The 114,054-nt window shown below is 59.5% G+C and carries 109 protein-coding genes and 1 tRNA gene (2 of these 110 cut by a window edge); 65 read left to right on the top strand and 45 right to left on the bottom strand.

The genetic code is table 11. The annotated features are described in order from the left end of the window. The 5 genes in view from menB to murF are tightly spaced (at most 55 nt apart) and all read left to right on the top strand, a layout consistent with a single transcriptional unit that may run on beyond the window. On the top strand, positions 1–373 hold the end of the coding sequence (menB, locus tag FZZ90_RS01830) for a 1,4-dihydroxy-2-naphthoyl-CoA synthase (RefSeq protein WP_226424075.1). The gene continues 497 nt to the left of window position 1, outside the view; the window shows 373 of its 870 coding nt (coding positions 498–870); its start codon lies beyond the left edge, outside the window; the stop codon is at positions 371–373. Positions 374–381: 8 nt separating this feature from the next. Next, positions 382–924, top strand: a complete 543-nt coding sequence (locus FZZ90_RS01825) for a L,D-transpeptidase (protein WP_370631006.1) — start codon at positions 382–384, stop codon at positions 922–924. 55 nt (positions 925–979) lie between these two features. Continuing rightward, positions 980–2,527, top strand: coding sequence for a glycogen synthase GlgA (glgA, locus tag FZZ90_RS01820; RefSeq protein ID WP_226424073.1), 1,548 nt, complete (start codon positions 980–982; stop codon positions 2,525–2,527). Positions 2,528–2,529: 2 nt separating this feature from the next. Further along, positions 2,530–3,306: a hypothetical protein gene (locus tag FZZ90_RS01815; RefSeq protein ID WP_226424072.1), complete on the top strand. Its 777-nt coding sequence runs from the start codon at positions 2,530–2,532 to the stop codon at positions 3,304–3,306. Continuing rightward, the gene (gene murF / locus FZZ90_RS01810) at positions 3,303–4,652 is read left to right on the top strand and encodes a UDP-N-acetylmuramoyl-tripeptide--D-alanyl-D-alanine ligase (protein ID WP_226424071.1); all 1,350 of its coding nucleotides are present in this window, start codon (positions 3,303–3,305) and stop codon (positions 4,650–4,652) included. The genes FZZ90_RS01815 and murF overlap by 4 nt, the downstream gene beginning before the upstream one ends. A gap of 10 nt (positions 4,653–4,662) precedes the next feature. On the opposite strand, the gene glmU is transcribed toward murF, so the two are convergent. From glmU to FZZ90_RS01790, 4 genes are read right to left on the bottom strand one after another with little or no spacing between them, the layout of a single operon-like run. Then, positions 4,663–6,015: a bifunctional UDP-N-acetylglucosamine diphosphorylase/glucosamine-1-phosphate N-acetyltransferase GlmU gene (glmU, locus tag FZZ90_RS01805; RefSeq protein ID WP_226424070.1), complete on the bottom strand. Its 1,353-nt coding sequence runs from the start codon at positions 6,013–6,015 to the stop codon at positions 4,663–4,665. A 36-nt stretch (positions 6,016–6,051) separates the two neighbouring features. Further along, entirely contained in the window at positions 6,052–6,987 is a 936-nt protein-coding gene (locus FZZ90_RS01800) for a tRNA (5-methylaminomethyl-2-thiouridine)(34)-methyltransferase MnmD (protein ID WP_226424069.1), read from the bottom strand. Next, positions 6,968–8,293: a 3-phosphoshikimate 1-carboxyvinyltransferase gene (gene aroA, locus FZZ90_RS01795; RefSeq protein ID WP_226424068.1), complete on the bottom strand. Its 1,326-nt coding sequence runs from the start codon at positions 8,291–8,293 to the stop codon at positions 6,968–6,970. Before aroA ends, FZZ90_RS01800 begins: the two co-directional genes overlap by 20 nt. A gap of 24 nt (positions 8,294–8,317) precedes the next feature. Beyond that, positions 8,318–9,880, bottom strand: coding sequence for a UbiD family decarboxylase (locus tag FZZ90_RS01790; RefSeq protein ID WP_226424067.1), 1,563 nt, complete (start codon positions 9,878–9,880; stop codon positions 8,318–8,320). 63 nt (positions 9,881–9,943) lie between these two features. Between FZZ90_RS01790 and FZZ90_RS01785 the strand changes: the two genes are divergently transcribed. From FZZ90_RS01785 to sds, 5 genes are read left to right on the top strand one after another with little or no spacing between them, the layout of a single operon-like run. Continuing rightward, positions 9,944–10,675 carry a 2-phosphosulfolactate phosphatase family protein gene (locus FZZ90_RS01785; protein WP_226424432.1) on the top strand — a complete coding sequence of 244 codons (732 nt, stop codon included), beginning with the start codon at positions 9,944–9,946 and terminating at the stop codon, positions 10,673–10,675. A gap of 34 nt (positions 10,676–10,709) precedes the next feature. Further along, on the top strand, positions 10,710–11,531 hold the full coding sequence (locus FZZ90_RS01780) for a carbon-nitrogen hydrolase family protein (protein WP_226424066.1): 822 nt from the start codon (positions 10,710–10,712) through the stop codon (positions 11,529–11,531). 5 nt (positions 11,532–11,536) lie between these two features. Next, complete coding sequence (locus FZZ90_RS01775) at positions 11,537–12,631, top strand: N-acetylmuramoyl-L-alanine amidase (RefSeq protein ID WP_226424065.1); 1,095 nt, start codon at positions 11,537–11,539, stop codon at positions 12,629–12,631. After that, positions 12,628–13,425, top strand: a complete 798-nt coding sequence (murI, locus tag FZZ90_RS01770; protein ID WP_226424064.1) for a glutamate racemase — start codon at positions 12,628–12,630, stop codon at positions 13,423–13,425. The genes FZZ90_RS01775 and murI overlap by 4 nt, the downstream gene beginning before the upstream one ends. Positions 13,426–13,462: 37 nt before the next feature. Further along, on the top strand, positions 13,463–14,434 hold the full coding sequence (gene sds, locus FZZ90_RS01765; RefSeq protein ID WP_226424063.1) for a solanesyl diphosphate synthase: 972 nt from the start codon (positions 13,463–13,465) through the stop codon (positions 14,432–14,434). A gap of 9 nt (positions 14,435–14,443) precedes the next feature. On the opposite strand, the gene FZZ90_RS01760 is transcribed toward sds, so the two are convergent. Next, a complete protein-coding gene (locus FZZ90_RS01760; protein ID WP_226424062.1) occupies positions 14,444–15,094 on the bottom strand; it encodes an HAD family phosphatase in 651 nt (216 codons plus the stop codon). A gap of 129 nt (positions 15,095–15,223) precedes the next feature. Here FZZ90_RS01760 and acs point away from each other — a divergent pair, with 129 nt between their 5' ends. Beyond that, positions 15,224–17,197, top strand: a complete 1,974-nt coding sequence (acs, locus tag FZZ90_RS01755) for an acetate--CoA ligase (RefSeq protein ID WP_226424061.1) — start codon at positions 15,224–15,226, stop codon at positions 17,195–17,197. Here acs and FZZ90_RS01750 read toward each other — a convergent pair. After that, the gene (locus FZZ90_RS01750; RefSeq protein WP_226424060.1) at positions 17,187–17,915 is read right to left on the bottom strand and encodes a DUF1350 family protein; all 729 of its coding nucleotides are present in this window, start codon (positions 17,913–17,915) and stop codon (positions 17,187–17,189) included. The two genes, acs and FZZ90_RS01750, sit on opposite strands and share 11 nt — an antisense overlap. Before the next feature lie 2 nt (positions 17,916–17,917). After that, a complete protein-coding gene (locus tag FZZ90_RS01745; RefSeq protein ID WP_226424059.1) occupies positions 17,918–18,373 on the bottom strand; it encodes a peroxiredoxin in 456 nt (151 codons plus the stop codon). A gap of 85 nt (positions 18,374–18,458) precedes the next feature. On the opposite strand from FZZ90_RS01745, the gene FZZ90_RS01740 reads away from it, so the two are divergent. From FZZ90_RS01740 to FZZ90_RS01720, 5 genes are all read left to right on the top strand, one after another. Next, positions 18,459–19,301 carry a 3'-5' exonuclease gene (locus FZZ90_RS01740; protein WP_226424058.1) on the top strand — a complete coding sequence of 281 codons (843 nt, stop codon included), beginning with the start codon at positions 18,459–18,461 and terminating at the stop codon, positions 19,299–19,301. A 79-nt stretch (positions 19,302–19,380) separates the two neighbouring features. Continuing rightward, positions 19,381–19,674 (top strand): hypothetical protein, encoded by a 294-nt coding sequence (locus tag FZZ90_RS01735; RefSeq protein WP_226424057.1) that lies wholly within the window; start codon positions 19,381–19,383, stop codon positions 19,672–19,674. Between the two features lie 15 nt (positions 19,675–19,689). Continuing rightward, positions 19,690–20,670: a phosphate ABC transporter substrate-binding protein PstS gene (gene pstS / locus FZZ90_RS01730; RefSeq protein WP_226424056.1), complete on the top strand. Its 981-nt coding sequence runs from the start codon at positions 19,690–19,692 to the stop codon at positions 20,668–20,670. 234 nt (positions 20,671–20,904) lie between these two features. Then, on the top strand, positions 20,905–21,822 hold the full coding sequence (gene pstS, locus FZZ90_RS01725; RefSeq protein ID WP_226424055.1) for a phosphate ABC transporter substrate-binding protein PstS: 918 nt from the start codon (positions 20,905–20,907) through the stop codon (positions 21,820–21,822). Between the two features lie 180 nt (positions 21,823–22,002). Beyond that, positions 22,003–22,638: a Crp/Fnr family transcriptional regulator gene (locus FZZ90_RS01720; protein WP_226424054.1), complete on the top strand. Its 636-nt coding sequence runs from the start codon at positions 22,003–22,005 to the stop codon at positions 22,636–22,638. Positions 22,639–22,719: 81 nt separating this feature from the next. On the opposite strand, the gene FZZ90_RS01715 is transcribed toward FZZ90_RS01720, so the two are convergent. The 7 genes from FZZ90_RS01715 to FZZ90_RS01685 form a co-directional block, all read right to left on the bottom strand. Next, a tRNA-Pro gene (locus tag FZZ90_RS01715) sits at positions 22,720–22,793 on the bottom strand. Between the two features lie 14 nt (positions 22,794–22,807). Continuing rightward, a complete protein-coding gene (locus tag FZZ90_RS01710; protein WP_226424053.1) occupies positions 22,808–23,143 on the bottom strand; it encodes a hypothetical protein in 336 nt (111 codons plus the stop codon). Positions 23,144–23,210: 67 nt separating this feature from the next. Next, complete coding sequence (locus FZZ90_RS01705; protein WP_226424052.1) at positions 23,211–23,375, bottom strand: hypothetical protein; 165 nt, start codon at positions 23,373–23,375, stop codon at positions 23,211–23,213. 34 nt (positions 23,376–23,409) lie between these two features. Further along, on the bottom strand, positions 23,410–24,123 hold the full coding sequence (gene msrA / locus FZZ90_RS01700; RefSeq protein WP_226424051.1) for a peptide-methionine (S)-S-oxide reductase MsrA: 714 nt from the start codon (positions 24,121–24,123) through the stop codon (positions 23,410–23,412). 256 nt (positions 24,124–24,379) lie between these two features. Further along, entirely contained in the window at positions 24,380–24,559 is a 180-nt protein-coding gene (locus FZZ90_RS01695) for a hypothetical protein (protein WP_226424050.1), read from the bottom strand. Between the two features lie 77 nt (positions 24,560–24,636). After that, positions 24,637–24,900 carry a hypothetical protein gene (locus tag FZZ90_RS01690; protein ID WP_226424049.1) on the bottom strand — a complete coding sequence of 88 codons (264 nt, stop codon included), beginning with the start codon at positions 24,898–24,900 and terminating at the stop codon, positions 24,637–24,639. Positions 24,901–24,967: 67 nt separating this feature from the next. Continuing rightward, positions 24,968–26,731, bottom strand: coding sequence for an ABC transporter ATP-binding protein (locus tag FZZ90_RS01685; protein ID WP_226424048.1), 1,764 nt, complete (start codon positions 26,729–26,731; stop codon positions 24,968–24,970). 151 nt (positions 26,732–26,882) lie between these two features. On the opposite strand from FZZ90_RS01685, the gene trpD reads away from it, so the two are divergent. From trpD to FZZ90_RS01645, 8 genes are all read left to right on the top strand, one after another. After that, positions 26,883–27,929: an anthranilate phosphoribosyltransferase gene (gene trpD / locus FZZ90_RS01680; RefSeq protein ID WP_226424047.1), complete on the top strand. Its 1,047-nt coding sequence runs from the start codon at positions 26,883–26,885 to the stop codon at positions 27,927–27,929. 7 nt (positions 27,930–27,936) lie between these two features. Further along, a complete protein-coding gene (carA, locus tag FZZ90_RS01675) occupies positions 27,937–29,097 on the top strand; it encodes a glutamine-hydrolyzing carbamoyl-phosphate synthase small subunit (protein ID WP_226424046.1) in 1,161 nt (386 codons plus the stop codon). A 42-nt stretch (positions 29,098–29,139) separates the two neighbouring features. Continuing rightward, positions 29,140–29,529, top strand: coding sequence for an STAS domain-containing protein (locus FZZ90_RS01670; protein WP_226424431.1), 390 nt, complete (start codon positions 29,140–29,142; stop codon positions 29,527–29,529). Beyond that, positions 29,526–29,936 (top strand): Mini-ribonuclease 3, encoded by a 411-nt coding sequence (locus FZZ90_RS01665; protein ID WP_226400101.1) that lies wholly within the window; start codon positions 29,526–29,528, stop codon positions 29,934–29,936. Before FZZ90_RS01670 ends, FZZ90_RS01665 begins: the two co-directional genes overlap by 4 nt. A 16-nt stretch (positions 29,937–29,952) precedes the next feature. Then, on the top strand, positions 29,953–31,632 hold the full coding sequence (gene rlmB / locus FZZ90_RS01660) for a 23S rRNA (guanosine(2251)-2'-O)-methyltransferase RlmB (protein WP_226424045.1): 1,680 nt from the start codon (positions 29,953–29,955) through the stop codon (positions 31,630–31,632). Between the two features lie 56 nt (positions 31,633–31,688). After that, positions 31,689–31,934, top strand: coding sequence for a DUF1816 domain-containing protein (locus tag FZZ90_RS01655; RefSeq protein WP_226424044.1), 246 nt, complete (start codon positions 31,689–31,691; stop codon positions 31,932–31,934). A gap of 28 nt (positions 31,935–31,962) precedes the next feature. After that, positions 31,963–33,438, top strand: a complete 1,476-nt coding sequence (gene gatA / locus FZZ90_RS01650) for an Asp-tRNA(Asn)/Glu-tRNA(Gln) amidotransferase subunit GatA (RefSeq protein WP_226424043.1) — start codon at positions 31,963–31,965, stop codon at positions 33,436–33,438. Between the two features lie 69 nt (positions 33,439–33,507). Further along, positions 33,508–37,026 carry a DNA polymerase III subunit alpha gene (locus FZZ90_RS01645; RefSeq protein WP_226424042.1) on the top strand — a complete coding sequence of 1,173 codons (3,519 nt, stop codon included), beginning with the start codon at positions 33,508–33,510 and terminating at the stop codon, positions 37,024–37,026. A gap of 36 nt (positions 37,027–37,062) precedes the next feature. Here FZZ90_RS01645 and FZZ90_RS01640 read toward each other — a convergent pair whose 3' ends face one another. Genes FZZ90_RS01640 through ruvA form a run of 3 tightly spaced genes read right to left on the bottom strand, consistent with a single transcriptional unit; the run spans position 37,063 to position 38,459 of the window. Continuing rightward, positions 37,063–37,476 (bottom strand): PAM68 family protein, encoded by a 414-nt coding sequence (locus FZZ90_RS01640; protein ID WP_226424041.1) that lies wholly within the window; start codon positions 37,474–37,476, stop codon positions 37,063–37,065. 12 nt (positions 37,477–37,488) lie between these two features. After that, positions 37,489–37,758 (bottom strand): 30S ribosomal protein S15, encoded by a 270-nt coding sequence (gene rpsO / locus FZZ90_RS01635; protein ID WP_006851408.1) that lies wholly within the window; start codon positions 37,756–37,758, stop codon positions 37,489–37,491. A gap of 56 nt (positions 37,759–37,814) precedes the next feature. After that, entirely contained in the window at positions 37,815–38,459 is a 645-nt protein-coding gene (gene ruvA / locus FZZ90_RS01630) for a Holliday junction branch migration protein RuvA (RefSeq protein WP_226424040.1), read from the bottom strand. A gap of 22 nt (positions 38,460–38,481) precedes the next feature. On the opposite strand from ruvA, the gene FZZ90_RS01625 reads away from it, so the two are divergent. Then, positions 38,482–38,943 (top strand): hypothetical protein, encoded by a 462-nt coding sequence (locus tag FZZ90_RS01625; protein WP_226424039.1) that lies wholly within the window; start codon positions 38,482–38,484, stop codon positions 38,941–38,943. A gap of 3 nt (positions 38,944–38,946) precedes the next feature. Here the strand turns inward: FZZ90_RS01625 and FZZ90_RS01620 are convergent, their stop codons facing one another. Continuing rightward, entirely contained in the window at positions 38,947–39,837 is an 891-nt protein-coding gene (locus tag FZZ90_RS01620; RefSeq protein WP_226424038.1) for a DMT family transporter, read from the bottom strand. A 53-nt stretch (positions 39,838–39,890) separates the two neighbouring features. On the opposite strand from FZZ90_RS01620, the gene dnaG reads away from it, so the two are divergent. From dnaG to FZZ90_RS01605, 3 genes are read left to right on the top strand one after another with little or no spacing between them, the layout of a single operon-like run. After that, on the top strand, positions 39,891–41,939 hold the full coding sequence (gene dnaG / locus FZZ90_RS01615; protein ID WP_226424037.1) for a DNA primase: 2,049 nt from the start codon (positions 39,891–39,893) through the stop codon (positions 41,937–41,939). 55 nt (positions 41,940–41,994) lie between these two features. Then, positions 41,995–42,252, top strand: coding sequence for a hypothetical protein (locus tag FZZ90_RS01610; RefSeq protein ID WP_226424036.1), 258 nt, complete (start codon positions 41,995–41,997; stop codon positions 42,250–42,252). After that, entirely contained in the window at positions 42,252–42,548 is a 297-nt protein-coding gene (locus FZZ90_RS01605) for a hypothetical protein (RefSeq protein ID WP_226412307.1), read from the top strand. Before FZZ90_RS01610 ends, FZZ90_RS01605 begins: the two co-directional genes overlap by 1 nt. Before the next feature lie 21 nt (positions 42,549–42,569). Here FZZ90_RS01605 and FZZ90_RS01600 read toward each other — a convergent pair whose 3' ends face one another. The 3 genes from FZZ90_RS01600 to FZZ90_RS01590 form a co-directional block, all read right to left on the bottom strand. After that, on the bottom strand, positions 42,570–43,844 hold the full coding sequence (locus tag FZZ90_RS01600; RefSeq protein ID WP_226424035.1) for a Y-family DNA polymerase: 1,275 nt from the start codon (positions 43,842–43,844) through the stop codon (positions 42,570–42,572). 33 nt (positions 43,845–43,877) lie between these two features. Beyond that, positions 43,878–58,139 carry an autotransporter outer membrane beta-barrel domain-containing protein gene (locus tag FZZ90_RS01595; RefSeq protein WP_226424034.1) on the bottom strand — a complete coding sequence of 4,754 codons (14,262 nt, stop codon included), beginning with the start codon at positions 58,137–58,139 and terminating at the stop codon, positions 43,878–43,880. 94 nt (positions 58,140–58,233) lie between these two features. Then, positions 58,234–58,665: a translesion error-prone DNA polymerase V autoproteolytic subunit gene (locus FZZ90_RS01590; protein WP_226424033.1), complete on the bottom strand. Its 432-nt coding sequence runs from the start codon at positions 58,663–58,665 to the stop codon at positions 58,234–58,236. Positions 58,666–58,753: 88 nt separating this feature from the next. Between FZZ90_RS01590 and FZZ90_RS01585 the strand changes: the two genes are divergently transcribed. Continuing rightward, a complete protein-coding gene (locus FZZ90_RS01585; RefSeq protein ID WP_226424032.1) occupies positions 58,754–59,143 on the top strand; it encodes a hypothetical protein in 390 nt (129 codons plus the stop codon). Here the strand turns inward: FZZ90_RS01585 and FZZ90_RS01580 are convergent. The 5 genes from FZZ90_RS01580 to FZZ90_RS01560 are packed head-to-tail and all read right to left on the bottom strand — an operon-like array spanning position 59,112 to position 61,935. Then, positions 59,112–59,711: a 2OG-Fe(II) oxygenase gene (locus FZZ90_RS01580; RefSeq protein ID WP_226424031.1), complete on the bottom strand. Its 600-nt coding sequence runs from the start codon at positions 59,709–59,711 to the stop codon at positions 59,112–59,114. The two genes, FZZ90_RS01585 and FZZ90_RS01580, sit on opposite strands and share 32 nt — an antisense overlap. A 2-nt stretch (positions 59,712–59,713) precedes the next feature. Then, the gene (locus tag FZZ90_RS01575) at positions 59,714–60,577 is read right to left on the bottom strand and encodes a hypothetical protein (RefSeq protein WP_226424030.1); all 864 of its coding nucleotides are present in this window, start codon (positions 60,575–60,577) and stop codon (positions 59,714–59,716) included. 9 nt (positions 60,578–60,586) lie between these two features. Beyond that, positions 60,587–61,021, bottom strand: a complete 435-nt coding sequence (locus FZZ90_RS01570) for a 23S rRNA (pseudouridine(1915)-N(3))-methyltransferase RlmH (protein ID WP_226424029.1) — start codon at positions 61,019–61,021, stop codon at positions 60,587–60,589. After that, a complete protein-coding gene (locus FZZ90_RS01565; protein ID WP_226424028.1) occupies positions 61,018–61,446 on the bottom strand; it encodes a hypothetical protein in 429 nt (142 codons plus the stop codon). The genes FZZ90_RS01570 and FZZ90_RS01565 overlap by 4 nt, the downstream gene beginning before the upstream one ends. Before the next feature lie 3 nt (positions 61,447–61,449). Further along, on the bottom strand, positions 61,450–61,935 hold the full coding sequence (locus tag FZZ90_RS01560) for a pentapeptide repeat-containing protein (protein ID WP_226424027.1): 486 nt from the start codon (positions 61,933–61,935) through the stop codon (positions 61,450–61,452). A gap of 78 nt (positions 61,936–62,013) precedes the next feature. Here FZZ90_RS01560 and FZZ90_RS01555 point away from each other — a divergent pair, with 78 nt between their 5' ends. The 8 genes from FZZ90_RS01555 to FZZ90_RS01520 all read left to right on the top strand — a co-directional run bounded on the left by FZZ90_RS01555 (position 62,014) and on the right by FZZ90_RS01520 (position 68,322). After that, a complete protein-coding gene (locus FZZ90_RS01555) occupies positions 62,014–62,376 on the top strand; it encodes a YraN family protein (RefSeq protein WP_226424026.1) in 363 nt (120 codons plus the stop codon). A gap of 14 nt (positions 62,377–62,390) precedes the next feature. After that, positions 62,391–63,215, top strand: a complete 825-nt coding sequence (rsmA, locus tag FZZ90_RS01550; protein WP_226424025.1) for a 16S rRNA (adenine(1518)-N(6)/adenine(1519)-N(6))-dimethyltransferase RsmA — start codon at positions 62,391–62,393, stop codon at positions 63,213–63,215. A gap of 9 nt (positions 63,216–63,224) precedes the next feature. Beyond that, positions 63,225–64,148, top strand: a complete 924-nt coding sequence (gene ispE / locus FZZ90_RS01545) for a 4-(cytidine 5'-diphospho)-2-C-methyl-D-erythritol kinase (RefSeq protein WP_226424024.1) — start codon at positions 63,225–63,227, stop codon at positions 64,146–64,148. Next, positions 64,145–64,462 (top strand): DUF3082 domain-containing protein, encoded by a 318-nt coding sequence (locus tag FZZ90_RS01540; RefSeq protein WP_226424023.1) that lies wholly within the window; start codon positions 64,145–64,147, stop codon positions 64,460–64,462. The genes ispE and FZZ90_RS01540 overlap by 4 nt, the downstream gene beginning before the upstream one ends. Before the next feature lie 182 nt (positions 64,463–64,644). After that, positions 64,645–65,628 carry a pyruvate dehydrogenase complex E1 component subunit beta gene (locus FZZ90_RS01535; RefSeq protein WP_226424022.1) on the top strand — a complete coding sequence of 328 codons (984 nt, stop codon included), beginning with the start codon at positions 64,645–64,647 and terminating at the stop codon, positions 65,626–65,628. A gap of 5 nt (positions 65,629–65,633) precedes the next feature. Beyond that, positions 65,634–67,115 (top strand): protein translocase subunit SecD, encoded by a 1,482-nt coding sequence (secD, locus tag FZZ90_RS01530; protein WP_226424021.1) that lies wholly within the window; start codon positions 65,634–65,636, stop codon positions 67,113–67,115. Positions 67,116–67,118: 3 nt separating this feature from the next. Next, positions 67,119–68,108 (top strand): protein translocase subunit SecF, encoded by a 990-nt coding sequence (gene secF / locus FZZ90_RS01525; RefSeq protein WP_226424020.1) that lies wholly within the window; start codon positions 67,119–67,121, stop codon positions 68,106–68,108. Beyond that, entirely contained in the window at positions 68,101–68,322 is a 222-nt protein-coding gene (locus FZZ90_RS01520; protein ID WP_226424019.1) for a hypothetical protein, read from the top strand. Before secF ends, FZZ90_RS01520 begins: the two co-directional genes overlap by 8 nt. Here the strand turns inward: FZZ90_RS01520 and FZZ90_RS01515 are convergent. After that, entirely contained in the window at positions 68,319–68,540 is a 222-nt protein-coding gene (locus tag FZZ90_RS01515) for a hypothetical protein (protein WP_226412277.1), read from the bottom strand. The two genes, FZZ90_RS01520 and FZZ90_RS01515, sit on opposite strands and share 4 nt — an antisense overlap. Positions 68,541–68,669: 129 nt before the next feature. Here FZZ90_RS01515 and FZZ90_RS01510 point away from each other — a divergent pair, with 129 nt between their 5' ends. Then, on the top strand, positions 68,670–68,849 hold the full coding sequence (locus FZZ90_RS01510; protein ID WP_226424018.1) for a hypothetical protein: 180 nt from the start codon (positions 68,670–68,672) through the stop codon (positions 68,847–68,849). Between the two features lie 148 nt (positions 68,850–68,997). On the opposite strand, the gene FZZ90_RS01505 is transcribed toward FZZ90_RS01510, so the two are convergent. From FZZ90_RS01505 to mnmH, 4 genes are read right to left on the bottom strand one after another with little or no spacing between them, the layout of a single operon-like run. After that, a complete protein-coding gene (locus FZZ90_RS01505) occupies positions 68,998–69,987 on the bottom strand; it encodes an AI-2E family transporter (protein WP_226424017.1) in 990 nt (329 codons plus the stop codon). Beyond that, positions 69,984–71,063, bottom strand: a complete 1,080-nt coding sequence (locus FZZ90_RS01500; protein ID WP_226424016.1) for an AI-2E family transporter — start codon at positions 71,061–71,063, stop codon at positions 69,984–69,986. Before FZZ90_RS01500 ends, FZZ90_RS01505 begins: the two co-directional genes overlap by 4 nt. Then, the gene (gene psb28, locus FZZ90_RS01495; RefSeq protein ID WP_226424015.1) at positions 71,060–71,443 is read right to left on the bottom strand and encodes a photosystem II reaction center protein Psb28; all 384 of its coding nucleotides are present in this window, start codon (positions 71,441–71,443) and stop codon (positions 71,060–71,062) included. The genes FZZ90_RS01500 and psb28 overlap by 4 nt, the downstream gene beginning before the upstream one ends. 30 nt (positions 71,444–71,473) lie before the next feature. Further along, positions 71,474–72,517, bottom strand: coding sequence for a tRNA 2-selenouridine(34) synthase MnmH (gene mnmH, locus FZZ90_RS01490; protein WP_226424430.1), 1,044 nt, complete (start codon positions 72,515–72,517; stop codon positions 71,474–71,476). Between the two features lie 39 nt (positions 72,518–72,556). Between mnmH and FZZ90_RS01485 the strand changes: the two genes are divergently transcribed. Together FZZ90_RS01485 and FZZ90_RS01480 are read left to right on the top strand one after the other, a co-directional pair. Continuing rightward, positions 72,557–73,276, top strand: coding sequence for a GUN4 domain-containing protein (locus tag FZZ90_RS01485; protein WP_226424429.1), 720 nt, complete (start codon positions 72,557–72,559; stop codon positions 73,274–73,276). Positions 73,277–73,329: 53 nt separating this feature from the next. Further along, the gene (locus FZZ90_RS01480) at positions 73,330–73,767 is read left to right on the top strand and encodes an ATP-binding protein (RefSeq protein WP_226424014.1); all 438 of its coding nucleotides are present in this window, start codon (positions 73,330–73,332) and stop codon (positions 73,765–73,767) included. Here the strand turns inward: FZZ90_RS01480 and FZZ90_RS01475 are convergent. From FZZ90_RS01475 to glnA, 4 genes are all read right to left on the bottom strand, one after another. After that, positions 73,727–73,981: a DUF6439 family protein gene (locus FZZ90_RS01475; protein WP_226424013.1), complete on the bottom strand. Its 255-nt coding sequence runs from the start codon at positions 73,979–73,981 to the stop codon at positions 73,727–73,729. The genes FZZ90_RS01480 and FZZ90_RS01475 overlap by 41 nt on opposite strands. A 356-nt stretch (positions 73,982–74,337) precedes the next feature. Next, complete coding sequence (locus FZZ90_RS01470; protein ID WP_226424012.1) at positions 74,338–74,628, bottom strand: copper-binding protein; 291 nt, start codon at positions 74,626–74,628, stop codon at positions 74,338–74,340. A gap of 74 nt (positions 74,629–74,702) precedes the next feature. Continuing rightward, positions 74,703–75,776 carry a class I SAM-dependent methyltransferase gene (locus tag FZZ90_RS01465; protein ID WP_226424011.1) on the bottom strand — a complete coding sequence of 358 codons (1,074 nt, stop codon included), beginning with the start codon at positions 75,774–75,776 and terminating at the stop codon, positions 74,703–74,705. A gap of 114 nt (positions 75,777–75,890) precedes the next feature. Next, positions 75,891–77,312: a type I glutamate--ammonia ligase gene (glnA, locus tag FZZ90_RS01460; protein WP_226424010.1), complete on the bottom strand. Its 1,422-nt coding sequence runs from the start codon at positions 77,310–77,312 to the stop codon at positions 75,891–75,893. A gap of 206 nt (positions 77,313–77,518) precedes the next feature. Between glnA and FZZ90_RS01455 the strand changes: the two genes are divergently transcribed. Next, entirely contained in the window at positions 77,519–78,043 is a 525-nt protein-coding gene (locus FZZ90_RS01455) for an allophycocyanin subunit beta (protein WP_226424009.1), read from the top strand. A 106-nt stretch (positions 78,044–78,149) separates the two neighbouring features. After that, positions 78,150–79,334, top strand: coding sequence for an alanine--glyoxylate aminotransferase family protein (locus tag FZZ90_RS01450; protein WP_226424008.1), 1,185 nt, complete (start codon positions 78,150–78,152; stop codon positions 79,332–79,334). On the opposite strand, the gene FZZ90_RS01445 is transcribed toward FZZ90_RS01450, so the two are convergent. Next, positions 79,306–79,749, bottom strand: coding sequence for a nucleoside deaminase (locus tag FZZ90_RS01445; RefSeq protein ID WP_226424007.1), 444 nt, complete (start codon positions 79,747–79,749; stop codon positions 79,306–79,308). The two genes, FZZ90_RS01450 and FZZ90_RS01445, sit on opposite strands and share 29 nt — an antisense overlap. 100 nt (positions 79,750–79,849) lie before the next feature. Here FZZ90_RS01445 and FZZ90_RS01440 point away from each other — a divergent pair, with 100 nt between their 5' ends. Then, positions 79,850–81,259 (top strand): aminotransferase class V-fold PLP-dependent enzyme, encoded by a 1,410-nt coding sequence (locus tag FZZ90_RS01440; RefSeq protein WP_226424006.1) that lies wholly within the window; start codon positions 79,850–79,852, stop codon positions 81,257–81,259. Between the two features lie 121 nt (positions 81,260–81,380). On the opposite strand, the gene FZZ90_RS01435 is transcribed toward FZZ90_RS01440, so the two are convergent. The 3 genes from FZZ90_RS01435 to FZZ90_RS01425 are packed head-to-tail and all read right to left on the bottom strand — an operon-like array spanning position 81,381 to position 84,047. Then, the gene (locus FZZ90_RS01435) at positions 81,381–82,970 is read right to left on the bottom strand and encodes a YcjF family protein (RefSeq protein ID WP_226424005.1); all 1,590 of its coding nucleotides are present in this window, start codon (positions 82,968–82,970) and stop codon (positions 81,381–81,383) included. 34 nt (positions 82,971–83,004) lie between these two features. Then, a complete protein-coding gene (gene lspA / locus FZZ90_RS01430; RefSeq protein ID WP_226424004.1) occupies positions 83,005–83,481 on the bottom strand; it encodes a signal peptidase II in 477 nt (158 codons plus the stop codon). Beyond that, positions 83,478–84,047, bottom strand: coding sequence for a biotin transporter BioY (locus FZZ90_RS01425; RefSeq protein ID WP_226424003.1), 570 nt, complete (start codon positions 84,045–84,047; stop codon positions 83,478–83,480). Before FZZ90_RS01425 ends, lspA begins: the two co-directional genes overlap by 4 nt. A gap of 56 nt (positions 84,048–84,103) precedes the next feature. Here FZZ90_RS01425 and FZZ90_RS01420 point away from each other — a divergent pair, with 56 nt between their 5' ends. Beyond that, positions 84,104–84,331 (top strand): NAD(P)H dehydrogenase assembly family protein, encoded by a 228-nt coding sequence (locus FZZ90_RS01420; protein WP_226424002.1) that lies wholly within the window; start codon positions 84,104–84,106, stop codon positions 84,329–84,331. On the opposite strand, the gene FZZ90_RS01415 is transcribed toward FZZ90_RS01420, so the two are convergent. Beyond that, the gene (locus tag FZZ90_RS01415) at positions 84,328–85,584 is read right to left on the bottom strand and encodes a pitrilysin family protein (protein WP_226424001.1); all 1,257 of its coding nucleotides are present in this window, start codon (positions 85,582–85,584) and stop codon (positions 84,328–84,330) included. The two genes, FZZ90_RS01420 and FZZ90_RS01415, sit on opposite strands and share 4 nt — an antisense overlap. Continuing rightward, positions 85,581–86,864 carry a pitrilysin family protein gene (locus FZZ90_RS01410; protein WP_226424000.1) on the bottom strand — a complete coding sequence of 428 codons (1,284 nt, stop codon included), beginning with the start codon at positions 86,862–86,864 and terminating at the stop codon, positions 85,581–85,583. Before FZZ90_RS01410 ends, FZZ90_RS01415 begins: the two co-directional genes overlap by 4 nt. A gap of 18 nt (positions 86,865–86,882) precedes the next feature. On the opposite strand from FZZ90_RS01410, the gene FZZ90_RS01405 reads away from it, so the two are divergent. The 11 genes from FZZ90_RS01405 to FZZ90_RS01355 all read left to right on the top strand — a co-directional run bounded on the left by FZZ90_RS01405 (position 86,883) and on the right by FZZ90_RS01355 (position 97,493). Continuing rightward, entirely contained in the window at positions 86,883–87,626 is a 744-nt protein-coding gene (locus FZZ90_RS01405; protein WP_226423999.1) for a phycocyanobilin:ferredoxin oxidoreductase, read from the top strand. After that, entirely contained in the window at positions 87,626–88,522 is an 897-nt protein-coding gene (locus FZZ90_RS01400) for an HlyD family efflux transporter periplasmic adaptor subunit (protein ID WP_226423998.1), read from the top strand. The genes FZZ90_RS01405 and FZZ90_RS01400 overlap by 1 nt, the downstream gene beginning before the upstream one ends. Continuing rightward, positions 88,519–89,688 carry an ABC transporter permease DevC gene (gene devC / locus FZZ90_RS01395; protein WP_226423997.1) on the top strand — a complete coding sequence of 390 codons (1,170 nt, stop codon included), beginning with the start codon at positions 88,519–88,521 and terminating at the stop codon, positions 89,686–89,688. Before FZZ90_RS01400 ends, devC begins: the two co-directional genes overlap by 4 nt. After that, on the top strand, positions 89,688–90,365 hold the full coding sequence (locus FZZ90_RS01390) for a DevA family ABC transporter ATP-binding protein (RefSeq protein ID WP_226423996.1): 678 nt from the start codon (positions 89,688–89,690) through the stop codon (positions 90,363–90,365). The genes devC and FZZ90_RS01390 overlap by 1 nt, the downstream gene beginning before the upstream one ends. 36 nt (positions 90,366–90,401) lie before the next feature. Next, a complete protein-coding gene (locus FZZ90_RS01385) occupies positions 90,402–90,557 on the top strand; it encodes a hypothetical protein (protein WP_006850288.1) in 156 nt (51 codons plus the stop codon). 89 nt (positions 90,558–90,646) lie between these two features. Continuing rightward, the gene (locus FZZ90_RS01380) at positions 90,647–91,579 is read left to right on the top strand and encodes a glycosyltransferase family 2 protein (protein ID WP_226423995.1); all 933 of its coding nucleotides are present in this window, start codon (positions 90,647–90,649) and stop codon (positions 91,577–91,579) included. A gap of 130 nt (positions 91,580–91,709) precedes the next feature. Next, on the top strand, positions 91,710–92,426 hold the full coding sequence (gene rpsB / locus FZZ90_RS01375) for a 30S ribosomal protein S2 (RefSeq protein WP_006850376.1): 717 nt from the start codon (positions 91,710–91,712) through the stop codon (positions 92,424–92,426). Positions 92,427–92,510: 84 nt separating this feature from the next. Then, complete coding sequence (gene tsf / locus FZZ90_RS01370; protein ID WP_226412227.1) at positions 92,511–93,173, top strand: translation elongation factor Ts; 663 nt, start codon at positions 92,511–92,513, stop codon at positions 93,171–93,173. 5 nt (positions 93,174–93,178) lie between these two features. Next, on the top strand, positions 93,179–94,300 hold the full coding sequence (locus tag FZZ90_RS01365; RefSeq protein ID WP_226423994.1) for a hypothetical protein: 1,122 nt from the start codon (positions 93,179–93,181) through the stop codon (positions 94,298–94,300). 32 nt (positions 94,301–94,332) lie between these two features. After that, on the top strand, positions 94,333–96,771 hold the full coding sequence (gene recG, locus FZZ90_RS01360) for an ATP-dependent DNA helicase RecG (protein ID WP_226424428.1): 2,439 nt from the start codon (positions 94,333–94,335) through the stop codon (positions 96,769–96,771). Positions 96,772–96,791: 20 nt separating this feature from the next. Further along, positions 96,792–97,493 carry a M15 family metallopeptidase gene (locus FZZ90_RS01355; RefSeq protein ID WP_226423993.1) on the top strand — a complete coding sequence of 234 codons (702 nt, stop codon included), beginning with the start codon at positions 96,792–96,794 and terminating at the stop codon, positions 97,491–97,493. Here the strand turns inward: FZZ90_RS01355 and FZZ90_RS01350 are convergent. Then, positions 97,457–99,214, bottom strand: a complete 1,758-nt coding sequence (locus FZZ90_RS01350) for an NADPH-dependent assimilatory sulfite reductase hemoprotein subunit (RefSeq protein ID WP_226423992.1) — start codon at positions 99,212–99,214, stop codon at positions 97,457–97,459. The two genes, FZZ90_RS01355 and FZZ90_RS01350, sit on opposite strands and share 37 nt — an antisense overlap. A gap of 73 nt (positions 99,215–99,287) precedes the next feature. Here FZZ90_RS01350 and glyS point away from each other — a divergent pair, with 73 nt between their 5' ends. Next, positions 99,288–101,453, top strand: a complete 2,166-nt coding sequence (gene glyS / locus FZZ90_RS01345) for a glycine--tRNA ligase subunit beta (RefSeq protein WP_226423991.1) — start codon at positions 99,288–99,290, stop codon at positions 101,451–101,453. Continuing rightward, positions 101,454–101,729 carry a hypothetical protein gene (locus tag FZZ90_RS01340; RefSeq protein ID WP_226423990.1) on the top strand — a complete coding sequence of 92 codons (276 nt, stop codon included), beginning with the start codon at positions 101,454–101,456 and terminating at the stop codon, positions 101,727–101,729. Between the two features lie 35 nt (positions 101,730–101,764). Here FZZ90_RS01340 and chlP read toward each other — a convergent pair whose 3' ends face one another. Next, positions 101,765–103,147, bottom strand: a complete 1,383-nt coding sequence (gene chlP / locus FZZ90_RS01335; protein ID WP_226423989.1) for a geranylgeranyl reductase — start codon at positions 103,145–103,147, stop codon at positions 101,765–101,767. A 108-nt stretch (positions 103,148–103,255) separates the two neighbouring features. On the opposite strand from chlP, the gene FZZ90_RS01330 reads away from it, so the two are divergent. Genes FZZ90_RS01330 through ccsB form a run of 8 tightly spaced genes read left to right on the top strand, consistent with a single transcriptional unit; the run spans position 103,256 to position 112,084 of the window. After that, on the top strand, positions 103,256–104,008 hold the full coding sequence (locus FZZ90_RS01330) for a M15 family metallopeptidase (protein WP_226423988.1): 753 nt from the start codon (positions 103,256–103,258) through the stop codon (positions 104,006–104,008). Next, positions 104,005–106,536, top strand: coding sequence for a U32 family peptidase (locus tag FZZ90_RS01325; protein WP_226423987.1), 2,532 nt, complete (start codon positions 104,005–104,007; stop codon positions 106,534–106,536). Before FZZ90_RS01330 ends, FZZ90_RS01325 begins: the two co-directional genes overlap by 4 nt. 57 nt (positions 106,537–106,593) lie before the next feature. Continuing rightward, positions 106,594–108,402, top strand: a complete 1,809-nt coding sequence (typA, locus tag FZZ90_RS01320; RefSeq protein ID WP_226423986.1) for a translational GTPase TypA — start codon at positions 106,594–106,596, stop codon at positions 108,400–108,402. Further along, positions 108,402–108,758: a DUF309 domain-containing protein gene (locus FZZ90_RS01315; protein ID WP_226423985.1), complete on the top strand. Its 357-nt coding sequence runs from the start codon at positions 108,402–108,404 to the stop codon at positions 108,756–108,758. The genes typA and FZZ90_RS01315 overlap by 1 nt, the downstream gene beginning before the upstream one ends. Before the next feature lie 50 nt (positions 108,759–108,808). Continuing rightward, positions 108,809–109,246 carry an LptA/OstA family protein gene (locus FZZ90_RS01310; RefSeq protein ID WP_226423984.1) on the top strand — a complete coding sequence of 146 codons (438 nt, stop codon included), beginning with the start codon at positions 108,809–108,811 and terminating at the stop codon, positions 109,244–109,246. Next, a complete protein-coding gene (gene lptB / locus FZZ90_RS01305; protein ID WP_226423983.1) occupies positions 109,243–109,971 on the top strand; it encodes an LPS export ABC transporter ATP-binding protein in 729 nt (242 codons plus the stop codon). Before FZZ90_RS01310 ends, lptB begins: the two co-directional genes overlap by 4 nt. Then, positions 109,971–111,131, top strand: a complete 1,161-nt coding sequence (locus FZZ90_RS01300; RefSeq protein ID WP_226424427.1) for an LptF/LptG family permease — start codon at positions 109,971–109,973, stop codon at positions 111,129–111,131. Before lptB ends, FZZ90_RS01300 begins: the two co-directional genes overlap by 1 nt. Before the next feature lie 38 nt (positions 111,132–111,169). Continuing rightward, positions 111,170–112,084, top strand: coding sequence for a c-type cytochrome biogenesis protein CcsB (gene ccsB / locus FZZ90_RS01295; RefSeq protein WP_226423982.1), 915 nt, complete (start codon positions 111,170–111,172; stop codon positions 112,082–112,084). Positions 112,085–112,113: 29 nt separating this feature from the next. Here the strand turns inward: ccsB and FZZ90_RS01290 are convergent, their stop codons facing one another. Next, positions 112,114–112,677, bottom strand: a complete 564-nt coding sequence (locus tag FZZ90_RS01290; protein WP_226423981.1) for a glycine zipper 2TM domain-containing protein — start codon at positions 112,675–112,677, stop codon at positions 112,114–112,116. Between the two features lie 1,281 nt (positions 112,678–113,958). Beyond that, positions 113,959–114,054, bottom strand: partial view of a ribulose-phosphate 3-epimerase gene (gene rpe / locus FZZ90_RS01285; RefSeq protein WP_226423980.1) — the 3' end only. The gene runs 588 nt beyond the window's last position; only the last 96 of its 684 coding nucleotides appear in the window; its start codon lies off the right edge, out of view — the gene reads right to left on this strand; the stop codon is at positions 113,959–113,961.

Genomic DNA, 114,054 nt, shown 5'->3' with positions numbered 1-114,054 from the left:
TGACGGCGGCTTTGGTGCGGGCTACCTGGCGCGGGTGGTTGGCCAGCGCAAGGCACGTGAAATCTGGTTTCTCTGCCGCCGTTATGGCGCGGAGGAGGCTCTGGAGATGGGGCTCGTCAATGCCGTGGTGCCGTTGGAGCAGCTGGAGGCGGAGGGGGTACGTTGGGCCCGGGAGGTGCTGCAGCACAGCCCTACGGCCATCCGTTGCCTCAAGGCCGCATTCAACGCCGAAACCGATGGCCTCGCCGGGCTGCAGGAGTTGGCCGGCAATGCCACCCATCTCTTCTATCGAACTGAAGAAGCCGTTGAAGGCCGCAATGCCTTCCTCGAGAAGCGGTCTCCAGATTTTTCCGAGACAGGCTGGTTACCCTGACGAACATGATGCCTCTTCCTCCGCCGGAACCGCTGGCCCTGCTACAGGCGGCGGCTGCGGATTCCGTGACGGCAAGCCTGGCCTCATTGCCTCAAGATCTGCGCGGCCAGAACAGTCGCCACGTGGTGATGCTGCGCGGCCGTCGCCGTGTGTTTCTGCTCGACAACGGCAAGCTGCGCAACGCCTTTCCGGTGGCCATCGGCATGCCCGGCTGGGAGACCCCCACCGGACACTTTGAAGTGCTGCAGAAGATTCCCGATCCGGTGTGGGTGCACCCGGTGAGTGGCGAGCGGGTGGAGGAACAAGGGCCCGACAATCCCTTGGGCAGCCATTGGATCGCCTTCCATCGCGACTGCCTCGGCCGTGATGCCCATGACGGCGAGGCCTGGATCACGATCAAGGGATGCACCACCACGGGGTTCCACGGCACCCCCCACCGCTGGACGGTGGGACGGGCCGTCTCCCATGGCTGCGTGCGGCTTTACAACGAAGATGTGAGTGCCCTGTATCGCCAGGTGTCGCTTGGAACTCAGGTGACGGTTCTTCCCTGACGGAACAGATTCCTAAATTCCCCTTAAAGTCGCCGCGCCAACGCCGATCTGAGACATGCGCATCCTCTTCGCTGCAGCGGAATGCGCCCCGATGATCAAGGTTGGAGGGATGGGCGATGTTGTTGGCTCTTTGCCGCCAGCATTGGCCAAGCTCGGCCACGACGTGCGCCTGATCATGCCGGGCTACGCCAAGCTCTGGAGCCGCCTCAACGTGCCGGCAGAGCCGATCTGGCGGGCCCAGACGATGGGTACCGAGTTCGCTGTCTACGAAACGAAGCATCCCACCAATGGGATGACGATTTACCTCGTGGGTCACCCGGTGTTTGATCCGGAGCGCATCTACGGCGGTGAAGACGAGGACTGGCGCTTCACCTTCTTTGCCAGTGCTGCTGCCGAGTTCTCTTGGAACGTCTGGAAGCCTCAGGTGCTGCATTGCCACGATTGGCACACCGGAATGATTCCGGTCTGGATGCATCAAGACCCTGACATCAGCACGGTGTTCACCATCCACAACCTCAAGTACCAGGGCCCATGGCGCTGGAAGCTCGACCGGATGACCTGGTGCCCCTGGTACATGCAGGGGGATCACACCATGGCCGCAGCGCTGCTGTATGCCGACAGGGTCAATGCGGTGTCGCCCACTTACGCCCAGGAGATCCGCACGGCGGAATACGGCGAAAAACTGGAGGGTCTGCTCAACTTCGTCTCGGGCAAGCTGCGCGGCATCCTCAACGGCATTGATCTGGATGCCTGGGATCCAGCCACCGATCGATCCCTTCCGGCGAACTTCAGCTCCGAAGATCTCTCCGGCAAGGCCGTTTGCAAGCAGGTGCTCCAGGAGCGGATGGGCCTGGAGGTACGGGAGGACGCCTTCGTTCTGGGTATGGTCAGCCGCCTTGTCGACCAGAAGGGAGTCGATCTGCTGCTGCAGGTTGCTGATCGCCTCTTGGCTTACACCGATACCCAGATCGTTGTGCTGGGAACTGGAGACCGTGGCCTGGAATCCGGACTCTGGCAACTCGCATCGCGTCACCCGGGCAAGTGCGCCGTCTTCCTCACCTACGACGATGACCTGTCGCGGTTGATCTACGGCGGCAGCGATGCCTTCCTGATGCCGAGCCGGTTTGAGCCCTGTGGCATCAGCCAGCTCTATGCCATGCGCTACGGCTCAGTGCCTGTGGTTCGCAAGGTTGGCGGGCTCGTCGACACGGTCCCGCCCCACATCCCCGCTGCCGACAGCGGCACTGGGTTCTGCTTCGATCGCTTTGAGCCGGTCGACTTCTACACATCCCTGGTGCGGGCTTGGGAAGCCTTCCGCCACCGTGACAGCTGGGTCGAGCTGCAGAAACGCGGCATGAATCAGGACTACAGCTGGGATCGTTCCGCGGTCGATTACGACCTCATGTACAAGGACGTTTGCGGCATCAAGGAACCCACGCCGGATGCTGCCCTGGTGGAACAGTTCTCCCAAGGTCAGGCTGCTGATCCCTCCCGTTCCGAGGGGCAGACTGAAGAGGCCAGGGTTCCTGCTGAGGCGACCTCCGCCAGTCCCTCCGCCAGTCGGAATCCCCTGAACCGTCTCTTCGGTCGTCGATCCAGTTGAGTTTGAGCGAGCCCGCCCGATCCGACTCCCCCACTGAGGCGCGATCTGAGTCTCAGAGCGTGGAGCCATCGGGCAATCTTCCGGCTCCCTACGTCAGCCCTTGGCAGGAGTTCGGCCGCAACCTGCAGGCGATGGCTGCGGATGTTCGGCTCAGGGGCCAGGAACTCTGGCGCCGCAATCGTGAAGGCGAGCTTTCGGTTCCAGGCTTCTGGCCCCGGGATCTGGCCCCCAGCTTCTGGCCGCTGTTGCTGGTGTTGGTGCTCCTGCTGCCGCTGGCTGGAGTCCGCTTCTGGCAGGACCATGCCAGCCGTGCCCCGCGTCCTGAGCTGGTCGAAGTGCAGCGGACGTCTCCCCTTGAGTTTCCCGTGCCGGAGCTGATCCCAGCACCACAGCCCATTGCGGAGGAGCCTTCACCCATGCCGGAGGCTGTGAATGCTGAGCCACCCTTGGAGGCATCGGGGCTGGACGAGCCCCTCCAACCCCAACTCAGTTTCGATCCTCTCTTCTCTCTGTTTCAGGACACGGCCGTCCCCGAAGGATTGCTCCGTTCAGCCAAGCCCGTTCCGGAGCAGGACCGCTTGCTGTTGGAGTTGTCTGTTGACGTTTGGGAGCAGTTGCCGCTCGATCAGCGCCAGGCCCTCGCCTCCAGTTGGCTTCAGGCGGCGTTCGAGCTGGATTACGCCAGTCTTCAGTTGGTCGATGAACAGGGCGATCTGTTGGGGCGGTCAGCTCGGGTTGGTGGCGGCATGATCCTTTTTGACCTCGGGTTGGTGGGATGACCCTGACGCTGCGTCAGCTGACTGATGCCTGGGGAACACCCCAGGGCGGCAAATTTCAACCGGATGTCCTACTGGGACGGGTGTGTACCGACAGCCGTCAGCTTCAGGCAGGAGATTTTTTTGTCCCCTTGGTGGGCGAGCGCTTCGATGGTCATCGCTTCCTCGACCAAGTGCCTGAACACAAGGTCCAGGCTGCTGTTGTGAGCCGCAGCTGGGCTGAACCGTTGCCGCCGGACCTGCTGCATTGGCGAGTGGACGACACACTGCTGGCTTATCAACAGCTGGCCTTGCTGCATCGCCGTGCCCTGGGCCAGCCCCTGGTGGCGGTGACGGGTTCAGCCGGCAAAACCACAACCCGGGAGTTGATCCGGGCGGCATTGGCTCCGCTGGGATCGATTCAGGCCAGTGAAGGCAACAACAACAATGATGTTGGGGTTCCGCTCACCGTGTTAGGGGCTGATGTTGATCATCGTGCCCTGGTGATCGAGATGGGTATGCGGGGGCCTGGGGAGATCGAGCGCCTCTCCCGCTGCACGGAGCCTGATCTAGCGGTGATCACCAACATCGGAACAGCCCATATCGGTCGTCTCGGCAGCCGTGAGGCGATTGCAGCGGCCAAATGTGAGATCACCGCTGGGCTGCATGCCAAGGGAACCGTGGTGATTCCAGCAGGTGATCTCCTGCTGGAATCTGCGTTGGCGGCGGTCTGGTCCGGCCGGGTGTTGCGTGTGCGCCTGGCTGACGACCCCGAGGTCGGAGCCGATCTGGTAGGTGAAATCAAGGGCGACCAGTTGCTGATCGATTCAGATCGTCTCCCGCTTCATTTGGACGGGCGCCATAACGCCCGCAATCTGCTTTTGGCCGTAGCTGTTGCTGACCAATTGGGCGTGTCTCGCAAGGCGTTGCAAGGCATGCAGGTCAAGGTGCCGGGCGGACGCAACCGCCGCCTGCAGCAGGGTGGTTTGACACTTCTCGATGAGACCTACAACGCCTCACCCGAGGCGGTGTTGGCGGCTCTTGAGCTGCTGGCTGCGCAACCGGGGCGACGTTTTGCCGTGCTGGGCACGATGTTGGAGCTCGGGGATCGCAGCCTGGAGCTGCATCAAGAGGTCGCCGCCCGCGCAGTGCAGCTCGGCCTGGACGGCCTAGTGCTGGTGGATGGTGGTGCGGAGGGCAAGGCGATGGCTGAAGTGGCGTCATCCCTTCCCCACCTGAAGCTGGTGTCAAAACCGGAAGACGCCGCAGCTCCCTTGGCAGCTTGGCTGGAGTCCGGGGATGTTCTGTTGCTCAAGGCCAGCCGCGGTGTTGCCCTGGAACGGTTGATACCGCTGTTGCCATGCCTTTAAAAGGGCTGGATTAAACCTTTCGTTCCGCCCAGCCGTCTTTGGTCATCTGGCGGGCGCGACCAATCGCCAGGGCCCCATCGGCCACATCCTTGGTGATCGTTGATCCTGCGCCGATGGTGGCGCGTTCGCCGACGTTAATTGGGGCAACCAGCACGGAATTGGCGCCGGTTTTGCTGTTGCTGCCGATCACGGTGCGGTGCTTGTTCACCCCGTCGTAGTTGGCAGTGATTGTTCCAGCCCCAACGTTGACGTTCTCCCCGAGTTGGGCGTCGCCGATGTAGCTGAGGTGGTTCACCTTGGTGCCAGCCCCCAGCTGGCTTTTCTTCACCTCGACAAAGTTGCCGATGCGGCAGCCATCACCGACGTCTGCGGCCGGCCGGAGGTGAGCAAAAGGACCGATGGCAACGTTGTTGCCCACCGTGGCCTCACGCACCACGGAGTGCACCACACTGACGTTGGCCCCCACAGATGCGTCCTCGATCAGGCTGCCGGGGCCGATTCGGGAGTTGTCGCCAATCACGCAGCGGCCACGAAAATGGGTTTGCGGTTCGATCACCACATCACGGCCGAAGCTGCAGCCTTCACTCAAGGTGCAACTGTCGGGATCAATGAAGGTGACCCCTTCATCCATCCAGTGGTGGCGCAATCTCTGCTGCAACAGGGCTTCGCACTGGGCGAGTTGCCGCCGGTTGTTGATGCCGTTCACCTCATCGGCATCGGCCACCTCAAGGTGCATGGCCTTGGGCAGCATCGCCACCGTGTCGGTGAGGTAAAGCTCTCCCTGATCGTTGTCGGTGCTGAGCTTCGGCAGCACGTTGGCCAGGGCCGTCCAGTTGAAGCAGTAGATCCCGGCGTTGGTGAGGTTGTTGCTTCGTTGCTCGTCCGTGCAATCGCGATGCTCAATGATGCTGCTCACCTGGCCGTCGGCTTCGGCGAAAACACGCCCGTAACCGGTGGGATCCTCGAGCCGTGCTGTCAGCAGGGTGACATCGGCACCGCTGGCCCGGTGCTGTTGCACCAATGCTTCAACCGTTTCACTTCTCAGCAGCGGCACATCACCGTTGAGCACGAGTAGTTCGCCTTCAAAGCCCTGCAGCGACGGGATCAGCTGTTGCACCGCATGGCCCGTGCCGTTCTGGGGCTGCTGCAGCACAAATTCCAGGCCTCCGAGCGGAGCCAGCTGCTGCTCCACCCGTTCGGCTTGATGGCCCACGATTAGCAGCCGCCGTTCCGGTTGCAGGTTGCCGGCACTGGCGAGCACCCGTTCCACCAGGGTGGCTCCCGCCAGCGGTTGGAGCACTTTCGGAAGTGCGCTCTTCATGCGGGTGCCTTTTCCAGCGGCCAGAACGGCTACGGCGAGCATGCGGAGCGAGGGGAGGACGGGCGGAATCTACCGGGCTCAGGACGGACTGTCCCTGCGCCAGCGCCTTTGCCAGGCATTGGTGGCTTCGTGGCCGCAATGCTCCTGTTCAAGGCGGCGTCGCTCAAGGATGACTTCAGCCGTGGCGTTGCCCACGGGATCGCGAAACGGCACGGCTGCACGCGTCTGCAGGTGTTCCCATTCCATCGCCGAGAGGAGGCGCCAACCGGGCCCGGCCTGCGGACAGTTGGAGTCCGGCGGCGTGGCCAGGGTGCCGCTGCTCCACCCCACCCGTTCGCCCGGGGCTGGCAACAGTGAAAACAGGCTCAAGCCCGCTCGTTTCAGACTGGCCCGCACCGCAGCGGAACGGCTGTAGGTCAGCAACCGTCCCTGCGGCGCCAAGCGATGCGCCAGGGCTCCCAGGAATTCCTCGCTCCACAGTTCTGGGCAGCGCTGGGGCGAGAAGGCATCCAACAGAATCAGATCAAAGCGAACGGGCTCAGGAATCTGCTGGAGCATCGATCGGGCGTCTCCCCAGAGCTGGATCCCTTGGCTGTTGGGCTCTTGCCAGTTGTTGTGCTCTTGCCAGCCGCCGTTGTCGCGGATGGCTTCAAGCTTCGCCAGCACAGGGTCTGACCAGAGGGATTGGAAGCTCGCCTGCTCCAAGGCTTGTTCCAAGGGGCGGCGGTCCAGCTCAAGCCCCCACCACTGCAGCTTCGGCCCAGCCGTCGGCAAGGCCTCCAGCACAGCGGCCGTGTTGTAACCGAGCCCCAGGCATACATCCAGGATCCTTAATTGAGATCCGCTGCTGAAGCGCTGCAGCTCCGCGGGTTGGACGAACTTGGCCCGGGCCTCATTCAGGGCCCCCGCCGAGTTGTGAAAGGCCTCCCCGAAGTGATCGCTGTGCAGGCTGAAGCTGCCATCCGCTGTCGGGTAGAAGCGGAGCGCGCCGAGCTCAGCAGCGGAGCCGTTCAAGTTCGTCCCAGAACGAGGGGTACGACACGGCTGCGGCTTCGCTTCTCGCCAGGCTGGAGTTGCCGTCGGCGAGAATCGCTGCGATACCAAGGCTCATCGCCACCCGGTGATCGGTCTCGCTGTCGAGCACGGCTCCCTTGAGCGGCTGACCGCCACGGATGGTCATGCCGTCTTGATGTTCATCAATGTCGGCCCCCATGGCCTTGAGCTGACGGGCCATCACCGCCAGCCGATCGGTTTCCTTCACCCGCAGTTCAGACGCTCCACTGATCCGACTTTCGCCCTCGCAGAAACAGGCGGCAACGCTGAGGATCGGCACTTCATCCACGAGGCGGGGCATAATCTCCTCGCCGAAGTGGAAGGGTTTCAAGGGGCCGTGGGTCACCCGGAGATCGCCTACGGGTTCACCCGCCACATCGCGGGGGTTGAGCATCTCGATTCGGGCACCCATCTGTTCCAACACCTCCAGAATCCCGGTGCGTGTGGGGTTCAGCCCCACGTTCTCGATGGTGAGATCGGCGCCTGGAATTAGGGCTCCAGCCACAAGCCAGAAGGCCGCTGAGCTGATGTCTCCAGGGACCACCACGTTCTGGCCATGCAGGGTGGCGCCGGGACGCACGCTGATGTGCCGTCCCATTTCCCCTCCCACGCTGATATCGGCGCCGAAGGCCTTGAGCATCCGTTCGCTGTGATCGCGGGACTGGGCCGGTTCGATCACAGTGGTCGGGCTCTCGGCCGTGAGTGCAGCCAGCAGCAGGGCTGATTTCACCTGAGCACTGGCCACCGGCGTGCCGATCACCGTTCCTTTCAGCCGGCGCCCTTGCACTGCCAGCGGTGCCAGGTTGCCCCCATCACGGCCACGCACATCCGCACCCATCGATGCCAATGGTTGGCCAACCCGACGCATCGGGCGGCGGCGCAGGGACGCATCGCCATCCAGCACGAAATGGCGACCGTCGCGGCCCGCCAGCAGGCCGAGCATCAATCGCATCGTGGTGCCGGAGTTGCCGCAGTCGAGCACTTCTGCTGGCTCCTGTAATCCATCCAGGCCCACGCCCTCAACGGTGACGATGCCGCCGTCGGTGATCGGGCTGATGCTGACGCCCATGGCCCGCAGACAGGCGGCCGTGCTCAATGGGTCTTCAGCCGGGAGCAGGCCGTCAATCGTTGTCGTGCCCTCCGCTATGGCGCCAAACAGCAGCGATCGGTGTGAGATCGATTTATCGCCCGGGACCTTCACCCGTCCCTGGAGGCTGCCTCCGGCCTTGAGCTCACGGGGGTCGTCGGATTGGCCTGTGCCGCTCAAGGTTGCAACGTCGTTGGGCTGATCCTATTGGCCGGTCTTCAGGCCCTGAATCAGGCGGTCGAGGGCATAGCCGAACAGGCTGGGGTCGGGGTCGTCGTTGCCGAGATCTTCCAGCCCCAGCTCGGCCCAGCGGTCGCTGACCCGTTGTTCCAGATCCGCCGGACGGCTGAGGGGTTCACCCCATTCGTGATTTTTTTCCGGTCCCACCTTGGTGGTGGCATCGATGGCCAGTCGTCCCCCAAGGCCCAACTGCTCGCTGGCGAAGTCCAGGGTGTCGAAGGGGGTGTTCTCCAGGGTGAACAGGTCGCGCTGGGGATCCACCTGGGCCGCGATGGCCCAGACCACCTGGCGCGGATCGCGCACGTTGATGTGACTGTCCACCACCACCACGAATTTGGTGTAAGTGAATTGCGGCAAGGCACTCCAGAAGGCCATGGCAGCACGCTTCGCCTGCCCCGGATAGGCCTTGTCAATCGAAATCACCGCCAGCTTGTAGCTGAGGGCTTCCATCGGCAGGAAGAAATCGGTGATCTCCGGAATCTGCTGCCGCAGGATCGGTGTGTAGATCCGGTTCAGAGCGATGGCAAGCATCGCTTCTTCCTTGGGAGGACGGCCGCTGAAGGTGGTGAGAAACACCGGATCCCGCCGTTGGGTCATGCAGTGGAACCGCACCAGAGGTGAGTCCTCCACACCGCCGTAGAAGCCCATGTGATCTCCGAAGGGGCCATCCGGCAGCACTTCCCCTGGGGTGATCGTTCCTTCCAGCACCACTTCGCTGTGGCTGGGCACCTGCAGGTCGATGGTTTTGCAGGGGGCCAGACGCACCCCTTCTCCGGCATAGATGCCTGCGAACAGCCATTCGCTGAGCTGCACCGGGATCGGTGTGGCGGCGGCCATCACCAGCAGCGGGTGCACGCCGATGGCCACCGCCACCTCCAGCTTCTTTCCCATGGCGGCGGCCTTGCGCAGGTGGCGGGCGCCGCCGCGCACGCTCAACCAGTGGACGGTCATCGTGTTCACCGACTGCTTTTGAAGCCGGTAGACGCCCACGTTGGGGACGCCGGTTTCTGGGTCTTTGGTGATCACCAGCCCAAGAGTGATCACGCCTCCGGCATCACCGGGCCAAGGCCGAATCAATGGGATGTTGTCGAGATCGACCTCATTGCCGCGGAACACCTGCTGCCGGCAGGGGGGTGTGAGGTCTCGGTCGGGCTTGGCTTTGACCAGGTCCCAGAAGACGCGGGCGAATTGTTTGGTTTCCTCCAGCCCCTTGGGTGGTCTGGGTTGCTGAAGCAGGGCCAGACGTGATCCCAGCTCCTCCAGCTGCTCGGCCCGTTCGAGGCCCATGCTCCACACCACCCGTTCCACAGTGCCGAGGGTGTTGACGGCCACCGGCATGGACGAGCCGATCACGTTCTCGAACAGCAGGGCAGGCCCTCCCTGACTCAGCACCCGGTCGGCAATGGCCGCCAGCTCGAGGTCGGGGTCCACCGGCGCCGTGATCCGTCGCAGCTGGCCGCGCTCCTCGAGGAGCTTGAGGAAGCCCCGCAGATCTCGTGTGGCCGGACCGGATTGGAACAGGGCCATGGGATGACGGTCTCGGCGCAAGCGGTCTCGGTACTGTGTCGCACGCCGGTGTACAGCGTGGCCATGCAGATCTCCTACTTCCATGTGCCGGCAGAGATGCCGCAGGACCTACGCCCCGATGCGGCGGTGGTGATTGATGTGCTGCGGGCCACCACCACCATTGCCTGGGCGTTGCACAACGGTGCTGAGGCGGTGCAGGCCTTCGCCAGCCTCGACGATCTGCGCAGTGCGGCAGCGGCGTGGCCTGCCGATGCGCGTCTGCTGCTGGGCGAGCGCGGTGGCCAGATGCTCGAGGGCTTTGACCTGGGCAACTCACCTGTTGCCGTGAATCCGGAGCGGGTGGCTGGCAAGCGTCTGTTTATGAGCACCACCAATGGCACCCGTGCTCTTGATCGTGTGCGCGAAGTTCCCCTGCTGTTGACGGCGGCGTTGCCGAACCGCGATGCCGTGGCTCAGCGTTTGCTGGCGAAACAACCCAGCCATGTGGCGATTGTTGGCAGCGGATGGGAGGGGGCCTATTCCCTGGAGGATTCACTGGCCGCTGGAGCCTTGGGCCATCGGTTGCTGGAGCTGGATCCCACCGGGAGCAGCGCCGCCAATGACGAACTCACTGCAGCCGTTTCCCTCTGGCGTCAGTGGCAATCCGATCCAGAGGCGTGTCTTCGCAAGGCGACCCATGGGCAGCGGTTGATTCGCCTGGGCGATCACGACGCGGATTTCCGCTGCTGTGCTGGCCTCGACCAGCTCAGTGTCGTTCCGACACAGGTCGAGCCCGGGGTGCTTCGGGCGGCCTGACCCTCATTAAAATCACTTCATCTGATCAGTGCATGTGAGCGACTTCCTGGCGGCGGCTGTCCAGCTGACGAGCGGTCAGGACCCGGAGCTCAACTTCAATGCGGCTGAAGAGCAGATCGATCTGGCTGCCCGCCGGGGGGCAGAACTGATTGGTCTGCCCGAAAATTTCGCCTTTATGGGTGAGGACTCCCGGCGCCTTGAGCTGGCCCCCGACCTGGCTGAGCAGAGCAGCCGCTTCCTGGTGACTATGGCGCGTCGTTACCAGGTGGCGCTGCTTGGTGGTGGCTTTCCTGTGCCGGTGGGTGATGGATCGCGAACCCTCAACCGCGCTGAGCTCGTCGACCGTGACGGCATGCTCCTGGGCCGTTACGACAAGATTCATCTCTTTGATGTCGACCTGCCGGACGGCAACACTTATCGCGAGTCAGCGACAGTGAACCCAGGCAGGGATTTGCCTCCGGTCGTTGAGATTCCTGGTCTCTGCAAGGTGGGGCTGTCCATTTGCTACGACGTGCGGTTTCCTGAGCTCTATCGCCATCTCGTCGGTGCCGGCGCAGACCTGTTGATGATTCCTGCGGCATTCACAGCCTTCACCGGCAAAGACCACTGGCAGGTGCTTCTGCAGGCCAGGGCCATTGAGAACACGGCCTACGTGCTGGCTCCGGCGCAGACAGGTGTCCATCACGGTCGGCGTCAGAGCCATGGACACGCCCTGGTGATTGATCCCTGGGGAACAGTCCTCGCTGATGCGGGTGTGCAGGCAGGAGCAGCCATTGCTCCGGTGAACACCAATCACCTCGGTCATGTTCGGGGTCAGATGCCGAGCCTTCGGCACCGCCAACCCGCTCTGTTCTGAGCGCCATGGCTCCGGCGTCGTCCCGACGGCTGGCCTGGCTTCTGGCCGCGGCCCTGCAGTGCACAGCTTTCACCCAGGCGTTGCCTGCCCGAGCCGCCAGTGCCTTGGCCGCCTGGGCCTTCACCGAGGCGGGAGTTCTCAAGCTGCGCACGAGCCGGAACGCTCGATTGGAGGCGTTTTTTCAGGCCGCCAGCGATGGTCGCGGCACCAGGGTCTGGATTGATATTCCTGGTGAGCTGAGATTCCCGCGGCGCTTGGCCGGACGCGGTGCCGTCCGTGAGATCCGGCTGGGTAAGCCCCGCGCGGGTGCCACCCGTCTGGTGGTGGAATTCCGCCCTGATGTGGATCTCAATCCCAACGATCTGCGCCTGCGTGGAACCGCGCCGGATCGCTGGGAACTTGTGTTCACCGGCCTGCCCACCCGCGGCTTGGATGATTTCGGCGAAGGCGATCTGACCGGTCGTGCCACGGCCTGGCTCCCACCGGGTGGATTCCGTCCCACCCGCACGCCGGTCGACCCTTCCGGGCTGCCCACGGTGGCCCGCAACCGCTACCGCATCGTGATTGACCCCGGTCATGGCGGTCCAGATCCGGGGGCTATCGGCATTGGTGGTCTGCGCGAGACCGACGTGGTTTTGGATGTGTCGCTGCAAGTGGCCGACCTGCTGAGGGCGAGGGGCGTGGATGTGCGCTTGACCCGCACGCGTGAAGTGGATGTGGACTTGCCGCCGCGGGTGTCCCTGGCGAATCGCAGCGGGGCCACTGCTTTCGTGAGCATCCATGCCAATGCCCTGAGCATGAATCGTCCGGATGTGAACGGGATCGAGACTTTCTTCTTTTCAGACCCCCGTTCTGGACGCCTGGCTTCCTATCTGCAGCAGCAGATGATGAACGTGTCATCCGGAACACCGAATCGCGGCGTTAGACGCGGTCGCTTCTTCGTGATCCGGCGCAGCACCATGCCTTCGGCCCTGGTGGAGATGGGATTTGTTACTGGGGCGATTGACGCGCCGCGACTGGCCAATGCCGACCATCGCCGCCGGTTGGCCTTGGCCCTGGCGGCCGGCATTCTCAACTACCTCAAGCAGGAGGTGCGATGACGCAGCAACTGCTGGGGTTCTTCGACAGCGGACTTGGTGGCTTGACGGTTCTGCGCCGGGTGCTCGAACGCCATGGGTCTGTCCCTTGCGTTTACCTCGGCGATACGGCCCGGGTTCCATACGGCAATCGTCAACCGGATGACATCCGGCGCATCGCCGCTGAAGTGGTGGGTTGGTTGCGCGGCCAACAGGTGTCCACGGTGGTGATGGCCTGCAACACCACCAATGCCTTGGCAAGGGATGTGGCCGAGGGGCAGGCCGGGGTGCCGGTCATCGGACTGATCGGCGCCGCCGCGGCAATGGTTGAAACGCGCCGTGTTGGTGTGTTGGCCACACCAGCCACCGTGGCCTCCTCGGCCTACCGGGCCAGCATCGAAGCACTTCATCCAGGGTCGGTGGTGATTGAGCAGGCCTGTCCTGCTTTTGTTCCCCTGATCGAAGCCGGCGAGATGAACAGCGAAGACTTGCGCCGTGCAGCCCAGGCCTATCTCGAACCCTTGCTGGCGGCTTCAGTTGACTCGATCGTGCTGGGTTGCACCCATTACCCGCTGGTGGTGCCCCTGTTGCGTCAGCTGCTGCCGGAATCGGTCCAGATCATTGACCCGGCAATCGGTGTGGCTCGTCAACTGGATGCCGTTTTGGGGCCACCGACGCGGATTTCGCCGACTCCAAGGCCGTTTTCCTTGGAGAGCTGCCGCTTCTGCGTCACCGCTGACCCCGATGGCTTCGCGATGCGCGCCACCCCCTGGCTGGGCCAGCGGCCTGCCGTCAGCCTTCAGCTGCTGCAGGACTGAGCGTGGGGCCACTAGGATCGCGGCGCCGAGGGGAGTCATGAGCACCGTTACCGAGCTACTCCAACCGGTAGAGACAGACCTTGAAACCTTGCTCGGAGACCTGCGCAGCCTGATTGGCGCAGGTCACCCCATCCTCCAGGCTGCTGCGGAACATCTGTTCAGCGCCGGCGGCAAGCGTTTGCGCCCGGGCATCGTTTTGCTCCTGTCGCGCGCCCTTTCGGAGAAGGGAGATCTTTCGCCGCGCCATCGCCGATTGGCTGAGATCACGGAAATGATCCATACCGCCTCGCTCGTTCACGACGATGTGGTGGATGAGGCTTCGACCCGGCGTGGTGTGGACACGGTTCACAGCCGTTTTGATGCCCGCGTTGCGGTTCTTGCCGGCGACTTCCTTTTCGCACAGGCCAGCTGGCACCTCGCCAACCTCGATGACCTCGATGTGGTGAAGCTCCTCAGCCGCGTGATCATGGATCTCGCGGATGGGGAGGTGAAGCAGGGCCTTTACCGCTTCGACACAGCCCAAACTTTTGAGACCTACCTCGAAAAGAGCTACTGCAAGACGGCATCACTGATTGCCAACAGTTGCCGAGCCGCGGGTGTTCTCACCGGTTGCTCGCCGTCTCAGCTCGACAGCCTCTATCAATTCGGCCGCCAGTTGGGCCTGGCCTTCCAGGTGGTGGACGACATCCTCGATTTCACTGGCAACGATCAGCAGCTCGGCAAGCCTGCAGCCAGTGATCTCGCCAGTGGCTATCTCACTGCACCCACGTTCTATGCCCTCGAGGAGCATCCATCGCTGCAGCCGTTGATTGATCGCCAGTTCTCTGAGCCCGGTGACCTAGACAAGGCGCTGGAGATGGTTCGGGCTTCCAAGGCGATTGAACGCACCCGTGAGCTGGCAGAAACCTTTGCCCGCGAATCCCGTGAATCGATCGCCTGGCTGCCGGAGTCCGCGGCGCAACGCGCCTTGATGGAACTGCCGGACTTTGTCCTCAGCCGTCTGTACTGAGCTGGAACTTCAAGACAACAGGCTCAACACAACAGCCAGGCTGTTGATTCCGCAGGGGTTCGCGTCGATGTCGGGTTGGTCTGAGCCCTTGGGGCTCACCAGCCAGACCTGACAACCGGCGGCATGGGCTGATTGGCTGCCGGCCTGAGAATCCTCCAGGGCCCAGCAGTCTTTGGGGTGAACCCCCAGGCGCTCTGCGGCAAGCCGAAAGGGCGCGGGGTCGGGTTTGCCCGCGTCAAGGTCGGGATCGTCGCCGTAAACCCGTTCATGGATCTGCTCGAGCCAGGGATGGGGGGCTGCTTTGAATTCAACGGCGTCGCGGCTGCTGCTGGTGACCAGTGCCATGGGGATGCCCCGGTTGTGGCAATGCGCCACCAGCTCCTGCGCTGCGGGCATCGGGGCAGCATCCGGGAGCAGGGCACGAACAATCGGTTGCTGCACCGCCAACAAGGCATCTGAGCCCACCGGTTCGGCCAGCCATGCATTCACCTGGGCCGCACAGTCGAGCCGGCGACGGCCTTTCAGCTGCATCAACTGGACCTCGCTCAGCTGGGTGCCGAAGTGGGCTGCGGCTTCCCACCAGCCCCGGCCATGCAGCGGCTCGGTGTCGAGCAGAAGCCCATCCAGATCGAACAGGCAAGCGGCAGGTGGCAGTTTCATCCCGGAACGGCGATGCCCAGCTCAATCCTTTCGCATCGACTGCATCATCGTCCGACGGATTGATACGGGAGCTGGATCAACCGGTGTCCTGCTCCTTACCCTTCGAGGAGATGCACTGCGCAGTCTGCTGTGACCGACGCCAACACCACCATCGAAAGCGTGCTGCAGGAGCAGCGGGTGTTCGAGCCGCCAGCAGACACTTCCGCCAAAGCTCGCATCGGCAGCCTCGAGGCCTACCGGGCCATGGCCGATGCCGCCAACAATGATCCTGATGCGTTCTGGGGTGAAGCCGCCCGCCGAGAACTGCATTGGTTCGAGCCCTTCCATACCGTGCTCGATTGGTCGAATCCTCCTTTTGCGCGCTGGTTTGAGGGCGGCACGACGAACCTCTCCTACAACTGCCTGGACCGTCATCTCGATGGGCCAACGGCGCAGAAAACGGCGTTGATCTGGGAAGGAGAGCCGGGGGATGTGCGCCGGTTCACCTACCAGGAACTGCATGCCGAGGTCTGCAAAGCCGCCAATGGCCTCAAGGCCATGGGCATCGGCAAGGGTGACCTTGTGGCGCTTTACATGCCGATGGTGCCTGAGGCGGCGATCGCAATGCTCGCTTGCGCGCGCATTGGTGCTCCCCATTCGGTGGTGTTCGGTGGCTTTTCCGCAGAAGCCCTGAGGGATCGTCTCAATGACGGCGAAGTGAAAGCGGTGATCACCGCTGATGGCGGCTTCCGCAAGGACAAGCCGGTGTCACTCAAACCCGCGGTGGATGCGGCGCTGGCCAATGGCGCCTGCCCCTCGGTGACCGGTGTGCTTGTGGTGCAGCGCACCAAGCAGGACGTGGAGATGGTTGCCGGTCGTGATCAGTGGTGGCATGACCTGGTGGAGGGTCAGAGTGCCGACTGCCCCGCTGAGCCGATGGCCAGCGAGGACCGCCTTTTCGTTCTCTACACCTCCGGCTCCACCGGCAAACCCAAGGGCGTGGTACACACCACCGCCGGTTACAACCTCTGGGCCCATCTCACCTTCCAGTGGATCTTCGACATTCGGGATGAGGATGTCTTCTGGTGTACAGCGGATGTGGGTTGGATCACCGGCCACAGCTACATCGTCTACGGCCCCTTATCGAACGGCGCAACGACGGTGATGTACGAGGGTGCACCGCGGCCGTCCAAGCCCGGTGCCTTCTGGGAGTTGATTCAGAAGCACGGCATAACGATCTTCTATACGGCTCCTACCGCTATTCGGGCGTTCATGAAGAGCGGCCGGTCTGTTCCGGATCAGTTCGATATGAGCAGCCTCCGCCTGCTTGGCACCGTTGGCGAACCGATCAATCCGGAGGCCTGGATGTGGTATCGAGACGTGATTGGAGGCAACCGCTGCCCAATCGTCGACACCTGGTGGCAGACCGAAACCGGTGGAGTGATGATCAGCCCCCTGCCGGGTGCAACGCCCACCAAGCCCGGCTCCGCCACACTGCCCCTGCCTGGCATCCAGGCCGACATCATCGATGCGGAAGGAAACAGCTGTGGTGCCGATGAAGGCGGGTACCTGGCGGTGCGTGCCCCTTGGCCCGGAATGATGCGCACCGTGCATGGCAACCCCCAACGCTTCCGCGAAAGCTATTGGGAGCACATCCGGCCTGCCGATGGTTCCTACCTCTATTTTGCGGGGGATGGTGCCCGGCGGGATGCTGATGGCTACTTCTGGGTCATGGGTCGCGTCGATGACGTGATCAATGTCTCGGGCCACCGTCTCGGCACGATGGAGATCGAATCAGCTTTGGTCAGTCACCCCGCGGTGGCGGAGGCGGCCGTCGTGGGTCGTCCTGACGATCTCAAGGGCGAAGGCATCGTTGCCTTCGTCACCCTGGAGGCGGGCCGCGAGGGCGATGACGCCCTGGTGAAGGAGTTGCGGATCCACGTCGGAAAGGAGATCGGTCCGATCGCCCGGCCGGATGAGATCCGTTGCAGTGATGCCCTGCCCAAGACCCGCAGCGGCAAGATCATGCGCCGGATCCTGCGGGCTTTGGCGGCGGGTCAAGAGGTGAGTGGCGACACCAGCACCCTGGAGGACCGTTCCGTTCTGGATCGCCTCAGGGCCTGATCGCCTCGCCGATGGTTCGGCTCAGCTGACGGATGACCGCCACCCGCTTGGGGTCATCCGCCCAGTCTCCGAGAAAGCTGCGCCGCAGCCCTGCACTTGCCGGCGTGAGGTGATCGCCGGGCAGTTCCAGAGTTGAGCTGGCGTCGGAGGCACGTTCTCGCAGGGCCTGGATCAGATCACCGCTTTGATCCAGCTCATCGCGCCCGAATCGCACCACCAGATTTCGCTCCTGTTGGTAGTGGCGGCTGATCAAGCGAAGTGTTTCGGCTGGACTGGGGCTGAACTCGGTTTCCACCCCGAGCCGGGGTGCCAGTTCGCCTAGCAGGGGAATCGAACGGTCGGCGTTGAAGTTGTTGAAGCTCAGGGCCACCAGGGCCCTGCTGCTGCGACCCCCATCGGGGGCCAGCAGGTGAAGCTTGCATCCCAGGCTGTGGCCAAGCCGCAGAGGAGCTGAAAGGGCCCCGCAGCGCTCCTCAAGTTGGCGACGCGCTGAGCGGAAGGCACTCCAGGCATCACGGGCCTGGCGTTGATGATCGAACCCAGGCACATAGGCCCAGGCATGCACGGCCAACCCGTCCGCCGCTAGGTCTTCCAGCAGCCTGCGATAGCTGATCTGGGGTGTTGCCGCCAGATAGCTGCCGCCGATGAATTCGATCAATCCCGTGGGTTCGGCCGGCCGCAGCTGCCAGATCGCACCCAGCTGACGCCAGTTGGCCATGTTCAACCGCGCAGCTGATTCAGCACCTGCTGTGCTTCACGCACGTGGGCCGGACCATCCAAGAGGTTGCTGAAGGTGTGACGGATCACTCCCTCCCCGTCAACGATGTAGGTGACGCGACCGGGCAGCAGACCAAGGGCTTTGGGTACACCCATCTCGCGGCGCAGGGCGTTATTGCGGTCGCACAGCAGAGGAAACGAGAGGTTGTGGCGGGTGGCGAAACGGCGGTGGCTTACGGCGTCATCACCGCTGATGCCCCAAACCTCTGCATCGAGAGCCGCAAAGCTCTCAGCGTTGTCGCGGAAGCTGCAGGCTTCAGCCGTGCACCCGGGCGTGTCGTCCTTGGGATAGAAGAACAGCACGAGCCAGCGGCCCTGCACCGAGGCGGGAGTGCGAAGGTCACCGTTTTGATCCTCCAGGCTGAAGGAGGGGAGCCGGTCGCCGATCCCGAGGGCCATTCGATCGAAATGAAGAGGTTGAACCCTAGGCAGTAGGCACCTTGCCCGGGGCGGGAGAATCAGGAGTGGGAGGAGTCACTGCGCCATGCCTGAACAGCTCGATTTACTTGCTGGGTTTTCAAGACCTCAGGCGGAGATCCAAACAGCCCCAACGTCATTGCCTTCTCCGCCAGCCGTTGAACCTGAGGCCAAGGCTGATCAGCCAGAGGACGTGCCAGAGGCCACCCCGACCACTCTGCTGATCATCGACACCGAAACCTCGGGTTTGGATCCGCAGCAGGACCAGTGCCTTGAGGTGGGCTGCATTTTGTTTGATGTGCCGAGTCGTTCGGTGCTGGCCCAGCAATCGTTTCTCCTGCCGGTGGACTCCAACGCGGCAGAGGCGATCAACCGGATCCCCGCCGCTGTCACCCGCCGACCCCAGCCCTGGAAGGAGGCGTTGGTGTGGTTCGAACATCTGCTGGATGCTGCCGATCTGCTGGTGGCCCATAACGCGGCCTTTGATCGCCAGTGGTTCGGTCTTGGTGTTGTGCCGGCTACCACAACACCCTGGCTTTGCACCATGGACGACATCCGCTGGCCGGCGGAGCGTCAACTGCGTTCGCGGCCGTCGGTGCGGGACCTGGCCTTGGCCTACAGCGTCCCAGTCTGGGCGGCCCACCGCGCCCTCAGCGATTGCATTTACATCGCTGAGGTGTTCGCACGTTGTGACGACCTTGAGCAGCTGTTGGAGCGGGGCCTGGAACCGCGCCAGTTGATGCGTGCCCGGGTGTCATTCGAAGAACGCCATCTGGCCAAAGCAGCGGGTTTTCGTTGGAACGATCCGATCAAGGGGGCTTGGACCCGTCGTTTGAGCGATCGCGAGGTGGCGGAACTTGATTTTCCTGTCGCCCCCGTTGAGCTTGAGGCCGATCGCCTCAGCGCCTGAGACTGCGCATTTGCTTCAGCACTCCGAAGCGTCTGGGTGATTTTGCAGAGAGCGCCGCTGAAAGCAGCACGCTGAAGTCATGACGGCTTTTCTGCATCCCTATCAACGGCCGATTCGCTCCCGCTTACGCCAGTGGCAGCAGGTGCGCACCTGGGCACGGTTGATTCGTGAAGCCGAAGCGCTCTGGCATGTGGACGTGCGCGCTCTGCGACGTATGGGGGCTGATGAACTCAGCCAGTTGATTGGGGAGGTTCCAGCTCACCACCGCAAACGGGTGAACCGCTGGTTGCGGTGTTACTCGGTGGCAACGAGGCTCACTGTTGTGCCAACTTCCTGCCTGAGCCTGGATCCACGACGCGGGAAGATGGAGTAATTCACACAGACGGTTTTGGTACATCGTTCCCTGGTTGTTTCAAGCCTGAGCGTCCTCGCTGTTGGCCTTGCTGCCTGTGGTGGAAGTCCCAGTGTGTCCAGCCTCAATGCGGCGGGAGCCTCCTTCCCCGCCAAGGTGTACCAGAGCTGGTTCGCCGATCTGGCCGGCTCCGGCGGAATCAAGGTGAACTACCAGGCAGTGGGTTCCGGTTCCGGCCGCAAAGCCTTCATTGATGGCACTGTGGATTTCGCCGCTTCGGACGACCCGATCAAGGAGGCTGACCGCAAGCAGGTGAGCCGAGGGTTGGTCCAGATCCCCATGGTGGGGGGAACCATTGCCTTCGGATACAACAAGCCTGGGTGCGAGCTTCAGCTCACCCAGCAGCAGGCTGTGGGGGTGGCCACTGGCCGCATCAGTGATTGGAAAGAGCTTGGTTGTGACGCGGGCACGATCACCTGGGTGCATCGCTCGGATGGATCCGGCACCACCAAGGCCTTCACCAATTCGCTGCAGACCTTTTCACCGGATTGGACCCTCGGCAGCGGAAAATCGGTCAAATGGCCGGTGGGTGTTGGTGCCAAGGGCAATTCCGGGGTGGCCGGGGTGATCGATAACCGGGTTGGCGCAATCGGCTACGTGAATCAGTCGTACATCAAAGGGAATGTGCAGGCTGCTGCGGTGCAGAACAAATCCGGTGAATTCCTCAAACCCTCCGTGGAAGCTGGTGCCAAAGCTCTGAACGGCATTGAGCTTGATCAGGATCTGGCTGGCAGCAACCCCAACCCGTCGGCCGCTGGTGCCTACCCCATCGCAACGCTCACCTGGGTGTTGGCCTATGCCGAGGGCAATGGCACCAAAGCTGAAGCCGTTCGAGATGTCTTCAACTACATGCTGGAGGATTCCACCCAGGAGGGTGCTGCGGCCCTGGGCTTTGTGCCTCTCCGGGGCAGCATCCTCGAAAAATCCCGCAGTGCCGTGGCAGGCATTCAGCCCTGAATGCGAACCCTTGATTTGGTGAACGTCATGCCCCGGTTTGGATGGCCAAACCGGGGTTTTTTGATGTTTTTACGTGCCGTTTGGCCGTCTTTAACCCTTGTTAATGCTCCATTAACGACATCCCGCTCGATGGCCGATTAGGTCTTGGTTGCAACAGTCCTCTTCTTTCTGGTTGTGACTCGTTTCGCTCAAAAGGCTCTCCTCCTTTCCTCCGTTTTGGCCCTCGGGGCCAGCATGTCGGCTTCTGCCGCTGAACGGCTCAACGGCGCAGGGGCGTCTTTCCCAGCCAAGATCTATCAGCGTTGGTTCGCTGACCTGGCCAAGGCTGGCGGACCTCAGGTGAACTATCAGGCCGTGGGTTCCGGTTCCGGCCGTAAAGCCTTCATTGACCAGACCGTGAACTTCGGTGCATCGGATGATCCGATGAAGAAGAAGGACATGGCCAAGGTTGGCCGCGGCGTGGTTCAGATCCCCATGGTGGGTGGCACCATCGCCTTCGGTTACAACAAGCCCGGCTGCAACCTGAAGCTCACCCAGGAGCAGGCCGTGAAGGTTGCCATGGGCATGATCAAGAACTGGAAGGAGCTCGGCTGTAAGCCTGGCACCCTCACCTGGGTGCACCGCTCTGATGGCTCGGGTACCACCAAGGCCTTCACCAACTCCATGGAGGCTTTCTCCAAGACCTGGACCCTCGGCACCGGCAAGTCCGTCAAGTGGCCTGCTGGCGTTGGTGCGAAAGGCAACTCTGGTGTGGCTGGCCTGATCCAGAACCGCGAAGGCGCAATTGGTTACGTGAACCAGTCGTACATCAAAGGCAAGGTGGTGGCCGCCGCTCTCCAGAACAAGTCCGGTGAGTTCCTCAAGCCCTCCGTGGCTGCAGGTGCCAAGGCCCTCAACGGCATCAGCCTGGACAAGGATCTGGCTGGCAAGAACCCCAACCCCACCGCCAAGGGTGCCTACCCCATCGCAACCCTCACCTGGGTTCTGGCCTACAAAACAGGCAACGGTGACAACGCCAAGGTGGTGCAGGACGCCTTCAACTACATGTTGAGCGACGCTGCTCAGAACAAAGCTCCTTCCCTGGGCTTCGTTCCCCTCAAGGGCGACATCCTGGCCAAGTCCAAGGCTGCTGTGAACAAGATCGGCAAGTGATTTTGGCTTGAATTGGTTTTAAAAACCAAAAATCAAAGGGTCCCTCGGGGCCCTTTTTTGTGCGCTGAATAATTGGAATTGAGATCAATGTTAGAGCCTTCTTAACCCAATCTCTCCCAGCTCTTTGTTGGGAATCGATGTTGTCCTCAATACAGTTTTCTTGGGTTCATGGAATTCCAAATGCTTGCCACTCCGTCCGCTGACCTGAGTTCAACAGCTCTGGGTTTTAAGGCGTTTCTTGAAAGCAGCTACGACAATCGAAATGTTGTTCATGTCACCTCGGGAAGTTTTGTTCCTCTTCTGAAGAACAGCGTTTGGTTTGTGGTTCGCGGCATGGTGAAGCTGGGGGCGCTGTCGGTGCATGGCGATGAACTGGTGCTTGGCCTTGTGGGGCCCAATGAACCCTTTGGTGCGGCATTCACCAACGTGGAGGCCTACGAGGCTGTAGCGCTCACCGATTGCGATCTGCTCTGCTGCAATTTGGCGGAGCTTGAGCAGTCTCCTCAGTTGGCGCTCGGCTTGGCCAAGGCCATGGCAGCACGCTACCGCCAGGCGGAGTCGCTCCTGGCTTTGCTGGGGCTGCGGCGCGTTGAAGAACGGGTCAGGGGTTTCCTGGAGCTGCTCGCCAAGGACTTTGGCGAACCCTGTGATGCTGGTCTTCGCCTCAACCTTCGCTTGACCCATCAGGAGATCGCCAGCGCCCTAAGCACCACAAGGGTGACCGTGACCCGCGTGTTGGGTCAGCTGCGGGATGAAGGCTGGCTTCAAATTGATGCCTCCAGGCATCTTGTGGTCACCGGCACCGGCCGCCGCTGAATGCACAAAAAAAGAGCCGGCGTAATTGCCGGCTCAAACCCTGAAGTGTTGATCTTCAGGTGGGGAAACAAGACGGTTGAATCGGAGCGGCGGGATTTGAACCCACGACCCCCACTACCCCAAAGTGGTGCGCTACCAAGCTGCGCCACGCCCCGTCAGATTTAAGTTATCACAGTGCATCCCGGCGTCTGAGTCGCCTGAGCAACCGAATGGTGAGTTGGTTTCGCGTTGCGGATCCGTAGTGGTACATCCGCAGTTCTGCAGCAGCCTGACGAAGCTCGGCCAGGGTCATCGCCGCTAAGCGCAGTTCAGGAAGGGTGCGCCAGGCTCTGGAGCGCATCGGGAGCGAAGCAGGGCCTTTGGCTTGGCCCAGATTCAGGGTTCCATCCGCCAACCATTCGGGGATGAGCACCACCAGAACAGCGATCAAGCCATAGAGCTCCACCAGCCCCCTCGGCAGAGGATGCAGTTGTCGCTGCTCGGATGGATCAGGCCGTTCACTCACTGCAGAACGGAGGAGTCCTTCTCCACCCACGATCGCACCAAGAGGACGCGTGCCTGTGGGCTGGTGGTCAGATTGCCAATGGTGTTGCTTTGGGTTGGGGTGTTTCCCGCCAAAGCATCGGAGCCTGTTGCTCTCGGTTGCGGGACACACTGCCGAGGATCAGTCCCAGAACCAAAATCAAGGTGAGGGCGATGGCCAGGATCACCTGTCGATCAGACAACGGCTCAGGCATGACATGGGTAGGGATCATCCCCATCCTGGCCGAATCAGCTTAGAGAGATTGGGCTGTTGTCGGATCGAAGCACGCAGTGGCTGATAGACCAGTCGTACTTATCCCAGACCTGCTTGGGGAGCTTGTAGTTCGATCCTTCGAATTCCCCAAGCAGCGTCTGTGTTGGCATCGCAGAGCAGTAGGGGCGGCTGCCCGGTTTGGCGAGGTACTGCTGGTGATAGTCCTCGGCGAAATAGAAGGTTTGATCCGCAAGGATTTCGGTTGTGATGGCGCCATAGCCCTTGGCTGAGAGGGCAGCTTGATAGGCGTCCCGGCTGGCCAGGGCCAGTTGCAGATGCTCCGGATTGAACGTGTAGATGGCTGATCGGTATTGGCTGCCGGTGTCATTGCCCTGCCGGTTGCCCTGGGTGGGGTCGTGGCACTCCCAGAACAGTTTCAGCAGGTCGCTGAAGTCCAGAGCGGGGCGGCTCCACACCACGCGCACCACTTCCGTGTGCCCGGTTCTGCCGGAGCAGACCTGGTTGTAGGTCGGTTGCTCGATTTGGCCGCCCGCGTAGCCCACGGCAGTGCTTACCACCCCTGGTAGTCGCCAAAACCCTTTCTCAGCGCCCCAGAAGCATCCACAGGCAAAGATTGCTTCTTCCTGGTCGGCCATCAGCGGGGCCATCAGCGGTGTTCCCAACACAGCGTGCGTTGCCGGTGCAGATGGTTCGGCGTCGCCGCGGGGAGACAGCCAGGAAGGAAGCATGTTGATTAAGTGGTTCCGGAAAGCTTAGGAAGTTGGTTCAACGGAGTGATGCTGCCTCCTCGAGGGCAATCAGTGAATTTTCAGCGATTGCTCCTCCAAGTAAGGGATGAAAAGGAACGAATCAAGGTTGTATCTAAAAGTGGTTCTTATTTGAACAATGTTCTGCGGAAAGGTGTTGATTCTTTTGTCAGCAGCTTTCAACCTGAATCTTGCTGATGGCTGGCACATGATCAGAAAGCAAGACGTATTTGCTGGATCAACCCATTGAAAGCGATTGATTGATGGCTAGTGATTCTGGTGAATCAGGCATCGCACCTGCGTCAGAAATATCTGTTGTCAATCGCTGTACACGGCGTAATGAGCTTCTGGTGATGGCCGATGAAGGAACTGTGGTCTTGTCCTGCGGAACCTCCTTCATTCGAATTTCAATCAGCAAGTAATCCCGCTCCCTAGGTCTCGGGGCAGCCGTTTCGGACGTGGTGATATGCCTTCGCTTCCTGTTGCCGTGGTTGCTTAGGAGGCTTTGGCTTCACCCTCAACCGGGTTGAGCTGGATGTGATTCAGCAGTGTTGTGACGAAGGCGAAGAGCAGAAACGGCAGGCTGAGCACCAAAATCAGCCCCACTCCCACGAGCGCAAAAATCGGACGCGAGGAGCCCATTAGGGCAAGCCCCGCAGCCAGACTGACAAAAATGACGGCCATCCAGGCCAGCACCTGTCCGTAAATATCGCCAAAGGTGAGCGTGCAGCGCACCGCAAAGGGGGATCCGCTGGTCATAGGCAAGGAGATGTATTCACAGCTAAGCCACGGACGTTGGAGTTGTCAGAAACCACCCTGAGATTCTTCAGGAAGCCAACGCATCCAGTTGTTGCGATGCCTGCTGACGCTCCCAAAGACGTTTGTACACACCCGGCTGTTGGATCAAAGCGTTGTGGTGTCCCTGTTGAACGATGCGTCCGTTCTCCATCACCAGGATGCGATCACAGGCTGCTGCAGCTGAAAGTTGATGGCTGATCATCACGATGGTCCGATCATCCTGAGCTCGGATCGAATCCAAAATCGCCGCTGCCGTGTTGTTATCGACGCTGGCCAAGGCGTCGTCGAGGATCAACACCGGAGCCGACATCAGCAGAGCCCGGCCGAGGGCTGTGCGTTGACGTTGACCACCACTCAACGTGATTCCGCGTTCCCCAACGATGGTTCCGAAGCCATCGGGAAAGCCCTTCACGTCATCAGCCAGGCGGGCTTGCTCTGCCGCCAACTCAACCCGCTGATCACTGGCTTCAGGGTCGCCATAGCGGAGGTTGTCCGCCAGGGTGCTGGTGAACAGAAAGCCCTCCTGGGGAACGATCGCCACGTCACGGCGCAAGGCCTTCAGGGGCATCTGGGTGACATCCACGCCATCCAGGAACAGTTGTCCGGGGTTCAGTGGAACCATGCGACCGAACGCTCGAGCCAGGGTGGTCTTGCCGCAGCCCACGGCCCCCACAACAGCCACCAACTCTCCTGGCTCGATGCAGAACTGCAGGCCATTCAGGGTGTTCTGCTCAGCACCTTGGTATTGGACAGTCAGGCCGCGGGCTTCAAAACGCCCCTGGCGTTCGCTCGTTGGATGGGGCTTCACATCAGAGGGATCAGGGTCTTTGATCTCTGGTTCCCGTTTGAGTAATTCCTCCACCCGCTCGAGGCTCACCTGGCCTGTCTGGAAGGTGTTGAGCGTGAATCCCAGCAATGCCGTGGGAAAGACGAGCTGCTCCACATAAAGAATCAGGGCCACCAGTCCTCCAATGCTCAGACGACCGGCTTCGAGTTGCCCGCTGCCGATGGCCAACAGCAAAAGAACAGAGAGGGAGGAGATGCCCTGAAGCAGCGGGAACAGGGTGCTTTGTGTTCTCGCCAGCCGAATGGCGCTGTCGCGATAGCGGCGGTTGCGTGTGGCGAAGGCCTCCTGTTCCGCACCCTCTTGGCCGTAGATCTTGATGGCCCCGATCCCCGAGAGATCCTCCTGAATCAAGTTGCTTAGGGCGGAGAGTTCTTCCTGCTGCGTGCGCTTTTGACGCATCATGCGCCCACCGAACAGGCGCACTGTGCTGAGCATCACGGGGTAGAGCCCGACGGCGGCCAGGGTCAGCCACGGATCGATGGCCAACATCGCGGGCAGCGTCAGTGCATAGGCCAGCAGGGTGTTGGTCAGGCTGAGAATCGCGAATCCGAGCAGGCGCCTGATGTTTTCCACATCGCTGGTGGCGCGACTGATTACTTCACCGCTGCCCTTGCTCTGAATCCAATCGGGTTCCTGGCGGAGCATCTGCTCGAACAGGCGCTGACGCAGATCCACTTCCACCTGCCGACCCACCCCAAAGATGAGTTGGCGCGAGGTCAGCCGGATCACGCCCATGGTGCTCGCGAGCAGCACAACCCATCCCGCCTGGCGCAGGACTCCGGCGTAACTGAATCCCTCCTGCAGCTCGTCCACAACGCTGCGCACTTCCCACGGGATCGTGACCCGCAAAACGTTCACCAACACCAAGGCAATGGCGCCCAGCAGCACCGTGCGGCGGTGGGGACGCAGATAGCGGCCGATCAGGTCGAGACGAAGGGCGGCCATGCGAGCTCGTTGGTCCCGTTGGCAGGCCAACCTAGGCATCCGGCTTCAACGGCTGGTCGTTCGCCGTTGATCTGAGGGATAGTGGGGCTATCCCCATCACCTGGCCCGGCGTGCCTCGCACCCCGGGTTTTTTACTGCCAGCTTCCCTTCCATGTCCTCAGACCCGCGTTCCTGGTCCGGTTACTTGGACCATCTGCTGCAGGGCAACAACCTCAGCTCTGATCAGGCCACCAAACTGATGCGTGCCTGGCTAGCTGAAGAGCTCGAGCCTGTGCAGACGGGGGCATTTCTGGCTGGACTGAGGGCCAAAGGGATGGTGGCCGATGAGCTGGCTGCCATGGCGGCTGTCCTGCGCGAGGCCTGCCCCCTTCCCTGCGACCGGCCCGATCTGGCCATGGTCGACACCTGCGGCACCGGTGGTGACGGTGCAGACACCTTCAACATCTCCACGGCGGTCGCCTTCACCGCCGCGGCTTGCGGAGTCAATGTGGCCAAGCACGGCAATCGCAGCGCCAGCGGCAAAGTGGGCTCAGCCGATGTGCTCGAGGGGCTCGGTCTCAACCTCAAGGCACCCTTGAACAAGGTGGTGGAGGCTTTGCCGGGAACCGGTGTCACCTTCCTGTTCGCTCCCGCCTGGCATCCAGCACTTGTGAATCTGGCGCCGCTGCGACGCACCTTGGGGGTTCGCACGGTGTTCAACCTGCTGGGCCCCCTGGTCAATCCGCTTCAGCCTCAGGCGCAGGTTCTTGGCGTGGCGCGTCCAGAGCTCCTCGACTCCATGGCGGGAGCTTTGCAGCAATTGGGTTTGAGCCGTGCTGTCGTCGTTCACGGCGCTGGAGGCCTCGATGAGGCTTCGTTGGCGGGTCCCAATGCCTTGCGTTTCATCGAATCCGGGGGCATCACTTCAAAGGAGGTTTCCCCTGAAGACCTGGGCCTGACCCGTGCCGGTCTCGAGCTGCTGCGCGGTGGCGACTGCGCGGTGAACCAGCAGATCCTTCAGAACGTTCTGCAGGGGCAGGGATCGCTGGCCCAGACGGAAGTCGTGGCTTTCAACACAGCACTGGTGCTCTGGGCTGCCGGGCTGCAAAGCGATCTGTCGGATGCTGTTGCTCAGGCTCTGACTGTTCTCAATGAGGGCAAAGCCTGGGACAAGCTTGTTGCTCTGCGGGATGCCTTGTCCGACGGGGATGGAGAATGAGTGACTGATGACCTGCGGCGGCCCTTCGATGCCCGATTCCCCATCAGACAAGGCTTATCTCGTCCTTGCCGATGGCACGGTTCTCACCGGTGTCGGCTTCGGCCATCGCGGCACCACCATCGGTGAGGTGGTGTTCAACACCGGCATGACCGGTTACCAGGAGGTGCTGACAGACCCCTCCTACGCCGGACAGTTGGTGAGCTTCACCTATCCCGAACTCGGCAACACAGGGGTGAATGCTGACGATCAAGAAGCTGATCGCCCCCACGCCCGTGGCGTGATTGCCCGCCAGCTGGCCCCATTGCCCAGCAACTGGCGCTGTGAGCAGCCGCTTGAGAGCTGGATGAAGACCCATCAGCTGGTGGGCATCAGCGGTTTGGATACCCGTGCCTTGGTGCGTCATCTGCGTGAGGTGGGGGCCATGAATGGAGTGATCAGCAGTGACGGCCAGCGCCCGGCGCAGTTGCTAGAGCTCCTCAAACAGGCCCCGTCGATGCAAGGGCTGAACCTCGCGGACCGCGTCACCACCCGTGAGCCCTACCAGTGGAATCAGGCCTGCAGAGTTGGCTTCGATCAGCGTTTGCAGCGCCGCAGCGACGCGCCCTTCCGCGTTGTCGCCATCGATTTCGGCATCAAGCGCGCCATTCTCGATCGACTGGTCGCCCATGGCTGTGATGTCACGGTTCTTCCGGCAGACACGGATCTGGCCACGGTTCGCTCCCATCGCCCGGATGGTGTCTTTCTGTCCAACGGCCCTGGTGACCCGGCAGCGGTGACCCATGGGATTGCCCTGGCCAAGATGTTGCTGGAGGATTCCGATCTACCCCTTTTTGGCATTTGTCTGGGCCATCAGATCCTCGGTCTGGCCCTGGGCGGAGAGACGTTCAAGCTGTCCTATGGCCACCGCGGCTTGAACCATCCCTGCGGCACCACAGGCCAGGTTGAAATCACCAGTCAGAACCACGGCTTTGCCCTCTCCGCCGATTCCCTGGATTCAGAGGTGATTGACGTCACCCACTTCAATCTGAACGACCGCACCGTGGCAGCGATTGCCCATCGTCAAAAGCCTGTATTCGGGGTGCAGTACCACCCGGAGGCGAGTCCGGGCCCCCATGACGCCGACCATCATTTCGCCCGCTTTGTGACGCTGATGGCCGATCGCCGTTGATGAGGTGGTAGCCAACGCTCAGCATCACTACACTTCGTGCCGATGATGCCTGGGGGGCTTGATCCCATCAGCGAACTGCAGCGACTGACCGTCTCTCTACGGGGCGGATTTGAACAGAAAGATGGCTGTCTGGTGTTTCATTTCACCGGTCAGCTGGATGCGTACTCCGAGAAGCAGTTCATGGAGTACGTGGGCGATGTTTTGAAGGCCAACAAGCTTCCTTCTGTCCTCGATCTCAGCAAGATCGATTTCCTCGATTCATCCGGCCTTGGGGCGCTGGTGCAGCTGGCCAAGCAATGCACGGATGCAAAGCGGTCGTTTCTTTTGGTGGGCAACACCAGGGTGAAGCAGACGATCAAGTTGGTGCGTCTTGAGCAGTTCCTTCATTTGGTGGAGGATCTGCCCACAGCCCTGAACCAGTTGGCCGCTTGAGCGATTGGATCAAAAGCCAGTCTCCCAGTGACATCAACGAACAGCTGGGACCATTGCAACTGGCTTGGATTGGAGATGCAGTGTGGGAGCTGCATCAACGGCTGCGCCATGGCGCTAGGCCTGGACGCTCTGATCAATTGCATCGGGCCGTTGTGGCCGATGTCCGTGCTGACGCCCAGTCCCGCTTGCTGAGCTGGCTGGAAGACCGTGAACTTCTCAGTTCAGAGGAACTCGATCTGGTGCGTCGCGGCCGCAACAGTGCCGGTCGGGGTCCAAGGCGCGCGGACGCCGCTGTTTATGGAAGGGCCACGGGGTTTGAGACAATGGTTGGCTGGCTGTTTCTGAACAATCCAGCCCGGCTTGCGGAGCTCTTCGACCACTTGGAGCAAGCCGGATCCAACCCATAACGTTGCCTCGCACACCATGAGCCCTCGCTTTGAACGCCGCTCCAGCGGCCCATCCCGCGATGGCCGTTCGGGGCCAGGAGGCAGTGGGGGTGCTCGACCGCCAGGAGGCAGGCCGCCCAGTGGACGCGCATCCGCTGGCCGCTCCTCGATGGGGCGCTCGGATAACGGTCGCCCCATGCCCAGCAACCGCCGTTCTGATGGCGGTCGTGCCCCCTATGCCAAGCCTGGGCGTGACGGCGTCGGTTATCGCGAACGACGCGCGCCACGGGATGGAGGCTGGGAGCAGTCGCGAGGTGGTGATCGACCCAACAATCGATTTGCTGAGCGCTCTGGTGATCGACCCAACAATCGATTTGGTGAGCGCTCTGGTGATCGACCCGGTTATCGGTTTACTGAGCGGTCTGGGGATCGTTTCGGTGATCGAGCCGGTGATCGAGCCGGTGATCGAGCCGGAGAACGCTTTGGTGATCGCCCGAAAGAGCGGTTCGGCAATCGTTCCCGTTCCTTCGAGCGAGATCAGAACGCCTCCCGTTCGGACTCTCAAAACGACCGCTCAGGGCCTGGACGTTTTCGCGATCGCAACGATCGCTACGGCGACCGCCGTCGCTCCGGGGATGAACGGCGCCAACCGGCCCAGCGCTCCAGATCCCGGTACGACGAGGGCCGTTCTTCTCAGCGCCCGGATCCAGTATCGGAGGCTGCAGCGGCCACACCCCCAGCGGACGATTTGATTTGGGGACGTCATGCCACCCAGGCCGCGTTGGAGGCCGGACGACCCATCCATCGCATCTGGTGCACTCCCGAGATGCGCAGTGCCTCCAAATTTCTCCAGCTCCTGCGCGATGCCAAGGCCTCAGGCGTTCTCGTGGAAGAGGTGACCTGGGCTCGGCTGGGACAGATCACAGGTGGGTCCGTTCATCAGGGCATCGCCCTGCAGACGGCGGCGGCGGAAACCCTCGATCTCGAGACCCTTATCGAGGGCTGCTCGGATTTGGGGGAACCCCCCTTGTTGGTGGCCTTGGACAGTGTCACCGACCCGCACAACCTCGGGGCGGTTGTTCGCTCCGCTGAGGCCATGGGAGCTCACGGTGTGGTGATCCCCCAGCGCCGCAGCGCTGGCTTGACAGGTTCCGCCGCCAAGGTGGCCGCAGGAGCGCTGGAACATCTGCCGGTGGCGCGCGTGGTGAACCTCAACCGGTCCCTGGAAAAGCTCAAAGACGCCGGCTACAGGGTGGTGGGCCTTGCTGCTGAAGGAGATGTGACCCTCACCGATGTCGATCTCACTGGGCCGATGGTGCTGGTCACTGGATCCGAGGACCAAGGCTTGTCACTGATGACCCGGCGTCATTGCGACCAGTTGGTTCGCATCCCGCTGCGGGGCATCACTCCGAGCCTCAATGCCTCCGTCGCCACAGCCCTTTGTGTGTACGAAGTGGCACGGCGCAACTGGATGAAGGACATTCACGGCCAAGCGCCGTCTCCGCCGATTCGGCGGCCCAAGCTTGCAGGTTCTGAATCGCCCGTTGAGCTGACAGAGGCCTCTGAGTCGGCTGCTCCGCCTGAGCAGGCTGTTCTGCCTGAACAGGCTGAAGCTCCTGTGGAGAAGGCACCGGAACATCGGATTGATCTGGATCTGAATCCATCTCAGCCGGATGCTGTCTTGCCGTTCGATCAGAACATCCAGCTATCTCCCTGAAAACAGTACGAATTCCAAGATCTCGGGGCACAATGCCCCCAGGTCCCTTTTCTCCCATGAGTCCCCTGATTCGGCCGCTGCGCAGCCTTGCCAATGGCTTTGGATTCGCTTGGTGGGCTCGTGTTCAGACCTCAGGCCCTGATGTGACCTATTGGTTTGGTCCCTTCATCACCCGCAAGGGGCTTGAGAGTGAGCTCAGTTCCTTCCTGGACGACGTCAAGTCAGAGCAACCCCAGTCGATCAGCCACTCCCTGCTGCGGACTCGGCGCTCTGAGCCCCTCACCATCACGGCTGAGGGCTGATCCTGCGGCTGATAGCGTCCTCCCTGCAATGGATCGCAGGGACATGACGATCAGCGCGTGGCGTCAGCAATTGCAGAGCGGCGAGGTCTCCTCCCGCGAGCTCGTTGATCAGCACCTCAAGCGGCTCGAAAGTTCTGAGCCTTCGTTGAACGCTTTTGTTGAAGTCACGGCCGAGAAAGCACGTGCTGAGGCGTCGCGTATCGATGAAGCCCGGGCCGCCGGCGAGAAGCTTGGCCCTTTGGCGGGATTGCCACTGGCGATCAAGGACAACCTCTGCACCAAAGGTGTTCGCACCACCTGCTCCAGCCGCATGCTCGAGCAGTTTGTGCCGCCCTACGAATCCACGGTCACCGAGCGGCTTTGGCAGGCCGGAGGTGTGTTAGTCGGCAAGACAAACCTGGATGAGTTCGCCATGGGCGGCTCAACCGAAACGTCTGCGTTTGGTGCCACACAGAATCCCTGGAACACCGCCCATGTGCCGGGTGGAAGCTCCGGTGGCAGTGCAGCGGCCGTCGCCGCCGGTAGTTGCCTCGCTTCGCTTGGTTCCGACACTGGTGGCTCCATCCGCCAACCGGCGTCGTTCTGTGGCGTGGTGGGCCTCAAACCCACCTACGGCCGGGTCAGCCGTTGGGGCCTGGTGGCCTTCGCCAGTTCCCTGGATCAGGTGGGTCCTTTCGCCGGCAGCGTTGCTGATGTGGCCGAACTGCTTCAGGTGATCGCCGGGCCCGACCCTCGCGATTCCACCTGTCTTGATGTGTCGGTTCCCGACTTCAGCGCTGGCCTCAACCAGCCCATTAAGGGCCTCAAGGTGGGGGTGATCAAGGAGTGCTTCGACGCCGAAGGCCTCGATGATGAGGTGAAGGCGTCGGTGCAGGCCTCTGCTGCTCAACTGGAGGCTCTTGGCGCTGAACTGGTGGAGGTGAGCTGCCCCCGGTTCAACGACGGCATCGCCACCTACTACGTGATTGCACCATCGGAGGCCTCGGCCAATTTGGCGCGGTATGACGGGGTCAAATACGGCTTCCGCGCAGAAAACGCCGAGAGTCTTGCTTCGATGACTGCGCTCAGCCGTGCTGAAGGGTTTGGCGCTGAGGTGCAACGTCGAATCCTGATCGGCACCTATGCCCTTTCTGCCGGGTATGTCGATGCCTACTACAAGAAAGCGCAGCAGGTGCGCACCCTGATCCGGCGAGACTTTGATGCGGCCTTCCAGAGTGTGGATGTCCTGCTGACGCCAACAGCACCGTCCACGGCCTTCAAGGCTGGCGCTCACGCCGATGACCCTCTGGCGATGTATTTGGCTGACCTGCTGACGATTCCGGTCAACCTGGCTGGACTTCCGGCCATCAGTGTTCCCTGTGGATTCAGTGCGGCGGGTCTGCCGATCGGGATGCAGCTGATCGGCAATGTGTTGGATGAACCACGTCTTCTTCAGGTGGCTCACCAGTACGAGCAGGCTGCGCAGGTGTTTGCGTCACGTCCGGAAGCCGCGCTGGTCCCCTGAGCTGCGCCACATGTGGGGGGTGTGTACCCCCTGAACGCTGGATCTTGCGTCGGGTCCTAGGCTGACCCCATGGCTTTCGTTCCTCTCCACAACCACAGCGACTACAGCCTTCTGGATGGTGCGTCGCAGTTGCCGGCCATGGTGGAGCGGGCGAAGCAGCTGGGCATGCCAGCCATCGCCTTGACCGATCACGGCGTGATGTACGGCGCGATTGAGCTGCTGAAGCTCTGTCAGGGCACAGATCTCAAGCCGATCATCGGCAATGAGATGTATGTGATCAATGGGTCCATCGACGACCCGCAACCCAAGAAGGAGAAGCGATACCACCTGGTGGTGTTGGCGAAAAACGCCACCGGCTACCGCAATCTGGTGAAGCTCACCAGCATCAGTCACCTGCGGGGGATGCGTGGACGCGGGATTTTCTCCCGTGCCTGCATCGACAAGGAGCTGCTGAAGCAACACAGCGAAGGCCTGATCATCGCGACGGCGTGCCTCGGTGGCGAGATCGCCCAGGCGATTTTGCGTGGTCGCCCCGATGTAGCTCGCAAGGTGGCGGCTTGGTACCAGGAGGTCTTCGGCGACGACTACTACCTCGAGATCCAGGACCACGGCTCCCCGGAGGATCGGATCGTCAACGTTGAGATCGTCAAAATTGCCAAGGAACTCGGCATCCAGATCGTTGCCACCAACGATGCCCACTACTTGAGCAAGCAGGACGTTGAAGCCCACGACGCCTTGCTCTGCGTGCTCACCGGCAAGCTGATCACCGATGAGAAGCGGCTGCGTTACACCGGTACCGAATACATCAAGACCGAAGAGGAGATGGGTCTTCTCTTCGGGGATCACCTCGAGCCTGAGGTGGTTCAGGAAGCGATCGCCAACACCGTCAAGGTGGCCGAGAAGGTGGAGCCCTACGACATCCTCGGGCGCTATCAAATGCCTCACTTCCCGATTCCCGAGGGCCATACCCCCGTCAGCTACCTGAGGGAGGTGACGGAGCAGGGATTGCGGGATCGGCTCGAGCTCAGCCCGGACGCTCCCTTGCCCGACGACTACGCCGAGCGCATGGCCCATGAGCTCAAGATCATGGAGCAGATGGGATTCCCCACTTACTTCCTAGTGGTCTGGGATTACATCCGTTTTGCCCGGGAACAGAACATTCCCGTCGGCCCTGGCCGTGGCTCCGCTGCAGGGTCGCTTGTCGCTTATTGCCTTGGGATCACCAACATCGATCCGATCACCAACTGTCTCCTGTTTGAACGCTTTCTCAATCCGGAACGCAAGTCGATGCCTGATATCGACACCGACTTCTGCATCGAGCGTCGTGGTGAGGTGATCGACTACGTCACCGAGCGCTATGGCGATGACAAGGTGGCGCAGATCATCACCTTCAACCGGATGACCTCCAAGGCGGTTTTGAAGGATGTGGCCCGGGTGCTCGATATTCCCTACGGCGATGCCGACCGTCTGGCGAAGCTGATCCCAGTGGTTCGTGGCAAGCCCGCCAAGCTCAAGGCAATGATCGGTGAGGAATCCCCCAACCCCGAGTTCCGCGAGAAGTACGAGGCGGAACCAACAGTGAAGCGTTGGGTTGATATGGCGATGCGGATTGAAGGCACCAACAAAACCTTCGGTGTTCATGCGGCTGGTGTGGTCATCGCCGCTGACCCCCTCGATGAACTGGTTCCGTTGCAGCGCAACAACGACGGTCAGGTGATCACGCAGTACTTCATGGAAGACGTGGAATCCATGGGTCTGTTGAAGATGGATTTCCTGGGGTTGAAGAACCTCACGATGATCGAAAAGACCCTCGAGTTGGTGGAGGTGAGTAGCGGCACCCGTGTCGACCCCGACAAACTGCCGCCTCAGGATGAAGAGACCTTTGCCCTTCTGGCGCGAGGTGATCTTGAGGGGATCTTCCAGTTGGAATCCAGCGGAATGCGGCAGATCGTGCGTGATCTCAAGCCTTCATCGCTGGAAGACATCTCCTCGATCCTTGCCCTCTACAGGCCGGGTCCCCTTGATGCCGGGTTGATTCCTAAATTCATCAACCGCAAGCACGGCCGCGAGGCGATCGATTTCGCTCACGCGATTTTGGAGCCGATCCTGTCAGAGACCTACGGGATCATGGTGTATCAGGAACAGATCATGCGCATCGCGCAGGATCTAGCTGGTTACTCCCTGGGTCAGGCAGACCTGCTTAGGCGAGCGATGGGCAAGAAAAAGGTGTCCGAGATGCAGAAGCACCGCGGCATCTTCGTCCAGGGTGCTGGAGAGCGCGGCGTTGATGAAAAGGTCGCCGACGAACTGTTCGATCAGATGGTTCTCTTCGCTGAATACTGCTTCAACAAGAGCCATTCCACGGCCTATGGCGCCGTCACGTATCAGACGGCTTATTTAAAAGCGCACTACCCGGTCGCTTATATGGCGGCTCTGCTTACGGTGAATGCCGGAGCCGCCGACAAGGTGCAGCGCTACATCTCCAATTGCAATGCAATGGGGATTGAGGTGATGCCCCCGGATGTGAATGCCTCGCTTATCGATTTCACCCCCAACGGCGATCGGATCCTGTTTGGCCTCTCCGCCGTTCGCAACCTTGGTGATGGTGCGATCCGTCGATTGATCGCCGCCCGCGATAGCGATGGACCCTTCCGTTCCCTGGCGGATCTGTGTGACCGGATCCCGTCTTCGGTGCTCAACCGCCGTGGTCTGGAGTCGTTGATTCACTGCGGTGCCCTGGATGCCATGGATCCGCAGGCCAACCGTGCTCAGTTGATGGCTGATCTGGATCTTCTGCTCGACTGGGCCTCATCACGGGCCAAAGACCGAGACAGCGGCCAGGGCAATCTCTTTGATCTGATGGCTCCTGTCGCCGATACCGATGGGCCAGCGGATCTCAGCCATGCACCCAAGGCTTCACCGGTGCCGGACTATCCCCCAACCGAAAAGCTTCGTCTCGAAAAAGATCTGGTGGGCTTCTACCTGTCAGATCACCCGCTTAAACAGCTCACGCCCTCGTCGAAGTTGCTGGCGCCCATTGGCCTGGGCTCCCTGGAAGAGCAGCCAGACAAAGCCAAGGTGAGTGCCATTGCGATGGTGGCTGAAATGCGCCAAGTCACCACCCGTAAGGGCGATCGCATGGCGATCCTGCAGCTCGAGGATCTCACCGGAAGTTGCGAAGCCGTGGTGTTCCCCAAGAGCTACGCCCGCCTCGCGGACCATCTCATGGCTGAAGCACGCCTCTTGGTCTGGGCTGGCGTTGATCGGCGTGACGAGCGCGTTCAGCTGATCATTGACGACTGCCGCGCCGTTGATGAGCTCAATCTGCTGCTGGTTCAGCTTCCCTCTGATCAGGCCAGCGACATCGCCATTCAGCACAAGCTGAGGGAATGCCTGAACCAACATCGCCCCGAGCGGGATGAGCTGGGCGTGAAGGTGCCTGTTGTCGCCGAAGTGTGCCACGGCGACAGCGTTCGCTATGTGCGACTTGGCTCCCAGTTCTGCGTAAAAGACGTTGATGCAGCAATCGCGTCGCTGCGCACCCAATCGTTTGAGGCCCGTAGCAGCGACCGTTTGGTGCTCTCCTGATCGCCTGATCAGGAGGTTCTGATCAACAAAATTTGATCAGGACTTTTCTTGCTTTTGCTGCTGCTTCTGGGCCCGGATCGACTCCTTCATCCGTTGAACGTTTGGCTTGAAGTTCTCGAAGCCGAGCAGAGAACCCGGTTCGGGATCCCAGCTGGCGGTCAACACGCCAACGCTGAGGCCCACCAGGCCCAAGAGGAAAAACAGGCCGGAGCCCGTCAGCGTTAGTCCAGGAGCGATATCGGCAATGCCACGGGTGACCACGAAATAGCTGCCAACAAAAACTCCCATCCCAGCGAGGGACGGGAGTCCAGCAAACACAGCAACGCGACGGGCCATCCGATCGGCCACGTAGCGAGGAATGGCTTCCTGCCGAGGCATCCCTGAAGCAGGCTTACTCACCTTCCCAGACCCTTTCGGCTCAAAGGGGAGGGCATTGCGTTGCTCAGGCATGGGGCAGGTTGATCAGCCGCGGATGCCCAGTTTGGCGATCGTATCGGCGTAGCGTTGCTCGCTCTTGCTCCGCATGTAGCTCAGCAGGCGCTTGCGGCGGCCAATCATCTTGAGCAGCCCCTGGCGTGAGGAGAAGTCATGGATGTTGTTCTGCAGGTGGCTGCTGAGACGGTTGATCCGCTCACTCAGCATGGCCACCTGGACCTCGGCCGAACCGGTATCGGTGCCGTGGGTCTGGTGGGTGTTGATCAGCTGCTGCTTCTCGGTGGTATCAAGCGACATGCGCGGGGGGCGGCCCTGTCAGTGCAAACAACCAGCTTACCTTCGCGTGGGACGGCTCAGGCCGATTCGCGGCTCAGCCATTGCAGGCAGACCCGCAGCCAGGCGTCCTGGTCGTCTCCAGCAGGTGGTTCGCCATCTGCCCCCTCCGCGATGGCACGGATGGCCCGACGAATTTCCAGATCGTCGTAACCCAGCATTGAGAGGGTGGCTTCGACGTCGGCACCGCTTGCCGGCATCTGCTCCGAGCTGACGCCTTCCGCCAGCGATGGGGCTGGATCCACGCCCGCGAAAGCCGCAATCGAGGCCCTGAGTTCCACCGCCAGGCGCTCAGCGGTGCGTTTGCCGATGCCCTGCGCCTTGCAGAGGCGACGCAGATCGCCGCTGCTGATCGCTTCCACCAGCTCCTGGGGCTTGCATTCCTGCATAAGTGCCAGACCCGCCTGGGGGCCCACACCGCTGACGCTGATCAACAGCCGGAACAAATCCCGCTCCTGGCGCAGGGGAAAGCCGTAGAGGCTGCTGCCGTCCTCCCGCTGCACTTGATGAATCCATAGGTTCAAATCGCCATCAGCCGGAAGGTTGTGCTGATGCCGCTCAGTCAGGTGCACTTCATAACCGACACCACCGCAGAGCAGCAGAACGCCGCTACGGTTGCCTTGGGTCCAGCACTCCATAGGTCGTCCCTGCAGCCAGCCGATCATGGGGAGAGGTTTCAACCGCGTCATGTTGCCGCAGCTGTCATTGCCTGTCTCTGCTTTCAAGCGCCTTGTTCGCCGCTTGCTTCAGGCGCTGTGCGTTCTATCGATCGTGGTTTCGTTGACGGCATGTAATGGATCTCAGCCGCCACGCGCTCTTTTGAATGAAGCGCTCGCCCTGCAGATTCAGCTCACCCAGTCGGCCATTGCCAGCTCCCTCGATCTCACCCCGATGCCCATTGCCCCCAGCGTGAGCCGTGTGCGGGTGGAGGACCAGGAAAGCTTTGCCCTGGGTGATGAGCAGGGCCTGAGGATTTCAGGCCGCTTTGATTGGCAACTGCCCGGAGATCGTGTGCAGGTGGATAGCCCGTTTGAGCTGTTTCTGCAGCGGGGCTCCCGTGGTCAGAGTTGGCGCCTGGCCAGGCCCAAGGGTGGATCCGACGACCGTCAGGCTTGGCTGACCTACCCCTTGGGGTTGGAGAAAGCCTGAGCTCTAACGTCGTGCCGACAGGCTGATCAGGGTGGCGGCCAGCACCAGCATCCCGCCACCCACCTGCCAAGAATTGATCGACTCGGCAAACCAAAGCCAGCCCCAGCCAGCGGCAAAGACCACCTGCACGTAGTTAATCGATGTGGCTCGCGCCGCGGGCAGACAGCGCAGTCCCTCGGTCACCCAGATCTGGCCCAGCTGGGTCATCACCCCGACCCCCAGGAGCCAAAACCATTCGATGCCCTGGGGCCAGACTCCTTGGTGAAGAACCCAGGGCAGGGTCAGGGGCACCGAGATCATCGGGAAATAGAGGATGATCACTAACGGGTGCTCGGTTTGAGACAGCCGCCGCACACTGACGTAGGCCAGGGCAGTCATCAGAGCGCCTCCAATGCCGATCAGGGCAGGGATCAGTTGTGCAGGTTGCGTTGTTCCCGTGAGCCACTGCGGTTGCACCACCAGGGTGATGCCGATCCAGCCCAGCAGAACCGCTGCACTGATGCGTCGGCGCAGGGGCTCGCCGAGCAGCAACAGCGCTGCCACGGCCGTAAAGGTGGGGTAGGTGTACTGGAGCACCGTCGCTGAAGCGAGCGGTAGCTGGTCAATTGCTTCGAAGAAGCACAGCAGGGCCAAGCTGCCCAGCACTCCCCGTGCCACCAAGAGCCCCCGTCGATTGCCCCAGGGGGAGACCCCAGCCAGACGCAGCCCCACAGCCGTCAGAACGATGCTGATCAGGGCCCGGCAGAGCACGATTTCCGCCACCGGAAGCCGACTGTTCAGTTGCTTGACGCAGACCGTCATCAGGCTGAAGGCCAGGGAGCTGAGGATCAGGGCACGGCTGCCCCGCAACGATTCCCGGTTCCACCAGGGTTGTGGGTTCTGCGGTTCGGCCATGGCTGTTCTGATGACGGGGTGCACGGAACCCTGCGACTTCGCAGAATGGACCGATGGTGAACGCCCGCCTGCACCCCAGAACGATCGAGGCCGTGAAGGAACGGGCCGACATCGTTGATGTGGTGGGCGAGCACGTGGTGCTCAAGAAGAAGGGACGGGAATTCGTCGGGATCTGTCCGTTCCATGACGACAGCAAACCGTCGATGACGGTGTCGCCCGCCAAGCAGTTCTACTACTGCTTCTCCTGTGGTGCGGGCGGCAACTCCATCAAGTTCCTGATGGAGTTCCAGCGCCAGAGTTTCAGCGATGTGGTGCTGGATCTGGCGCGGCGATATCAGCTGCCGATCGAGACGGTCGATGGTCCGCAGCAGGAGCGGTTGCGGCAACAGTTGTCCCGCAGGGACAAGCTGCAACGGGCCCTTGCCCTGGCTGCCGGTTGGTTTCGCAGCCAGTTGATGGCACCCACGGGCGCAGAGGCCCTCAAATACCTCAGTGAGGCCAGAGGGCTGAGCCCTGCCACCCAGGAGACCTTCCAGCTTGGCTATGCGCCGGATCAGTGGGATGGTCTGCTGAAGCATCTTCAACAGGTGGAGGGGCTGGCGCCGGAGCTTCTCGAGGCTGCAGGGCTGGTGGTTCCCCGCAAGGGCGGCAACGGGTTTTATGACCGCTTCCGCCATCGGGTGATCGTGCCGATCCATGACCGTCAGGGTCGGGTGATCGGTTTCGGGGGACGCAGCCTTGATGGCAGCGAACCGAAATACCTCAACTCCCCCGAGACCGAAGTGTTCGAGAAGGGGAAGCATCTGTTCGGCCTCGATAAGGCCTCCAATGCCATCCGCAAGGACGACAGGGCCGTCGTGGTGGAGGGTTATTTCGATGTGATCGCCCTCCATGCCGCCGGCATTACCAACGCTGTGGCCTCCCTCGGCACGGCCCTGAGCAGTCAGCAGATCACCCAGTTGTGCCGCGTCAGCGACAGCAAGCGGATCGTTCTGAATTTCGACGCCGACGGGGCCGGTGTTCGTGCGGCCAATCGGGCCATCGGCGAGGTGGAGCAGCTGGCGATGCAGGGCCAGCTGGAGCTGCGGGTTCTGCACCTGCCGTCCGGGAAGGATCCCGATGAGTTCCTCAAACAGAACGGTGCCGGCGATTACCGCGCTCTGCTGGATCAGGCCCCCCTCTGGCTGGATTGGCAGATCGAGCAGGTGCTGGAGGAGCGCGATCTCACCAGGGCCGACCAGTTCCAACAGGCGGTCACGGCCCTGGTGGGGCTGCTGGGCAAACTGCCCCAGTCCGCCGTGCGCACCCATTACCTGCAGCGGGTGGCGGAACGCCTCAGTGGTGGCCAAGGTCGGCTAGCGCTTCAGCTCGAGGACGACCTGCGCCAGCAGGTGAAGGGCCAGCGTTGGCATGGGCGCTCCAGCCGTCACGAGCAGCCTGGTGAATCCGGGCAGCGGGAGCGCTGTGAGGCCGATCTGCTGCGGCTGTATCTGCACTGCCCTCGGCATCGGGCCACGATTCGCCAGGAGCTGCGCAAACGCGAACTGGAGGATTTCGCCATCCCCCATCACCGCCATCTCTGGGCGGCCATTACGGATTTGGAGGAGACCAACCTGGGTGAGGGGCGCTTGGAGTCGATTAGCCGATGCGACGACGACGGCGAGGGTCTGGATCTCATCGATCTGCCCCGCTTGCTCACCGATCAACTCCTGCTGGAGAGCAGTGCGCTGGTGTCCCGCTTGACGCCTCTGCTGGAGCCTGGTGAATTGCAGCGTGTCGCCCTGGCGGAGCCGCTGGAGCAGCTGCGGGGCATTGCTGCCCTGCTGGAGCGGCAGAAAAGCTTGAAGCGCTGCAGGCACTTGTTGGAGGCCTGGGGCGGCCAGCGTCTGCAAACCCTGGAATCCTGCATCGCTGTACTGATTGATCAGGAGGCTTCGTCAGATCAGGCCTCCGTGGATATGGAGGTGCGGATACAGGCCCTTTTCGACGACCTCAACCGGGATGCACTGCGCTACCAGGAGCTCTATTACACCGAGAGAAAACACATCGGCCATCTGGATCAGCAACGTTGCGCCAGTTACACCGTTCCCCCTGCCGCCTAAGCCATGGGCCGGTGGTCTGGGCAAACTGCATCAGGATCTGTTCCTCAAGCTGAAGATGTCTGAATTCTTCGAAGCGATCTGGCACGGCGAGGGCGTCGGCGACGGCGGTGATCTGGAGGAAGCTCTGCAGGCCTACGTCGCGGTGAAGCCGGAGGAGGGGGATTGGGTCGAGGCTTGCGCCGCCGAGGGGGCCGACCCCGTGATTGAGCGCTTTGCGTCGTTTGAGGCCTATCTCGACAATGCCGATCCGCTCGAGCGCATTGCCGTCACCCCGCAGATGATCAGCGAAGCCCTTGCGTTGTTGCCGTCCTGATGACTGATTCGCAGCTTGATTTCGCCGCGCTCGATCCGGTCAACCACCTCTGGCCGGCCTTCGTGGAGCGTCTGGGTTCCGACAAAGCCCAGCGGGCTGTTCGTCAGGCGCTGGATCTGCAGGGCATGCGCGGGCACCAGGGCACCCTGCCAGTGCTGTTCACGGAAACCGGCGGATTGGCTTTGGCCAGCACCGATCTGGTGCGGGAGCAGACGGGCCTCAATGCCCACGGTGAGCGGATGGTGTTGCTGCTCAGCACCCGTGAACAGGTCATTCAGTTGCTGCAGGAGGTCTGAGGCCTTTCTGGATTGCGTTGATCAGGCCCTCACCACCGGCAGATCCTGCAGACGGGTGGTGGCGGCACGGCTGAGTTGCTCCCGCCGCATCAACCAACTGGGCTGCAGTCCGCAACCGGCCCATTGCAGGGTTCCACGCCCGTAACGCCGATTGATCCGGTCGATGGTCTGCATCAGGCACTCCCGTTTCTGCTGCTGCTCCTCACTCATCGGCACCATCAGATGGGTCTGCAGGATGTCGTGGCTCTGCAGGTGCTGCATCAGCACGCCGGCCTTGGCCAGCGGACGGTGGGGGCGAAAGATCCGTGCCACCAAGGGTCGTGCCGCCTGCAGCAGCACGGCAGTGTCATTGCTGGGTAGGTCTAGCTGCGTGCTGGCGGCTTGGCTGTAAAACCCAGGAGCGAACGGGCTGGTGCGGGTGTAGATGGTGAGGGCTGCTGCCCGTTGCCGTTGCTTGCGCAATTTCTCGGCGGCGCGCACCACATAGGTGGCGATGGCCTGGTGCAGCTCCTCCTGGCTGGTGATGGGTCGGCTGAAACTGCGGCTCACGCAGGTTTCTTGCTTCGGTGCCGGTGCAAGCTCCAGCGGCAGGCAGGCATGGCCCCGCAGCTCCTGTTGCAGCCGCAGACCCACCACGCCGCATTTGGCGCGCAGTTCACCGCTCGGCATGTCCCGGAGGTGTCGTGCGTTGCTGATGCCCCGCAGGCGGCACCAATGGGCCAACTGGCGACCGATCCCCCAGACATCCTCGATCGCAATCGTTTCCAGCCAGCGATCGGGGTTGTCGCATTGGCCGAGGTCGAACATCCCGGCATGGTCTGGGGTCTGTTTGGCCAGGCGATTGGCCAGCTTGGCCTGGCCCTTGCTGGCCCCTAGGCCGATGGCGATCGGAAGGCCGAGGTTTTGCCGTGCCCGTGCCCGCAGCTGGCGGGCCCAACCCTGCAGGTCGCCATTGCGGGGACGACGAATCCTCCCGAAGGCTTCATCGATTGAGTACACCTCCAGCTCTTCGCAGTGGGCCTCCAGCAGGCTCATCATCCGCTGGCTCATGTCGGCATAGAGCGCGTAGTTCGAACTGCGCACCACCACGTTGTGCCGTTCAAGCTCCCGGCGCGCCTTGAAGTACGGCGTCCCCATGCGAATGCCCAGGGCACGGGCTTCGGCACTGCGCGCCACGATGCAGCCGTCGTTGTTGGACAGCACCACAACGGGGTGGCCGATCAGAGCCGGGTCCAGACTCTGTTCGCAGGAGGCATAGAAATTGTTTCCATCGATCAGGGCAGTAACGAAGACCACGCCATAGTATTTTTGTACTAGTATAGGAAGGCTTTAGAACTTCCAGCGGAAGCCGCCGCCGTAGTTGAAGGAGCTCTTGGTGCCAGCGGCCAATTCAGCTCGAGTGTTGGCGTACAGCGCAAAGGAGTCGCTGATGTGGACATCCAGATTGAGGCCAAAATCCCACCAGGATTGAGGTGCGTCGGTTCCCTCAACCTTGAAGCGGTGTCCAGGTTGATTAACGAACGCCGCTTCAAGGGACCGACTGGTGTCACTCAGATCGATGCTGTAGCCAGCGGAGAGTTGTGGATTGAATCGAACAGTTCCAATTTGGAAAGGCTGTGAGAACTTGATATTGAAATCGAGAGGGATTGATGTGTACGTTGCCTCGGAATAGCGAAGGCTGTGTGATGGTTCGATTTCAATAGATTCAGAAAAACGGTGGCGGCCAGGAGCCCAAGACTGGCTACTTGAAGAGGTGCGTTCTTGATAGCCCTTTTGTGAGTAGTGAATGGCACTGATGCCAAGTTGTGGTGTGATCAGTCCTGATAGAGGTCCGTCGCCTGTAGAAAACTCATGACTGAGCTGAATCCTGCCCATGAATTGGGTACTGTCTGCGCTGCTCTTTTCGGTTGAGGTGTTCGGAAGATCAATGGTTCGCTTGATGTCTGTTGATGCCGTTCCTCCACCGATCATCAATGATAGAAGGGTGTTTGGTGTGTCCTTGGATAGGGCAACATTGAGGAATCCGGCGGCATTCCATAGCTCAGTTGTTCCATGGCCACTCAATCCCGTGGATGTTGTCCAAAGTTTGGAAAATTGACCGAAACCACCAACCATGATGCGTGGATTGAGTTGGTAACTAAGGCCAATGGAAGAGTTGTAAGAGTTGGTCTCATAGCCGCTTTGATCTGAACTTCCTCCTCCTTCATAGGTGTCGGATGTACCCGAGCTTTCTTTCCATGCATGGAATCGCTGGCAGACCGATGAATCTTGAGATTCATTGGTTTGATCAGGGGCTTCTGAGACGTCCTTGTTCGCACATGCCAGGCTGATTTGATTGGATGCCTGATCAATCTGATCTTGTGCAGCTTTCAAGAACAGCAAGGAAGAGTCGATAATGGGCTGTGAATAATTTGTGTTTTGCTCCCCAGACAATTGCTGATAAACCTCATTCAGTTCATCTGTTGTTTCGATTGAGTATAGGTATGCAGCATTCACTCTTTGTTCAATTGAATCAACACCATCGGCTTGGATACGGTTAATAGCATTGCCTAAGCGGCGGCTGTTAGGTGAAAGCCCCTGAGGGGAGTAATCAATCTTGTATTCCACTTGGAGGCCATCACCTTTATCGCTTGAGACATCGAGTAGCTTGTAATCTGCGATGGCTGATTTTGGGTATTTGAATGAAAGTCTGTCGAGCGGAATATCACGGGCAGTCAAAAACTCTGTGCTTGTAAATCGACCAGGCTTGGCGAGGCCGGTTTCTGTTGGTACGAGAGTGACATCGCCCTCAAGTAATCCAACAGAAGCAATATGAAAATAATCTGTTTGGCCATCGGAGATATCAAGATCAAATTCATAATTTCCTGTTTTTGTTTGGAAGTATTTGGCAACTAAATCCATCGTTCCAATCCGATGGGCTCCGTCAGGAGAAAGGGTGCCTGCGTTCACCAGTTCTGCGCGACGGCCCAGGACGATATCAGTGGCTTCGAGTCTCGCATTGGCGGAGTTGGCAATGGTATTGCGACCACCTTGAAGCAGAATATTCCCAGCAATCAGATTGGAATTGACGATTTCGTCATTACCTCCAAGCCCCTCAATCACAATTCCTTGACCTAAGAGGCCACCAATCATGATGCCCTGATTATCAATCGATTCTCGCTCTCTTGTAGGCAACTGAACAGCTGCACCACCTTCTCCACCGCGAATAATACCAGTCGCTGTATTTACAACACGAAGATTGGATTCAATTGGAACAGGATTTGTGCTCTTTGTGATGCCGATACCGCCTCTCCCCGTTGCGATAATTGACCCACTATTAATGACGACAACATCGCCGGCTTTTTTGCTCGGATGAGTAAGCGCTGATGTGACACGAGATGTTGTGCCGTCAGGATTTTGGTAGATGTAGGCACCACCTGCTGCGGTTTGCGCAAGCACAGCAATTGCATTGTCTCCACGAGTCAGAATTGTTCCCGTATTTTTGAGTGTAATGTCTTTGGATTCCGCTGTGATTTGTCGTTCTAGTTCTATTGGTTGATGTTTTTGTGAGTTTCCAAAGACAAAGCCCCCGGAACCAGAAATTGACTGGGCGACAATCCCATGAGAGCCAGTTCCTGAGGTTTCAATTATTCCTGAATTCTCAATTGTTATCTCACCTGATTCAGACTGACTCTTTGATCTCAAGTCAACATTGCCAGAATTACTGCTGCCGATGCCACCACCATTGGCAATTGATTGGATGAGCACACCCATGCTGTGCTCACCCTGGGTTTGAATGGCTCCTTTATTGATTAATTTTGTCGTACCTGCACGTTCGTTAAGAGTCAAGCGATTCTCTTTTGCGTTTTTTGATCCTAGAACTGCTGATTCACCAGACAGAATGAAACCACCGCCGCCTCCTATGGATTGAGCAACGAAACCTGGTGAGCGTTTGTTGGATGTTGAGATCAAAGAACGATTGATCGTCTCAATGTTGCCTGCTGATGCATCAGCCAAGCGATGGATTGTTCCTCCAAGCTCAACGCGTTTTCTCGCTGATCCAACATATCCACCACCACCACCAATACTTTGCAGCAGCACACCAGGGGAATTCAAACCAAAAGTTTTGATGGGTTGCTTGGAGACAAAACCAATTGTTCCCCCACGCACAATTGACCCGGAATCTGGTCGACCACCCAAGTAGGCAGCACGTTTGATGTTTCCAGAAGCACCCCCACCTCCTCCAATACTCTGAATCACGACTCCGGGGCTGGTCGCACTGAGAGTATTAACGGCCAGTGGAAGCCTCATGTTCAGGTTTGCACCACTGGATCGGCCAAGTGAGCGACCACCCAGGCTTGTGCTGATTCCAGATAATTCACCCAACCAGCCACCACCACCACCGATGGACTGGTGAACGATTCCAGGGGAAAACTTTCCACTTGAGTTGATTTCACCCGTGAAATTCTTGAGTTGGATTGGTCCACCATTTCCTTCGGCACCTTGTTGTCCTCCCCCGAGAATCAGACGCGTGTTGGCTTCGGTTTCACCGTTACGGCGAGCGGCAATGTGCCCACCACCACCTCCGACACTCTGCATGAGGTAAGCCGGTGAAAAGTTTCCGGTAGTGCTGATCAGCGCACGTTCATTAATGATCTCCACAAGCCCGCCATGTCCGGATCCACCATCAGCACCAAGTTGAACATCACCCTTCGCTTCAGCTAGCCGTCCGCCACCACCGCCAACAGATTGAGCAACCACTCCGATGGAGTGTTTCCCATGCGTGGAAATGATTCCACGACGGTTGTTAACAACTACAGATCCTGCGTTTCCATTGGATCCATTGGTTGAACCAAGAACAGCACGTCGATCACTGAGGAATGCAGTTCCTCCACCGCTTCCGATGCTTTGTGCAACAACACCATGGGAGTGATTCCCTCTGGTAGAAATTCTTCCTTCATTTTCAATGTCAACGTTGCCGGCATGGCCGATTCCACCCTGTTGGCCCATGTTGACAAAACGCCCACGCTGACTCGTATATCCACCTCCACCGCCAATCGATTGCCCTAGAACTCCAGGTGAATTGTGCCCCTTGGTGATGACTTCTGACGAGCGATCAAGCTTGATCCTGAGCCGATCAGCCTTGGATACTGTTCGACCAGAACCGCCCAGATGCACGACGTTTACAATCTCTCCTGCTTGACCTGCTACAAAGCCACCACCCCCTGCAACGCCGGTTGCCACAATTCCTGGTGAGTTCTTACCATCAGTTCGTATTGAAGAACTATTTTTAAGATCAACCTGTCCAGCTGAAAGCACACCATGGGAATTGAGTGCTCCCAATTGAAGTGATCCGTTGGCGAATGCTGTGTAGCCACCACCACCTCCAATTGATTGCGCAAGAATTCCACCAGAAGCAACACCACGTGTAATCAAATGTCCTTTGTTCGTTAGAACAAGATCACCCGAAGATTGATCACCAAGAGCTTCACTTGACCCCAATTTCAAGTCATCAGCACTGATTCCAAGCCAGCCGCCCCCGCCACCGATGGTTTGGCTCACGATTGCAGGGCTCAAATTTCCTTCAGTAGCAACTAATTGGCCTTCATTTCTGATTGATAATTCGCCCGAATTTAGAAAACTCGATCGAAGAGTTTCTTTGTTACCCAAATGTGCTGTTCCATTAACTCGGCTGACTCGACCTCCACCACCGCCTATTGATTGGTTAAAAACAGCAGGTGAATGATCCCCTGATGTAATGATTCTTCCTTTGTTCAGCCAGATAAGATCTCCTGCGGATTGATCCCCAGAACCGCTTCCACTTCCTAACTGAGCATGCCCTTTGCCATGAACAACGCTTCCTCCACCGCCACCGATTGTCTGTTGAAGAACGGCCGGTGAATAATTTCCCTGTGATTGAAGATAGCCAGTATTCCTAATTTTATTGCTTTTGGATGATTGATTGCCTTCGCTGTTCAAGCTGCCAAGCCTGATATTACCCTCTCCATTGGTTTTCAGATGGTTAGTACCACCAATGAATCCCCCACCTCCGCCAATATTAGTACTAATAATAACTGGTGAATTGTCATTCAGTGTGAGAATTGAGCCGGTATTGCTTAAGTCAATTTTGCCTGCTGAAAGGTTGCCCTTTGAAGTCAATGAACCAAGTTTTAACTCTCCCTTTGCATAAGCCGAATAACCACCACCACCACCAATCGTTTGACTCATCAAGCCAACTGATCCATCTCCCTCACTTCTGAGTTCTGCATCATTTTGAATTTTGATTGGCCCGGCTGATAGTGCACCATTGGAGTTGACGGCTCCAAGACTCAGGTCACCTTGCGCGATGCCAATCCAACCTCCACCTCCGCCAATACTTTGGCTAACCAGTGTTGGGCTGAGATGCCCTGCAGTTCTTATAGTTTTTACGTTGTTGCTCAGCTGAATGCGACCTGACGAAAAGTCGCCAAGGTGTTTGGTGTGATGGCTGCCAAGATGAGCTGTTCCATCCACTCGGGTTACGCGTCCACCCCCCCCACCAATGGTTTGGACAAATACGCCCGGCGAATTCGTTCCCTCGGTAATTGCTGAGCCTCGATTGTTGAGTATCAGTTTCCCGGTTGATTGCAATCCAGATCCGTGTTGGCTTCCGAGTTGAGCATGATCCTTACCATTAATTACACTTCCACCACCACCACCTAGGCTTTGATGAATCAGTGCCGGTGAAAAATTCTGCGCTGAATAAAGGAAACCTTTGTTATTAAGCTCACTTCTCTTTGATCGTTGATCACCAGAACCGTTTTTGCTTCCCAGCTCCAAACGTCCATAGTTCTTCCGTGCATCTCCACCTCCCCCGCCTATTCCATCGAGTTGTAATGGCGTCGAATCGTGTCCGAAGGAATAGATGTTTCCAGTATTGATAACAGTAACTTCTCCGCCCTTGGCTTCTTCTGAGCTAGTTGATCCGAGATGAAGATTTCCACTATTGATACTTGAAGCCACTCGTCCACCACCACCACCAAGACTTCTTGCAAGAATTCCTACACCTCCTTCTCCAGTGGTTCTGATTGTCCCCCGATTCAAAATTGCGATATCACCACCGTTACCGCCAACTCCAACCTTGCTACCCATCGTGACAAGATCTTGAGTTGTTCCAACATCACCGCCACCTCCCCCAAGTGACATTGCAAATACACCTATTCCATTTTTGCCACGAGATTCAATGATCCCTGTTTTCTGATTAACAACTTCTATGTCTCCACCATGTCCACCATCTCCTCCTGTTCCGCCAAGATTCACTTTGATTGGTGATGTGCTCGATACGGAACCTCCACCACCTCCGATTGATTGAACATATAATCCATAGCTTGAATCTCCGTGTACTGATACATAACCTTTATTGCTAACGACAGCTGTATCTCCATTCCCCCCTTTTCCTGATGTTCCACCGAGGTGCATCAACATGTCTGATGCCGCCAGGATGGGGCCTGCTTGTAGTGCAACTCTTCCGCCACCACCTCCAAGACTTTGAGATATCAAGCCATGTGCTTGTTCGCCTAACGTCGTGATGTTTGTTGTTGAATCTATATTGATTTCCCCTCCATCGCCACCTTCTCCTCCTTGGCCACCTACCGCTATAAAACCTTTCAAATCGTCAGACTTCAGTAAATCTCTGTCTCCGGTAGTCGTTACATTCGTTGAACCACCGCCGCCACCAATGCTTTGCACAAAGAGTCCTGCAGAGTTGTTTCCAGCAGTTCGTAAATCAGCAATGCTTGTAACGTTGACAACACCTCCATTTCCGCCGTCACCGGATTGACTTCCAAGCTCACCCTGAATGGTTGCTTTTGATCCACGGTTAGTTACATGGCTAGCGTTACCACCTCCACCGCCGATGGCTTGGATTTGAATGGCATTGGATGATGCACCTTGTGTTGTAATAATTGCATCTTCGATTTCAATTGAAGCGTTCCCTGTAGATCCTCCTTTCCCCCCGTTAGCACCAAGAGCAAGACTGATTTGGTAATCCCCTTTTCCGGTTTTGGCATTCACTGACCCCGCATTTCCACCACCTCCACCAATGGTCTGAGCCTGCAATCCGCTTGAATTAGCTCCTTCGGTTGCGATCACCAAATTTTGCAGATCCACGGCAACTGCGCCGCTGTTGCCGCCACTTCCACCTCTGCCTCCTTTTGATACTGAAGCACCGAGCGAGAATTCATTGGAGCTACTTCTGCTCACATTTTGCACCAGTGATCCATTCCCTCCACCCCCTCCAATGCTTTGGAGCATCACACCAGGGCTTGCATGACCATATGTAAATACACCTAATTTTTTATCCTCTTTGCTGACAAGACGTACTGCTTTCGCCTCACCAGCTCCACCACCGGATGCACCGAGCGAAAAACCAGTTGCCATATTTTTAGCGCTTCCCTTTGCATTACTGGCATTAAAAATTGCTCCTGCTTTACCACCACCGCCGCCGATTGATTGGATTGTGATTCCTGATGAAATATGGCCTTGAGTTGTCACTAAGCCATTAATCGATGCTGTGGCGTCAGCACCATTGCCTCCCAGTCCGCCCTTACCACCGAGCGCCCCTGTTAGACCAAGACTAAATTTATTCTCTGATTCATGGCCTTCGGCTTTTACGTTCGCTGCAACACTGCCACCACGTCCGCCGCCGCCACCGATCGATTGAATGAGTACGCCTTCGGAATGTGCCGATTTTGTGCTGACCGATAGGTCAGCATTCAGATCGACGCGTTTACTTCCGCCGCCACGACCTCCCCGACCACCCATGGTAAATCCCACGGAGATATTTCCAGCGCTGTTACCTGCGTTTGAATTTGATCCTATTCCACCGCCACCGCCGATACTTTGAAGAACTAGTCCAGGGGAGTTGATTCCATGAGTGGCAACTTGGATCTTCGACCTTCTTCCCAGAAGATCAAGTGAAACCTCACCAGATCGTCCTCCGCCACCACCTTTTGCACCTTTGCTCACGGAGGCGCCAAATGTATATTCGCTCTTTGAATTGTTTGTATTCGTTGTTGTTACACTCCCGCCGCGACCGCCTCCGCCTCCAATACTTTGCAGGCCTAAGCCGAGAGAGTTGTTTCCTTCAGTTTGGACAAAAAGTCTCCCGTTGCTTCGATAGTTGATATCACCTGCGTTTCCGCCACCTCCTCCGCGACCGCCAAAGTTCATTGCAACAGGGATTGAGATTGAGCCCTCTTCGTTCCCTTCTGTTGTCGGAGTGGTTGTTGTTGTGCCTCCGCTTCCGCCGCCTCCACCAATGCTTTGGATCAAGCCTCCATCACTTCCTGTTCGTACCGTGAGAATTTTTCCTTCAATATTGACATTAATATCTCCTGCATCTCCACCACTACCACCTTTTCCTGATTTACTTACTCCGAAATTCATGGTGTAACCTTTTTTCTCTTTATCTTCTTTGTCTTTCTCGTTTGTATTCCCGCCTTCTTTGCTCTCTTCTTGTTTTATATTTTCTTCAATTTTTTCTTCCTCCTTGTTTTCATTGTCTTCATAGCTAGTGGTACTTGTATTGCTCACATTTCCGCCCTGTCCCCCACCGCCACCAATTGATTGGATGATCAGTGCAGTGGACTGGTAGCCCAGTGTTGTCAGATCCAGTGTGGCGTGTGTACTGACATCAGACCCTGATCCTGCTTTGCCCCCCTTGGTGCCGAAGTCGAATGATCCTGAAAAGGCTGATCCGGTGGAGTTGGTGACCGTACCTCCACCTGCTCCACCTCCACCACCAATGGATTGCACAATTATTGATGGCGAAGCTGCCTTTTCAGTCTTCAAACGGAGATTGAGTGTCTCTCTCCTTGCCCCAAGATTCACAACCCCGCCGTTTCCTGCATTTCCCCCACTTCCTGTGACTGTTCCTAATCCGCCAATACTGTATTGGGATGCTTTGACGACCTCGGCATTGTCTGTTGTACTGCCTCCAATTCCACCACCACCTCCAATGGACTGGGCAACAATTGCTGGTGCATTAATTCCCTTGGTGTTGATCTGCAGTTGCTTTTGATCTTTATTGCTGATGGATACTTCTCCTCCATCATGGCCTTCCCCTCCATCACCACCGAGTATGAAATTGATGTAGGCATCGTTTCTCTCTTTTGTCTCACCTTCTTCTTCCAGATCTTCCTCTATCTCTTCGTCTTCTTCCTCAAATTCACCCTCATCTGCTTCATCCTGTGAACTTGTTGCTGTGAAGCTTCCACCTGCTCCACCACCTCCACCGATTGATTGACCTACCAGTCCAATCGCCCCAATTCCCTCCGTAGCAATTAAACCCTGTGCATCAATACTGACGTCTCCCCCACTGGCACCTTCTCCACCAACTCCCCAATCTTCCCCACCAATTCCTCCTAATTTGATTGACCCACCACCTTCAGCAATAATTGAATCTCCATCGATTGATGTTGTCCTATTACTCACTAGGGTGCTTCCACCAGATCCACCGCCACCACCCACTGATTGCGCAAAAAGTCCATAGGCAAAGGCTCCTAAGGTTTTAATTTGTATTGGCGCAAATGATTTTCTTTCCTTATCCGAGTTGATCCATACATCTCCTCCCTTTCCTCCTGTTCCACCCTCACCCCCAAGACTGACTCCACCAATCACGGATGTCTCGGAAATTACCTCCACGTTATTGACTGAAGTGCTATTACCACCGGCTCCACCCCCGCCACCAATTGATTGGCCGTAAATACCTGCTGCAAAATGACCTGTTGTACTGATTAATGGTGATGTGTTGTTGATACGAACATTTCCACCTGATCCTCCTTTGCCTGCTTTTCCGCCGAGGTTGACATCGATTGTGTAAGCCTTTTTTTCTTCTGATTCATCAATTTCGATGCTGGTGTTGTCTGTCGAGCTGCTCCCTCCATTGCCACCACCACCGCCAACAGATTGCCCAAAGATTCCAAATGAGTGTTGTCCTCTACGCGTTTGGTCTCTTCCTCCTGTCTTGATGATGCTTCTGTTTGTAATCGTTACTTCACTTGCATCTCCACCCCCACTTCCATCTCCCCCTAAAACCACACTAAGGTTATTTGTTGCCGTTCCATAATTGCTGCTCTTTGACCTTGCACTTCCGCCCGTTCCGCCACCTCCTCCTACCGAAACTGCTTGTATTCCACTCGAAAAGTCTGCCTGAGTTCTTATCTCTTCACCCATACTGTTAATTTCCACGCTTCCTGCATCTCCACCAGCGCCACCGCGTCCACCGACAACTACACCTCCATCGATTGAACCCAATCCACTTTCAGACTCTCCAGCAACAGTGATTGTCCCGTTATAAGCGGATCCGCCCATCCCGCCGCCACCACCGATAGATTGGGCGAAAAGGCCTGGTGAGAATCGTCCATCCGTCCGTAATAGATGTTGTTCACCAGTTCTGATTTTACCTGTGTTTAGTACAACGATATTTCCGCCATCTCCTGCCCAACCACCATTTCCGCCAATGACCGAGTTGAGCTGAATCTGAGTTTCACCAGTAAGGCTGATTGATCCAGACTTACTTGAACCTCCTGTTCCGCCTCCACCCCCAATACTTTGGGCAATAACACCGGGAGAATAATCACCACTTGTTGTGATGCTGCCCCTTTCTAGGACTTCAATACTCACATTTGAACCGCTCCCTCCATCGCCTCCTTCCCCTCCCTGTGGCTCACTCCCTCCCCCAACAGTATTGCCAAAATTTGCAATTCCTACACTTGCCGAATCTTTCCCGGCAATGGTTATTTCTCCTCGAGTTGCTGTTCCTCCATGTCCACCACCGCCACCAATCGATTGAGCAATAATTCCTGGTGCGTGCGATGATGTTGTTCTTCTTGCTTCGCTCCATCCCGTTCTTAGATCACCCTTGATGCTTAGTTCGATCTTTCCGGCGTCACTGCCTGAGCCACCATTTCCCCCTAGATTTACATTTGCACTGAGAGCATCTTCCCCACTCAGACTTGCACTTAGTGTTGATGAATTTCCTCCATTGCCGCCACCGCCGCCAATGGATTGAACAACAATTGCAGGCGCAAATGCACCACTTGTTTGCACTAAGCTTTTTGTTTGAGCGAATTCGTTTTCATATTCAATGGTGATGTCCCCTCCTTTATTACCATCTCCGGCAGACCCTCCAAGGTTTGCTCCTGCTGTAAACGTATTTTTTGTTGAACCGGTCGCTGAAACTGTATGGCTTGAACCTCCGTTTCCTCCGCCCCCACCAATTGACTGCACCGCGAGGCCTGGCGAATGATCAGCCTCGGTTTCGATTTGTGATCCGATCTTGATCTCTACATCACCGCCTGATCCTCCTGCCGCTCCACTCCCGCCAATCGATGCGGTTGCGTCGATAGCACCGTCTCCACCTGCCGACAAGGAATAGTTCAACGATGTTCCACCGTTTCCTCCACCTCCTCCAATACTTTGAAGAATTATTCCTGGTGAAAATTCATCCCTTGTGTGAATTCCACCTTGTAAACCATCTAGATCGATTCCCCCTCCTGTTCCTCCTTCGCTACCACTACCACCCATAGACACACCACCACTTGCACTTCCATCCCCACCAATCGTTCCAGACAGGCTCATGCTCGATCCGCCATTTCCACCACCACCACCAATGGCTTGCGCAATCAATCCTGGTGAGAATTTTCCGTAGGTCTCGATTGCGCTGATTTTTTTACTGCTGATTTCAATAGTTCCTGCGTTTCCACCTGCCCCCCCCGGTCCGCCAATCGCCACGTTCGCTGTGACGGCTGCTTCGGCTGAAATGCTCGCAGAGCCTGAGGTCGCCACCCCGCCGTGTCCGCCTCCGCCACCGATTGTTTGAATAATGACTCCTGGTGAAAATCCTGATCTTTTCAGCGGATCTACAGCCGCATCATTGCCGCTCTTGATGACTCCTCCAAGATTCAGAGTGATGTTATTTCCGTTCCCACCCATACCGGCACTTCCGCCGATTGTTGCTACTGCACTTATATTTGGATATGGACTAATAGCCATACTTCCACTTGTCGCCCCGCCACCATCTCCACCACCACCACCAATACTTTGTAGCAGTAATACAGGTGAAAGTGCATTGTTTGTATACGCTAATCCTTCGAAATCAAGGTAAACCTCTCCTGCATCTCCTCCGCCTTCACCAGCTCCCCCGATGCCTACGCCAATGCTTGCGGTACTTGACGCATCCGCTGTCGTTGATGATCCTCCACTGCCACCGCCACCACCGATACTTCTGATTTTTATTGCCGGCGAAAATAAACCTTGTGTTGTGCTGCTCCCTTGATAAGTAAGGGTTACATCTCCACCATTCATTCCCTCACCTCCACTTCCTCCAATAGCCACTGATGCAGATGCAATTCCTCCTGCATTCATGCTTGTGGCTGAGCCTCCATCTCCACCACCACCACCGATGCTGCTGATTGACAGGCCCGGTGACATGAAGCCGGAAGTTTCTGTTTTTCCTTTCAGATATGCCGTTACATTCTCACCACTTCCTCCTGCTCCTCCTTGCCCCCCTGCACTTACTGAGGCTGATACTGTCAGACTTGCTCCGTATGTGCTGGATTGGCCACCTTGACCACCACCACCACCCACGCTCATCATGCTGATGGCAGGTGAGAAGGCTCGTTGAGTTTTTACAGATAATTCAATTGATTCATCAATATCCGATCCAAAGTTGATGACACCAGCATCTCCTCCATCTCCGCCTTGTCCTCCAACAGTAACGCTTATCGATGGCTCTGGGCTTAATGTGAGAGAGGTTGCACTTCCTCCACTTCCGCCACCACCACCAATTCCTTGAACAAGTATTCCTGGTGAAAAAATGCCATGCGTAATGATCTTAGTGCTTTCACCAAAGACATCTTGAAAAGCATTAATTTCCCCTGCATTTCCACCTCCACCGCCTTCGCCACCACCGCCAACTGAAACTTGGCCTGTGTCAGCACTACTTACATCACCGCCATGACCTCCACCACCACCAATGCTCTGTAGAACGAGCCCTGGTGAAAATCCCCGCCATGTTCCAAGCGTTGATTGATTCAATACCGCCGTGACATTTCCGCCATCACCACCATCTCCTCCCGATGAGCCAACGTTGATTGTTCCTGTATTGGTTCCTGCGTTACCTCCGCCCCCGCCTACCGATTGGACAATGACGGCAGGTGAAAAGAATCCTTCTCTTGTTGTGGTGTTTAATTTGAAATGTTCACCTGTCTCGATCAATCCGTTGTTTTGCAACGTGATTGCTGCCTCCCCGCCATCTCCTCCTCCCCCTGCGTCGGATCCAACAGTAATCAGGCTTGTTTGTGATCCGACTGAACCACCACCTCCACCAATGCTTTGGCTGAGAATTCCTGGTGCGTAATTTCCATTTGTTTTGATGATGCCTGCATCCAGGTTCACCGATACGGTTTGAGCCTCTCCTCCCAATCCACCTTCTGAGCTTCCCAGTGTGACTGCCGAATAGCTATCCGGAACTGAACCTCCACTGCCGCCCACGCTTTGGGCATTAATCCCGATCGCCCCAATTCCCGTGGTTGTAATCAGTCCCGTGTGTGTGACATTGATTTTCCCACCACCACCCCCTGTTCCCCCTGCGCCACCGAAGGTCACCAGGGAGATTCCTGTTGCACTTGCGTTTCCGCCTTGTCCACCCACTGATTGAGCCAATAGGCCGGCTCCGCCTGCGCAGCTCTCACCGTCCTCAGTGTTGCTGCATTGTTGATCAGTTATTTCGAGCTCAATAATTCCATCATTGTTAATGGTTATATCGCCTGCAAATCCACCTCCACCACCTCGATCTTTATCTGGGCAGCCACCAATTGAATCGCAGTCTCCTCCATCACCACCGATACCACCTGCGCTTTGAGCCAATCCACCGATTGGAATCAATTCGTTTCCACTACTCAACGCTCTTAGCTCTACATTTTTATTGATTGTCAATGTGGTTGGCGGAGCTTCGCTTTCCGCATTGCCTCCGTTACCACCTTTGCCACCATTGGCGTCTACTGATATTGAAGAACTTGCCCCACCTTTTCCGCCATTTCCGCCAATGCTTGAAGCAATTGCTCCTACAATGTACGATCCCCCAGATTCTGTTACTTGCGATGTTTGGATTTTGATCCTATTGCTTACGTCGTAGCTATCAGCCGAGCCTAGATTTACACTTACTTTCCCGCCATTCCCGCCGTCTCCACCTTTTCCACCTGTGGCATGGCAATCCGTTACTTTTAGTATGTCGTCACAATTTCCGTCCGAACCTTTGTTGCCATTTCCACCCTGTGATTGAGCTCCTGTATACCAGCTATAAAATTCCCCTGTTGTTGCTGGCAGGCTTTCAATATTGAAATCAATTGTCGCTCCATTCCCGCCTGGATTTCCACCTCCACCCGTGAAATAAAGATAGACCGGAACGAAATTCTCCGAACCATCTTCGAAATCACTTGGATATGTATAAGGATTTTCGCTGCTTGGTAAATTGCTGCTTTGGGCGATACTTTCTCCACCATTAATAATGGCAGCAAACGCAACTGCGCTAAGGCAATATCTCCAGATCGTGTTGCTTGCTTTTCTCATGCAACTTCGTTCTCACTTTGACGCTAGTTAGCCGCTTTGTTCCGTCTTGAAGGCTGGACCAGTTTTCTGATCTGCCTATCAGACATTTTTCGCCTCAGAGCGGATGGATCACGTGGATGGCGACGCCCCAGATCTGCACTTCGCCGCAGCAATGAAGCTCCAGTGGCGGATAGTCCGGATGGGCGGCTTCCAGGCGCAACCGGCCGCGATGACGCATCAGGCGTTTGAGGGTGAAGGCACCGTCGAGCACAGCCACAACCACCTGGCCCGGGCGCGGGTCGAGGCTGCGATCGACTACCAGAAGATCGCCGTCGTGGATGCCGGCGTCGGTCATTGATTCGCCGCTCACATGCAGGAAAAAGGTGCTGCTGGGATGCCGGATCAGTTGTTCATTGAGGTCGATCCCCACATCGACGTAGTCATCGGCGGGGGACGGGAAGCCGGCGGTGACCCGTTCCCCAGCCAGGGGCAGCGTGAGCCGACTGCGCTTGGGCTGCAGGGGCAGCGGTCTGTGTTGGAGCTCCACGGCGGCAGCAACAGCTGACTAAATAGTACGTATGTACTGATTCCTGTGGGGAGGATTCGGTGAGGATGGTGCCCTTCGAAATCTGGTGTTGGCTGACTCCCCTTACCTCGTGGCCATGGCGCTGATCGATCAGCAGGGCCAGCGCGCTTTGCCCCTGGGGGGGCGGTCTCAGAAAGAGGTGGCTCCGCAGGGTGAGGCTCCGGATGCGTTGGGCCATGCTCTGGTGCTGGAGCTGTTGCTGAGGGTGTGGCAGCGCAGTGATCAGGGTGTGCTGCAGCGTGCGGCTGGAGCCGACAGCCTGCTGCTGGTGGAGCTGCCGATGGAACGGCTGCCGGAGGACGTGCCCAGGCTCAAGGCGGACTGGTTGAACACAGGGGATACGGCCGCGTTCAAAGCGGGATTGCAGGCTTTGTCCCCGCGGGCCTGGACGGTTTCGATCGAAAAATTCAAGCCGGTGGCTCTGCAGCCGTTGTGGTGAGGGGTGCTTGCTCCCAGATGTTCACGGCCACGGAATAGCGTTCGCCTTCGAACGGGTTGATCCGATGCAGGATGCCGGGGGAGAACAGCACCAGGCGGTTCACCACCGGTGGGATCGAGATCACCGAGCGGAATGTGGGTAACGGCCCCTGGTATCCGTTCTTGATCGGAGGATTGTCGGCCACGAGCAGTTCGCCGCCAGCGCAGCTCACGTGGGGGTAGAACACGGTGGACAGCAACGGAAGCAAGAAACGGCCGCTGCGTCGACCTTCCAGCTCGTCCTTGTCGATGTGCCAGTCGAGATCGTTGTTGGTGTTGCACCACCACTCGACTCCGGCCCGCTGGGGGGCGAACGGTGTTGCCACAGGGAGCAGGGCCTCGTCGAGGTAGCGATCGACAACGGCTTGCTGAGCGGTTGCGTGAATCGAGCGGGGAGAACCGGTTTCGGGTCGCCAGCTGAATTGAGCATCGCCGTCATGTTGCTCCTTGAGCCGCCCATGGATGTCACAGAGGTCGCGTAGGTCCTGGAGGGTGCTGGCGGGCAGAAGGTTGTCGATGACGTGCAGCAAAGTCAGGCCTCCCCAGCAGCTTGTGCTTGCAGGCGCATCACGTATTGAAACGCCTCACTGTCGGTGTCACGAGCAATTTTTTTGAGCCCAAAGCTGTCGCGGCGTTCGATCATGCGATCGATGCTTTTGCAGGACACTTTCTTTTTCTTGGGAACTTTGATCAAAGGCGGCTGAAAGCTGGCGTCTTGATTCTCCAAGAGATGAAGAATGCTGGGAATGGCGATTTCAGCCAACGGCCAAATGCGATGCGGCTTTCTCTTGAAGTAATCGTCTTTGAAGAAGTAGTTGTAAATGACGCCGAACGTTTTGAAGACCGACCAGGGCATGTAGGCACCGCAAACTCGCCCGCTGCGGAGTTTTGAAGCGTCTCCATCCAGCATTTCTGTGGCGAAGCGCTTGAGTCGAGGATCGGCGACGGCTGGTGCTGCCCATTTCCAAGCGCTTTTTTTGTCGTAGCGAAATGCGCTGTTGCCGCAGCCAATGCGGTGGTTCTGGAGCTGATCTTTGGCTTTGGCAGACACCAGCAGATCGGTATCGGTGTGAATCAGGACTTTGTCGTGACTGTGGTGATCGGCCAGCGCCGTTTTGATCAGTTCACACAGGGCATAGGCCGTGCAGGGCCGCCAGGTGGGTTGCCTGCGTTCGGTGAAAACAATGCTGTGCCCCTCCCTTTCGGCGAAGGCGGTGAGCTCGGATTGGAGATCCGAGTGACTCTCCAGAGACACGTGGAAGTAATGACGCAGCTCGAAGGGTGCAAGAAACACCCTGTAGTTCTCCAGTTGTCGGGCGATGTGTTCAATCGACTGGCCATGAATCGGAGACAGCAGAGCCAGACGCATGGTCGAGGAGCAGAGATCAGCGGCCATCGCTGAACCCTAGGCGCGGTGATAAGGGTTGCCTTGGACAATCGCCTGGGCCCGGAACAGTTGTTCCACGAGCATCAGCCGCGCCAGTTCGTGGGGGAAGGTCATCGGGGAGAGGCTCAGACGCCATTGGGCCTGAGCCTTGAGCTCAGCTGTGAGACCGTCGGCTCCACCAATCACAAAGGCCAGCCGCTGGTTGCCGAATTGTTCGAGTCGTTGCGCGAAAGGCACCGACGCCAAGGTGTCGCCCTGCTCCATCAGCGCAATCAGGGTTTCATCGGGCCGTAGGGCCGCTCTGATGGCATCGGCTTCCTTGTCTGGGTTGCTGTCGCGAAGTTCGCTGATGGTTAGCCCAGGTAGGCGTTTGAGGTACAGGTCAATACCGTCTTGAATCCAGCCACGACGAACTTTGCCCACCGCAAGAATCCGGCAACGGGCCGGGTTCAAGCGTCGTCTCCCTCGTCCTCGAGCAGCAGCTGCCCGAAAGCCACATACAGGCTTTCCTCCTCGCTACCGGGGTCAACCTTCGGCCGTTTCGGCTGGGTGTTTTTTCCGGGTCCGGGCTGGCTGCGCGCTGGTGCGGAAAGGGCTGGGGTGTCTTCGTTGCTGTTGAACGGCAACGGTTGAGCCGATGGTTTGCGTTGGGCCTCCAACTGTTTGAGGCGGGCCATCAGATGCTCAGGAATGGTGCCGTCTTGGCTGGCCTTCATCAGTTCTCGGAAGAGCTCCTCCGGGTTCTTCTCGGTCTCAACGCGATGGCGCATCTGGCTGGCTTTGGGAGCGGCTGAAGGCTTCTCCGGTTCCGGCAGGCGTGCAGGGAGTTGACGCCCCAACTCACGCAGGCGCTCGAGGCTTCGGGGATCAAAACTCATGGTTCAAGCGCAACCGAGGCTCTCGCGGGTGCTGCGGCCCGTGACGGAATTCGTTCCGTCGGCAACGGCGCAGAGATTTTTGAGTTGGTCACCGCGCATGGGAACGTCGGTGAAGTCGGCTCCCGTGATCAACACATCGCTGAAGCGAGTGTTGAAGGCAAAAGCCCCCTCCAGCACGGCATCCTCAAGGTTGGTCCCTGTCATCACAGCGGCGTCCAGGGTGGCTTCGCGCAGATCGGTGCCACTGAGGTCGGCGTCCTGCAGCTTGGCGCCGTAGAGGCTGGCTCCCCGCAGGTCCGATCCGGAGAGGTTGGCCTCGCGCAGGTTGCTGAGGTTGAAGGTGGCCCCCCGCAGGTCTTTGTTCGAATAGTCGGCACCGATCAACACCTGTTTGGCCACATCCATCGCAGCGTGGGCCGGAGCCGCCAACAGCCACTGGCATGTGAACACCACCAAAGAGATCAGTACGGCCGTGAAGCGTCTGCGCATGATCGGAACCATCACCGCTGAACCCTAGAACTGTTCCTGGGGGGAATGGTTTGAACCAAGACGTGATGGTTTAAGCCGGTGGAGTCTCAATGCAGCGGTAGCTGGGCGGAGCAGCAGGCCTTGCAGCAGCTGGAAGCGCAGGGATGGCGGTTGCTGGACCGCAACTGGCACTGCCGCTGGGGCGAGCTCGATCTGGTGCTGGAGCGGCAGCAGCAGCTGTTGGTGGTGGAGGTGAAAGGCCGTCGCACTGGTTGTCGGGACCGCCATGGCCTTGATGCCTTTCACCCCGCCAAACGGCGCCGCATGGCTCGTGCGATCAGTAGTTGGAGAGCTGTGCATCCGGCGTCAGCGGAGCAGCTGCTCCGGGTCAAGCTGGCCCTTGTTCCCTTGATGAAATCCCGCCGAACGATTCGCTGGATTGATGTGGAACGGCTGTGCTGATGCACAGTTGAGCCATGGGTTTCTCCGGACATCACGCCCGCAAGCGTTTCGGTCAGCACTGGTTGCGGGACGACTCAGTACTGCAACGAATTATCGAGGCTGCTGATTTGCAGTCCTCCGATCGGGTGCTTGAGGTGGGTCCCGGTCGGGGGGCGTTAACGGAGCGTCTGCTGGCCGAGGGGGTGAAGGCGGTGCATGCGATTGAGCTCGACCGCGATCTGGTGGACGGTCTTCAGGAGCGTTTTGAGGCTCAGCCTGAGTTCAGCCTCCATCAAGGGGATGTTCTCGAAGCTCCACTTGAATTGAGCGATGGCCGCATCGCCGACAAGGTGGTGGCCAACATCCCTTACAACATCACTGGCCCGCTGCTGGAGCGGTTGGTGGGCCGATTGGATCGGCCGGTGGATCCGCCCTACCAACGGCTGGTGTTGCTTGTGCAGAAGGAAGTGGCGGAACGGATTCGTGCTCGGCCCGGCCACAGCAGTTTCAGCGCTCTGAGCGTTCGCATGCAGTTGCTGGCCCGGTGCAGTTCGGTTTGTCCGGTGCCGCCGCGCTGTTTCCAGCCTCCACCAAAGGTGCAATCAGAAGTGATCTGCCTGGATCCCTTGCCGGCCTCGGAGCGGGTGGAGCCAGCTTTGGCTGTCCGGGTGGAATCGCTGCTGAAGCAGGCGTTTTTGGCGCGGCGCAAGATGTTGCGCAACACCCTGGCGGGCGTGGCTGAGCCACAGCGCTTAAAAGATCTGGCGGCCTCTTCAGGTTTCAGCCTGCAGCAACGCCCTCAGGAACTCGCGCCCGACACCTGGGTCGCCCTGGCCAGGGGTTTGAATCGGACCGACTGAACAACCACCATGATCACGGTGACGGCCCCGGCCAAAGTCAATCTGCACCTTGAGGTTCTGGGGCTGCGGTCGGACGGTTTCCACGAGCTGGCCATGGTGATGCAGAGCATCGACTTGGCGGATCGCCTGAGCTTTGAGAACACCGCCGATGCTCAACTCAGCCTCACGTGCGATGACACCAGCCTCAGTGTCGGCGACGACAACCTGATCATCAAGGCGGCCCAACTGCTCAGGGACCGTTCTGGTTTCAGTGAACTGGGGGCGTCGATTCATCTGGAGAAGCGCATCCCCATCGGAGCTGGCCTGGCTGGTGGCTCCAGCGACGGCGCCGCAGCATTGGTGGGACTGAATGCCCTGTGGGGGTTGGGCCATAGCCCAGCGGCGCTGGAGCGAATGGCCGCTGAGCTCGGTTCAGACATGCCCTTCTGTGTGGCCGGAGGATGTCAGCTCTGTTTCGGGCGAGGTGAACAACTGGAAGCCGTGTCGCCAACGCCCCAACCCCTGGCGGTGCTTTTGGTCAAAGACCCCACGGTGAGCGTCTCAACGCCCTGGGCCTACAAGCGTTGCCGTGAGCTCAATCAATCCCAATACCTCGCTGATGAGGCGGCTTTTGAACAACGCCGGCAAGCCTTGCGCAGCATCGATTGGCTCCACCCTTTGCGCAGCGATCTGCCACCTCCCTTGCGCAATGACCTGCAGGAGGTGGTCGCTCCTGAAACAGCTGCGGTGCGTTCGGCGCTCGATTTGTTGAAGAGCGTTCCGCACAGCCTGGCAGTGGCAATGAGCGGTTCTGGACCCAGTTGTTTCGCGCTGTTCTCCGATCTGGCGTCATGCCGCCAGGCGCAGGATCAGCTCACCCCCCAGCTGGAGCGCAGCGGCTTGAAGGCTTGGTCTTGCGCCCTCCGCAGCGATGGCGTGAGGATCGAGGCATGACTGACGCCCCCACACCACAGAGCCCCGAACCAAGGGATCCGCGTAAAGGTCCGCTGAGTTTTCTCTCCGGAGCGCTGACGGCTGGGCTTTTGGCCTGGCTGGCCCTGGGCCTGAGTCGGCGGATGGTGGTGTATTTCGCTGTTCACCCCCCGCATTACAGCTCGCCGATTGCCCAAAACATCGCCGTCACCCTCAAGACCCTGCTGGTGGGCTTGTCCTTCTTGGCCACCTTCAGCTCAGGGTTTGTGGCCCTTGGTTTGACCCTGGTGTTTCTTCGCAGTCTCTTTACGGCTCGCGATCAGAACCCTGCCTAGCGTCCGCTCATTGCCAGGGTTTGGATGACGCCCCACGACCTCGGCCAGCTGGCGTTGCTGCTGTCTCCGGCCATGCTGCTCTCCGTTTTGTTGTTGTTCACCTTCGCGGCTGGCGGTTGACCCTGCGCTGACTGAGATAGCTTGGCCTCACCACCCGGATTGGCCGGGATCACTGTGACGCCGTGGCAGGAACACTTCTCTTCAACGCCCTCCGGGAAGCCATCGACGAGGAGATGGGGAGAGACCCCCACGTCTGTGTGATGGGGGAGGACGTCGGCCATTACGGCGGCAGTTACAAGGTCACCAAGGATCTGGCGGAGAAATACGGCGATCTCAGGGTGCTCGACACTCCAATTGCTGAGAACGGCTTCACCGGAATGGCGGTTGGTGCCGCAATGACCGGCCTCCGGCCGATTGTTGAGGGCATGAACATGGGCTTCCTGCTCCTGGCCTTCAACCAGATCTCTAACAACATGGGGATGCTCCGCTACACCAGCGGCGGCAACTTCACCATTCCCACCGTGGTGCGCGGCCCTGGTGGTGTGGGTCGTCAGCTTGGCGCAGAGCACAGCCAACGGCTTGAGGCCTACTTCCATGCTGTCCCCGGCATCAAGATCGTGGCTTGCAGCACGCCCACCAATGCCAAAGGCCTGATGAAGGCCGCGATTCGCGACAACAATCCTGTGCTCTTCTTCGAGCACGTGTTGCTCTACAACCTCAGTGAGGAGCTCCCCGAAGGCGACTACACCTGTGCCCTCGATCAGGCTGATCTGGTTCAGGAAGGCACTGATGTGACGATCCTCACCTACTCCCGGATGCGTCATCACTGCCTCAAGGCCGTTGAGCAACTGGAGGCTGAGGGGGTGAGCGTTGAACTGATCGATCTCATCAGCCTCAAGCCCTTCGACATGGAGACGATTGGTCGCTCCATCCGGAAGACCAACAAGGTGATCGTGGTGGAGGAATGCATGAAGACCGGCGGCATCGGGGCCGAGTTGATTGCGCTGATCACCGAGCAGTGTTTCGACGACCTGGATGCTCGACCTGTGCGTCTCTCCAGTCAGGACATTCCCACCCCCTACAACGGTTCCCTGGAGAATCTCACGATCATTCAGCCGCATCAGATCGTTGAGGCGGCGCAGGCATTGGTCAACAAAGGCATCTGAAATTGATGGCGCGTTATCAGGGTTGGTTTGCCCTTGTTCTTGCCCTGGCGATCGCTGCCGGGATGTTTTTGGTTCGTACGCCGCTGGAACTGGGCCTCGATCTACGGGGCGGCAGTCAGCTCACCGTTGAAGTGAAGCCAGCCGGGGAAATCACTCGGGTCGGCTCCGAAGAGATGGAAGCAGTGAAAGCCGTTCTCGATCGTCGGGTCAACGGCCTTGGTGTGGCCGAGTCCACCCTGCAGACGGTTGGTGAGTCGCAGCTGGTGTTGCAGCTCCCCGGCGAACAGGATCCCACCGCCGCCGCGAGGGTTCTTGGTGATACGGCTCTGCTGGAATTTCGTTCCCAAAAGCCTGATACCGAAGCTGAGTTCCGTGGTCTGAGGCAGCTCCGCTCTCAGGTGGAAGCGATCCTCAGGTTGCGTGAGGATCAGATCCGCCGCGGTGAAACACCGGAGCCTCTGGATCTGGATCAGCTGAAGTCAACCCGGGAGACTCTGGGTCTTGATGGGCAGGCCAGCTCAGAGGAGGAGCAGCTCCGCGAGCTTCTGAAGAAGGTTGATTCCGATCTGCTCACGATGCTCGAGCCGGCAGCGCTGACGGGCAAGCAGCTGGTGACAGCAGGCCGACAACCGCTCCAGAACAACCCGAACAGTTGGGAGGTGACCCTCAATTTCGATGGTGAGGGTGCTGAGGCTTTCGCTGATCTCACCAAATCGATTGCCGGTACCGATCGGTTGCTTGCCATCACATTGGATGATCAGTTGATCAGCGCCGCCAGCGTTGGCCCCCAGTTCAAAAGCGCTGGAATCTCAGGTGGAGCAGCCACCATCAGCGGCAATTTCAGCGCGGAAACGGCCCGTGAGCTCGAGGTGAAGCTCCGGGGTGGCTCCCTGCCATTGCCCGTTGAGGTGATCGAGGTCCGCACCATCGGGCCCACGCTCGGAGCAGAGAACATCCGCCGCAGCCTGGTGGCAGCCCTCTCGGGTCTGGCTTTGGTGGCTGTGTTCATGGTGGTGGCCTATCGCCTGCCTGGGGCGGTGGCCGTGATGGCCCTCAGCCTCTATGCCCTGTTCAACCTGGCGGTGTACGCCTTGATCCCGGTCACCCTCACCTTGCCGGGAATCGCTGGTTTCATCCTCTCGATCGGCATGGCCGTGGATGCCAATGTGCTGATTTTTGAGCGCATCAAAGACGAATTGCGGCGGGGCAACACCTTGATCCGGTCGATCGATACAGGCTTCTCCGAGGCCTTTTCATCGATCGTTGATGGTCACCTGACCACGTTGATCAGCTGCGCAGCTCTCTTCTTCCTTGGCACCGGCCTGGTCAAGGGCTTTGCAGCGACCCTGGGCATCGGTGTTCTGCTGAGTTTGTTCACAGCTCTGACGTGCACCCGCACTCTGCTTCGTTTCCTGATGGGCTACGCCGGTCTGCGTCGTGCCAGCAATTTCCTGCCCACTGGGCAACTTCCTTCCCCCACCGCCTGAACCATGACTGAAGCATCGTCATCGGCACAAGCGGGCACGGTCCTCAGCCTGCGCTGGTCCCTCAGCAGCATGCGCCGCAAGGTGTGGCTGATTTCTGGTCTGGTGGTTTTGATCAGTCTGTTGGGCTTGTTGCTCAGCTGGTTGGATCCTGGGATTCGTGCTCCCCTCCGTCCGGGCTTGGATTTCACCGGCGGCACGCAGATCCAACTGGAGCGTCGTTGTGATGACGCATGCGCTGAGCTCAAGGCGATTGCGGTCTCGGATGTGATCCGCAACCTGGACCTGCCTCAAGAGGAGGGCCAACCTCTCCCCAATCTGGGCGCACCCCGGGTTCAGCTTCTGGATGGGGGGCAGTCGTTGTTGTTGCGCCTGCCAACGTTGTCGGCTGCCCAGGGCCAAGCGGTCATTGCGGCCGTTGAACCCGTCGCAGGGCCGTTCCTCTCCGGTGGTCAATCGGTCGACACCATCGGGCCGAGCCTGGGCAAGCAACTGCTTCGCAGCAGCCTGATTTCTCTGCTGGTGGCCTTCAGCGGTATTGCGGCCTACATCAGCTTCCGCTACGACCGCCGCTACGCCTTCCTTGCCCTTGTGGCGCTGGCCCATGACGTAGCGATCGTGTGTGGTGTCTTCGCCTGGCTCGGGGTTGTGCTTCAGCTAGAGGTGGACAGCTTGTTTGCGGTTTCACTGCTGACGATTGCTGGTTATTCGGTCAACGACACGGTGGTGGTCTTCGATCGCATCCGCGAACGCAGCAAGGACGCCGCCGACTTGCCCCTCTCATTGCAAGTGGATCAAGCGGTTTCTGCCACATTGACCCGCACCCTCTACACCAGCGGAACCACCTTGCTGCCCCTCTTGGCTCTCGTGTTTTTCGGGGGGGCAACGCTGTATTGGTTTGCGATCGCCCTTGCCCTCGGGGTTGTTGTTGGTTCCTGGTCGAGTATCGCCCTGGCACCGTCGCTGCTCACGCTCTGGGACAGCGCCCGTGACTAATCCCAGCGCCGGTTCAGAGCGCAGACGCCGTGCTGTTCCGGCCCGTTGGTTCCCGATTCTGTTGATCCTGCTGGCTCTCGGTGATCTGCGCACCGAAGTCCTGCTGCTCAGTGATCAGTTCACCATGACAGGGCTTGGTTATGCCATTCGGCATCATCAGCTTGCTGTGCTGGTCTTGCTGGGTTCCGGTTCTTTGTGGCGTCGCTTCGGTTAGCGCTTGGGGCTGTTGCCAAATTCACGCCAGATCGAATCCCAGGTGCGTTGTTTCACGTCGGCATTCCACTGCCCCTGGCTGTGGGTTGAGGCCCACCACGATTCGAACAGATCGTGGGCTTCCTCGTGCAGCAACTCAGGGTCAAGATTCTCGCGAACCAGCTGCATCACGGCCTGCCTCAGTTCCTCATAACGGGAGAAATTGAAGATGACGTCCAATCCGGTTCGTCTCAAGACCTCTTGGACACACTATTGGATTGAAGGGCGTCAAGATGGCTTCTTCGGTATCGCGGTGAACGTCATTGCTTTTCAAGCCTGAGCTACGACTCGATTGGTTGCTCAGGTTCCATGGAGTTGAATCCTGGTCTTAGTGAGGTGGTGTTTGGCTTGCGTGCCGAGGTGGAAGCGCTGAAGGCGCGGTTGAGCCGAATTGAACGGGGGCAGGAGGTTGCGGTCTCCGCGGCTTACTGGCAAGCGGTTGAGCGAGAGCGCGATTCGAGCGAGAAAAAGAAACGTCAGCTGCTCTGAAGAAGACAAAAAAATGGGACCCTCTCCCAAGAGCCCCAATGCTCGACGCGTCGTTCTCACGACTCAGTAAAAATACTTAGTCAGGGCTGGTCTCAGGTGTGACCCTTGTTACCAAGTGTTCAGTTCGATACACGATTGGTTTCTCGGCTCACGCCCAGCGATCCATGATCTGCTGCACCACCACGCGCTGCATCAGCACCTGAAGCACCACCACCAGGGGAAGGGCTAGCAGAACACCAGGAAGTCCCAACAGGGCACCAAGGCTGAGCTGAGCTGTTAAGGCCACGGTGGGCAGCAGATTCACGGTTTTGCGCAGCAACAGCGGTGTGAGCAGAAAAGCCTCCAGGTTCTGCAGCACCAGGCGGAACACCAGCACCGACACCATCAATTGCGGCGACTGCAGCAGGGCCAATCCCGCGGGCAGTAGCGTTGCAGCGGTAGGGCCGATGGTCGGCACGAATGTGAGCAGGCCACAGACCAGGGCACTCAACAGGGCCAGGGGGGCTTTCAGCAGCAACAGGCCGCCCCAAGTAAGCAGAAACACTGTGGTGGCGGAAAGGGTCATGCCACTGAGCCACCCCCCCAACGCTTGACGGCATTCATCGAGCAGATGTTCCATCTGCTGACGTGCCGGTCGGGGCGTCATAGCCACCACCATGCGCCGATGGGCGTTGGGATCCAAGGCCAGCAGGATCGCGAGCAGAACCATCAAGAACAGTTGAATCAGCGAGTTCGCTGCACCTCCTGCGAAACCCAGCAACGGCTGAAGCCCTTTCAGATTGAGGCCCTCACCCAAAGCGTCATTCAGTTGCGCCAGGCGAGGCTCATTGCTCAGCAGGTCGGACACCTTGCTGACCAACTGCGGTAGATCCCGACCCAGTTGTTGGAACTGGCTGATCAGCTCCGGAACCAGCAGTTGCCCAAGCAGTCCCCCGGCCAAGATCAAAATCCCCAGCACGACAGCCAGGGCCTGGGGGCGCTCCAGTGGGGATCGCTTCTGAAGCTGAACAATCAGCACATCAAGGGCGACGGCTACAACCACGGCGCCGAATAGCACAAGGAGCACCCAGCGCAGGTGCCAGAGCAGCAGCACCAGCACCACAAGGGTGAGGGCAACGAGAAACGTGCCGGCTGTCATCGTGCCGGCTCCAGACGTTTCCAGCGGTCCAGCACATCGTGGATCAGCACCTCACGGATGATCACCTGCAGCACCACCGCCAGCGGCAGCGCCATCAACAGGCCGAGAGGTCCGAACAGCAACGTGAACAGAAATTGCGCTGCCAGGGTCAACCCTGGGAGCAGCTTCACCTGGTGGTGCATCACCGATGGTGTGATCACATAACTCTCGATGTTCTGGATCACCACGTAGGCACCCAGCACCGCAGCTGCTTTCCAGGGGGCATCCAACAGGGCTACCGCCATCGGAAAGATTGTGCTCATCGTGGGTCCCAGATTGGGAATCACGTTCAAAAGGCCTGCAAGGAGTGCATTGGCCAGAACGAGCTTCACTCCCAAAAGTGTTAACGCAATGCTGCACAGCACAAACACGGCTAGGGAGCTGATCAGCACACCCACCATCCAGCTGCTCAACGCAGCACCGCATTGATCCAGGATGCGGCGCCCCCGGCGTCGGTAGAAGGAGGGAATCAACTGAAGCCCAACACTCCGATAGGCCTGGGGCTGAATGCTGATCATCAGGGCCACCGCCACCACGAACAACAGACGCAGAACACCGTTGCCGAGGTTGCCCGCTAAACCGAGCAGACCCAGCAATCCATTGCCCACGCCAGCGGCGAGTGATGAACCGTCGGGCACGAGCTGGCGTGGACCGTTCAGGCCCAGTTCGTTGAGATCGGGGAATGCATCGACGCCATAAATGGACGCACTGATGCTGTCGATCCAACCGAGGCCTAGTCGAACCAGGGTCTGCCCTGCTTCCGGCAGCTTCTGCAACAACAGTGCAAATTCCTCGAGGAAAGGAGGGACAACAACGCCTGCCGCACCTGCCGCCACCAACAACAGCCCAACGATGCAGAGCAGCACGGCCAGGGGCCTCTGCATCGGCTGCCGCTCTCGAAGGATGCCCACCAGCGTGCACAACGCCATGGCTAGAACCACTGCTGCAAAAATCAGCAGCAGCAGATCACGCAGCGACCACAGCAGAACGATGGCTGCAATGAAGGCTGTCAATGACAGCCACTGGGGCAGTCTCAAGCTTGTTGATCGTCGGCCCCGTCAGTCTGATCGGAATCCTGGCTTTGTGAATAACCCAAGCCATTGGCATCGGCGTAGCGCTGGGCGAAGCGCATGAACCGTTCGAAGTCCTCTTCGGATTTCCATGAATAAACGGCTTCAAGGGCACTGGCGGTGCCGTTTACGAATTTGCCATTCACTTCGCGGGTGACCATTTCGCCTTCTTCATCCACCATCCACATTCCGGTGATGTCACCCATGGTTTCGGGAGCAATCGCAGCGGGCTGTTCGAAACGGAAAGTGGCTTGACCTGTACGGCCGTCACGGCTGCGGGTCAGACGGATGTCGGGCACCACCGGCTCGTTGACTCCCCGAAAGAACTGAATCGCTGCTTTGCTCACGTCGTTCTCGAACCATCGCTGGAGGCGATCTTAATCGGGGATTTCAATGAACCCCCGGTTGATCAACTTCTCGGCGGCTTCATCAGCGCTGAGCCCCGAGAGATCGATCGCCTCGCGTCTGGGCGTTCGCGCTAACTCATGGTCGTAACAGCGGTCGTAGTAGTCGAGCGTGGCGCGGCAGGCGCTGGCCCAGTCTTCCCTGGCAATCGCTTCGAGGGCTTCCTTGGTGCGCTGGGGGCCAAGGCGTCGACTGATCCGTTCGGTTGCCTCAGCCAGAGCGGCTCTCCCCTGGTGGCCGTACACCTGCACCAATTGGCTCACCCGTTCTCTTAGGTCGCGCTGAATCTCCAGCACAGGGGCCTGTTGCATCTGATCGAACAGGGGCTTGGGAATGCGGCAGCGGCCCACCTGGATGCTTTCAGCTTCCAACCAGATCGCCGTGGCCCCACGGTGGAGGTGTTGATCCAGAGCCTCAGCCAATTGGTTCTCGTAGTGCTCGGTGCTGGGTTGATCCGGCAGGCCAAGGCCGCCGAAACTGCTTCCGCGGTGGTTGGCAAGCCCTTCCAAATCAACGACGGCTGCACCGCGCGCCGCCATCGCCAACAGCAGATCGGTTTTCCCTGTTCCCGTGCGTCCGCCCATCACGCGAAGGGGCCAGGTCTGTTCAAATCGGCTCTGAGCCCAGCGCCGATAACTCTTGTATCCCCCTTGAAGGAGCCTCGGCTTGAGATCGATCTGCCGGGCAAGCCAGGCCACACTGGCCGAGCGCATTCCGCCCCGCCAGCAGTAGATCCGTGGATCCCCCTGGTGACGAAGGCCTTCCATTTGACGGGCCAAGCTGCTGAGCTTGGGGCCGGTGAGTTCAAGCCCCAGGTGAATCGCTGGTGTCCGTCCCTGCTGCTTGTAGGCAGTGCCGACTGCGGCGCGTTCCTCATCGTCGAAGAGAGGCACGTTGATGGCCCCAGGCCAGTGGCCTTTCGCAAATTCGCTGGGGCTGCGCACGTCCACCAAAGGTCCCTTCAGCTCGCGCAGCTGCAGGATTTCGATTGAACATGTCTCGCCCATGCCTGACATAGTGGGCCACACCGAGCCAGTTGGGGCCGGTTGCGACTCATGCTCTCCGGTTCAACACCCGCCACAAAACTCAGCGTTGACCAGCTGCTGGATCGTTTCGCGAAGGGAACACCTCGCCAGCGACGTCCTCTGATCAAGCAGATCGAAACCCGTGTTGAGGAGCTGGCTGCGGTTGGACCAGAACTGCTCTCTGGTTTCGACCCCGCAGGTGATGACTGGGCTGCAGGTTGGATTTTGCAGGTGTTGCAACGCCACCAGCCCGATGCTGTTTCCGCTCTGATCCCGTCGTCCGATCGAGGCTGGTTGACCACAGATTCCGGGGCTGGCCTGGATTATGGGCCGCTGCAGCAGGAGCTGCTCCATCAGAACTTTGAGGAGGCAGATCGCATTACCAGTCAGTGCCTCCGCGAATTAGCCGGTGATGCCGCCGTGAAACGGGGCTACGTCTATTTCTCAGAAGTAGCGCCGATGTCCGGCGTTGATCTGGTCAGTCTCGATCGACTCTGGACGGTGTATTCCCAAGGTCGCTTTGGCTTCACAGCCCAGTCCCAGTTGTTGTCAGCCCTCGATGGGCGTTACGAACGCCTTTGGCCCCGGATCGGCTGGAAATGCGATGGCGTCTGGACGCGTTATCCAAGTGCCTTCACCTGGTCGATCGAGGCCCCAGAGGGGCATATGCCGTTGATCAATCAGCTTCGTGGCGTTCGCCTGATGGATTCCCTGTTGAATCATCCGGCACTTGTGGCCCGGAGATTCTGACGGGACTTCCCATCAACGGTAAGTTCGAATAACCGACGTCTACGTGCCCAACTGTGCCGTCCAAGAGGTTTCGCTGGGCTGAGTTCAACTTGCCGTCGACCCTGCAGTTGGCCCCTTTGCTGGAGCTGCTCACTGAGCCAGTTGGTTGTGTTCTCACCAGTCAGCGGATTGAACTGGGATTGCATGAAGCCCTGGTCAATGCCGTTCGCCATGGCAACGCTGAGAACCCCGCCAAGAAGCTGCGCGTTCGCCGCATCCTCACGCCCAATTGGATGGTCTGGCAGGTTCAAGATGAGGGTTGTGGCCTTCCAGAGCAGTCCCGTACCGCAACTCTGCCGACCGCGCTTGATGCTGCCAGCGGCCGTGGATTGTTTCTGATCCACCAATGTTTTGATGATGTCCGCTGGAGCCGGCGCGGGAATCGCCTGCAGCTGGCCTGCCGCCGGCCCGTCAGTGACGCGGACAGCCCGGATCCTTCAACTCTCCTTTGAACCATCCGAGCGCCTGTTGGGTCAGCTTCTCCACGTCGGAGCTGTTCCCTTGGCGGAGCAGTTGCACCATCGCAGCCGCCAGCAACTCGGCTCCACGCCGCTGTCGGTGGCTCTTCAGCTGATGCCAGTCGCGATCGCCGATGCGGAGCAACTGATGCAGCTCTTCCGCCTTGGCTTTGGCGGAGTCGGGCCATGGGGCGTCGGGTGAAGTCATCCCTGGATCAGAAGATCGATCTAGTTTCGGGTGATGTGGGTGCAACGGCGTGGAACAGCGCAAAGGCAAACGTCCCAGCAGTGCATTGCGTTGGCTCCACCGTGCCTCCCGCCTTCTATTGCAAGGCCAATGTCAGGCCCATGCCCGGTCGGGTGTTGCTGCGCGGCGTTGGGTGCAACGAGGCAAGCTTGGCTCCAACCTGATTAGCCAGCCACCTGTGGGATGGCCCCTCTCACCGTCTTCGGGGGAGCGCTTCTGGAGGGCAATGCGTTTTGGTGGAGCAGGGTTTGCTTTGGCTTGGTTTCTTGCTCGGCTCTGAATAGATCAGGAGAACAGGTCACCTGTTGGCGATGGGCCTAGCCAACCACCACCAGCGAATTGGAGGAGGGGGCAACCTCCTTCGTCGTTGACACTTCAGTGGGCTGCGCCATGTCCTGACCACGAAGCCAGGCATTGTGCAGAGCCCGCCTGCGTCGATCTTCAGATAAGACCAAACGATCGGCCGCTGCCTGAGGACTTTCCCCTGGCATCACAGCCGTGCGTAGGCAGATGCCGAAACCGTGGGCTTCCACCTGCACATGGCCTTCCATCAGCACCACCTGAAACGTCCAGCCCTGAAGCCAACGCAGCCGGAAGGGATTTGTCATGAAGTTCCCTTCAGAATCGATCACACCCTATGGCTCGCAGCCGTTCGTGCAAGGGACGCTGTCAGGGAATCCCCTCAGCTGGCCTCTGCGATGGGTTTGCGCGCTGACCAGACCCGCGTCATGAAGTGGGTTTCCGCGGTGATGCCTTCGAACCCTGCAGCTGAGAGGCGGGCGTCGATGTCATCGCCGATGTAATCGCGGTAGTAGGGCTCATGGAAGACACGCCGGAAGTTTTCCATCACTGCAGCGAACTTGGGTGAGTCAGCCATCTGAACAGAGTCGGCCAGCACGAACACTCCACCAGGCTCGAGTACACGCCAGGCCTCGTTCAGGACGTTCTGGCGTGCTTCCGCCGGCAGTTCGTGCAACAGAAACACACTGGTAACGGCTTGAACCGATCCTCCCGCCAATGGCAAGGATTCTCCGTTGGCACGGATCAGCTGAACCAGCGATGCATCGCCGTCATTCAGCCAGCGGTTGGCTTGACGCAGGTACGACTCGGAGAGATCGGTTCCGATGAGCTGTGCGTGGGGCACAGCAGCCCGGATTTGGTGCAATGTCCGGCCCGTGCCGGTTGCCACATCGAGAATCTTCAGGGAGCCGGGTGCACGGTCTGCGAAGTGCTTCAAGCCCCGTTTCAGCGGAGCCAAGACCCGCCGTCGCATGGCATCGGCGGTGCCATTGAAGAGGATTTCCACCTGCAGGTCGTAGAGACCGGCCGAGTGGTCACTCAGATACCCGTCGGTTTGATGATGAAAATTCTGGAGGTAGTACTCGGGGTAAAGCTCTTTGTCGGTCTCCTTGGGCAGATCGCGCACGTTGCGCTCACGACGTCGATCCCACGTGGAGGGAAGATCCATCCAAACCTGCGGGTAGCGGCTGACCCAGTCGAGCCAGGGGGCATCGAACAACAACTGCTCGGGGTAAATCCCCTGTTCGGCATCCTGCCAATCCTGTTCCTGGAGCTTGCCCATGTCCAGGCGGAGCTCTCCAAGAACTTCTGCGGACACGGGTTCCGTCTTGGGAACGGCATCGGGAGCCAGCAGCTCCATCAGCTTTGTGCTCAGCTCTTTGTGGGCCAGGCCCGCGATGCTTTTGCCTTGCTGAAGCGTTTGGTACGCAAGCTTGCTCAGGGGCGTTGATGCCATCGCGGATCCAGACAACAGCGCTATTCCAGCGAATGTGACGCGCAATCGCGTGCTTAGCAGTCCACAAAAAAACCCGCCTCCAGGGAGGCGGGTCGTGGGATGTATGGGCGCTGATCAGGCGTCGTAGTACATGGTGAATTCGTGGGGGTGCGGCCGCTGGCGAAGCTGCTGAACCTCCTCGTACTTCAGGTCGATCCAGTTGTCGATGAAGTCGTCGCTGAACACGCCGCCAGCGGTGAGGAAGGCGCGATCGGCATTCAACGCTTCGAGAGCGCCGTTGAGTGACGCAGGAACTGTGGCGATCTTGGACAGCTCTTCAGCTGCCAGTTCGAACAGGTCGCGGTCTTCGCCATCGCCGGGATCAATCTGGTTCTTGATGCCGTCCAGACCGGCCATCAGCATGGCGCTGAAGGCGAGATAGGGGTTGGCAAGGGCATCACCCGAACGGAACTCGAGGCGCTTGGCTTTCGGGCTCGGGCCGGTGAGCGGGATCCGCACGGCGGCAGAGCGGTTGCCTTCGGAGTAGACGAGGTTGACCGGTGCTTCAAACCCGGGCACCAGACGCTTGTAGCTGTTGGTGGTGGGGTTGGTGAAGGCCAGGAAGGCGGGAGCATGCTTGAGGATGCCGCCGATGTACCAGCGGGCCGTCTGCGAGAGGTTGGCGTAGGTGCCTTCACCGAAGAACAGGGGCTGACCGCCCTTCCAAAGGCTCTGGTGCACGTGCATGCCGGAGCCATTGTCGTTGAACACCGGCTTGGGCATGAAGGTGGCCGTCTTGCCGTACTTCTTGGCCACGTTGCGAACGACGTACTTGTACGTCATGACGTTGTCGGCGGCCTCGATCAGCTCAGCAAATTTCATGCCGAGTTCGTGCTGGCCCGCGCCAGCCACCTCGTGGTGGTGCTTCTCGGTGGGGATGCCCAGCTGACCCATCAGCAGGAGCATTTCGGAGCGGATGTCCTGTGCGGTGTCGTTGGGAGCGACAGGGAAGTAGCCCTCTTTCTCCTGGATCTTGTAAGCGAGGTTGCCGCCTTCCTCGATGCGTCCGGTGTTCCAGCCCGCCTCGATGGTGTCAACGCTGTAGAAGGAACCACCTTCGGCCGAGTTGTAGCGGACGTCGTCGAAGAGGAAGAACTCCGGCTCAGGGCCGAAGAAAGCCATGTCGGCCAGCCCGGTACTGGCCAGGTGGTTCAGAGCTCGCTGGGCCAGGGCGCGGGGACAGCGCTCATAGGGCTGGCCGGTGCGTGGCTCTTGAATCGAGCAGATCATGCTCAGGGTCTTATGCCGGTAGAAGGGGTCCACCCAGGCGGTATTGGGGTCCGGCACCATGGCCATGTCGGAGGCCTGGATGCCTTTCCATCCGCGAATGGATGAGCCGTCAAATGCCAGGCCCTCAGTGAAGGACTCTTCCTCCAGCAGATCGGTGCAGACCGTGAGGTGCTGCCATTTGCCGTGCAGATCGGTGAATTTGAGGTCGATCAGTTCGATGCCTTCGTCCTTGATCTGGCGCAGGACGTCCTGGGGGGATTTCGACATAAGAAAGGACTGTTCGACTGAATTGTGCAGTGATGTGACCGTAAACAGCCACAAGCCACCATTTTGTATCAAGGGGTACGTTTTAACCGCTAGAGGGCGACTGCGTAACCGTTTCTGTCAACTTGGCTGAAATGCAGGCCTGCCAAAGGATCTGACCGCCTCAACGGTGTTAGCTTCCGCTGGGGATCCTCTGGAGATTCAGGGACATGCGCGATGCAATCAGCGGTCTGATCGGTCGCTACGACCAGTTGGGTCGTTATTTCGATCGTCCAGCGATCGACAGCATCAATGCGTACCTAGATGAATCCACGCTGCGGATTCAGGCCGTTGAGCTGATCAACGGCTCTGCTGCCGAGATTGTGCGTGAAGCCAGTCAGCGCTTGTTCCGGGATGAACCCGACCTGCTTCTGCCTGGCGGCAACGCTTACACCACCCGCCGGCTCGCCGCCTGCCTGCGGGACATGGACTATTTCCTTCGTTACGCCAGCTACGCCCTGGTGGCTGGTGACTCCACGATCCTCAATGAGCGTGTTCTGAACGGACTCGACGACACCTATAAGAGTCTCGGCGTACCCACCGGCCCAACAGTCCGCAGCATCGTTTTGTTGGGAGAAGTTGTTTCCGAGATGCTTCTGGCCAACGGTGCTGCATCCGATCAGCTCTCCACCGTCCTTCAGCCGTTTGATCACCTGGCCAAGGGCCTTGGTGAAACGAACGTGCGCCAGCGCTGAGCCCACAGGTTCAAGCAAGATTCGAACAGATTGCAATTGCGCTTTCCTCACCCTCCCAAGGGGCGTGACTGCGTAGGCTCACCATCACGAACCAACGATCAGGGCTTTGGCGACGACGAACTCACTCCTTCCTGTTGACGATCGTCACCGCAAAGCCTTTGCACCGATCGGCACACCCGACCGCCTTCTGCTTGGACCCGGCCCCTCAAATGCCCACCCAACGGTTCTGAAGGCTCTGTCGAGAACGCCGATTGGTCACCTTGATCCTCTCTACGTGGAGCTGATGGGTGAGGTCCAAGAGCTGCTGCGTTACGCCTGGCAGACCGACAACCGCCTCACACTTCCGATGAGCGGCACCGGCAGTGCTGCCATGGAGGCAACCCTGGCCAACACCGTCGAACCGGGAGACACCGTTCTCGTGGCGGTCAAGGGATACTTCGGCCTGCGACTGGCTGACATGGCCGGCCGCTACCGCGCTGAGGTGAAAACCATTGAGAAGCCCTGGGGTGAGTGGTTCTCCCTCGATGAGCTGGAAGCGGCGCTGATCGAGCACAAGCCTGCCATCCTGGCGATGGTTCATGCCGAAACCTCAACGGGTGTCTGCCAACCCATGGAGGGCATTGGCGACCTCTGCCGGAAGCACGATTGCCTGCTGCTGCTCGACACCGTCACCTCCCTGGGGGGTGTACCGCTTTACATCGACGAGTGGAAGGTTGATCTTGCCTACAGCTGCAGCCAGAAGGGCCTGAGCTGCCCTCCCGGACTCGGCCCCTTCACCATGGGTCCCCGTGCTGAGGCCAAGATGACAGCTCGTCAGGGCAAGGTTCCCAACTGGTACCTGGATGTCTCCCTGCTGAATCAGTACTGGGGAAGTGACCGCGTTTATCACCACACTGCGCCGGTCAACATGAACTTCGGCATGCGTGAGGCTCTGCGTCTTTTGGCAGAAGAAGGTCTCGATCAGGCCTGGGCACGCCATCGCAGCAATGCGGAGATGCTCTGGAGTGGTCTGGAAAGCCTCGGCCTTTCGATGCATGTCCCAGCCGACCGCCGATTGCCCACCCTCACCACGGTTCGCATTCCTGAAGGTGTGGATGGCAAGGCCTTTAGCCAACACCTGCTCAACAACCACGGCATCGAGGTGGGTGGCGGACTCGGCAGCCTGGCCGGAAAAATCTGGCGCATCGGTCTTATGGGGTACAACTCCAACCCTGAAAACGTGAACCGTCTGCTCAACCTGTTTGAGACAGAGCTGCCTCGCTTCAGCGGTTCTGTCGCCGCCGCTGCCTGAACCAGCGTTCCAGCTGCCCCCTCGCCTCAGGTTCGCGCACGCCCTGAATCACCCTCATGTGGTGATGAGCACTGGCATGGGTAGAGAGGTCAAGGCTTCCCCCCAGGCCACCGCGCTTGGGGTCTGTTGCCGCAAAAACCACAGTTCCCATGCGGGCCTGCACCAAGGCCCCTGCACACATGGGGCAGGGCTCGAGGGTGACGATCAGGGTGCAGTTGTTGAATCTCCAGTCGTCCTGAACGATCGCTGCCTGTTGCAAGGCCACCAGTTCGGCGTGCCCGAGGGGATCCCTGTGGCTCTGGCGCCGGTTGCGTCCATGGCCGATGGCTCGTCCCTCTCCATCGAGGATCACAGCGGCCACCGGCACTTCTCCCTCCACTCCAGCCTCCTCGGCGCGCTGGAGCAGAACGTCCATCCAGCGAGTGAACTCATCCCGCTGATCCACCGCTGTCCCACGTTGTCCTTTGAGCACCTTCCCACGAGACGCGAAGATCACTGCAGTTCACGGGTCTCCGTTGCAAGCCTGTTCCGAGTCTCAGCACCCCCCGGATCGGCTTGCTCCGTTCGCCATCCCCTCGGCTTCAGATCCGGTGCTGAGGGACTTCCTGCATCGCAGTTCAGATCTGCTCTGCCGTTGGATCGGCTCCGCTGATCGATCCAGCCCGGTCCCCGTCATGCGTCCCTTGCCTGATGTGGCCCCAGGTGTTGAGGGGGCTAGCGTTGAATCGCTGCTCAGTGACCTTCAGCAGGTGATGGATGGGGCGTATCAGCCGTCCCATCCCGGTGCTCTGGCCCATCTCGATCCACCCCCGCTCACCGCGTCAATTGCGGCGGAATTGGTCTGTGCAGGTCTCAACAACAACCTCCTGGCCGAGGAGCTTTCGCCTGGTCTGACAGGCCTTGAACATGACCTCTGCCGCTGGTTCTGCCACAGGATTGGCTTGCCCACGGGGTCTGGAGGGGTTCTGGCCAGCGGCGGAACCCTGAGCAATCTCATGGCGCTGGTGGCGGCACGGGCGGCGTTGGGGGCCAGACATCGGGATCCTGTGCTGCTGTGCAGCCAAGATGCACACGTCTCGATCAACAAGGCCGCAAGGGTGATGGGGCTGGCGGATGATGCGCTCCAGACGCTTCCCGTGGCTGCCGATGGTGGCCTTTGCCTCGAGGCTTTGGCTGAGCGTTTGAGATCCCTGCAAGCCGAGGGGCGTCCTTGCTTGGCGGTCGTGGCCACGGCCGGCACCACAGTGCGCGGAGCCATTGATCCTCTGTTGGATGTGGCAACCCTCTGCCGTGATGCTGAGGTCTGGTTGCATGTTGATGCTGCCATCGGCGGTGTGTTCGCGCTGAGTTCCAGCCATGCATCTCTGATGGACGGCATGGAACTGGCGGATTCGATCACGCTCAACCCCCAGAAATTGCTGGGCATCACCAAGGCGTCATCCCTGCTCTTGCTGCGGGACCGAACCCATCTCCGTCAGGCCTTTTCAACGGGTTTGCCCTACATGGAGGCGCCCAAGGGGATGGATCACGGCGGGGAGATCGGCTTGCAGGGCACCCGACCTGCGGAGATCCTCAAGCTTTGGCTGGGCCTGCGTCAGTTGGGCGAGGCGGGCATCGAAGCGACGCTCGGCGGAGCTTTGCAACGGCGGACCGCCTTTGCCGCCCAGTTGGATCCAGAGAAGTTCACCTTGTTGGCCGGTGATCTTCACCTGCTGGCATTCCATGCCAAGGAGGGGGGCGTTGATGCAGCCGGCCGTTGGAGTGAAGCTACCCGTCAAATGCTGCTGTCTCACGGCTACATGCTGTCGCGACCCTTCTACGGCGACCGTTTCTGTCTCAAGGCGGTTTTTGGTAACCCCCACACCACGGCTCAGCACCTCAGCGACTTGTCGGGACGACTGAATGGATCCCTGGCTCCAGCCTGATCGTTCACAATCGCCATCGTTTGTAAGGCTCCCATGTCGGAACAGCAGCAGGGTTCACGCTGGGTTGCCATCGTCACCGGGGCGATCTCCGTGGCGATTGGTGTGCTCTATCTGCTCCTGATCACGGTTCTGGATGCCCGGGGTCCGATGCTTCCCCCTCCTGCTGAGGCCCTGGCCGGGGGGGAAGCCGTCCCGCCGCCGCCGTCTGAAGCGGTTCAACCACTTGCCGCATCGCACTGGCCAGAAAGCGCTGCAGTGAGAGTTCCCGTCGGTTGAGCTCAAAAGCCTGTTGAACAACGGTCTGCATGCCGCCGTCACCCCAGTCTTGGTCCTGCTCGAAATAGCGCATGAAACTGCTTCCTGCGATTCGGGTGAGCCATGCGGTCACCACCCCTTGGAGCACCTGACCCAGAACCAAGGTGGGCAAACTCAGGCTCAGGCTGGTGCCCAGCAAGCTCATGGCACCTTTGACGATGCCTAACTTGCCCAGAGTCTGTCCGAGGGACAGGGCCAGATCCTTGGCGCGATCACGGGACATCTCGACCCCGTAAATCTTGGCCATCTCCAGGATCATCTGGGCATTCACCGCTGCTGTGCTCAACAGATCCATCCCAGGCAGCGGGTTGGCGGCGACGATCCCCGCTCCCATCCAGCTGTAGCGGTCGATGCAGCGTTTGGCTTCCCGAGACCGCTGGTCGTTCAACAGGTCGCGCCCGCGGCTGTCGAGGGATCGGCATTGCAAAAGGATGTTGTCGGCAATTAATTCCTCCCCCTCGGCATGCAGCACGACGGCGAGGCGCTGCAGCAGATCGCTGACGTCAGGCAGCGGCTGCAGCGGGCGACGTCCTGGTTGAGGAATCGATTGAGGAGATGCACTGCAGGCCACCACATCCGCAGCGTTGAGCTGTCCCTGGCAACGGGAACGAAGCACTTGCAGGAGCCTCCTTTCCTCCTCAACACCGCGTAAATCCCGCTTGTTCAGCACCAGGAGCAGGCGCTTGCCGAGACTGGCGAGAGAGCTCACGACGGTGTATTCCGAGGCTCTGAGGTCTCCGTCCACCACCACAATCAACAGGTCGGCGCGAACCGCCCGACGACGGGCTGTTTCCTCTCGGCTAAGGCCTTCTTCTCCAGCTTCCAGGATTCCTGGGGTGTCCACGAGCTGAAGACCACGCTCCAAACCTTTCAAACGCAGGCGGTAGGCACGGCTTGTTTTGGTCACGCCCATGGGCGCACCCACATCGCCGACCATTTCATTGAGTAGGGCACGGATCAGCGATGTCTTGCCACTCGATCCGGTGCCGAAGACCACAACCACCAGATCGCCTCGCTTCAGCTCCTCAGCGACCCGATCGCGTTCGTTCTGAAGGCTGCGGCGGCTGATGTCGTCCTGGATGCGTTCGATTAGACGATCCACATGGCCCAGGCTGGTGGTTGCGGCATCCCGGCGGTTCTTTGGAGCGGCGGTGGGTTGACTTTGGCGTTGGTCTGGGCGTGTTTTAAGGCGTTTCCACATCGGCCAACCCACCTGCACCGCCACGGTGGCCACCAGCACGAACCCCAGCAGCAGCACCGGCGTTAGCAACCAGGGAGGCAGGAAGTAACTCAGATCCCACAGCAGGCTGCGGATGGTCTGAACAGCAACGCCGATCAGCACGAGAGCCACAAAGGCAACGGCGAGACCGATCAGCAACCGGGTTTGGCGTTTCATGCCTGCGTCACACCAGCCTCAGGGCAAGTTTGGGTCAGCCACGGCTGCTGTCACCCCGGCGTGTGATGAGGTCGATGGCAAAGCAGAGCACAGCGAGATTGATGGCGACATCTGCTCCGTTGAAGATCGGGAAATCGATCGGTTGGAGCGCCAGAAAATCCACCACGTGCCCCAAGCGCCAACGATCAAGACCATTGCCCAGGGTTCCGCCCAGAAGCGCCGCAGCGGCAAGGGCTTGCCAGAACGGCAGCACCCGTTCACGCCAGATCCACAAGATCAGCCCAATGCCAACACCAAAGCTGAGCAGCCCAAGCAGGGCAGTGGAGTTCTGAAGAACACTGAAGGCTGCGCCGGTGTTGTGCACCAATTGCAGGGAGAGCAGGTGTGGCAGCACTGGTAGGGATTGGCCCCCTTGCAAAGCGCTGGAGGCCGCAGCCTTGCTCAGCTGATCCATCATCACGATGACCAGGGCAATCAGCAGGGTTGAGCGACGCGGAAGTGCTCTCTTCATGGCTCGATAATTAACAACCGGCGCAGCACAACTGAGAGGAATCCTGCACCGATGCAGAGCAGCATTTGAGCCGGTAGCGGACCGATCGAAAACTGCATCAGCAGCTCGGGGAAGCCAAGGGACCATCGCCCCAACAGCGCCCCGAAGGCGAGATTCAGCACCCCGCAGATCTGGAGAACGAGCAGTCCCGCAAGGGCGCAGAGCGACTGTCTTGGCAGGTCATCCATGCCGTCCTGCTGCGCCAGCCGACCGGTGAGCCAAGCCGCGGGAACGAAGCCCGCCAGATAGCCGAAACCCGGTTCAAGCACGTAGCTCAACCCGCCACCGCCATGGAACACCGGCAGACTGAACAACCCCAGGGACAGATAGCCAACAGCGGCCATCACGCCGGCACGCGGTCCACTGACCATGGCGCAGAGCAGCAGCGCTGGTACCTGCCATGTGACGGGCAGGGGGAGAATGATTGGATTGGGGGCAGGCAGGAACAACGCGGCCGGCACAAGGCCACCGGAGAGGATGGCCAGCAGACCCGCCAGGGCACCACACCAGGAGGCGAGAGCCCTCACATCAGTCGCTCAACTCGGCCCATCCTGCTCGACAATGCAGATTCTGCCCAGTCCAGATGAAGGTATCGATTGGTGATCGCCTGCGCCTGTCGCAGCAGCTTGCATACCTCAAGTCGGCGGATCCGATGCCGATGCTGCGACCGCCTGATCTGGTCGCGGTCGGTGAGGTGGGCGAGGTGGTTGCGCTTCATCCCATTGACACGGTTGCCGTGCGTTTTCGCCGGGGAACGTTTCTGATCCCCCTCGACCGGTTGGATGCGGTGGATGCCGCTGAGGCGGACTAAGCAGCTGCCCGGCGCCGCCAGCGCCGGGCGAGCTGCTCCAGTGCGCCGGAGGTTCCGCACAGGCTGAGTCGTGGCTCGCTCAGCCAACGTTTGGCTGCCCGGCGAACATCCGTCGGTGTCAGCCCCGCGAGAGCCTCAACACAGCGCTGGTCATGATCGTCGGGCAACCCCTGAGCCTTCAGCTGAACGCGTCGCTCCGCCCGTTGGGAGCAGGTCTGCAGCCCCTGGGCAAGCTGACCGATGTATTTGGCCCGTGCGAGCTCCAGTGCGGCCTCACTGAGGGGCTGCTCACTCAGCTCATCCCAGATGTTCAGCAGCAACTCCAGAGCGAGCTCTGAGCGCTCCTCCACGCTGGAGGCCATCAGCACAAACGGCGCCGGCCCCGTCAGGGCAGGGAAGTGAGCTGCCACGTCGTAGGCCACGCCATGGTCTTCCCGTAGACGCTGGAACAGCAGACTCGACATGCCCACCCCCAGATGGCACTGCAACAAACGCAGCGCCAGTTCATCCGGGTGGCCATGTCCCAGCGTCGCCTGCCCAAGCATCAGAACCACCTGTTCGGTGTCCATTGGTTCGAGCTGGATCGTTTCGGTCCCAACCGCTTCGGCGTAGGGGCGGCGGCCTGAAGGATCTTTGCTGTTCCGCTGTGGCCAGTCGCGAAAGTCCTCAAGCGAGCGAATCTTGTCGATTATTTGGAGCGGGACGCTGCCCGCCAGGGCGAGAACGCTCGATGCCCCAGCCAGCCGTTCCGCCAGGGGAAGAAGTGCTTTGCGATCCAGATCAACCAACTCCTCAGCGATGCCCATGGGGTCGTGGCCGTAGCCCCCGTTGCCATAGGTGAGCTGCCTCCATCCGGTCGTGGCGCAATGGAAGGGGTCCTCCCGCTGCCGTTGCAAGGCCTGAATCGTGAGTGAACGTTCAAGAGCCACCTGGCCAGGCTCAAGCTGGGGGGAACGAACCATCTGTGCCAACAAGGGCAGAAGCTGCCCTGCGTCTTCCACCGTGCAGCGCAGGCTCAGCACAAGCGCGTCCTCCTGGGCATCACAGCGCAGACCTGCTCCGCATCCCTCAACAAGGTCCGCCAGTTCCACGTGGTTGTGTTGGCCGCAGCCGCGACTGAGCAGGGATGCCAGTAGGTCATGGGCTCCCCGTGTTTCGGCAGGATCGTCGGCGCTGCCATAAGGAAGCAACAGTTTTGCGGCCAGAATCCCCGGGGTGGAGACCGGTTCGATCAGCAGTTCTGGGTTGCTCATCCGTTCTCCGTCTTGGCTTGGGCGGTCAGGACAAACGCCTGTTCGGGTTGCAGCCTGGGAAAGAGGTCTGAGCGAAGCCGCTCTGCCGTCCATGGCGGCAGGAAGGCCAGGGGGTGGAGCAGATCCTGCTGACGGTCCCAGAGGGTTTGGCTGGCGCTGAGTCCAGACACCTGGCCCGTCGATTCCAAGGAGTAGCGAAGTCCATTGCTCACCAGCTGCTGGCCCCGTTTCAGTTCCTGATCACTGACGAGCTCATCTGCCATGGCACGTAACTGCCGGTTCACCTCGTCTTCCACAGCCTCCAGATGCTCGTCCGGGCAGATCACCTCAAGCGTGATCAGGCTTCCCTGCTCCAGAACCGAGAGGTCCATCGACACGCTTTCAACGATCTGCAATTCCTCCCTCAAGCGGTTCACGAGACGACTGCGTCGTCCCTCCCCCAGCAGGGTTGTGGCGAGATCAGCCGCCATCACTCCGCCCTGATCCTGGGCCTGGGGTGCTTCCCAGAGCATCAGCAGTCGAGCTGATTCAAGCCGGTCCACAACAACGCTCTCGCGTCCAGGACGCACGCTCAGGGGGGATGACGGTGATGAAGGATCAGAGGCATCCAGGAGGCCAGCCAGAGCCGAGGACCCCACGGCACTGCGCAGCTCAGTTGATGCAGGCCCGGCCATCGCTAGGCAGCAGTTGGAACCTCGGTACTGCCGCTGGTGAAACGCCCGCATGGCTTCGGGCGTCATGGCCTCCAGGCTGCGGGGGGTACCCAGGATGGGTCGGCCGTAGGGGTGCTGGTTACAGCCCTTGCTCAACAGCAGTTGCAACACCTGCTCATTGGGTTGATCGGCGTATTGGGCGATCTCCTCAAGCACCACCCCCCGTTCCGTGTTGAACCCGTCTCGCTCGAGGCTTGGCAGTAACACCAGTTCGAGCAACAGATCCAACGCTTCGCGGGCTCGATCCGGCGGTGTCAGCACGTGGAAGTGAACGTCATCAAAACCTGTTGCGGCATTGCTGCTGCCCCCCAGAGCTTCGATGGCCTCGTCGAACGCCCCTGCGGGCAGCCGCTCACTTCCCTTGAACACCATGTGCTCCAGGAAATGGGCCATGCCCTCCTCCCCTGGCTGTTCACTGGCACTGCCGGCACGGCACCAGAGATCGAGACAGGTCAGGGGTGCATCCGGCATGTCGGCCGTCACGCAGCCCACTCCGTTGGGGAGGGTCCAATGGTCCAGTGGGGGACCGGAGAACGGAAGGTTCAGAACTGCGTGGCAAAGTTCCATTCTGTCCCTGCCCCTTCGATGCAGCCCAAGCCGCTGGCGCCACCGCCAGGACAGCATCCCCTCGTGCATGCCTTGGCGGCGGCGATCCGTAGTGCCTGGGCGGGATTGCCTGGCTTGGAGATCCTTCCCTGCGATGAGGATCTGCGCTTCATCCAGGGGCAACTCGATGGTGAAGGCCTATCGATCGGCAACGAGCTTTTTCGTTGCATCGGACTTCGCAAACTTCATTTGGAGGTCGCGCGACTCGGCAACGGACTGCAAATCCTCCACAGCGTCTGGTTCCCCGATCCCCATTACGACCTGCCGATTTTCGGGGCCGACATCGTGACGGGCCCCGCTGGCGTTTCCGCCGCGATCGTCGATCTTTCCCCCACCTCCGATGCCCTGCCGGAGCAGTTGATTCAGCGGCTGGAGGCCAAGCCCTGGCCTGCGTTCCGTCAGGTTCGGGACCTTCCGGCCTGGGGATCGGTCATCTTCTCGAACAAGGTGTGCTTCATCCGCCCCGATGGTGCTGACGAGGAAGCGGCCTTCTTGGAGTTGGTGAGCCACTACCTGCAGGTGATGGCCACCAGCGTGATGGAAGCGACTCCCGAACCTTCATCGGCTCTCACTACAGTCCGCCGGTACGAGGGTCAGTTGAACTATTGCCTTCAGCAGAAACGCAACGACAAGACCCGCCGCGTGCTCGAGAAGGCCTTCGATTCCGCCTGGGCCGATCGCTACATCGACATGCTTCTGTTCGACAACCCACCGGAACTCTGATGACCCCCAAGCGCTGGTCTGTTCTGGCTGGAAGTTTGGTCATTGCCGTCATTGGCGGTTGGTTGCTGCGGCCGACTCCCGAACCCAAACCGGTTGAACCGGCGCCTGCACCCATGGTTCGTCCGGAAGCGGTTGCTGCCCTGGGGCAGCTGGAGCCTGCCGGGGACATCCGCAATCTGGCCGCTCCCAATGCGGGTATGGCGGGGACACCCCGGGTGTCAGCCCTCAATGTGAATGAGGGCGATCTGATCAAGCGGGGCCAGGTGTTGGCGTCTTTCGATCACCGGGATGGCCTCCTCGCTGATCTGGAGCGTATCGATGCGCAGCTGCGCAGCCTCGACCAGGAGATTCGTCTTCAGACCATCGAAGTGGAGCGCTTCAGCAAAGCCGCTGATTGGGGTGCAGCTGAATTGACTCTGGTGGACAACAAGCGTGAAGAGCTGGTGCGCCTTCAGGGAAAGCGGGATCAGGCCCGGGCGGAGCGCAAAGGGCTCCAGGCCGACCTCGTGCTGAGCCAGCTGATCTCGCCCCTTGATGGTGTTGTGCTCAAGCTGCATGCCCGTGCAGGCGAGCGCCCTGGTGCGGATGGGGTGATGGATGTGGGGGCCAACCAGGCGATGCAGGCCAGCATCGAGGTCTATGAATCCGATATCTCCCTGATCCGCCTCGATCAGTCCGTGCGCCTCATTAGCGAGAACGGTGGTTTCCGCGGTGAACTTGCCGGTCGCGTTCTGCGCATCAGCCCGCAGGTGGAACAACGGTCTGTTCTTTCCACCGATCCCACCGGCGATGCGGATGCCCGTGTTGTGGTGGTTGATGTGGTGCTTAACCCTGAAGATGCCGCCAAGGTCAGCCGTCTGGCTGGTTTGAAGGTGATTGCCCGCTTCGATCCATGAACCGGTTCTGGCGGGGCCGTCGGATTCCTCTCTCCTGGTTGTTGCTGACGCGCCAGCCCGTCCGCTTGCTGGTGGCACTTGCCGGCATCAGCTTTGCGGGAATTCTGATGTTCATGCAGCTCGGATTCCGTGATGGTCTGTTCGATGCCAGCGTCACGGCGCACCGGCTGTTCGATGCCGATGTCGTTCTGATCAGTCCCCGCTCCGCCAGCTCCGTGAGCATGGAAGCCTTTCCAAGGCGGCGGCTGGTTCAGACCCTGGCCGATTCCGATGTCGACGGGGTGACCCCGGTGCACTGGGGGCTGATGCTCTGGCGGAACCCTGAAACGCGTCGCAACCGGTCGATCCTGGCGTTGGGGTTCAATCCCGACGACCCCTTCTTTGTCGACCCATCCCTGGCTGAAAAAACTGATGCTCTCAAACAGAAAGGGCGGATCCTGTTTGATCAGCTGTCACGCCCCGAATTCGGACCCATTGCCGATTGGTATCGCGATGGCCGGGTGGTCGAAACTGAGATCGCTGGCAACCGAGTCCGTGTCGCCGGCCTGGTGAGTCTGGGCACCAGCTTCGGTGCCGACGGCAATCTGCTCACGAGCACTGAGACGTTCCTCGATCTGATGCCCCAGAAGCCGCCTGGGGCGATCGAAGTGGGTTTGGTGCGGTTGAAGCCAGGAGTGGATCCTGAGCAGGTGGTGTCCCGACTAGGCCAGCGACTGCCCAAAGATGTTTTGGTGCTGACCAAGCAGGGCTTCATCGATTTCGAGCAGAACTACTGGAAAAGCAGCACCTCGATCGGTTTCATCTTCACCCTCGGCGCTGCCATGGGCTTCGTGGTGGGCTGCGTGATCGTGTACCAGGTGCTCTACACCGATGTGAGTGATCACCTGCCGGAGTACGCCACCTTGATGGCGATGGGCTATCGCCTCAGTCATCTGTTGGGGGTGGTGGTCCGTGAGGGCTTCTATCTGGCGGCGATGGGATACGTCCCCGCCTACCTGGCCGGTCAGGGGCTGTACTGGTTCGTTCGTGACGCCACCAAGCTGCCCGTCGGCATGGATCTATCCCGGGCGTTGACCGTGCTGGTGATGATCCTGGTGATGTGCATGTTGTCGTCTTTCCTGGCCATGCGTCGTCTCATCGATGCAGACCCTGCGGAGATCTTCTGATGGCAGCTGTAGTTGTCGACAACCTCTCTCATGCCTTCGGCCAAGGGGGAATGCGCCGCGAGGTTCTTCAGAACATCAGCTTCAACATTGAGCCGGGCGAAGTGGTTTTGCTGACCGGTCCCTCCGGCTGTGGCAAGACAACTCTGCTCACCTTGATCGGCGCCTTACGGACGGTTCAGCAGGGCCAGGTGTCGGTGCTTGGTCAATCACTTCATGGGGCCGGCCGTCGGTGCCGCCAGCAGGTGCGCAGGCGCATTGGCATGATTTTTCAGGGCCACAACCTCCTGCGCTGCCTCACTGCAGAACAGAACGTGCAGATGGGAGCCGATCTTCTGCCTGATCTCAGTTACAGGGCTCGTCGGGATGAAGCCCGTCAGTGGCTCCGTGCCGTCGGTCTGGAGGACCATATGGGCAAAGTTCCTCACGACTTATCCGGTGGACAGAAGCAACGGGTCGCTATTGCCCGTGCCCTTGCCGCAAACCCTCGGCTGCTCCTTGCTGACGAACCCACCGCTGCATTAGATAGCCGCACGGGTCGGGAGGTGGTGGAGTTGCTTCGCCGACTGGCCCGTGAACAATCCTGCGCGGTGCTGATGGTGACCCATGACCCGCGCATCGTTGATGTCGCCGATCGCCTGCTTCAAATGGAGGATGGGCGTCTAATGAATGCTGTTTAGTAGGATGATTCTTGATATCAGAGCCCGCAGTTCCGCATGGCCAAGCGCAGAAACCTGAAGAAAGAAAAGCAGGAGCGGAACCGCGCCTACGCGCGCAAGTTCAAGAAGCGCAAGATGCGGAACGATGGCCGCGGTGAAGGCGCTGGTAATGGTGTGACCGGAACCGCCAACAACGGTGGTGCCGCCGACTGATCAGCGGATCAAATCATCCATAAAAAGGGGCCTTCGGGCCCCTTTTTTGTTGTTCGTAGGCTGGGTTCCCTTCTGCATCGGCCGTCGCGATGTTCGTCAGCGTCGTTATTCCGACCTACAACCGACGCCCGATCCTCGAGAAATGCCTCTCGGCACTGGAAGATCAGCAGCTTGCTGGAGCTCTTCAGGACTACGAGGTTGTTGTGGTCGACGACGGTTCCAGCGATGGAACGCCGTCGTGGCTGAGGGAGCAAGCCATTCGTTTTCCCCATGTGCGCCTGATTGAGCAGGCGCATGGTGGTCCTGCGGAGGGTCGGAACCGCGGCGTGGATCACGCCCGTGGTGATGTGATCGTTTTCATCGACAGCGACCTGGTGGTCACAGAGACCTTTCTGGCCACCCATGCACGGGCGTTGCAGCAGTGCTGGCACCGGCGTGGTGATCGGCTCTGCTTCACCTATGGCGCTGTCATCAACACCGCCAACTTCGAAGCACCTTGCACGGAACGCCACAAATTACGTGACTTGTCCTGGGCTTATTTCGCCACCGGGAATGTGGCCATTGATCGGGAGGTGTTGGAGCGTTCAGGCCTGTTCGACACTGGTTTTCGCCTGTACGGCTGGGAGGACCTGGAACTGGGTGAGCGCCTGCGGCGAATGGGGGTTGAGTTGGTGAAGTGTCCCGACGCGGTCGGTTACCACTGGCACCCCGCCCTAACCCTCGATCAGATCCCCCGCCTTGTGGAAGTGGAGGGAGAACGAGCCCGTATGGGGCTTGTCTTCTACCGCAAACATCCAACCAGGCGGGTGCGGCTGATCATCCAGTTCACCTGGTTCCATCGCATCCTTTGGGAAGTGCTCAACCTCGGCGGGCTGATCAATCCCTCCAGCCTTCGACCGCTGCTCCGCTGGCTGATCCGGCGTGGCTATCAGGGAACAGCGATGGAGCTGCTTCGTTTGCCCCTCAATCGCATTGGTGTGCGCGCCCTGTTCCGTGAAGCCAGAGCGGCGGGACTTCGCTGATCAACGTTTTGATACCTTCTATAGGTCCTTTCACTCCGCACACCTGCCCGTTTCGGGTGCACCGTGAGACCAGCTCTTGTTGGTTGTTCAGGTCCCTGGCAGGTGGAGGCGAACCCGAAACCCTCAAAACATGGCTGTCGTAACCCTCGCCGAGATGATGGAGGCTGGTGCCCACTTTGGGCACCAGACCCGTCGTTGGAACCCCAAGATGTCGCGCTACATCTACTGCGCGCGCAACGGCGTTCACATCATCGACCTTGTGCAGACCGCCGTCTGCATGAACAACGCCTACAAGTGGACCCGTTCTGCTGCCCGCAGCGGCAAGCGCTTTCTCTTCGTCGGTACCAAGAAGCAGGCCTCTGAAGTGGTGGCGCTTGAAGCCGCCCGCTGCGGAGCCTCCTATGTGAACCAGCGCTGGTTGGGCGGCATGCTCACCAACTGGACCACAATGAAGGCCCGGATCGACCGTCTCAAGGATCTTGAGCGGATGGAATCCAGTGGTGCTATCGCCATGCGCCCCAAGAAAGAGGGTGCAGTGCTGCGTCGTGAACTCGAGCGTCTCCAGAAGTATCTGGGTGGCCTCAAGAACATGCGTCGCCTGCCTGATGTGGTGGTTTTGGTGGACCAGCGTCGTGAGTCGAATGCCGTGCTCGAAGCCCGCAAGCTCGACATCCCCCTGGTCTCCATGCTGGACACCAACTGCGATCCGGATCTCTGTGAGGTGCCGATTCCCTGCAACGACGACGCCGTTCGTTCTGTGCAGCTGATCCTTGGTCGTTTGGCTGATGCGATCAATGAGGGTCGCCATGGCTCCAACGATCAGCGTGGTGGTGACAGCGAAGGCTGATCTCCTCTGACCGCTAAGTTCACGCCGCTGATTCCAAACAGGGAATCGGCGGCGATTTAATTTCCCTTCTCACTGCTCCGACCGATGGCTGCTGCCGTATCCGCCAAGCTTGTCAAAGAACTGCGCGACAAGACCGGCGCAGGGATGATGGATTGCAAAAAGGCCCTGGCCGCCACAGAAGGCGATGCCGACAAGGCCGTTGAGTGGCTCCGCCAGAAAGGCATCGCCAGCGCTGAAAAGAAATCCGGTCGCACCGCCGCCGAGGGTGCCATCGGCAGTTACATCCACACCGGTGCCCGCGTGGGTGTGCTGGTTGAGGTGAACTGCGAAACCGACTTCGTGGCACGGGGCGACATGTTCCAGTCGCTTCTTCGTGATGTGTCGATGCAGGTGGCGGCATGCCCCAACGTCGAGTACGTCACCACCGACGAGATTCCCGACGAGATCCGTGAGCGGGAAAAGGCGATCGAGATGGGCCGTGACGATCTCGAAGGCAAGCCTGAGCAGATGAAGGAAAAGATCGTTGAAGGTCGCATTGGCAAGCGCCTCAAGGAACTCGCCCTGATGGAGCAGCCCTTCATCAAGGACAGCTCCATCACCGTTGCAGACCTGGTGAAGCAAACCGCCGGCAAGATCGGCGAGAACGTGAAAGTTCGTCGTTTCACCCGTTACACCCTTGGTGAGGGCATCGAGGTGGAAGACAACGATTTCGCTGCTGAAGTGGCGTCCATGCAGAACGCCGGCTGATTCCCTTGTCCGAACCGGACGTCAGGCCTGCTTACGACCCGTCAGAACAGCTGGCACGCCTACAACGGTTGTGCCGGCTCAGGGCCATTGCCCTCTACAGGGAGCAGGCTCTCTATCTTCAAGTTCTGCGGGAGCTGCTGGAAGGAGCCACCCGTCAGGCCCTGTTCAATCTTCTTGGTGAGGTTGATCCCTCCCGTTTCAGTCGGCTGCCGGAGTCGACCCGTCAGAATTTCCATGCGTCGGTTACCGACCTGATTGACCGCTGCAGCGTCTTGCTCACGGTGGAGCAGCTGATGCAGCTGGTGCGGCAGATGCAAGATGAGCAACGGCGTCAGCAGGCCCATGCCAGCCGAAGCATGCTTCAGAAGCTCAGTCGCCAGGCCCAGGACACTGCGCCTGAACTCGAAAGCCCGGCGCCTGGTCTGCCACGGGAGGAGCCCAGTGGTTCCATCCGGTTGAGCTTGGCTTCACCGCTTGAGTCCCCCCAGGACAGCGCTGCTCAGGATCCCGTCACGGAACCGGTCCCTGAACCAGAGGAAGCCAAATCGCCCGGAGATCTGGATGTGCTCCGCTCACTGTTCGAGCTGGCCGGTGATGCCATGCAGCAGGCCCAACAGCCCCTTGAGCACGGTGTTGATCTGGATCAATCGGTTGAAGGCAACGACCACTTTCTCCCCAGTGAGCCGGATGCGCTGTTGCACTGGATCCACGCCATGGATCAGGCGCTTGAGCGACGCCTTCGCAACTTGTCCCATGCTGTGAATGTGCAGATGCTGCGGTCAGGGCTGGCCCAGACCCTCCTGCCCATCAGCCTTCTTGATGCTGTCTTGAAGGGACAAGTCGAAACGCAGCCAACCGCGACGAACGTGCTTCGCCTGCGCCTCCCTCTGGCTGTCGGTGAGCTCGACCAGGGCATGGATGTGCTCTGTGTGCTCTTACGCAGCAACGATCTGGAGTTCGACAGCCCACGTCTGCGTCAGTGCCGCAAACGATTGCGCACTCACCACCATGCTCTGCTCACAATGGTGCGGCAGCAGCGTCATTGGCAGCGTCGCTCCCTGGATCGTGAGGCCCGGACCCATTGGCAGACCCCATCCGATTCAACGCAGCAGCTGAGCGGGGACTGACCGGCGAGCAGCTGTCGCTGCTCCTCGCGTGGATGCTTCCCATTCAGCGCTCGCTGGGGTTGGAGGCTGACCGTGGTTTTCAGAATCTGCAGGGTCGCCAACAGCGGTTTCACGACTTCCTGCAGCAGCAGCTCGCCGCCCCACCGGCAGTGCCCTTTCCCCAGGGTGTCAATGAGCGAATGTCCAAGCTCAGCTCAGGCTTTGCCGATTATCCGGACCTCGCTGATCCTGCCCGCCGTCGCTTGGTCACCGATGCCCGTCAGTGGCTGCATGAGCTGCGCCATCGCTTGGAACCCTCGGCTCCCATGGCACCGCCACGCCTCAAGGTGGAGGCGTCTACCCAGAAGCGGACCTCCTCCCCGCTGCAGCTCGACAGTCCCATCACCCAGATCCGTGGTGTGGGGCCGAAATTCGCTGCTCGGCTGGCCTCGATCGGCCTACTTCTGGTGCGTGACCTACTCCGCTATTACCCCCGCGATCATGTCGATTACTCCGCGATGCGCCGCATTGAGGCGCTGGTGTCGGGGGAAACAGCCACGATCGTTGCCACGATTCGTCGTTGCAACGGATTTGTCAGCCCGAGGAACACCAACCTCGCCATCATCGAGCTCCAGCTGCAGGATCCGACGGGTCGCCTGAAGGTAAGCCGTTTCCTGGCGGGCAAACGCTTCAGTTCTCCGGCCTACCTCAAAGGCCAGCAGCGCCTCTACCCCGTTGGTGCCACCGTGGCCGTTAGTGGTCTGGTGAAAGACGGCCCCTACGGCATCACCTTTCAGGATCCATTGATCGAGGTGCTGGACAGCCCCTCGTCTCCGGTCAAATCCCCCAGCATCGGGCGACTTCTCCCGGTGTATCCCCTCACCGAAGGGGTCGGAGCTGATCGTTTCCGCAGCCTGATCGATCAGGTCTTGCCCCTCGCGGCATCCTGGTCTGATCCTCTCCCCGCCGCGCTGCAGCGGCAATTCCATCTGCCGACGCTGGCGGATGCCCTGCAGGCCCTGCATGCGCCCAAGGATCGCGAGAGCCTCGATCAGGGACGCCGCCGGCTGGTGTTCGATGAGTTTCTGCTCCTGCAGCTCGGCCTGTTGCGCCGACGCCAGGCGCTGCGCTCCCGGAAGGGACCGGACCTGGATCTTCAGTCCAGTTCCAATGGGCTTGTGGGGGAGTTCATGGCTCTGTTGCCCTTCCACTTCACCGCAGCCCAGAAACGCGTGTTTCAGGAGATCGAAGCTGATCTGGCGCGCACCGAACCCATGGCCCGTCTGGTGCAGGGGGATGTCGGCTCTGGAAAGACGGTGGTTGCCATTGCAGCGTTGCTCAGCACCATTGCTTCGGGCTGGCAGGGGGCCCTGATGGCCCCCACGGAGGTGTTGGCCGAGCAGCACTACCGCAACCTCTGCCATTGGTTGCCGCAGCTCCATGTCAGCGTCGCGTTGCTGACGGGATCCACGCCACGGCCCCGCCGCCGGGAGCTGCTGGATGACCTAGCCAATGGTTCCCTGAAGGTGCTGGTGGGCACCCATGCTCTGCTCGAGGATCCGGTTGTGTTCAACCGCCTGGGGCTGGTGGTGGTGGATGAACAGCACCGTTTCGGTGTGCATCAACGAGATCGCCTGCTCAACAAGGGCTTGCAGCCTCATCTGCTCACCATGACGGCAACACCGATCCCACGGACCCTGGCGCTCTCGATCCATGGGGATCTGGATGTCAGCCAGATCGATGAATTGCCTCCAGGGCGAACACCGATTCGCACTCGCATGCTCACGGCTGGAAAGCGGGAGAAGGCCTATGAATTGATCCGTGAGGAGGTGCAGCTGGGCCAGCGGGCCTATGTCGTTCTGCCTCTGGTGGACGAGTCGGAAAAGCTCGAGCTTCGCTCAGCCGTTGAGGTTCACGCTGAATTGGCCTCGGAGGTTTTTCCTGATCTGGCAGTTGGTCTGCTGCATGGACGTCTCTCCAGTGCCGACAAGCAGGCGGTGCTGACCGATTTCGCTGCGGGCAAGACCCAGGTGCTGGTGTCAACCACGGTGGTGGAAGTGGGGGTGGATGTGCCTGAAGCCAGCGTGATGGTGATCGACCATGCCGAACGCTTTGGCCTGGCGCAGCTGCATCAGTTGCGGGGGCGCGTCGGCCGTGGTGCTGCTGCCTCCCATTGCCTGTTAATCAATGGCAGCTCCAACCCTCTGGCCCGCCAGCGTCTGGATGTGCTGGTGCGCTCCACCGATGGCTTCGAGATCGCCGAGATGGATTTGCGCTTGCGCGGGCCTGGACAGGTTCTGGGAACCCGTCAGTCGGGCCTGCCTGATCTGGCCCTTGCCAGCCTTGCTGATGATGGTTCCGTTCTGGAGGACGCACGAACAGCTGCCCAGGGGCTGTTAAAGCATGATCCCGAGCTCGAGCAGCACCCGTTGCTGCGCGAGACCCTCGATGCACAGCAGCGTCGCCTCAGCGGCGGCACCCCTTTGAACTGACCCATCCCATTGCAGTTTCGATGCGCCCCTGGAGCCCAATTCCGATCGAAGATTGCGGAGAGCCCTTGCAACTGCTGCCTCCCGATTTGTTGCGGATGGAACCCCATCCGTACATGACGCTCGGGGCACCCTATGGGGCGTCGGGAAATCCTTTCCAATTGCGTTTGGGGGTCGTTCAGCGCCTGCTTGACGCTCAGCAGCGGTTGATCGAGCACGACCCCAGCCTGCGACTCAGCATTTTTGATGCGTGGCGGCCGATCGCCGTGCAGGCCTTCATGGTGGACCACAGCATTGCTGAACTCTGCCGTGATCGCGGTGTGGAGGTGCGCTCGGGGGACGCCTTCGATCAGGTTTTGGCCGATGTGGGGCGGTTCTGGGCCGCTCCCAGTCGGGATCCCGCCACACCGCCACCCCACAGCACCGGTGCTGCTGTCGACCTCACCCTCAGCAGTAGCGATGGAACGCCGCTGGCCATGGGTGGAGAGATTGATGCCATTGGTGCGGTGTCTGAACCGCAGCACTACGCCGGTCGGGAGGATTCCGAAGCTCGGCGCTGGCATCAACGCCGGCAGTTGCTTGCTGAAGTGATGGGATCAGCCGGCTTTGTTCAGCATCCAAACGAGTGGTGGCACTACTCGTTCGGCGATCAGCTCTGGGCCTGGCGAAAGGATGCAGCTGTGGCGGTCTACGCCGAGGCCGTCAACAGCGCGCTCACTTCCTGATCGCCCAGCTTCTCGATGTGGTCACCGAAGCTGCGTCGTCCGCCCGCAGCTTTCCAGCTGAGGAGGAGCGGCTCAAGGGTTTTTTCCAGATCGTCCAGGGGGAGTTTCTCCATATACGGGCGCGCAAGACGCTGGAGGTTCGGGGTGCCGCCCAGCCACAGCTGGTACTGGTTGACCCCGTTGCCCACCAATCCCAGCTCAGCCATGTAAGGGCGAGCGCAGCCGTTGGGGCAACCGGTCATGCGCACCAGAAGAGACTTCTCAATCTCGAGCCGCCGCAGCTGGGCATCAAGGCGATCCAGTACATCCGGAAGGATGCGCTCCGATTCGGTGATCGCCAGGCCGCAGGTGGGCAAGGCCGGGCAGGCGATGGCATGTCTGGCCAGGCGGGCTGGAGCTTCAGGCACCTCAAACCCAAGGGCTTCCAGCTGGGTTCGAATGCTGGCGCGCTGGGAGGTGCCGATGTTGCACAGCAGTAGGTCTTGATTGGCGGTGAGACGAATCTCCAGCTGGTAAGTCTCCACGAGCTGCCTGAGCCCTGCCTTGAGCTCTCCGTTCAGACGACCGCAGAGCAGGGGCAGTCCCACAAACCACATCCCAGCCTTTTGTCGATGCCAGCCGAGGTAGTCCAACAGCTTGGCCTTCGGCTCATTGCGCAGCCCCTTGAGGCTTCCCTTGAAGTAGGTCGCACACAGGGTGTCGCGGAACCATTGGATGCCCTTGTCATGCAGCAGGTACTTCATGCGGGCGTGCTTGCGAACCTCCCGATCCCCGTGGTCCCGTTGCAGAGCCAGGATCGCCTGAACCACATCCAGAACGTCGGCGGCATCGACGTAACCCAAGGGATCCGCTGTGCGAGCGAAGGTTTCCTCCTTGTTGTGGGTGCGACCCATGCCACCGCCCACGTAGACGTTGCAGCCCCGCAGTTCGCCGGAGGGGTCGGTGAAGGCGACCAGGCCGATGTCCTGGGTGAGCAGGTCAACGGAGTTATCCCCTGGCACGGTGACGGCCACCTTGAACTTCCGGGGCAGGTAGGTATCCCCGTAGAGAGGTTCTTCAGTGCTGCCGGAAAAAACGCCGCCTTCGCTTTGGCGCTTTCTGGTCTTCTGAACGGCTCGGCTGGGCTTGAAGCGATAACTCAGGTCACCATCCACCCAGAGGTCGAGATAGGCCCCCTCGGCCGCCTCGGGGCTGAGCAGATCGGCAATTTCATCAGCGAGGCGCCGTGCCACGGGATAGCCGCCTTTCTCAAAAGGAGCTGGGGGTGCCATCACGTTGCGGTTGATATCGCCGCAGGCCGCCAGGGTCGAGCCCATGTTGCGAACGATGGTGCCGATCACCTCTTTCAGATCGGCCTTGGCGATGCCGTGCATCTGGAAGGCCTGACGGGTGGTGGCTCGCAGGGTGCCATCCCCAAGGCGGTTGGACAGGTCATCGAGGGCGAGGAACAGCCTGGCGGGGATGCGTCCGCCCGGACTGCGCAGCCGCAGCATCATTTGCCAACTGCGGACCTTGTCTGTCTTGCGCAGTTCGCGGTGGTGCTGTTGGTAGCTGCCGTGAAACTTCAGCAGTTGAACAGCATCTTCCGTGAAGCGAACGTCGTCGTTGCTGAGCTCGCTCAACAACGGGTCGCGCAGATGGTCGCTATCCAGCTTGCGCTGCTCCGCCTTGGACAGCGATTGAGTTCCTGATTCCACCACTGCCAAGGAGCCTTCCCCCACCCCGAAAAGGTTTTCTTGATTTGAACGTAGCGAAACGGCTTCCAATACAGTCGCTTTCGGCTCTGACCTTGGCGTGACGGCAACCTTTCTTCTGGAAATCGGCACCGAGGAGCTTCCTGCCGATTTCGTCAGGCAAGCGCTTGATCAGCTGCAGCAGCGGGTCAGTCGTGATCTGCGTGAGGCAAGGCTGGCCCATGGAGCGGTGTTGGTGTTCGGCACCCCCCGGCGTCTGGTGGTCTCTGTCGCTGAGCTGGAGGACCGCCAGCCCGATCTTCAGGAAGACCGCAAGGGCCCTCCTGTGGCTCAGGCCTTCAAGGACGGCATCCCAGGGCCTGCGGCGATCGGTTTCGCCAAGCGTTGCGGTGTTGATCCCTCAGCCCTTGAGCAGCGTGAAACTCCGAAGGGGCCTTGCGTCTTCGCAACCGTGCTCACCCCCGGTCAAGCCAGTGTTGAACTACTCCAGGGGCTGATTCCCCAATGGATTGATGCTCTCCAGGGCCGGCGGTTCATGCGCTGGGGCACCGGAGCCCAGCGCTTCAGCCGCCCCATTCGCTGGCTGCTAGTTCTCAAGGGGTCAGAGGTGATCCCTGTGGTGCTCGACGGCGCTGACCCCGAGGTCCGCAGCGATCGTTTGAGCCGTGCCCACCGTCTCCATGGTGACGAGCCACTGTCCATCGCATCAGCGGAGGTGTTTGGTGAAACCCTCGCCGCCGCCGGCGTTGTTGTCGATCGTGCGGAGCGGGCCAAACGGATTCGCACCAGCCTTGATCAGTCGGCTCAGGCCGCCAATGGAACACCCGACTGTCCGGAGTCTCTTTTCGAGGAACTGGTGGACCTGGTTGAAGATCCCAGGATTCTCGAGGGGACCATTGCTGAACGGTTCCTTCAGCTTCCTCCGGAGGTGATCAGCACGGTGATGCAGGCTCACCAGCGTTATGTGCCACTCCAGGTGCCTGGCCTGGAGGCTGACCCGCTCCGTCTCACCGCTGAGGCTGTGCTTCGGCCCCAGTTCCTGTTGGTGGGCAATGGCCTGGCCCCGGCGTCTTCATTAATCGTTCGTGGCAATGAACGCGTGCTTGGAGCGCGCCTGGCGGATGCCGAATTTTTTCTGGACGTTGACCGACGTCAATCCAGCGCATCTCGGCGTGAAGCCCTTGATCGCGTCACCTTCGCTGAAGGGCTGGGCAGTCTTCTGGACCGCTCCGAGCGGATCGAGCGGCTGACGGGGCTGCTGTTGAAGCAACTCGGTCTTGATCAGAGCGTGGCGGATGCGGCCCAGCGTGCCGCTCATTTCTGCAAGAACGATCTGGTCAGCCAGATGGTGGGCGAGTTCCCTGAACTTCAGGGCCTGATGGGGGGCAAATACCTCCTGGAGGAGGGAGAACCTCGCGATGTCGCTCTCGCTGTGGTGGAGCACTATCTGCCCCGGGGCGCCGGTGATGCCCTGCCCGCAACCCTCGCGGGAGCTGTTGTGGCCTTGGCGGAACGGCTTGAGCTGCTGCTCAGCATCTTTGCCAAGGGAGAGCGGCCGACAGGATCCTCCGACCCCTATGCCCTGCGGCGGGCCGGCAATGGCGTTGTGCAGATTCTCTGGGGCATGGCTTGGCGCCTTGACCTCATGGCGTTCCTCAACAACGCCGTGGCGGAGTGGGCTTCCCTTTTCCCTGCCTTTGGGGTGGATTCCAGCCAATTGCATAACGACCTCTGTCAGCTGATGCGGCAGCGGATCGTGTCTCAACTGGAAGACGACGGCTTTGCTCCCGATCTGGTGCAGGCTGTTGCTGGTGATGCCGTCTCCAGCCAGCGTCTGCTCAGTGATCCCCTGGATGTGAAACAGCGGATTCAGCTGTTGCGTGACCTTCGGGACAGCGGTCAGCTGGATGCCGTCCAGGCGGTGGTGCAACGGGCAGCCAAGCTTGCTGAAAAAGGTGATCTGACACGGGATCAGCTTGTGGCCGGTGATGTGGTTCAGCCCGAGCGCTTCGAGTCAGCCAGTGAGAAGGATCTGTTCGCCGCTCTGGAGCAGCTGCAGCCACTGGCTCAGCAGCGGTCGTATCAATCCCTCGCCGATGCGCTTGTCGCAGCAACCCCGGCTCTCCAGGCCTTCTTTGATGGTGACACCAGCGTGATGGTGATGGTCGACGATTCCGCGCTGAGGCTCAATCGACTCAACCTGTTGGCCGTCCTGCGCAATCAGGCATCGGTGTTGGCTGAGTTTGAATCGATTCAATCCAAATAAATGGCAGTGCTGGCCTCTGCGGCTAAGCAGGGGCAAGTCCATTCAGCTGCAATGCCTGATCAAGAGACAAACACCACCCAGCAGCCTGTGGTGATCCGCCAAGGTGGCCAAGGTCTGGGAACCGTGATTGCGGCGGTGATCCTTGCTGCCGCCGCCGTTTACGCCATCAACGTCTGGTCGACGACCAAAAAAGAAACATCCCCCGCCAAGAACCTTGAGCAAGGGATTGAGCGGATTAAGGATGCCGCTGGCAAAGCGATCGAGTCGCGCAACTAACCAGCAGCTTCAGCGATGTTATGGGCCGGTCTCCCTCAGGAGACTCCGGCCTTTTCCTTCGACTCGGAACCCTTGGAGTTGGACCCCTTGGATTCACCGGCCTGAGCCTTGATCTGCTGGGCCGCTTCCTCCGCTAGGAAATCGCCGTCTGAACGACCAACAGCCGACGGAACAGGGTTGTAATCGGATGGAGCCAGGGCTTCGCCCCGGATCAGGCTGCCGAGGGTGCGGAGGGTGAGCTTGATCTGCTGCCAGGGATTCATCATCACCACCCGCTTGTACAGGTAGCTGTCGAAGGTCAGCTTCTGCACGTCCTTGTCATCGCACATCTCCACGAAGGCTTCGCGGGCAGCGTCGTTGCGGTAGAAGATTCGCTGCAGGATGTCGAGCACCACATAGGTGGCACCGTATTTACGGTCCCAGCGCTTGAGGTAGGTCGACTTGATCTGTTTTTCGGTGGGGATGGAAGCACCGTTGTTGGAGATTTCAACAATCGCTTCCGCACACATCCGGCCGCTCTTGGCAGCAAAATAAATGCCTTCACCGGAGCTCTTGGTGACATAGCCCGCTGCATCGCCCACAAGCGCCATGCGGCCCACCACCCGTCGCGGACGGGGGTGCTCAGGAATCGGATGCGCTTCCACCTTGATCACTTCACCCTGGAACAGACGCTTGTTGGCCCGCTCGCGGATGCCTCTCTGCAGACCCTTGATCAGGCTCTGGTTCTGCTGCATGGTTCCCGTTCCCACGGCCACGTGGTCGTATTTAGGGAACACCCAGGCATAGAAGTCAGGTGAGACGTCCGTTCCGACGTACATCTCAGCCAGATCCTCGTAATAGGTCATCTCTTCAGCAGGAAGCTTGATCCTTTCCTGGAAGGCGATGGCCACGTTGTAATCACCGGCGTCCATGGCTTTCGCCACCCGGGAGTTGGCGCCATCGGCACCGATGATGAGGTCAACGGCCAGGGTCTTCGGCTCACCGGTGGGGCCACCACCGCTGTAGTCCGCGTAATGGATGGTGTACGGGCCCTGACGGTCTGTGCCTGTGTCAATCTTCTGCACCAGGCCATTGATCAGGGTGGTGCCCAGATCGGCGGCCCTGTTGCGCAAGAAGGCATCGAAAACCTCACGACGGCACATGCCGATGTAGGCGTTTTCGTCGTAGCCGAGGGGATCCAGCTTGATGTCCACCTCTCTGTTGGAGGGGGAAATCATCTTCATGTTGCGGACCTTGCGGTCGATGATTTCGTCGGGGAGGTCGAACTCCTCGACCATGCAGAGCGGAATCGCCCCACCACAGGGTTTGGCATTGTCGAGTTTGCGCTCGAACAACCAAGTCTCGATACCTGCCTTGGCCAGAATTTCGGCAGCACAGGAGCCACTGGGGCCACCGCCGATCACCGCAACTCGCAACATCTCAGCCCGTCTCCGCTGGATTGTTTTGTGAAGCTATCACTGTCACATCAACCATTGTGGGTTGATCTGGCTGCTGCCTTTACGATCGAAACAACACGCATCAGCGCCTTGGTTCGGGCCTCCTCTGCGCGACGCACCGAGCGGGAGGATATTCCGGTCGCCCGTCGAACACGACAGCCGCGTCAACGCAAGGGAAATGGCGCAGCTGGTCTGCTGTTTGGTCTTGTTCTTGTCTGTGCTGGAAGCCTGGCTGCAGTGATGCTGCTTCCAACCTTCCTATCCCGTCGTCAGCCAACGCAGACCCTTGAGATTTCAGGTTTTCGTGAACGTCCCGACGCCGATGGCCGTCTCCTCGGTCACTTCCCCTATGGAGAGGCGGATGCCGATCAACTCATCGTCTTTGAACCGGGGATTGAGCTGAATGTGGAGGCCGCCGCCGCCCTCGACACGATGATGCGTTCAGCCTCAGCTGACGGGGTCGATATGCGTCTGCTCAGTGGATTCCGCTCTCTGGCCCTCCAGGAATCCATCTTTTTTGATGTGGCCTCCGAACGGAACCAGACCGCAGAAGAGCGTGCCCAGGTGTCGGCTCCACCGGGGTACTCCGAGCACAGCACTGGTTATGCCGTTGATCTAGGCGATGGCCGTTTTCCTGAGACCAACCTCTCCCAGAGCTTTCAAGACACCGAAGCATTTCGCTGGCTTCAGGATCACGCGGCCCGATATCACTTTGTGTTGTCTTTTCCTAAGGGCAACAAACAGGGCGTGATGTACGAACCCTGGCATTGGCGTTACCAGGGCAATGCGGATGCACTTCGTTTGTTTGAGCCGGCCAGTCGGTTCTCCAGGCGCGACCCTTGAATGTCCCCGAACTGCTATCTCCCGCCGGCGACTGGGCTGCGATGAAGGCGGCTGCCGCCTCCGGTGCCGATGCGGTGTATTTCGGCGTTGATGCCTTTAACGCTCGTCAGCGGGCTGAGAATTTTCGACTGGATGACCTGCCTGAGGTGATGCAGTGGCTGCATCAGCGGGGGGTGAAGGGTTTCCTCACCTTCAACGTGTTGGTGTTTAGCGATGAATTGCAGGCAGCGGCTCAATTGTTGATCGCCGCAGACCGGGCGGGGGTGGATGCGGTGATTGTCCAGGACGTGGGGCTCTGTCGCTTGGCCCAGCGGCTGGTTCCCCACCTCTGTGTGCACGGCTCAACCCAGATGTCGATCACCAGTGCAGCGGGGATTGCCCAGGCGGCTGCGCTCGGTTGTCAACGGGTGGTGCTGGCGCGGGAGCTGGCCCTGCGTGATCTTGAGCGCCTGCAGAGACAACTGGTCCAGCGGCACCTTGCGATGCCCTTGGAGGTGTTCGTGCACGGTGCCCTTTGCGTCGCCTATTCCGGTCAATGCCTGACCAGTGAATCCCTCGGGCAGCGCAGTGCCAATCGAGGTGAATGTGCCCAGGCCTGTCGCCTGCCCTACGAAATGGTGGTGGATGGTCAACCCCACTCCCTGGAAGACCAGCGCTACCTCCTCTCGCCCCAGGATCTGGCGGCCTGGGAGTTGCTGCCGGAATTGCAGCGCATCGGCGTGGCCAGCCTCAAGATCGAAGGTCGCCTAAAGGACGCTGCCTACGTGGCAGCCGTCACCGACGCCTATCGGCAGCGACTGGATCAGACCCCCGCTTCGGCACCGCAGGTGCAACGCCAGCTTGAGCTGGCATTTTCCCGAGGTCTGTCCACCGGTTGGCTGGAAGGGGTGAACCATCGCCGTCTGGTGCATGGCCGCTGGAGCAAGAAGCGGGGCCCGCTGCTGGGGCAGTTGCTGCGGGTGGAACGGGGTGGTTGGTTGCATCTGCGTAGCCGGGAACAGCTGCAAGCCGGTCAGGGCCTTGTGCTGGAACAGCTGTCGTCTGACCCCCTGCAGCCGCCTCGGGAGATCGGTGGTCGGATCATGGTGTGTGAGCGGATGGGAGACGAACGCTGGAAGCTGCGCCTTGGGCCCGAGCGTGTGGATGGCTCTGGCTTGAGACCTGGCGCTTCGGTCTGGCTCACCAGTGACCCCGATTGGCAGTCCCGTTGGCAGCGTGCTGCCCGCCGCAGGGTGGAGGCGCGTTCTCGGAATCTGGCGTTGCGGGTGTCCGGTCGGCTGGATGCACCGCTTGAGTTGCACCTGCTGGCACCCCAGGGGGTGGATCTGCAGGTCAACAGCACCATTCCGCTGCAGAGCGCTTCGCAGCGTCCCCTGGATCGGGAACGGCTTGAGCAGCAATTGGGACGCCTGGGGGGAACCGGCTGGTCGCTTCAGCATCTGGAGGTCCAGCTGCAGGGCGATCTTTTTCTGCCTATGGCGGAACTCAACCGCATGCGCAGGGCCCTGCTGGAGCGGTTGGAGGCCTCGCTGGATGACAGCACCGATTCAGTCCCTGGCCCTGCACCCTCCAAAACGGCAGACCCAACAGAGCTGCTGGCCCAGATGTGCCCCCCAGCTGAGGCTTCCCCCAGCGAGACCAAGCCAGGCTTGGTGGTGCTGGTGCGCAGCCTGGATCAGTTGCAGGCCTTGGTGGATCTCGCCGGCACGGGCCTGCCGATTCGCTCGGTGGTGGCGGATCTCGAGCAGCCCCGGGAGCTGCGGGAAGCGGTGGCGATCGGTCGAGGCTGCTGGCCGGAAGGTGTTTGGTTGGCCGGGGCACGGATCACACGGCCCGATGAACGCTGGAGCCTTGAACCTCTGATTCGCGCCCGTCCCGACGGCTTCCTCGTGAGAAATGCCGATCAGCTGGAGGTGCTAACGCCGCTGGCCCCCTGCATCGGCGACTTTTCCCTCAACACCGCCAACCCCCTGAGTTTCCACTGGTATCGCGACCACTGGAAGCTGCAGCGACTCACGGCCAGTTACGACCTGAACCTTCAGCAACTTCTGGATCTGGCCGCCGCCGTTAATCCAGCGCTTCTGGAGGTCACCCTGCATCAGCACATGCCGTTGTTCCACATGGAGCATTGCTTGTTCTGTGCGTTCCTCTCGGACGGCAAGGACCACACCGATTGCGGTCGTCCCTGTGAGAAGCACCACGTCACCCTTCGGGATCGCAGCGGGGTTGAACATCCCCTGCGTGCTGATCTGGGCTGTCGCAACACCCTCTTCAATGGAACGGCGCAATCGGGCGTTGAGGCGCTTCCGTCGCTGCTGAGGGCGGGCGTGCGCACCATTCGGCTTGAACTTCTCGATGAAGATGCCGCTGCGACGCGTCGGCGCGTCAGCCTTTACGCCGAGGCTCTGGCGGGTCGGATGGCCACCCAGGACGTCTGGTCCCAGGAGCAGATCCACCACCAGCTCGGCGTCACCCGCGGCAGCCTGCGCAGCAAGGGTCCGGAGCGCACCAGTCGATTCTCACGTTGAGATAACCTGTCGCACTGCGCCTTTGGCGTTCTTCACAAATACGTACGGTCAGCCCGCATGAGCGCCAACAACAAGGCGATCCGCAACATCGCGATCATCGCCCACGTTGACCACGGCAAGACGACTTTGGTCGATTCGCTGTTGGCGCAGTCAGGAATTTTCCGCGACAACGAGGCAGTCCCCACCTGTGTGATGGACTCCAACGACCTAGAGCGTGAGCGCGGCATCACGATCCTGTCGAAGAACACGGCAGTCACCTACAAGGACACCCGGATCAACATCGTTGATACGCCTGGTCACGCCGATTTCGGTGGTGAAGTGGAGCGGGTGTTGGGCATGGTCGACGGTTGCCTGCTGATCGTGGACGCCAATGAGGGGCCGATGCCCCAGACCCGCTTTGTGCTGAAGAAGGCCCTCGAGCAGGGCCTGCGTCCGATCGTGTTCGTCAACAAGATCGACCGTGCCCGGGTGGATCCCGAGACCGCCGTCGACAAGGTGCTCGATCTGTTCATCGAACTCGGCGCTGACGACGATCAGTGCGATTTCCCTTACTTGTTCGGCAGCGGTCTTGGGGGCTTCGCCAAGCCCGACATGAAGACAGATAGCGACAACATGCGTCCGCTGTTCGACGCCATCCTGCGCCACGTTCCGCCCCCGGTTGGTGATCCGGAGAAGCCCCTCCAGCTGCAAATCACCACCCTTGACTATTCCGACTTCCTTGGTCGGATCATCATTGGCCGCGTTCACAACGGAAAAATCAAACAGGGTCAGAACGCAGCGCTGATCAAGGACGATGGCAGCGTCAAGAAGGGCCGCATCAGCAAGCTGCTGGGCTTTGAGGGTCTCCAGCGCGTCGAGATCGAAGAGGCTTCCGCCGGTGACCTGGTGGCCGTGGCTGGCTTTGACGACGTCAACATCGGCGAAACCATCGCCTGCCCCGATGAGCCGACCGCTCTGCCGTTGATCAAGGTGGATGAGCCCACCCTGCAGATGACCTTCGTCGTCAACGACTCCCCGTTTGCAGGTAAGGAAGGCAAATTCGTCACCAGCCGTCAGGTTCGTGACCGCCTGCAGCGAGAATTGCTCACCAACGTGGCTCTGCGTGTCGAAGACACTGATTCACCAGACCGCTTTGCTGTGAGTGGTCGCGGTGAGCTGCACCTCGGCATCCTGATCGAGACGATGCGCCGTGAGGGCTATGAGTTCCAGGTTTCCCAGCCTCAGGTGATCTACCGCACCATTGATGGCACGCCCTGCGAGCCGGTTGAAACCCTGGTGATGGATGTCCCTGAGCCAGCGGTTGGCAGCTGCATCGAAAAACTGGGCACCCGCAAGGGTGAGATGCAGAACATGGAAACCAGTGCTGATGGACGCACCCAGTTGGAGTTCATCGTTCCCTCCCGCGGTCTGATCGGTTTCCGGGGTGAGTTCATCCGAGCCACCCGCGGCGAAGGAATCATGAGCCACTCCTTCTATGAATACCGGCCGATGATGGGTGACTTCGACACCCGCCGGAACGGTGTGCTGATCGCCTTCGAAGAAGGAACGGCCACCTTCTATGCCCTGAAGAATGCCGAGGACCGTGGCCAGTTCTTCATCAGCCCGGGCACAAAGGTCTACAAGGGCATGATCATCGGGGAATACAACCGGCCCCAGGATCTGGAGATCAACGTTTGCAAGACCAAGCAGCTCACCAACATGCGTTCCGCGGGTGCTGAGGAATTGGATACGCTGCAAGCACCGATTCAGATGACCCTTGAGCGGGCTCTGGAATACATCGGTCCAGACGAGATGCTCGAAGTCACCCCAGAGTCGATTCGTTTGCGCAAACTTCCTGGCAAGAAGCCGGCTAAGTCCAAGCGCTGATGCCCCAGGCGGATCCCCGCTTTCAGCAGGGCCTGGAGCTTTTCAATGCCGGTGAGTGGTACGCCGCCCACGATCTGTTTGAAGAGCTCTGGCATGAAACGGCTGATCCGGAGCGGCGCAGCCTGCAGGGAATCCTTCAAGTGGCGGTTGCCCAGCTGCATCTGCAACGGGGCAATCGTCGTGGTGCCACGATTCTTTTCGGCGAAGCCCTTGGACGTCTGAAACGTCCCGGGACTCCTGATCTGGGCCTCAACCTTGATGCTCTCTGCCAAGCGACGCAACAACGGCTTGAAGCCCTTCAGCAGGATGGGGATCCCGAGTCATGCACTGTCCCTGTTCTTGAGTACATGCGCTGAAGCGCCGGTAATCTCAACGAATTCGAGCAAATTGCGTGGCAGGTAAAGCGATGCTCCGTTTCGGGGGCCTTTTTTTAGCTCTGCCCCTTCTGGCCATCATGTGCCCTCTGGATGCGGTTCAGGCTCAGCAAACTGCTGACGCAGGCGTCATCACGATTGAGTCCGATCTGCAATCGGCCGACAACAGCACGGGTGTGATCACTGCCAGCGGCAATGTTCGCTTGGTGCATGCCGGTCGTGGTTTGGTGGCCACCAGCCGTCAGGCCCAGTACTTCATGGAGGAAGACCGGATTGTGCTGAGTGGTGATGTGGATGTGATCCAGGCCGATGGCAATCAGCTCCGCGCCGATCGCTTCACCTATTTGCTGGACGAAGGCCGCGCAATTGCCAGCCCCGTTCCGGGCCAGCAGGTGTTCAGTCAGTGGTCGCTCACTCCCAGCCAACCCGCTCTGGATCCTGCTCCTGAGGCAAACCCGGTAACCCCATGACCCTGGAACTGTCGAATGTCTCCATCACCCTTGGGGGCCGCCAGTTGGTCAAGGGTTTGAATCTGAAGCTCTCCCCAGGCGAGGTGGTCGGCCTGCTGGGTCCTAATGGAGCCGGCAAAACCACCACCTTCAATCTGGTGATCGGTCTGCTGTGCCCTGATCAGGGCGAGGTGACCTTGAACGGCGAGCGTGTCACCAGCCTGCCCATGCCCGAACGGGCACGGCTTGGGGTGGGTTATTTGCCCCAGGAAGCCAGTGTTTTTCGCAATCTCACGGTGCGTGAAAACCTTGATGTTGCCCTTGAACAGACCGATCTCAGTCCCGAGCAGCGTCGGGATCGGCGCCAGCAGCTGATTGAGGACTTTCACCTCACCGCGTTCATCAACCGACGTGGCTTCCAACTCTCCGGGGGTGAACGTCGCCGTTGTGAGGTGGCCCGGGCGCTTGCTTCGGGTGCCAACGGTCCGACGTATCTGCTTTTGGATGAACCCTTCGCCGGCGTCGACCCGCTTGCGGTAGCGGATCTTCAGCTGCTGATCGAGGAGTTGCGTTCACGGGGCATGGGGATCCTGATCACCGATCACAACGTGCGAGAAACCCTGGCCACAACTGATCGGGCTTACATCCTCAACGATGGTGCGGTTTTGGCTGCAGGACATTCCGAGGAGGTGGCGGCTGATCCACAGGTGCGTCGTTATTACCTCGGGGAGGGATTCCAACTGTGATTTTGGATCGTCTCAAACGCGCCACCTGGATGCGGCTGGATCTCCTGGATCGCTGGTTGCTCAAGGAGCTTCTGGGTCCGCTGCTGTTCTTCATTGCCCTGTTCACCCTGCTGCTGCTCACGGGCGGCGTGATGTTTGAACTGGTGCGGCAGATGGTTGACAAGAACCTGCCGATCACAATTGCAGTTCAGGTTCTGCTGTTCAGCATTCCGCGTTGGTTGGCCTTCTCAGTGCCAATCGGAACGCTGATGGCATCGCTGTTCGTGTTCACCCGCCTGTCAGCGAACAGTGAACTCACCGCTCTGCGAAGCCTCGGGATCAGCACAGTGCGGATGATTAGCGCGGCCCTGGCTCTGTCCATGGTGATGACGCTGTTCACCTTCGTCCTCAACGACGTGGTGGTGCCCCGCAGCCAACGCTATGCAGAGGTCACCCTCAAGAAGTCACTGGGGCGTTCTCTTGCCAGTGAGACAGGACGCGACATCATTTACCCCCGTTTCGGGACCCGCTTTGATTCCGACGGTGAAGAGGACGGTAAAGGGCTGAATCAACTTTTCTATTCGAGGAAGTTTCAGGACGGTGAAATGGTGGACGTGACTGTTCTTGATTTCACCCGATCCGGTTTCACCCAAATGTTGCGTGCAGATCGGGCCATCTGGAATGAGGGCCAGGCCAGTTGGGACTTTCTGGATGGCCAAATTTTGACGTTGGCCGCCAACGGCAGCTCAACCAAGGCCGATTTCGATCGTTACGTCTATCCCCTCGGTTCCGGTCCGGTGCGCCTGGCAGGGATTGAAAAGGATGCCGTCAACATGACAGTTGCCGAAGCTTTGCAAGCCCAGAGGCTGTATGAAGAGGCCGGCAGCATCAAGGAAGCCCGCAAAATCCGTGTGCGGATCCAGGAGAAGTTCACGGTTCCTATGGCCTGTCTGGTGTTTGGCTTGTTTGGAGCCACCCTCGGCGCTCAGCCCAGTTACAGAAGCAGCAGAAGCTTCTCGTTTGTGCTCACTCTCGGGATCATCGCTGTCTATTACGTGATTGGTTTCAGCTTCAGTTCCCTGGGAGTCAAGGGCACCCTGCCGCCGATCCTGGCGGCTTGGCTGCCTGTGATGTTGTTTCTAGGCGCTGGTGGTCTGTTGCTGAAACAGGCCAGTCGCTGATTGGCCGAGGCAGAATCGGCGTGTCTTCGGGGAATGGTGTGCTGAACACGCCTTTTGAGCTGGTCACCAGTCTTGGATTTGCTGGTTTCGTGTTGCTGTTGCTGGCCATGCCCTTGGCCTTCTGGGCGGTGTCCAGTCAGTCCCGTGCAGGCTTGGTTCGCTTGTTGGTGGCTGTTGCCAACCTGCTGTTCACGACACAGCTGATTCTGCGTTGGTGGCAATCCGGCCACTTCCCGATCAGCAACCTCTACGAATCCCTGTGTTTTCTGGCCTGGGCCTGCACCCTCACCCAGTTGTTGGTGGAACGGGCCTGGCCTTCCCCCATCGTGGCAGCAGCAGCCACACCCATGGGTCTTGGTTGCATTGCCTTTGCCAGCTTTGCTTTGCCGGATCAATTGCAATCGGCGGCGCCCCTTGTTCCTGCCCTGCGCTCCAGCTGGTTGGTCATGCACGTGAGCGTGATCATGGTGAGCTATGCCGCCTTGCTGGTGGGATCGCTGCTCTCCTTGGCGGTGTTGGTCACGGATCGTGACCAGGCTCTGGAACTTCGCAGCAGTTCCATTGGCAGTGGTGGATTTCGTCAGGCTGCCTCGATCGCCAACGGTGGTTCTGTTCAGCTGCAATCGGTGCAGTTGAGCACCAATGAACAACTCGACAGCCTCAGCTACCGCACCATCACAGTTGGCTTTTTGATGCTCACGGTGGGCATCGTGAGTGGTGCTGTTTGGGCGAATGAAGCCTGGGGCAGCTACTGGAGCTGGGATCCCAAGGAAACCTGGGCCTTGATCTGCTGGCTGGTCTACGCCGCTTATCTGCACACCCGCCTCAGCCGCGGTTGGCAGGGTCGACGCCCAGCTCTTGTTGCGGTGGTGGGTCTTGTTGTGATCGCTGTTTGCTACATCGGCGTGAATCTGCTGGGCATTGGCTTGCACAGTTACGGCTGGTTTTTCTGACCAGTTTTCTGTGTGCACTCGAGAGGTGATCACCCGCCATCGATCTGACATCCGACCAGGGCACCGCCAACGGCCCCAGCGGGAATCGACCAGATCCAGTTGTCCTTTTTGGCGAGTGCGCCTCCCAAGGCTCCCCCAAGAACACCGCCAGCGAGGCTTCCTTCCAAACAGGAATTGTTGTCCACAGCAGAATGGTCCACGACGACGGTTTTTCCGCTTGACGTTGTTGGTGAATGATCTGGATGGTTATGGGCGCGGTGCCCCTGCTGGTGCTTATGGCTTTTGCGCCCATGGAAATGCAGGGTCTTGGGACAAGGGCGTTCGACCCTTTCCTCTCGACTGCTGACGTACCCAGGCTTGTCCCGGGTTCCGGGATGGTAAGTCTCAACGTATTGATTCTGATAGCAAGTCTTTGTCCTGGAGTATGTGTTGTTGGCTAGGGCTGGTTGATTCACGACCGTCGTCATCACGACTCCAGTAATAAGTCCGGAAAAAATATTCTTCATGACGGAGGAGTTGCTTTGTTGATTCATTCTGCATTCCTGAACGAGAAAGACTCTGACAACTTCAGTTGAATCTGTGACAGGATGCATCTGTGCATGAACTTATTGCTTTTTTGTTGTATTCATCGTAATGAGTTTTTTGTCTTCGATTCAATCCCCCAGATGAGGGATTAATTCTTTGGCCCAGATCCCCCATTTCAGCGATGGCGCACGCCGGTTCAGTCTGTAAAACCAGAACACCAACAGTGGAAGAGATTGTTGAGCTGCATGCCTGTAGCTGTGGATGTCCTGCATGGTGGAGATGTGGGTCTGGCAGCGAAAGCGGCCGCCACAAGGGGATCGAGGCCTAACGGACTCTCCCCATCACTGAGGGGGGATCGAGGTCCACATGGACTCTCCCCCCACGCCATTACCCCTGGGATGTGAACTCAAACCTCTTTGAGCCCCAGGACAAATCAAATCAGCACCTGCGGGCCAACAAGGTCTCACTGAGATGAGCGATGTCTGACTCGTTGTTGGAACGCTTCGGCGTCTTCAGCTTCCGAACGCAGATAACGTTTTCGTTGTGCCGATTCCAGACCAGACAGCGGCGAGGCAGGTCTTGAGGGTGTCACCTGTTGAGACCGTTCAAGACCTCGTAGAAGTGGGTGGATTCCTCGTCTGCTAATGCTGTTCTCCCAGTTATGCGTGAATCTCGCGTCGTGACCTGTGGTCCATCGCGTCCTGGAATAATTCCATGCTCTTCAATCTTGTTCTGTGATCAACGTCACTGATTGGCGTGATGTCCATCCAGGGGGTGGTTGGCCTCTCAAGATGTGCATCAGGCCAACGGACAAAAAGGAAGGCCACCCCTGCAACGGGATGACCTTCCTTGTTGGCGTTCTTTGAAGCTGAACGAAGCGTCTGGCTGTATGGCTAGTCAGGCCAGTCAGGCAGCTTCTAGACCCTGCTCAGTTGGACTGTCGTCACGCATTGGACGCCTCCGACTTCGACATTTCCAGTTTGGTCCAGAGGGGCTGCGCTGGTCATCCGCATTTCAACTCAAGTGGCAGGGGGATACGAAGCCTGATGTAGCACGAAGCAAATAAATCTATTGAACTAAATGTTGCAGGACGGCGCCAATATTCATGCTGCCTTTGAGATAACCTGCGAAAACTAATGAAATCACGCCAGCATTTAGGGCTAGGAATGCTGTAACCAGTTTGACGTCATCATTCATCCCACGATTATCGGACCCTTGATCGCATCAGTGTGGCTATCAAATCTTTGAAGATGATGAAACTGCTCAAGGGCTTGGTTCTTTCTTGAAGTGATCACAAAAAAGCCCGGCATTGGCTGCCGGGCTTTGGTGCTCATTTGATGGCCTGCTGATCAAGCAAGAACAGCTTCCTTACTGCTGCTGTTGCGGATGCCTTTGATCGCTTCGGCGTAATCGGGTTGGTTGAACACACCGGAGCCGGACACAAT

This window comes from Synechococcus sp. MU1617 (genome assembly GCF_020514235.1).
Lineage (GTDB): Bacteria > Cyanobacteriota > Cyanobacteriia > PCC-6307 > Cyanobiaceae > Parasynechococcus.
Note: the sequence above shows the minus strand (reverse complement) of the source record. Positions and strands in the feature narration are given on the sequence as shown.

Excerpts from the sequence above, each read along its gene's own strand:
- FZZ90_RS01740 (WP_226424058.1), top strand. The coding sequence starts at position 18,459 with ATGCCTGAACAGCTCGATTTACTTGCTGGGTTTTCAAGACCTCAGGCG.
- FZZ90_RS01735 (WP_226424057.1), top strand. The coding sequence starts at position 19,381 with ATGACGGCTTTTCTGCATCCCTATCAACGGCCGATTCGCTCCCGCTTA.
- FZZ90_RS01465 (WP_226424011.1), bottom strand. The coding sequence starts at position 75,776 with ATGGCATCAACGCCCCTGAGCAAGCTTGCGTACCAAACGCTTCAGCAA.
- FZZ90_RS01470 (WP_226424012.1), bottom strand. The coding sequence starts at position 74,628 with ATGACAAATCCCTTCCGGCTGCGTTGGCTTCAGGGCTGGACGTTTCAG.
- FZZ90_RS01785 (WP_226424432.1), top strand. The coding sequence starts at position 9,944 with ATGCAGATCTCCTACTTCCATGTGCCGGCAGAGATGCCGCAGGACCTA.
- FZZ90_RS01690 (WP_226424049.1), bottom strand. The coding sequence starts at position 24,900 with ATGACCAGCGGATCCCCCTTTGCGGTGCGCTGCACGCTCACCTTTGGC.
- secF (WP_226424020.1), top strand. The coding sequence starts at position 67,119 with ATGACTGAAGCATCGTCATCGGCACAAGCGGGCACGGTCCTCAGCCTG.
- devC (WP_226423997.1), top strand. The coding sequence starts at position 88,519 with ATGAACCGGTTCTGGCGGGGCCGTCGGATTCCTCTCTCCTGGTTGTTG.
- FZZ90_RS01720 (WP_226424054.1), top strand. The coding sequence starts at position 22,003 with ATGCTTGCCACTCCGTCCGCTGACCTGAGTTCAACAGCTCTGGGTTTT.
- chlP (WP_226423989.1), bottom strand. The coding sequence starts at position 103,147 with ATGTTGCGAGTTGCGGTGATCGGCGGTGGCCCCAGTGGCTCCTGTGCT.
- FZZ90_RS01790 (WP_226424067.1), bottom strand. The coding sequence starts at position 9,880 with ATGGCCCTGTTCCAATCCGGTCCGGCCACACGAGATCTGCGGGGCTTC.
- FZZ90_RS01315 (WP_226423985.1), top strand. The coding sequence starts at position 108,402 with ATGCCCCAGGCGGATCCCCGCTTTCAGCAGGGCCTGGAGCTTTTCAAT.
- FZZ90_RS01310 (WP_226423984.1), top strand. The coding sequence starts at position 108,809 with ATGCTCCGTTTCGGGGGCCTTTTTTTAGCTCTGCCCCTTCTGGCCATC.
- dnaG (WP_226424037.1), top strand. The coding sequence starts at position 39,891 with ATGGTGAACGCCCGCCTGCACCCCAGAACGATCGAGGCCGTGAAGGAA.
- FZZ90_RS01505 (WP_226424017.1), bottom strand. The coding sequence starts at position 69,987 with ATGACAGCCGGCACGTTTCTCGTTGCCCTCACCCTTGTGGTGCTGGTG.
- FZZ90_RS01745 (WP_226424059.1), bottom strand. The coding sequence starts at position 18,373 with ATGGCCCTCGGGATCGGCGACCGGCTCCCCTCCTTCAGCCTGGAGGAT.
- FZZ90_RS01400 (WP_226423998.1), top strand. The coding sequence starts at position 87,626 with ATGACCCCCAAGCGCTGGTCTGTTCTGGCTGGAAGTTTGGTCATTGCC.
- pstS (WP_226424055.1), top strand. The coding sequence starts at position 20,905 with ATGTCGGCTTCTGCCGCTGAACGGCTCAACGGCGCAGGGGCGTCTTTC.
- glgA (WP_226424073.1), top strand. The coding sequence starts at position 980 with ATGCGCATCCTCTTCGCTGCAGCGGAATGCGCCCCGATGATCAAGGTT.
- typA (WP_226423986.1), top strand. The coding sequence starts at position 106,594 with ATGAGCGCCAACAACAAGGCGATCCGCAACATCGCGATCATCGCCCAC.
- recG (WP_226424428.1), top strand. The coding sequence starts at position 94,333 with ATGCTTCCCATTCAGCGCTCGCTGGGGTTGGAGGCTGACCGTGGTTTT.
- FZZ90_RS01775 (WP_226424065.1), top strand. The coding sequence starts at position 11,537 with ATGGCTCCGGCGTCGTCCCGACGGCTGGCCTGGCTTCTGGCCGCGGCC.
- FZZ90_RS01410 (WP_226424000.1), bottom strand. The coding sequence starts at position 86,864 with ATGGAACTTTGCCACGCAGTTCTGAACCTTCCGTTCTCCGGTCCCCCA.
- FZZ90_RS01540 (WP_226424023.1), top strand. The coding sequence starts at position 64,145 with ATGACTGACGCCCCCACACCACAGAGCCCCGAACCAAGGGATCCGCGT.
- glmU (WP_226424070.1), bottom strand. The coding sequence starts at position 6,015 with ATGCTCGCCGTAGCCGTTCTGGCCGCTGGAAAAGGCACCCGCATGAAG.
- ruvA (WP_226424040.1), bottom strand. The coding sequence starts at position 38,459 with ATGATCGGCTGGCTGCAGGGACGACCTATGGAGTGCTGGACCCAAGGC.
- sds (WP_226424063.1), top strand. The coding sequence starts at position 13,463 with ATGAGCACCGTTACCGAGCTACTCCAACCGGTAGAGACAGACCTTGAA.
- FZZ90_RS01455 (WP_226424009.1), top strand. The coding sequence starts at position 77,519 with ATGCGCGATGCAATCAGCGGTCTGATCGGTCGCTACGACCAGTTGGGT.
- ispE (WP_226424024.1), top strand. The coding sequence starts at position 63,225 with ATGATCACGGTGACGGCCCCGGCCAAAGTCAATCTGCACCTTGAGGTT.
- FZZ90_RS01625 (WP_226424039.1), top strand. The coding sequence starts at position 38,482 with ATGTTGCCGCAGCTGTCATTGCCTGTCTCTGCTTTCAAGCGCCTTGTT.
- FZZ90_RS01685 (WP_226424048.1), bottom strand. The coding sequence starts at position 26,731 with ATGGCCGCCCTTCGTCTCGACCTGATCGGCCGCTATCTGCGTCCCCAC.
- FZZ90_RS01825 (WP_370631006.1), top strand. The coding sequence starts at position 382 with ATGCCTCTTCCTCCGCCGGAACCGCTGGCCCTGCTACAGGCGGCGGCT.
- gatA (WP_226424043.1), top strand. The coding sequence starts at position 31,963 with ATGGATCGCAGGGACATGACGATCAGCGCGTGGCGTCAGCAATTGCAG.
- FZZ90_RS01340 (WP_226423990.1), top strand. The coding sequence starts at position 101,454 with ATGGCAGTGCTGGCCTCTGCGGCTAAGCAGGGGCAAGTCCATTCAGCT.
- mnmH (WP_226424430.1), bottom strand. The coding sequence starts at position 72,517 with ATGTCAGGCATGGGCGAGACATGTTCAATCGAAATCCTGCAGCTGCGC.
- FZZ90_RS01385 (WP_006850288.1), top strand. The coding sequence starts at position 90,402 with ATGGCCAAGCGCAGAAACCTGAAGAAAGAAAAGCAGGAGCGGAACCGC.
- FZZ90_RS01435 (WP_226424005.1), bottom strand. The coding sequence starts at position 82,970 with ATGAAACGCCAAACCCGGTTGCTGATCGGTCTCGCCGTTGCCTTTGTG.
- FZZ90_RS01510 (WP_226424018.1), top strand. The coding sequence starts at position 68,670 with ATGGAGTTGAATCCTGGTCTTAGTGAGGTGGTGTTTGGCTTGCGTGCC.
- FZZ90_RS01565 (WP_226424028.1), bottom strand. The coding sequence starts at position 61,446 with ATGAGTTTTGATCCCCGAAGCCTCGAGCGCCTGCGTGAGTTGGGGCGT.
- FZZ90_RS01705 (WP_226424052.1), bottom strand. The coding sequence starts at position 23,375 with ATGCCTGAGCCGTTGTCTGATCGACAGGTGATCCTGGCCATCGCCCTC.
- FZZ90_RS01380 (WP_226423995.1), top strand. The coding sequence starts at position 90,647 with ATGTTCGTCAGCGTCGTTATTCCGACCTACAACCGACGCCCGATCCTC.
- FZZ90_RS01390 (WP_226423996.1), top strand. The coding sequence starts at position 89,688 with ATGGCAGCTGTAGTTGTCGACAACCTCTCTCATGCCTTCGGCCAAGGG.
- FZZ90_RS01605 (WP_226412307.1), top strand. The coding sequence starts at position 42,252 with ATGACTGATTCGCAGCTTGATTTCGCCGCGCTCGATCCGGTCAACCAC.
- FZZ90_RS01355 (WP_226423993.1), top strand. The coding sequence starts at position 96,792 with ATGCGCCCCTGGAGCCCAATTCCGATCGAAGATTGCGGAGAGCCCTTG.
- FZZ90_RS01445 (WP_226424007.1), bottom strand. The coding sequence starts at position 79,749 with ATGGACGTTCTGCTCCAGCGCGCCGAGGAGGCTGGAGTGGAGGGAGAA.
- rlmB (WP_226424045.1), top strand. The coding sequence starts at position 29,953 with ATGAGCCCTCGCTTTGAACGCCGCTCCAGCGGCCCATCCCGCGATGGC.
- FZZ90_RS01760 (WP_226424062.1), bottom strand. The coding sequence starts at position 15,094 with ATGAAACTGCCACCTGCCGCTTGCCTGTTCGATCTGGATGGGCTTCTG.
- lspA (WP_226424004.1), bottom strand. The coding sequence starts at position 83,481 with ATGAAGAGAGCACTTCCGCGTCGCTCAACCCTGCTGATTGCCCTGGTC.
- glnA (WP_226424010.1), bottom strand. The coding sequence starts at position 77,312 with ATGTCGAAATCCCCCCAGGACGTCCTGCGCCAGATCAAGGACGAAGGC.
- rpsO (WP_006851408.1), bottom strand. The coding sequence starts at position 37,758 with ATGTCGCTTGATACCACCGAGAAGCAGCAGCTGATCAACACCCACCAG.
- rsmA (WP_226424025.1), top strand. The coding sequence starts at position 62,391 with ATGGGTTTCTCCGGACATCACGCCCGCAAGCGTTTCGGTCAGCACTGG.
- FZZ90_RS01575 (WP_226424030.1), bottom strand. The coding sequence starts at position 60,577 with ATGGCCGCTGATCTCTGCTCCTCGACCATGCGTCTGGCTCTGCTGTCT.
- FZZ90_RS01610 (WP_226424036.1), top strand. The coding sequence starts at position 41,995 with ATGTCTGAATTCTTCGAAGCGATCTGGCACGGCGAGGGCGTCGGCGAC.
- FZZ90_RS01405 (WP_226423999.1), top strand. The coding sequence starts at position 86,883 with ATGCAGCCCAAGCCGCTGGCGCCACCGCCAGGACAGCATCCCCTCGTG.
- lptB (WP_226423983.1), top strand. The coding sequence starts at position 109,243 with ATGACCCTGGAACTGTCGAATGTCTCCATCACCCTTGGGGGCCGCCAG.
- rpsB (WP_006850376.1), top strand. The coding sequence starts at position 91,710 with ATGGCTGTCGTAACCCTCGCCGAGATGATGGAGGCTGGTGCCCACTTT.
- FZZ90_RS01595 (WP_226424034.1), bottom strand. The coding sequence starts at position 58,139 with ATGAGAAAAGCAAGCAACACGATCTGGAGATATTGCCTTAGCGCAGTT.
- trpD (WP_226424047.1), top strand. The coding sequence starts at position 26,883 with ATGTCCTCAGACCCGCGTTCCTGGTCCGGTTACTTGGACCATCTGCTG.
- FZZ90_RS01420 (WP_226424002.1), top strand. The coding sequence starts at position 84,104 with ATGAAGGTATCGATTGGTGATCGCCTGCGCCTGTCGCAGCAGCTTGCA.
- FZZ90_RS01750 (WP_226424060.1), bottom strand. The coding sequence starts at position 17,915 with ATGGCCAACTGGCGTCAGCTGGGTGCGATCTGGCAGCTGCGGCCGGCC.
- FZZ90_RS01560 (WP_226424027.1), bottom strand. The coding sequence starts at position 61,935 with ATGCGCAGACGCTTCACGGCCGTACTGATCTCTTTGGTGGTGTTCACA.
- tsf (WP_226412227.1), top strand. The coding sequence starts at position 92,511 with ATGGCTGCTGCCGTATCCGCCAAGCTTGTCAAAGAACTGCGCGACAAG.
- carA (WP_226424046.1), top strand. The coding sequence starts at position 27,937 with ATGACCTGCGGCGGCCCTTCGATGCCCGATTCCCCATCAGACAAGGCT.
- FZZ90_RS01290 (WP_226423981.1), bottom strand. The coding sequence starts at position 112,677 with ATGCATCCTGTCACAGATTCAACTGAAGTTGTCAGAGTCTTTCTCGTT.
- murF (WP_226424071.1), top strand. The coding sequence starts at position 3,303 with ATGACCCTGACGCTGCGTCAGCTGACTGATGCCTGGGGAACACCCCAG.
- FZZ90_RS01670 (WP_226424431.1), top strand. The coding sequence starts at position 29,140 with ATGATGCCTGGGGGGCTTGATCCCATCAGCGAACTGCAGCGACTGACC.
- FZZ90_RS01645 (WP_226424042.1), top strand. The coding sequence starts at position 33,508 with ATGGCTTTCGTTCCTCTCCACAACCACAGCGACTACAGCCTTCTGGAT.
- FZZ90_RS01620 (WP_226424038.1), bottom strand. The coding sequence starts at position 39,837 with ATGGCCGAACCGCAGAACCCACAACCCTGGTGGAACCGGGAATCGTTG.
- secD (WP_226424021.1), top strand. The coding sequence starts at position 65,634 with ATGGCGCGTTATCAGGGTTGGTTTGCCCTTGTTCTTGCCCTGGCGATC.
- murI (WP_226424064.1), top strand. The coding sequence starts at position 12,628 with ATGACGCAGCAACTGCTGGGGTTCTTCGACAGCGGACTTGGTGGCTTG.
- FZZ90_RS01475 (WP_226424013.1), bottom strand. The coding sequence starts at position 73,981 with ATGACTTCACCCGACGCCCCATGGCCCGACTCCGCCAAAGCCAAGGCG.
- msrA (WP_226424051.1), bottom strand. The coding sequence starts at position 24,123 with ATGCTTCCTTCCTGGCTGTCTCCCCGCGGCGACGCCGAACCATCTGCA.
- FZZ90_RS01485 (WP_226424429.1), top strand. The coding sequence starts at position 72,557 with ATGCTCTCCGGTTCAACACCCGCCACAAAACTCAGCGTTGACCAGCTG.
- FZZ90_RS01655 (WP_226424044.1), top strand. The coding sequence starts at position 31,689 with ATGAGTCCCCTGATTCGGCCGCTGCGCAGCCTTGCCAATGGCTTTGGA.
- FZZ90_RS01415 (WP_226424001.1), bottom strand. The coding sequence starts at position 85,584 with ATGAGCAACCCAGAACTGCTGATCGAACCGGTCTCCACCCCGGGGATT.
- FZZ90_RS01640 (WP_226424041.1), bottom strand. The coding sequence starts at position 37,476 with ATGCCTGAGCAACGCAATGCCCTCCCCTTTGAGCCGAAAGGGTCTGGG.